The sequence below is a fragment of the Desulfopila sp. IMCC35006 genome, from assembly GCF_005116645.1.
Taxonomy (GTDB): Bacteria; Desulfobacterota; Desulfobulbia; order Desulfobulbales; family Desulfocapsaceae; genus Desulforhopalus_A.
Genome location: NZ_SWCM01000003.1, coordinates 173,015 through 288,357, shown reverse-complemented (window position 1 = coordinate 288,357; position 115,343 = coordinate 173,015). Strand labels below are relative to the sequence as shown.

The 115,343-nt window shown below is 50.2% G+C and carries 103 protein-coding genes, 3 tRNA genes and 1 pseudogene (2 of these 107 running past the window's edge); 66 read left to right on the top strand and 41 right to left on the bottom strand.

Annotated features, from left to right (window positions below):
• Positions 1–167 carry the 5' portion of a glycine--tRNA ligase subunit alpha gene (gene glyQ / locus FCL47_RS07520; RefSeq protein ID WP_136812868.1) on the bottom strand. 700 nt of this gene lie to the left of the window's left edge, so only the first 167 of its 867 coding nucleotides appear in the window; its start codon is at positions 165–167; its stop codon lies off the left edge, out of view.
• A 148-nt stretch (positions 168–315) separates the two neighbouring features.
• Here glyQ and FCL47_RS07515 point away from each other — a divergent pair, with 148 nt between their 5' ends.
• The 3 genes from FCL47_RS07515 (at position 316) to secB (ending at position 4,255) form a co-directional block, all read left to right on the top strand.
• Positions 316–747 carry a CoA-binding protein gene (locus tag FCL47_RS07515; RefSeq protein ID WP_136812867.1) on the top strand — a complete coding sequence of 144 codons (432 nt, stop codon included), beginning with the start codon at positions 316–318 and terminating at the stop codon, positions 745–747.
• Positions 748–785: 38 nt separating this feature from the next.
• A complete protein-coding gene (gene uvrA / locus FCL47_RS07510) occupies positions 786–3,620 on the top strand; it encodes an excinuclease ABC subunit UvrA (RefSeq protein ID WP_136812866.1) in 2,835 nt (944 codons plus the stop codon).
• Positions 3,621–3,781: 161 nt separating this feature from the next.
• Complete coding sequence (secB, locus tag FCL47_RS07505) at positions 3,782–4,255, top strand: protein-export chaperone SecB (protein ID WP_136812865.1); 474 nt, start codon at positions 3,782–3,784, stop codon at positions 4,253–4,255.
• Between the two features lie 86 nt (positions 4,256–4,341).
• Here secB and FCL47_RS07500 read toward each other — a convergent pair whose 3' ends face one another.
• From FCL47_RS07500 to pilM, 7 genes are all read right to left on the bottom strand, one after another.
• Positions 4,342–5,217 (bottom strand): hypothetical protein, encoded by an 876-nt coding sequence (locus FCL47_RS07500; RefSeq protein WP_136812864.1) that lies wholly within the window; start codon positions 5,215–5,217, stop codon positions 4,342–4,344.
• A gap of 44 nt (positions 5,218–5,261) precedes the next feature.
• Positions 5,262–7,043 (bottom strand): pilus (MSHA type) biogenesis protein MshL, encoded by a 1,782-nt coding sequence (mshL, locus tag FCL47_RS07495; protein ID WP_136812863.1) that lies wholly within the window; start codon positions 7,041–7,043, stop codon positions 5,262–5,264.
• Between the two features lie 52 nt (positions 7,044–7,095).
• Entirely contained in the window at positions 7,096–8,517 is a 1,422-nt protein-coding gene (locus FCL47_RS07490; RefSeq protein WP_167496407.1) for a tetratricopeptide repeat protein, read from the bottom strand.
• Between the two features lie 132 nt (positions 8,518–8,649).
• Complete coding sequence (locus FCL47_RS07485; protein ID WP_136812861.1) at positions 8,650–9,195, bottom strand: pilus assembly protein PilP; 546 nt, start codon at positions 9,193–9,195, stop codon at positions 8,650–8,652.
• 5 nt (positions 9,196–9,200) lie between these two features.
• The gene (locus FCL47_RS07480; RefSeq protein ID WP_136812860.1) at positions 9,201–9,818 is read right to left on the bottom strand and encodes a type 4a pilus biogenesis protein PilO; all 618 of its coding nucleotides are present in this window, start codon (positions 9,816–9,818) and stop codon (positions 9,201–9,203) included.
• 30 nt (positions 9,819–9,848) lie between these two features.
• On the bottom strand, positions 9,849–10,427 hold the full coding sequence (locus tag FCL47_RS07475) for a PilN domain-containing protein (RefSeq protein WP_136812859.1): 579 nt from the start codon (positions 10,425–10,427) through the stop codon (positions 9,849–9,851).
• Between the two features lie 25 nt (positions 10,428–10,452).
• Positions 10,453–11,511 (bottom strand): type IV pilus assembly protein PilM, encoded by a 1,059-nt coding sequence (pilM, locus tag FCL47_RS07470; protein ID WP_136812858.1) that lies wholly within the window; start codon positions 11,509–11,511, stop codon positions 10,453–10,455.
• Between the two features lie 389 nt (positions 11,512–11,900).
• On the opposite strand from pilM, the gene lepB reads away from it, so the two are divergent.
• On the top strand, positions 11,901–12,536 hold the full coding sequence (lepB, locus tag FCL47_RS07465; RefSeq protein ID WP_240744177.1) for a signal peptidase I: 636 nt from the start codon (positions 11,901–11,903) through the stop codon (positions 12,534–12,536).
• Here lepB and sfsA read toward each other — a convergent pair.
• Complete coding sequence (gene sfsA / locus FCL47_RS07460; protein WP_136812856.1) at positions 12,508–13,248, bottom strand: DNA/RNA nuclease SfsA; 741 nt, start codon at positions 13,246–13,248, stop codon at positions 12,508–12,510. The genes lepB and sfsA overlap by 29 nt on opposite strands.
• A 133-nt stretch (positions 13,249–13,381) precedes the next feature.
• Here sfsA and FCL47_RS07455 point away from each other — a divergent pair, with 133 nt between their 5' ends.
• From FCL47_RS07455 to FCL47_RS07365, 19 genes and pseudogenes are all read left to right on the top strand, one after another.
• Positions 13,382–14,599 carry a type I glyceraldehyde-3-phosphate dehydrogenase gene (locus tag FCL47_RS07455; RefSeq protein ID WP_136812855.1) on the top strand — a complete coding sequence of 406 codons (1,218 nt, stop codon included), beginning with the start codon at positions 13,382–13,384 and terminating at the stop codon, positions 14,597–14,599.
• A 6-nt stretch (positions 14,600–14,605) separates the two neighbouring features.
• Entirely contained in the window at positions 14,606–15,049 is a 444-nt protein-coding gene (gene rimI / locus FCL47_RS07450) for a ribosomal protein S18-alanine N-acetyltransferase (protein WP_136812854.1), read from the top strand.
• An 89-nt stretch (positions 15,050–15,138) separates the two neighbouring features.
• The gene (pgk, locus tag FCL47_RS07445; protein WP_136812853.1) at positions 15,139–16,314 is read left to right on the top strand and encodes a phosphoglycerate kinase; all 1,176 of its coding nucleotides are present in this window, start codon (positions 15,139–15,141) and stop codon (positions 16,312–16,314) included.
• A 28-nt stretch (positions 16,315–16,342) separates the two neighbouring features.
• The gene (gene tpiA / locus FCL47_RS07440; protein WP_136812852.1) at positions 16,343–17,101 is read left to right on the top strand and encodes a triose-phosphate isomerase; all 759 of its coding nucleotides are present in this window, start codon (positions 16,343–16,345) and stop codon (positions 17,099–17,101) included.
• Between the two features lie 19 nt (positions 17,102–17,120).
• Positions 17,121–17,507: a preprotein translocase subunit SecG gene (secG, locus tag FCL47_RS07435; protein WP_136812851.1), complete on the top strand. Its 387-nt coding sequence runs from the start codon at positions 17,121–17,123 to the stop codon at positions 17,505–17,507.
• A gap of 6 nt (positions 17,508–17,513) precedes the next feature.
• Positions 17,514–17,598: transfer RNA gene (locus FCL47_RS07430), tRNA-Leu, on the top strand.
• A 167-nt stretch (positions 17,599–17,765) separates the two neighbouring features.
• Positions 17,766–17,842: transfer RNA gene (locus FCL47_RS07425), tRNA-Met, on the top strand.
• 234 nt (positions 17,843–18,076) lie between these two features.
• Positions 18,077–20,758, top strand: a complete 2,682-nt coding sequence (locus FCL47_RS07420) for a DEAD/DEAH box helicase (protein ID WP_136812850.1) — start codon at positions 18,077–18,079, stop codon at positions 20,756–20,758.
• A gap of 11 nt (positions 20,759–20,769) precedes the next feature.
• Complete coding sequence (locus FCL47_RS07415; protein ID WP_136812849.1) at positions 20,770–21,783, top strand: hypothetical protein; 1,014 nt, start codon at positions 20,770–20,772, stop codon at positions 21,781–21,783.
• A gap of 357 nt (positions 21,784–22,140) precedes the next feature.
• Positions 22,141–22,365, top strand: a complete 225-nt coding sequence (locus tag FCL47_RS25590) for an HNH endonuclease (protein ID WP_205747245.1) — start codon at positions 22,141–22,143, stop codon at positions 22,363–22,365.
• A gap of 316 nt (positions 22,366–22,681) precedes the next feature.
• A pseudogene (locus tag FCL47_RS07405) lies at positions 22,682–23,201 on the top strand (AAA family ATPase); the annotation flags it as partial.
• A gap of 216 nt (positions 23,202–23,417) precedes the next feature.
• Positions 23,418–23,957, top strand: coding sequence for a hypothetical protein (locus tag FCL47_RS07400; protein ID WP_136812848.1), 540 nt, complete (start codon positions 23,418–23,420; stop codon positions 23,955–23,957).
• Positions 23,958–24,617: 660 nt separating this feature from the next.
• A complete protein-coding gene (locus FCL47_RS07395) occupies positions 24,618–25,766 on the top strand; it encodes an ABC transporter ATP-binding protein (RefSeq protein WP_136812847.1) in 1,149 nt (382 codons plus the stop codon).
• The gene (locus tag FCL47_RS07390; RefSeq protein ID WP_136812846.1) at positions 25,763–26,431 is read left to right on the top strand and encodes an ABC transporter permease; all 669 of its coding nucleotides are present in this window, start codon (positions 25,763–25,765) and stop codon (positions 26,429–26,431) included. Before FCL47_RS07395 ends, FCL47_RS07390 begins: the two co-directional genes overlap by 4 nt.
• Positions 26,428–27,159, top strand: coding sequence for an ABC transporter permease (locus FCL47_RS07385; RefSeq protein ID WP_136812845.1), 732 nt, complete (start codon positions 26,428–26,430; stop codon positions 27,157–27,159). The genes FCL47_RS07390 and FCL47_RS07385 overlap by 4 nt, the downstream gene beginning before the upstream one ends.
• A gap of 146 nt (positions 27,160–27,305) precedes the next feature.
• Positions 27,306–28,217 carry a glycine betaine ABC transporter substrate-binding protein gene (locus FCL47_RS07380; RefSeq protein ID WP_136812844.1) on the top strand — a complete coding sequence of 304 codons (912 nt, stop codon included), beginning with the start codon at positions 27,306–27,308 and terminating at the stop codon, positions 28,215–28,217.
• Positions 28,218–28,566: 349 nt separating this feature from the next.
• Positions 28,567–29,703, top strand: coding sequence for an alcohol dehydrogenase family protein (locus FCL47_RS07375; RefSeq protein ID WP_136812843.1), 1,137 nt, complete (start codon positions 28,567–28,569; stop codon positions 29,701–29,703).
• 833 nt (positions 29,704–30,536) lie between these two features.
• On the top strand, positions 30,537–31,784 hold the full coding sequence (locus FCL47_RS07370) for an aminotransferase class I/II-fold pyridoxal phosphate-dependent enzyme (protein ID WP_136812842.1): 1,248 nt from the start codon (positions 30,537–30,539) through the stop codon (positions 31,782–31,784).
• Between the two features lie 132 nt (positions 31,785–31,916).
• The gene (locus FCL47_RS07365; RefSeq protein ID WP_136812841.1) at positions 31,917–32,417 is read left to right on the top strand and encodes a rubrerythrin family protein; all 501 of its coding nucleotides are present in this window, start codon (positions 31,917–31,919) and stop codon (positions 32,415–32,417) included.
• A 63-nt stretch (positions 32,418–32,480) separates the two neighbouring features.
• Here the strand turns inward: FCL47_RS07365 and FCL47_RS07360 are convergent, their stop codons facing one another.
• Together FCL47_RS07360 and FCL47_RS07355 are read right to left on the bottom strand one after the other, a co-directional pair.
• Complete coding sequence (locus FCL47_RS07360; RefSeq protein WP_136812840.1) at positions 32,481–33,470, bottom strand: hypothetical protein; 990 nt, start codon at positions 33,468–33,470, stop codon at positions 32,481–32,483.
• A gap of 29 nt (positions 33,471–33,499) precedes the next feature.
• Complete coding sequence (locus tag FCL47_RS07355) at positions 33,500–36,403, bottom strand: AsmA-like C-terminal domain-containing protein (protein WP_136812839.1); 2,904 nt, start codon at positions 36,401–36,403, stop codon at positions 33,500–33,502.
• Positions 36,404–36,629: 226 nt separating this feature from the next.
• On the opposite strand from FCL47_RS07355, the gene FCL47_RS07350 reads away from it, so the two are divergent.
• Entirely contained in the window at positions 36,630–37,436 is an 807-nt protein-coding gene (locus FCL47_RS07350) for an HAD-IIB family hydrolase (RefSeq protein WP_136812838.1), read from the top strand.
• Here FCL47_RS07350 and FCL47_RS07345 read toward each other — a convergent pair.
• Genes FCL47_RS07345 through ugpB form a run of 3 tightly spaced genes read right to left on the bottom strand, consistent with a single transcriptional unit; the run spans position 37,417 to position 40,622 of the window.
• The gene (locus FCL47_RS07345; protein ID WP_136812837.1) at positions 37,417–38,337 is read right to left on the bottom strand and encodes an ABC transporter permease subunit; all 921 of its coding nucleotides are present in this window, start codon (positions 38,335–38,337) and stop codon (positions 37,417–37,419) included. The genes FCL47_RS07350 and FCL47_RS07345 overlap by 20 nt on opposite strands.
• Before the next feature lie 5 nt (positions 38,338–38,342).
• Entirely contained in the window at positions 38,343–39,233 is an 891-nt protein-coding gene (locus FCL47_RS07340) for an ABC transporter permease subunit (RefSeq protein WP_136812836.1), read from the bottom strand.
• Positions 39,234–39,293: 60 nt separating this feature from the next.
• Positions 39,294–40,622: a sn-glycerol-3-phosphate ABC transporter substrate-binding protein UgpB gene (gene ugpB / locus FCL47_RS07335; RefSeq protein ID WP_136812835.1), complete on the bottom strand. Its 1,329-nt coding sequence runs from the start codon at positions 40,620–40,622 to the stop codon at positions 39,294–39,296.
• Positions 40,623–40,972: 350 nt separating this feature from the next.
• Between ugpB and FCL47_RS07330 the strand changes: the two genes are divergently transcribed.
• The 3 genes from FCL47_RS07330 to FCL47_RS07320 all read left to right on the top strand — a co-directional run bounded on the left by FCL47_RS07330 (position 40,973) and on the right by FCL47_RS07320 (position 45,170).
• Positions 40,973–42,079 (top strand): ABC transporter ATP-binding protein, encoded by a 1,107-nt coding sequence (locus tag FCL47_RS07330; RefSeq protein WP_136812834.1) that lies wholly within the window; start codon positions 40,973–40,975, stop codon positions 42,077–42,079.
• A gap of 148 nt (positions 42,080–42,227) precedes the next feature.
• Positions 42,228–44,345, top strand: a complete 2,118-nt coding sequence (locus FCL47_RS07325) for an LTA synthase family protein (RefSeq protein WP_136812833.1) — start codon at positions 42,228–42,230, stop codon at positions 44,343–44,345.
• 87 nt (positions 44,346–44,432) lie between these two features.
• Positions 44,433–45,170: a Crp/Fnr family transcriptional regulator gene (locus FCL47_RS07320; RefSeq protein WP_240744173.1), complete on the top strand. Its 738-nt coding sequence runs from the start codon at positions 44,433–44,435 to the stop codon at positions 45,168–45,170.
• Between the two features lie 133 nt (positions 45,171–45,303).
• Here FCL47_RS07320 and FCL47_RS07315 read toward each other — a convergent pair whose 3' ends face one another.
• Positions 45,304–46,641 (bottom strand): multiheme c-type cytochrome, encoded by a 1,338-nt coding sequence (locus tag FCL47_RS07315; RefSeq protein WP_136812832.1) that lies wholly within the window; start codon positions 46,639–46,641, stop codon positions 45,304–45,306.
• Positions 46,642–47,562: 921 nt separating this feature from the next.
• On the opposite strand from FCL47_RS07315, the gene FCL47_RS07310 reads away from it, so the two are divergent.
• The 4 genes from FCL47_RS07310 to FCL47_RS07295 all read left to right on the top strand — a co-directional run bounded on the left by FCL47_RS07310 (position 47,563) and on the right by FCL47_RS07295 (position 50,534).
• Positions 47,563–48,072 (top strand): NapC/NirT family cytochrome c, encoded by a 510-nt coding sequence (locus tag FCL47_RS07310; RefSeq protein WP_136812831.1) that lies wholly within the window; start codon positions 47,563–47,565, stop codon positions 48,070–48,072.
• Between the two features lie 11 nt (positions 48,073–48,083).
• Positions 48,084–49,400, top strand: coding sequence for a multiheme c-type cytochrome (locus FCL47_RS07305; protein WP_136812830.1), 1,317 nt, complete (start codon positions 48,084–48,086; stop codon positions 49,398–49,400).
• Positions 49,401–49,765: 365 nt separating this feature from the next.
• A complete protein-coding gene (locus FCL47_RS07300) occupies positions 49,766–50,071 on the top strand; it encodes a putative quinol monooxygenase (RefSeq protein ID WP_136812829.1) in 306 nt (101 codons plus the stop codon).
• A 7-nt stretch (positions 50,072–50,078) separates the two neighbouring features.
• Complete coding sequence (locus tag FCL47_RS07295; protein WP_136812828.1) at positions 50,079–50,534, top strand: YaiI/YqxD family protein; 456 nt, start codon at positions 50,079–50,081, stop codon at positions 50,532–50,534.
• 75 nt (positions 50,535–50,609) lie between these two features.
• Here FCL47_RS07295 and FCL47_RS07290 read toward each other — a convergent pair whose 3' ends face one another.
• On the bottom strand, positions 50,610–51,356 hold the full coding sequence (locus tag FCL47_RS07290; protein ID WP_136812827.1) for a hypothetical protein: 747 nt from the start codon (positions 51,354–51,356) through the stop codon (positions 50,610–50,612).
• 305 nt (positions 51,357–51,661) lie between these two features.
• On the opposite strand from FCL47_RS07290, the gene FCL47_RS07285 reads away from it, so the two are divergent.
• Positions 51,662–51,862 carry a hypothetical protein gene (locus FCL47_RS07285; RefSeq protein WP_136812826.1) on the top strand — a complete coding sequence of 67 codons (201 nt, stop codon included), beginning with the start codon at positions 51,662–51,664 and terminating at the stop codon, positions 51,860–51,862.
• 44 nt (positions 51,863–51,906) lie between these two features.
• Positions 51,907–52,737: a uridine kinase gene (locus FCL47_RS07280; RefSeq protein WP_136812825.1), complete on the top strand. Its 831-nt coding sequence runs from the start codon at positions 51,907–51,909 to the stop codon at positions 52,735–52,737.
• 225 nt (positions 52,738–52,962) lie between these two features.
• Here FCL47_RS07280 and FCL47_RS07275 read toward each other — a convergent pair whose 3' ends face one another.
• Entirely contained in the window at positions 52,963–53,370 is a 408-nt protein-coding gene (locus tag FCL47_RS07275) for a MerR family transcriptional regulator (protein ID WP_136812824.1), read from the bottom strand.
• Positions 53,371–53,745: 375 nt separating this feature from the next.
• Here FCL47_RS07275 and FCL47_RS07270 point away from each other — a divergent pair, with 375 nt between their 5' ends.
• From FCL47_RS07270 to FCL47_RS07245, 6 genes are all read left to right on the top strand, one after another.
• Positions 53,746–55,728 (top strand): heterodisulfide reductase-related iron-sulfur binding cluster, encoded by a 1,983-nt coding sequence (locus tag FCL47_RS07270; RefSeq protein WP_136812823.1) that lies wholly within the window; start codon positions 53,746–53,748, stop codon positions 55,726–55,728.
• 29 nt (positions 55,729–55,757) lie between these two features.
• The gene (locus tag FCL47_RS07265) at positions 55,758–56,531 is read left to right on the top strand and encodes an electron transfer flavoprotein subunit beta/FixA family protein (RefSeq protein ID WP_136812822.1); all 774 of its coding nucleotides are present in this window, start codon (positions 55,758–55,760) and stop codon (positions 56,529–56,531) included.
• A gap of 14 nt (positions 56,532–56,545) precedes the next feature.
• Positions 56,546–57,463 (top strand): electron transfer flavoprotein subunit alpha/FixB family protein, encoded by a 918-nt coding sequence (locus FCL47_RS07260; RefSeq protein ID WP_136812821.1) that lies wholly within the window; start codon positions 56,546–56,548, stop codon positions 57,461–57,463.
• 17 nt (positions 57,464–57,480) lie between these two features.
• Positions 57,481–57,795 carry a hypothetical protein gene (locus tag FCL47_RS07255; protein ID WP_136812820.1) on the top strand — a complete coding sequence of 105 codons (315 nt, stop codon included), beginning with the start codon at positions 57,481–57,483 and terminating at the stop codon, positions 57,793–57,795.
• Positions 57,796–57,818: 23 nt separating this feature from the next.
• The gene (locus FCL47_RS07250) at positions 57,819–58,232 is read left to right on the top strand and encodes a thioesterase family protein (protein ID WP_136812819.1); all 414 of its coding nucleotides are present in this window, start codon (positions 57,819–57,821) and stop codon (positions 58,230–58,232) included.
• A gap of 214 nt (positions 58,233–58,446) precedes the next feature.
• Complete coding sequence (locus FCL47_RS07245; RefSeq protein WP_136812818.1) at positions 58,447–59,691, top strand: OmpP1/FadL family transporter; 1,245 nt, start codon at positions 58,447–58,449, stop codon at positions 59,689–59,691.
• A 131-nt stretch (positions 59,692–59,822) separates the two neighbouring features.
• Here FCL47_RS07245 and FCL47_RS07240 read toward each other — a convergent pair whose 3' ends face one another.
• Positions 59,823–60,692, bottom strand: coding sequence for a radical SAM protein (locus tag FCL47_RS07240; protein ID WP_136812817.1), 870 nt, complete (start codon positions 60,690–60,692; stop codon positions 59,823–59,825).
• Between the two features lie 114 nt (positions 60,693–60,806).
• On the opposite strand from FCL47_RS07240, the gene FCL47_RS07235 reads away from it, so the two are divergent.
• Positions 60,807–62,831, top strand: a complete 2,025-nt coding sequence (locus FCL47_RS07235) for an NADPH-dependent 2,4-dienoyl-CoA reductase (protein WP_136812816.1) — start codon at positions 60,807–60,809, stop codon at positions 62,829–62,831.
• Here the strand turns inward: FCL47_RS07235 and thpR are convergent.
• Entirely contained in the window at positions 62,828–63,364 is a 537-nt protein-coding gene (gene thpR, locus FCL47_RS07230) for an RNA 2',3'-cyclic phosphodiesterase (RefSeq protein WP_136812815.1), read from the bottom strand. The two genes, FCL47_RS07235 and thpR, sit on opposite strands and share 4 nt — an antisense overlap.
• A gap of 173 nt (positions 63,365–63,537) precedes the next feature.
• On the opposite strand from thpR, the gene ovoA reads away from it, so the two are divergent.
• Both ovoA and truA read left to right on the top strand, forming a co-directional pair.
• The gene (gene ovoA, locus FCL47_RS07225) at positions 63,538–65,655 is read left to right on the top strand and encodes a 5-histidylcysteine sulfoxide synthase (RefSeq protein WP_136812814.1); all 2,118 of its coding nucleotides are present in this window, start codon (positions 63,538–63,540) and stop codon (positions 65,653–65,655) included.
• Positions 65,656–65,674: 19 nt separating this feature from the next.
• A complete protein-coding gene (gene truA / locus FCL47_RS07220) occupies positions 65,675–66,469 on the top strand; it encodes a tRNA pseudouridine(38-40) synthase TruA (protein ID WP_136812813.1) in 795 nt (264 codons plus the stop codon).
• Here truA and FCL47_RS07215 read toward each other — a convergent pair.
• Entirely contained in the window at positions 66,466–67,338 is an 873-nt protein-coding gene (locus FCL47_RS07215; RefSeq protein WP_136812812.1) for a DUF808 domain-containing protein, read from the bottom strand. The genes truA and FCL47_RS07215 overlap by 4 nt on opposite strands.
• Positions 67,339–67,341: 3 nt before the next feature.
• On the bottom strand, positions 67,342–68,091 hold the full coding sequence (locus FCL47_RS07210) for a ThiF family adenylyltransferase (protein WP_136812811.1): 750 nt from the start codon (positions 68,089–68,091) through the stop codon (positions 67,342–67,344).
• 223 nt (positions 68,092–68,314) lie between these two features.
• On the opposite strand from FCL47_RS07210, the gene FCL47_RS07205 reads away from it, so the two are divergent.
• The gene (locus FCL47_RS07205; protein ID WP_136812810.1) at positions 68,315–68,716 is read left to right on the top strand and encodes a YkgJ family cysteine cluster protein; all 402 of its coding nucleotides are present in this window, start codon (positions 68,315–68,317) and stop codon (positions 68,714–68,716) included.
• A 349-nt stretch (positions 68,717–69,065) separates the two neighbouring features.
• On the opposite strand, the gene FCL47_RS07200 is transcribed toward FCL47_RS07205, so the two are convergent.
• The 7 genes from FCL47_RS07200 to FCL47_RS07170 form a co-directional block, all read right to left on the bottom strand.
• The gene (locus FCL47_RS07200; protein WP_136812809.1) at positions 69,066–69,572 is read right to left on the bottom strand and encodes a YgjV family protein; all 507 of its coding nucleotides are present in this window, start codon (positions 69,570–69,572) and stop codon (positions 69,066–69,068) included.
• Positions 69,573–69,641: 69 nt separating this feature from the next.
• Positions 69,642–70,853: a hypothetical protein gene (locus tag FCL47_RS07195; protein WP_136812808.1), complete on the bottom strand. Its 1,212-nt coding sequence runs from the start codon at positions 70,851–70,853 to the stop codon at positions 69,642–69,644.
• Positions 70,850–72,592 carry a histone deacetylase family protein gene (locus FCL47_RS07190; protein WP_136812807.1) on the bottom strand — a complete coding sequence of 581 codons (1,743 nt, stop codon included), beginning with the start codon at positions 72,590–72,592 and terminating at the stop codon, positions 70,850–70,852. Before FCL47_RS07190 ends, FCL47_RS07195 begins: the two co-directional genes overlap by 4 nt.
• A gap of 1 nt (position 72,593) precedes the next feature.
• Complete coding sequence (locus FCL47_RS07185; RefSeq protein ID WP_136812806.1) at positions 72,594–73,061, bottom strand: GNAT family N-acetyltransferase; 468 nt, start codon at positions 73,059–73,061, stop codon at positions 72,594–72,596.
• Positions 73,062–73,063: 2 nt separating this feature from the next.
• A complete protein-coding gene (locus FCL47_RS07180) occupies positions 73,064–74,056 on the bottom strand; it encodes a D-alanine--D-alanine ligase (RefSeq protein ID WP_136812805.1) in 993 nt (330 codons plus the stop codon).
• A 4-nt stretch (positions 74,057–74,060) separates the two neighbouring features.
• Positions 74,061–75,041 (bottom strand): D-alanine--D-alanine ligase, encoded by a 981-nt coding sequence (locus FCL47_RS07175; protein ID WP_136812804.1) that lies wholly within the window; start codon positions 75,039–75,041, stop codon positions 74,061–74,063.
• Positions 75,032–76,273: a KamA family radical SAM protein gene (locus tag FCL47_RS07170; protein WP_136812803.1), complete on the bottom strand. Its 1,242-nt coding sequence runs from the start codon at positions 76,271–76,273 to the stop codon at positions 75,032–75,034. The genes FCL47_RS07175 and FCL47_RS07170 overlap by 10 nt, the downstream gene beginning before the upstream one ends.
• Positions 76,274–76,853: 580 nt before the next feature.
• Here FCL47_RS07170 and FCL47_RS07165 point away from each other — a divergent pair.
• The 17 genes from FCL47_RS07165 to FCL47_RS07085 all read left to right on the top strand — a co-directional run bounded on the left by FCL47_RS07165 (position 76,854) and on the right by FCL47_RS07085 (position 94,554).
• Entirely contained in the window at positions 76,854–77,627 is a 774-nt protein-coding gene (locus FCL47_RS07165; protein ID WP_136812802.1) for an ABC transporter ATP-binding protein, read from the top strand.
• Positions 77,628–77,685: 58 nt separating this feature from the next.
• The gene (locus FCL47_RS07160; protein WP_136812801.1) at positions 77,686–78,465 is read left to right on the top strand and encodes an ABC transporter substrate-binding protein; all 780 of its coding nucleotides are present in this window, start codon (positions 77,686–77,688) and stop codon (positions 78,463–78,465) included.
• A gap of 76 nt (positions 78,466–78,541) precedes the next feature.
• Positions 78,542–79,231 carry an ABC transporter permease gene (locus FCL47_RS07155; protein ID WP_136812800.1) on the top strand — a complete coding sequence of 230 codons (690 nt, stop codon included), beginning with the start codon at positions 78,542–78,544 and terminating at the stop codon, positions 79,229–79,231.
• Between the two features lie 3 nt (positions 79,232–79,234).
• The gene (locus FCL47_RS07150) at positions 79,235–79,954 is read left to right on the top strand and encodes an ABC transporter permease (RefSeq protein WP_136812799.1); all 720 of its coding nucleotides are present in this window, start codon (positions 79,235–79,237) and stop codon (positions 79,952–79,954) included.
• Positions 79,951–81,093, top strand: coding sequence for a succinylglutamate desuccinylase/aspartoacylase family protein (locus FCL47_RS07145; RefSeq protein ID WP_136812798.1), 1,143 nt, complete (start codon positions 79,951–79,953; stop codon positions 81,091–81,093). The genes FCL47_RS07150 and FCL47_RS07145 overlap by 4 nt, the downstream gene beginning before the upstream one ends.
• A gap of 10 nt (positions 81,094–81,103) precedes the next feature.
• Positions 81,104–81,490: a YkgJ family cysteine cluster protein gene (locus FCL47_RS07140; protein ID WP_136812797.1), complete on the top strand. Its 387-nt coding sequence runs from the start codon at positions 81,104–81,106 to the stop codon at positions 81,488–81,490.
• Positions 81,491–81,529: 39 nt separating this feature from the next.
• Positions 81,530–83,005 (top strand): sensor histidine kinase, encoded by a 1,476-nt coding sequence (locus FCL47_RS07135; RefSeq protein WP_136812796.1) that lies wholly within the window; start codon positions 81,530–81,532, stop codon positions 83,003–83,005.
• Positions 83,002–84,357, top strand: coding sequence for a sigma-54 dependent transcriptional regulator (locus FCL47_RS07130; protein ID WP_136812795.1), 1,356 nt, complete (start codon positions 83,002–83,004; stop codon positions 84,355–84,357). The genes FCL47_RS07135 and FCL47_RS07130 overlap by 4 nt, the downstream gene beginning before the upstream one ends.
• Before the next feature lie 256 nt (positions 84,358–84,613).
• Positions 84,614–84,844, top strand: coding sequence for a hypothetical protein (locus FCL47_RS07125; protein WP_136812794.1), 231 nt, complete (start codon positions 84,614–84,616; stop codon positions 84,842–84,844).
• Between the two features lie 32 nt (positions 84,845–84,876).
• On the top strand, positions 84,877–85,965 hold the full coding sequence (locus FCL47_RS07120; protein ID WP_136812793.1) for a hypothetical protein: 1,089 nt from the start codon (positions 84,877–84,879) through the stop codon (positions 85,963–85,965).
• Between the two features lie 143 nt (positions 85,966–86,108).
• Positions 86,109–88,070, top strand: coding sequence for a proton-conducting transporter membrane subunit (locus FCL47_RS07115; protein WP_136812792.1), 1,962 nt, complete (start codon positions 86,109–86,111; stop codon positions 88,068–88,070).
• A gap of 115 nt (positions 88,071–88,185) precedes the next feature.
• Entirely contained in the window at positions 88,186–89,103 is a 918-nt protein-coding gene (locus FCL47_RS07110; protein ID WP_136812791.1) for a respiratory chain complex I subunit 1 family protein, read from the top strand.
• 5 nt (positions 89,104–89,108) lie between these two features.
• A complete protein-coding gene (locus FCL47_RS07105) occupies positions 89,109–89,753 on the top strand; it encodes a hydrogenase (RefSeq protein ID WP_240744171.1) in 645 nt (214 codons plus the stop codon).
• A 3-nt stretch (positions 89,754–89,756) separates the two neighbouring features.
• Entirely contained in the window at positions 89,757–91,184 is a 1,428-nt protein-coding gene (locus FCL47_RS07100; protein ID WP_136812789.1) for a proton-conducting transporter membrane subunit, read from the top strand.
• Positions 91,177–92,688, top strand: coding sequence for a hydrogenase (locus FCL47_RS07095; protein ID WP_136812788.1), 1,512 nt, complete (start codon positions 91,177–91,179; stop codon positions 92,686–92,688). Before FCL47_RS07100 ends, FCL47_RS07095 begins: the two co-directional genes overlap by 8 nt.
• Before the next feature lie 65 nt (positions 92,689–92,753).
• Positions 92,754–93,497 (top strand): hydrogenase, encoded by a 744-nt coding sequence (locus tag FCL47_RS07090; protein ID WP_136812787.1) that lies wholly within the window; start codon positions 92,754–92,756, stop codon positions 93,495–93,497.
• 211 nt (positions 93,498–93,708) lie between these two features.
• Positions 93,709–94,554: an AAA family ATPase gene (locus tag FCL47_RS07085; RefSeq protein WP_136812786.1), complete on the top strand. Its 846-nt coding sequence runs from the start codon at positions 93,709–93,711 to the stop codon at positions 94,552–94,554.
• A gap of 67 nt (positions 94,555–94,621) precedes the next feature.
• Here the strand turns inward: FCL47_RS07085 and FCL47_RS07080 are convergent, their stop codons facing one another.
• Positions 94,622–95,506, bottom strand: coding sequence for a HesA/MoeB/ThiF family protein (locus FCL47_RS07080; RefSeq protein WP_136812785.1), 885 nt, complete (start codon positions 95,504–95,506; stop codon positions 94,622–94,624).
• 275 nt (positions 95,507–95,781) lie between these two features.
• On the opposite strand from FCL47_RS07080, the gene FCL47_RS07075 reads away from it, so the two are divergent.
• Complete coding sequence (locus tag FCL47_RS07075; protein WP_136812784.1) at positions 95,782–96,660, top strand: hypothetical protein; 879 nt, start codon at positions 95,782–95,784, stop codon at positions 96,658–96,660.
• A 190-nt stretch (positions 96,661–96,850) separates the two neighbouring features.
• On the opposite strand, the gene acnA is transcribed toward FCL47_RS07075, so the two are convergent.
• From acnA to FCL47_RS07055, 4 genes are all read right to left on the bottom strand, one after another.
• A complete protein-coding gene (gene acnA, locus FCL47_RS07070; protein WP_136812783.1) occupies positions 96,851–99,601 on the bottom strand; it encodes an aconitate hydratase AcnA in 2,751 nt (916 codons plus the stop codon).
• Between the two features lie 212 nt (positions 99,602–99,813).
• Positions 99,814–100,275 carry a DUF3124 domain-containing protein gene (locus tag FCL47_RS07065; protein ID WP_136812782.1) on the bottom strand — a complete coding sequence of 154 codons (462 nt, stop codon included), beginning with the start codon at positions 100,273–100,275 and terminating at the stop codon, positions 99,814–99,816.
• 140 nt (positions 100,276–100,415) lie between these two features.
• Positions 100,416–100,910: a ferritin family protein gene (locus FCL47_RS07060; protein WP_167496406.1), complete on the bottom strand. Its 495-nt coding sequence runs from the start codon at positions 100,908–100,910 to the stop codon at positions 100,416–100,418.
• A gap of 235 nt (positions 100,911–101,145) precedes the next feature.
• Positions 101,146–101,811 carry a nitroreductase gene (locus FCL47_RS07055; protein WP_136813045.1) on the bottom strand — a complete coding sequence of 222 codons (666 nt, stop codon included), beginning with the start codon at positions 101,809–101,811 and terminating at the stop codon, positions 101,146–101,148.
• A 499-nt stretch (positions 101,812–102,310) separates the two neighbouring features.
• On the opposite strand from FCL47_RS07055, the gene lon reads away from it, so the two are divergent.
• Positions 102,311–104,758 (top strand): endopeptidase La, encoded by a 2,448-nt coding sequence (gene lon, locus FCL47_RS07050; RefSeq protein ID WP_136812780.1) that lies wholly within the window; start codon positions 102,311–102,313, stop codon positions 104,756–104,758.
• 30 nt (positions 104,759–104,788) lie between these two features.
• Here the strand turns inward: lon and FCL47_RS07045 are convergent.
• The 3 genes from FCL47_RS07045 to FCL47_RS07035 all read right to left on the bottom strand — a co-directional run bounded on the left by FCL47_RS07045 (position 104,789) and on the right by FCL47_RS07035 (position 107,220).
• Positions 104,789–104,863 (bottom strand) — tRNA-Gly (locus tag FCL47_RS07045).
• Positions 104,864–105,044: 181 nt separating this feature from the next.
• Positions 105,045–106,346 (bottom strand): CBS domain-containing protein, encoded by a 1,302-nt coding sequence (locus tag FCL47_RS07040; RefSeq protein WP_136812779.1) that lies wholly within the window; start codon positions 106,344–106,346, stop codon positions 105,045–105,047.
• A 64-nt stretch (positions 106,347–106,410) separates the two neighbouring features.
• Complete coding sequence (locus FCL47_RS07035; RefSeq protein ID WP_136812778.1) at positions 106,411–107,220, bottom strand: M48 family metallopeptidase; 810 nt, start codon at positions 107,218–107,220, stop codon at positions 106,411–106,413.
• 225 nt (positions 107,221–107,445) lie between these two features.
• On the opposite strand from FCL47_RS07035, the gene FCL47_RS07030 reads away from it, so the two are divergent.
• Together FCL47_RS07030 and FCL47_RS07025 are read left to right on the top strand one after the other, a co-directional pair.
• Entirely contained in the window at positions 107,446–108,564 is a 1,119-nt protein-coding gene (locus FCL47_RS07030; protein WP_136812777.1) for a DUF2786 domain-containing protein, read from the top strand.
• Positions 108,565–108,711: 147 nt separating this feature from the next.
• Positions 108,712–109,092 (top strand): Mth938-like domain-containing protein, encoded by a 381-nt coding sequence (locus tag FCL47_RS07025; protein ID WP_136812776.1) that lies wholly within the window; start codon positions 108,712–108,714, stop codon positions 109,090–109,092.
• A gap of 93 nt (positions 109,093–109,185) precedes the next feature.
• Here the strand turns inward: FCL47_RS07025 and FCL47_RS07020 are convergent, their stop codons facing one another.
• Positions 109,186–110,064 (bottom strand): DNA ligase, encoded by an 879-nt coding sequence (locus tag FCL47_RS07020; protein ID WP_205747243.1) that lies wholly within the window; start codon positions 110,062–110,064, stop codon positions 109,186–109,188.
• 406 nt (positions 110,065–110,470) lie between these two features.
• Between FCL47_RS07020 and thiE the strand changes: the two genes are divergently transcribed.
• Positions 110,471–111,136, top strand: coding sequence for a thiamine phosphate synthase (gene thiE / locus FCL47_RS07015; RefSeq protein ID WP_136812775.1), 666 nt, complete (start codon positions 110,471–110,473; stop codon positions 111,134–111,136).
• Positions 111,137–111,180: 44 nt separating this feature from the next.
• On the opposite strand, the gene FCL47_RS07010 is transcribed toward thiE, so the two are convergent.
• From FCL47_RS07010 to rsmB, 4 genes are all read right to left on the bottom strand, one after another.
• Positions 111,181–111,516 carry a hypothetical protein gene (locus FCL47_RS07010; RefSeq protein ID WP_136812774.1) on the bottom strand — a complete coding sequence of 112 codons (336 nt, stop codon included), beginning with the start codon at positions 111,514–111,516 and terminating at the stop codon, positions 111,181–111,183.
• Positions 111,517–111,571: 55 nt separating this feature from the next.
• Positions 111,572–112,672: a Xaa-Pro peptidase family protein gene (locus tag FCL47_RS07005; RefSeq protein ID WP_136812773.1), complete on the bottom strand. Its 1,101-nt coding sequence runs from the start codon at positions 112,670–112,672 to the stop codon at positions 111,572–111,574.
• A 19-nt stretch (positions 112,673–112,691) separates the two neighbouring features.
• Positions 112,692–113,285, bottom strand: coding sequence for a hypothetical protein (locus FCL47_RS07000; protein WP_136812772.1), 594 nt, complete (start codon positions 113,283–113,285; stop codon positions 112,692–112,694).
• Positions 113,286–113,430: 145 nt separating this feature from the next.
• The gene (gene rsmB, locus FCL47_RS06995; protein ID WP_136812771.1) at positions 113,431–114,792 is read right to left on the bottom strand and encodes a 16S rRNA (cytosine(967)-C(5))-methyltransferase RsmB; all 1,362 of its coding nucleotides are present in this window, start codon (positions 114,790–114,792) and stop codon (positions 113,431–113,433) included.
• 440 nt (positions 114,793–115,232) lie between these two features.
• Here rsmB and FCL47_RS06990 point away from each other — a divergent pair, with 440 nt between their 5' ends.
• On the top strand, positions 115,233–115,343 hold the 5' portion of the coding sequence (locus FCL47_RS06990) for an amino acid ABC transporter substrate-binding protein (RefSeq protein WP_136812770.1). 903 nt of this gene lie beyond the right edge of the window; the window shows 111 of its 1,014 coding nt (coding positions 1–111); its start codon is at positions 115,233–115,235; its stop codon lies off the right edge, out of view.

The window sequence follows — 115,343 nt, the reverse complement described above, 5'->3', positions numbered from 1 at the left end:
GAGGGTTGCGGGTAGGCACATTTCCATGGTTCAGGACCCAGGGCTCGGAGCAGGGTGGCTGGATGGAACGTCCCCGCACCTACCTCCATGTCATAGGGTTGTTGGATGACACAGCCTTGTTCTGCCCAATATTTATGCAATTCTAAAATGATGTCTTGAAAATTCACTCAATTTCCTCATGCAATGCAAAGATGTTCAGGGATGGTTTTTGTTCCGCGTTGCGTAGTATATAATTGGTATCTTGACTTTTGTCTATGGGGTCATCATTATATCCCCACAATACATCCTGAAATTTGACTAATTGCGAGTATATTAATGCAGACCCTTGATGCCCTTCAGCAAACAGCGGACATTACCCGGCTTCTTAAAACAGCCACGTCGATTGCCATTGTCGGCCTGTCGCCAAAAGAAAATAGACCCAGTAATATGGTTGGCCGGTATCTGATTGATGCCGGATATACTATCTATCCTGTCAACCCGGGGCAGAAAGAGATCCTCGGGCGAACCTGTTATGCCGATCTCGCGGCGATTCCCGACCCGGTGGATATTGTCGATATTTTTAGAAAATCAGAGGATGTATTGCCCATTGTTGAACAGCTCATAACCCTGAAGCCGCTCCCCCGTACGCTGTGGATGCAGCAGGGAATAATCAATGAAGCCGCAGCCGAACTTGCCCACAGGCATGGGCTTTTTGTGGTGATGGACCGGTGCATTAAAGTTGATCATTACAACCTTCTCAGCAGATAACTGTCTGAAGCCCCTCCAATTTTTCTCTGCGTTTTTTCATGGAACCAAAAACACTGAGCATTCGTGGTGCACGAATGCACAATCTGAAAAATATTGACGTTGATCTGCCCCGTAATGCCCTCGTGCTGTTCACCGGTCTGTCGGGCTCCGGCAAATCAACGCTGGCCTTTGATACGCTCTATGCCGAAGGGCAGCGCAGGTATGTCGAATCGCTGTCAACCTACGCCCGGCAATTTCTCGGCCAGATGGATAAGCCTGATGTCGATTCCCTGGAAGGGTTATCGCCGGCGGTCTCCATTGAACAAAAAACAACCAGCAAAAATCCCCGGTCAACAGTAGGGACGGTAACGGAGATATATGATCACCTCCGCCTGCTGTTTGCCCGCTGCGGACATCCCCATTGTCATCAGTGCGGTCGTCCGATAGAGGCGCAGTCCATTGAAGATATGGTCAATGGACTCATGCTGCTGCCGGAGGGAACAAAGATCGTTCTTCTCGCCCCGCTCGTCACGGAGCGAAAAGGGCGCCACGAACAGCTCCTGGCCCGGATTCGCAAAGAAGGGTTTGTTCGTGTCCGGGTAAACGGCGATATTCTGCATGCCGATGATGTGACTGCTCTCGATAAAAATAAGAAACATTCCATTGAGGTGGTAATCGACCGGCTGGTCGTCAAGGAATCCATTCGCCGGCGGTTGGCCGACTCGGTCAGCACGGCGGTCAAGCTGACTGACGGGTTTCTTCTTGTTCTTTTTCCCGACGACAATTCGGAACGCCTTTTCAGTGAACTTGCCGCCTGCCATACCTGCGGCATCTCCATGCCGCCGATCTCCACCCAGTTGTTCTCATTCAACAATCCGCAAGGGGCATGTGAAGAGTGCGGCGGACTGGGCGTTAAACAGTTTTTTGATGCTTCGCTCGTTGTGCCCGATTCGGCGAAATCCATCAGCGAGGGGGCGATTGCTCCCTGGGGATGGCGTAATGAAGAGTCGTATGCCGGCCATATGCTCGAATCCGTCGCCAAACATTATGGCATTTCCCTGACAACACCTTTTGCCAAATTATCTCAAAAGATTCAGGAAATATTCCTCTACGGCTCAGGTAAAGAAGAGATACAGTTCCACTATCGCAATGGTCGCCGCAGCATGTCCGCGGTGAAACAGTTTGAGGGGGTGATCCCCCAGCTGGATCGCCGATTTCACGAGACTCAATCGCCGATGGTTCGCGACGAACTGGCGAAATATATGAACGAGCAGCAATGTCCTCGCTGTCTGGGGGCGCGACTCAAGCCTGAGGCCCTCGCGGTGCATGTTGGCAAATGGTCGATATATGCGCTGACCTGTCTGTCGATTGAAACGATTCTTGCCGAACTGCCGCAGCTGCCCTTCACCGAGAGGGAAAAAAAGATCGGCCAGTCAATCCTGAAAGAAATTATCGACCGCCTCTCTTTTCTTTGTGATGTAGGGCTGGGCTATCTGTCTCTTGAGAGACGGGCGGGTACCCTGTCCGGCGGCGAGGCCCAGCGGATTCGTCTTGCATCGCAGATTGGTTCGCGTCTGGCCGGAGTACTCTATATTTTAGACGAGCCGAGTATCGGGCTGCATCAGCGCGACAACCAGAAACTGATCAATACCTTGCTTGAATTGCGTGATTTAGGCAATAGCGTGATCGTCGTCGAACATGACACCGATACCATTCTGGCCGCGGATCATGTGCTGGATATGGGGCCAGGGGCTGGAATTCATGGGGGACACATTGTCTACAGCGGGGATGTTCAGGGTCTGCTGAAAAATGAGGTTTCTGCCACAGGTGCCTATCTATCTGGTCGAATCGAGATTAAAAAACCGGACAAGAGAAGAAAGATACGCCTCGGTGCAAAACATTGCCTTAAGCTTGAAAATTGCAGTATTAACAACCTGAAAAAGATTAGCGCCTCGTTTCCATTGCAGGCAATGACCTGTGTAACCGGGGTATCCGGTTCAGGAAAAAGTTCTTTGGTTATCGAAACGCTGTTCAGTCTGGCTAAGTCAGGCTTAAGTAAAAGGCTTGCCGGTTTCAGTCAGGACAATACGGTTTTGACGGGTCTTGATCTTATTGATAAAATAATCGATATCGATCAAAGCCCGATCGGCAGGACTCCTCGTTCCAACCCGGCAACGTACACCGGAGTTTTCACCCCGATCCGGGACCTCTTCTCCCGCCTGCCGGAGTCGAGGTCACGGGGATACAAGCCCGGTCGCTTCAGTTTTAATATCAAAGGCGGCAGGTGCGAGGCCTGTGAAGGGGAGGGAGTCAACAAGATCGCCATGCATTTTCTGCCGGATATATATGTCGAGTGTGAAACATGCAGAGGACGGCGGTATAACAGCGAAACCCTGGAAATAAAATACCGGGATAAAACTATCCAGGAAGTGCTGGCAATGACGGTGGAGGAGGCACTCGATTTTTTCCAGAATGTACCCTCCGTCAAACATAAGCTCCAGACACTCTATGATGTGGGACTGACCTATATCTCACTGGGGCAATCGTCGGTTACACTCTCCGGCGGCGAGGCGCAACGGGTCAAGCTGGCCAAGGAACTGTCCGGCCGAAGCAGCGGGAAAACATTGTATATCCTCGATGAACCGACCACCGGCCTGCATCCGGCAGATATCCAGCACCTGCTCAATGTTCTGAATATCCTCGTCGACCAAGGCAATACGGTTATTGTCATCGAACATAATCTTGATGTGATTAAAACTGCCGACTGGATTATAGACGTGGGACCAGAGGGCGGTGAAGGCGGCGGCACCATTGTGGCGGTTGGTTCACCGGAAGATTTAATCGAAGTTAAAGAATCCTACACCGGGCATTTCCTCAAACAGGTTTTGCTCTAATTGACGAAAAACAGGCGCAGAAGACTTGCCTCAATCGGCTAAGTACGGTCTAATAAAGCTAGAGGCACGAAGAGCTCGTGAAAAGCCAGTGTGAACTCATAGATGGCTGCAAATCATTGTTCTTTTAGACCATTCCCATATCAACAATATCGAGGAGTATCATGGTAGAAAACGCAGAAAAAGAAAATACAGAAAAACCACAATTCAGAATGCAGAAAATGTATATCAAAGATCTGTCATTTGAAAACCCGAACGCTCCGCAGGTCTTTACTGATCGACAGAAAACGGATCCGTCGGTTGAGGTAAACCTCCAGCTCAACAACAAACAGATAGATGCCGATCACTGGGAAATCAGTCTCCATATTACGTCCAAAGTATCCTCAAAAGAGGACAGCAAGGTGCTGTTTATTCTCGAGATAGAGCATGCTGCTGTTTTCATGCTGAAAAATATTCCCAGTGAGCATATGGCTATGTTGCTCGGGGTAGACTGTCCTACGCTGCTGTTTCCGTTTACCAGACAGATTGTCAGCCAGGTCTCGATAGACGGTGGTTTTGTGCCGTTTTTGATGGAACCGGTCAACTTTATGGGGCTCTTTCAGAATGCCCAGAAGAAAAAAGAAGAAGCGAAAAATTAATCAACATATTTCGCAATAAAAAAGGGGATGTCGGCATAACGCCAACATCCCCTTTTTTATGTAAATTGTCGAGTAGAGCAGAGTAATTAGAGACCGTAGGCAACGAAGTGATCAACGAGAGTTGTCACGCTTTTGTCGATGGCGGTGTCAAAAAGAGTGTCATACTGATTGTCGGCAACTACCGATTCCGGCGAAACCTGGACTTTTATACTATTCGTCCAGATGACATTGCCGGTGGCAGTTTCCTGCACCCACATGCGTATCTTTACCATGCCCTCACCATCAATCGGTCCCTCGCCATAGGTGAGATCGGCGGTACGAGAAGCATCTTCCTTATCATAGGAATCTGAGCTGGCGTAGCCGAAAACGGCCCGGCCGGTGCTCCCGAATATAACGGGTAGAAAGCCTCTTCTGTTGGGCGCCCAGGAGGTTCCCTGTCTGGTTTTAAATTCGAGAATCCGGCCTCTGACTATATAATCGGCATTAAATTGCCGGCCAATCTGGCTGACGGTTTGAGCATCAAGTCCGTGGGTGCCAGAGGAGTCACCGGCAATTTGTGCGTTGTCGTTTTCGGCCTGGACCATATATGTTCGCAGTTCAGCCTTCATTGCATCGGACCAGTCATTGTTAAGTTCTACGGCAAGCGAACTCTTATTGGCACTGATGACATTTTCACTGACCAGATAGTCATAGACATCGTCCTGGACGGGGAGGCTAAATCCATTGACGATGAGGCGGTCAGTCAAGGCTTCCGTGACAAGCATATTTCTTCTTTGGGCAGAAGCTATATTTCCCTCGGAGTAATCGGCGAAAGGAAGAATTACGATGCTTTTTCCCTGGCCGACGGCACTGGCGGACGGCCCTTCGGCTACGTTCAGTGTTTCAACAACAACTTGTCCTTTTCCGCATCCGGCTAAAAATAATGCTAAAATTCCGATGACGAGATATTTCAGCCTATCCATATTTGTTCTCCCTACTGAAAAAATAGATTCATATTTGAAAAAAATTAGATGATTCGTGGCTTTAACAGAATTATCAATTCACGTTTTGTGCTCGTTTTTTCTTCATAGCCGAAGAGGTATTTGAAAAAGGGTATTTTCCTGGTTCCCGGTATAAAGGAATCGCTGCTGTCTGCTGAATTGGAAATGAGTCCGCCAATTACCAGCATATCGCCATTTTTGACTTTGACAGTGGTACTCATTTCCCGAACATTGATGATTGGGAGCCCAACTTCGCCCAGGCCTATTGTTCTGTATTCTATAGGTTCCTCTAATTCCGATGTAACCGGAACGAGATTGAGGATGATTTCATTATCGTCAAGAATGTTTGCAGTTAAGGCCAGGCCTACTCCAGAGAGCGCCCGGGCGGTATCCGCTGTATACGTTACTGTTCCAGTAGTACCGTCCGTATCTGACGTGATTTTATCAATATAAGTAACATTACGGCCAACTGTCATGAGGGCCGGCTGTCCGTTGAGTACACTTATTTTCGGGTTAGACAGAATGTTTGTCTGGCCTTGTTGGTTGACGGCGTGAAGAAATGAATCGAAAGTGAATGAGGCCAGTGAAATTGCCCCGCTGAAATCCCGGTCAAGGCCATCGGTAATGATGGTTGCGGCTGTAGTCAGATCGTCAGTAGTAACCTTGGAATACGATTTGCCACCTGAAAATTGGGCACTGCTCACGGAAAGGTTTTCGAGAACCGTGTTCCAGTCCAGCCCTATAGCCGAGTGATCATCCAATTGTACTTCGATAATCTTTGCTTCAATCGCTATCTGCTTATACAGTTCCTTCTTTAAGCTTTTAAAATACACCTCAAGTTTTTCAAGCAGGGGACGTGGGGCAGTTACCGTGATCAACCCGACAGGTTTGTCGATAAAATAAGAATTTCCCCCCGAAGACCGGCGAAATGTTGCGCTTGCCAACTGTTCATTAGTCATCGAATCAGTTTTAGAAAGACTCTTGTTCGGGTCTAAAGGATTAGCAGTCAGCTTGTTTTGTTCTTCTTTACCAGAGCCTTGAATTGAAGTAGAGGTTATCTCTTCTGTGGACCATATGTTGAGAATGGAGTTCAGATTATTTTCGATACTATTCCAGGTGTTGAATTCAATGCCACCAGGCTTGCCGTCTTTGTGCTGGTTGACCGCCACGCCGTCTGTCGACAATGAAATTTCGCCGGCGACATTGGTATTGCCTCCCTGACCACCGGTGCTGCCGCCTAATACATCGCCTCCGGTATTTGTTTTATATGCCTGCTTGATAAACGGCATGGCAATATGAAATTGGCGTGTCTCTTTATATTTTACAATGATGGTCGACCCCTGCATCTCGTGGTAATAATCAACCTGCCTGAGCATGTTGTCGAGGGCGCTGTAAAAATCGTCATTGGCACTGATGTTGACATCCACCAGTACATTTTTATCGACATCGCTGGCCCAGGAAACATTCATGTTCTTCAGCGACGCCAGACGTTTGATGATATCCCAAAGAGGCTGTGGTCCACGGGTGGAAGTGATCCGGGCACCAACCTTCAGCTTGCTTTCTTCGGCAATTGTGATGTCTTCTTTTTCGTCCTTGTCCACCACATAGGATGCCGCCTGATATCTGACAGGCAGACTTGCAGGCATGGCAGGTGCAATGGTCTTCGCGGGCTGAGTGGGCTGTTGCGCGGTTTCCTGCGCCATGCCGGTGCTCTGGTCTTGTGGTCGGGTGTCGCTGGCGCAAGAGCTGAGGAGCAATGAAAGTAGCAAGAGGCTACTGAGGAGAAAACAATATTTTAGGTACTTCATAAAAACCTCTTGGACTGAGAATTTTAAGAGAGAATCAGATTCCACTGTATTTTTAATTAAGATCTTTAGCAGCCAGGCGACCTTCAATATATTGCTTCAGATCAGAACGCATTGGAAAACCGGAAGCGAGTATCGCCCGATACTGCCGGGTAGCATCCTTCGATCTCGTCAGTTTATCTAAAACTCTGGCTTTGGACACCATCGTATCGAGGGTCTCTCCGTAATAGGAATGGTATTTGTCGAGCAGCTTGAGAGCCGCTTCGTTTTGGCCGTAATTTTCACTGAATGCGGCAAAGCTCAGGAGTGCTTCCTTCATCGGTGGTGAATTGCTGATGCTTTGCGTGAAGTATTCTTTCGCCTCAGGAATTCTCTGCATGTTGGCAGAGCCGATTGCAGCATACAGAGCTGCATTGGTATTTTTGGGGTCGTGCTTTAAGCTTTCTTTGGCGTAGTAGACGGCTTTGGCGTTCATGCCAAGGTTGACCAGATAAAGGGTCGCAAGCCGGTTGGTAATCTTGGCATTATCCGGCCAGAGCTCAAAAGCTTTACCATAGAGTGCGGCTGCCTGGTCAAATTCTTTTTTTGCCTCAAGATTCTGGGCTTTGGCCATAAACTCCTTAGCCTGCATGATCTCGTCTGACTGAGTGGCCGTTTTTTCAATAACCAGCGCTTCCTGTTCAATGACTTTAATGTCAGCCTCGAAAGCGAGATTGTCTTCTGCACGAGTCGGCCAGACAAAGGCTTTTTTGCTTGGGTAGATGACGATGGTATTAAAACGTTCTTCTTTTTTCAGATCCATCAGGTTGAGAATGATGTCCAGCGCAAAATCCCAGGGCACATCGGTCAGTGCAAGAGTAAGTACCCCTTTTACGTCTTCATCGACGATTATATTCAGGTCGGTTATCTGCCTGAACAGACGGAAGACATTGTGAATATCAATTTTATAGAAATCGACACTGATCCGCTGTTTTTTGTATCCGGAAAAAGAGAAGTCTTCTTTTAGAGCTGAGATTTTTTTGGCGGCAGCTCCTGTGACTTTCTTGTTTGGCACCTGATTGAGTAATTGTTCCGACGAACCGATGAGCTTATCAAGAGTACTGTCAGCAGGTGCAGCAGCCATTGGCTTTGCTGCTTCCCCGGTTGATGTACTTGCCGATTGCGCAGGGGTTTTGGTCTGTGCTGCCGGGAAGAACTTAATCAGCAGGTCGTTTCCTGCTTTCTCAACCGTGTAATTATGGCTGTCGGCCAAGGTAAATTCAAACCGCATATGCGGTGGAACCTGTTCTTTAGCGTCGGATACTGTGACGGTGGCAATATTATTTTTCGGAAGTTGTGCTTTTTCCGCAGAGAGAGTCTTGCTGTAAAACGCTCCGGCCACATCAACGACAACCCGGAATGGCGCAAATCGTTCAGTTACATTATATACTGGTGGCGATGTGCCGGTAATAGTGTAACTGACCGTATTGTCGGCCATTGAAACTGCAATATCGGCTATTTCGTAGGAAACATCTGCTTCAGACCGTGCTCTCTCTGTCTGAAATACGAACAAGATGCAAAATGCGATGAAAACAGCCGGTTTTATTTTTTCTAGCCATTTAAGCATTTTCTATTCTTCTCCCTCTTTCTTAAGTGTCATCACAACCTTCGTGATGAGTTCCTTTCCTGCTCGTGTTACGGCAGTCTCTTCAATAATTACAGCATTCGGGTCTATTTGTTTGACGACACCCCGTCTGCCAATCTTCGTACCTTTAAGGAGGACATAGCCCTTGCCGGTAAAATCCTCAACCATGGCGACACTGCCTGCATCTTTCCTGAGTGTTGCGACCAGGGTAAGCTGCCCAGGTTCGAAAAGCTGCATCCCCGTGAGGGGTTCGTTGTCCTCGATAATTTCGTTCATGTCGACAGACGATGTTGCGGCTTTTTCGGAAATAAACGGAACAAAAGGATCCGCTCTGTTTTCCAATTGGTATTCAAATCGTGCATCAATTCCAGCCGCTACAACCGGAGGCGATGTCGCCGCGGCGTTTTCCGTTGCAAAGGCGGGAGCCAGCGTGCATACCAGGCTGCCAGAACATAAAAGAGCACAGAGCACTTTTCTTCTGAAAACGCTTAATAAAAAGGTGGATTGTGGATGATCAATTAAACACATCATGGGGTTCACTTTTTGGGTGGTTTGGGTAGTTCAACGTTGGTGAAACGGTAGGTAACCAGTTGACAATCCGAGTTGAGCAGCATTTCTCCAGCTTCCTTTTTGGGAGAGCTCATTTTTACATTGGTGACTGAGACTATCCGTGCAAGTTTACTGACCTGATCAAAAAAGTAGCCCATATTGTGATATGGCCCTCTGACATTGATCGTCACAGGAATTTCCGCATAAAAATCTTTAGGAATGTCGGCAAGCGGCCTAAATGTCAAGAAATCGAGTCCGGCATTTCGTCCTAATGCAGAAATATCTTTAAGAAGTTTTGGGATTTCACTCTCCTTAGGCAGCAGGACTGACATTGTTAAAAACTCAGTCTCCGCCGCATCCAGTTCTTTCTGAAATTTAGCAAGATTCGATGCTTTTGCTTTAACTTCCCTGACCTGCTGGGTGAGCGACGTTTTCTGCTGACTGAGCTTCTGTATCTTTTCGGCTTTTTGCTGATAATATGCAAAATAGAAAATTATCAGCGGAATAAGAATTATGCCTACCGTAATGCCCAGTTTTATTTTTGGTGCAAGCGGTATGTATTTCTCGTCAATAAAAGTTGCAAGTGCTGCGTTGTTCGTTTTCATACGCTCATATCGGGGAAGTATTATCGAACGTTATTTCGTGTCTGTAGCTGCAGGAGCCTGTTTTTCCGGCTGACCGACAATGCAATTCAATTCAAAACTTTTAAGGTTTCTTCCTGAGACTATCTTCAGGGAGGAACTTGCCAGCGTAACATCCTGCACAAAAGGAGACTCTTTAAGGTTGTCCATAAACTGGGCAATGGTCTGGTTGTCGAGTGCCACGCCGGATAACCGTAAAGACGATGTCTGCTGCTGGAGGGATTCAAGCCACATTCGCTGGTTATCAACGCGATTGGCCACTTCATCAAGAACCCGAACCGTCAGAGAAGAGTCTGTTTTCAGTTTATGTATTATTTCCGTTCTCCTGACCAGCTCTGCACGCTCTTTTTTTAGTTTTTCAATTTTCTGCAGAATCGGGGTGTAGGAGTCCTTTTCCTTTTGCAGCGATGCTATGTCTGCTTGATAGTTACTGATTTTGTTTGCCTGCAGAGCCCCGGTAATTCCTAAAACAGCAAGAACCAGGAGAAACAAGAAGAACATGCCAAAAAGCTGTTTTCTTGCTTTGGCTCTTTTTTTAAGTTGCCGAACCGGCAGCAGGTTGATTTTAAGCATACTGAACCCTTGACAATTTAAATAATTATATAACAGAGGGCCTGAGGGCTATCCCGGCAGCAATAGCCATCTCCGGTCCAATATTAGCGAGGTAATCGGGGTCAATCTTGTTACTGTTCGACGTCATCTTCAAAAACGGATTGAAAAGCTCAACTTTTAATTCGGTTTCCTGGGCAAGATATTCTATCAGACCGGAAACTTTTGCTCCGCCACCGCTTAAAATCAGTTTCTTAAGCGGCTGATCAGGATGATTGGCATGGTATAAGTCTATGGCTTTTTTAATTTCAAGAATCCACTGAGTGCAGGTCGTTGAAAAAATTTCTTCAATCTCCTCCCGTTTTTCTTCGCTTTGTATGGAACCTAGTTTAAGGGCTTCAGCTTCCTCAAATTCAATATCAAATATATTTTGGATCTGTTCGGTTAATTGTCTGGAGCCGACAATTATATCCCTCGCTACTACCGATATTCCCTGGGAAAGGATATTGATGCTCATCTTCGAGGCACCGATATCAACTAAGGCCACATTCTCGGTTTTTTGATAGTTGTATTCATAGGTGTTCTCGAGCGCGAACCCGTCTACATCGACAATCACCGGATTAAGATTGAGGCCGTGGAGCATATCGAGATAGTCGTCGACGATCTCTTTTTTGGCAGCGACCAGCATGACATCCGTTCTGTCGGTATCCTGGTGGCCTGTCTTAAGGTCCTGAAAATCCAGATAAACATCTTCAATATCAAATGGGATGTACTGTTCAGCCTCAGCCATTATATGTTCTTCCAGCTGAGCTTCTTCCATAACAGCTAAATTAACCTTTTTAACAATGACCGAATAGCCTGAAATAGAGAAACCAACTTTTTTATTTTTGATCTTTAGGTTTTGAAAAAGACCGGCAATGGCTTTGCTGACGATCTCAGGGTCGTTGAGAGTCCCGTCCTCAACCGCGCCTTCCGGGAGAACAGCGCTGCCGAGGGTCAGAATCGTATAGCCGCCTGACGTTTGTTTCAGCTGACAAACCTTGACGGCATGAGATCCGATGTCAAGACCAACGACCAGTTCATTGTGAGATAGAAACGGCAAATTCATGGCAGACAAAAAGGAAGAAATTGATATAAACGGCAAAATAAATTCGGCCGAACTTGTGCTAAAAATACATACTTTTCGTGTACATAAGGACATTAGGTCACAGAAAAAAAAATTTGTCAAGTAAAAGAGCATTTGTTAATTTCGAAATAACCCTAATTGAAGGATGAGCAAATGAGTCTTTGAGATTAAGGCTGTATCTGTTGTACAATACAGGCTCTCAAGAGATCGTGAGTGTCAAACTGGTTACCATAGAGTTGCTTTTCAGGCAGCTTGTTTTTGTTCTTCTACCCATACGAACTGGCTTGTAATTTGTTTGTATTTCAAGTAGTTTTGCGTAGCAATTTGCACTACGTTCATAAACCATCCAAATGAGGTTGACTTTGTCCAGAATAGGGAAAAATAAATCTATTTTCAGGGAATATTTTGAGGCGATCTGTGTCGCAATTCTCCTGGCGCTCTTTATCCGAACTTTTGTTGTTCAGGCATTTAAAATACCATCGGGATCGATGTTGCCTACCCTTCAGATCGGCGATCATCTGCTTGTCAATAAATTTATCTATGGCGTCAGAATGCCCTTCACCGGGAAGATTCTCGTGCCGATTAAGCACCCGAAGTATGGTGATGTCGTGGTGTTTCGTTTTCCCAAGGACCGCTCTGTCGATTATATTAAAAGAGTTATCGGTACACCTGGCGATACAGTTGAGATAAAAGACAAGAAGGTTTTAATAAACGGCAAGCCAGTTGAAAACAGTCATGCCCATTTCAGCTCAAATGTCGTCCTTGACGCCAAAGCCAGTCCGAGAGATAATCTCGGCCCGATTCTGGTTCCCGATGATCATCTCTTCGTGATGGGCGATAACCGGGACAACAGCTACGACAGCCGGTTCTGGGGTTTTGTTGATCAGCGGGACGTTCTTGGCAAAGCATTTATCCTGTATTGGTCGTGGGATATTGACAAACCGTTGCTGTCTGTCGATCGTTTCACCTCGATCAGGTTCAGTCGGCTGGGCAGTCTGATCCACTGAAGGTGCGTGGAGTGGCCAGCAGGGAGCAGGGGAGTGAGCGCACCACTCGTATCTCCTGCGGATTGACCTCGGCCTGATAGGCAAGAACCATGACTCCGGCAGCCGCCGCCTGCTGCAGCGCCCTCGCATACGTCGCATCTATGTGTGAGGCAGGGCGGAAACGGTCCGCGTCCATACGCTGAACAAGAAAGAAAATGCAGGTTTTTCGTCCCTCCTGCGACAGTCGTATAAGCTCATGGAGATGTTTTGTTCCTCTTACTGTCACTGCATCGGGAAACATGGCCCATCGGTCAACCGCCAGAGAGCAGTTCTTTACCTCAATAAAGGTCGAATCCTCTCCATGCATTACCTGCAGGTCAAGCCGGGTGTGGTCGGAGGTCCTGACTTCGGTCCTGATCATTTTTATATCCTGAAACTCGGCAATCCGTCCTTTTGCCAGAGACTCCGCCACCAATTTATTGGTCTGTGCAGTATTGACGCCCACCCATGTTGAATTATCCTTAACCATTTCCAGAGTGAATGGGTATTTTCTTTTTGGATTATCCGATCGGGAAAGACAGACCTGACTGTCCGGGGCCGAGCAGGAGAGCATGGTGCCGGTATTGGGGCAATGCGCCGTGATGATTTCGCCGGTCTCCAGGCGCACATCCGCCAGGAAACGTTTATATCTTTTTATGAGGATGCCCTGCACCAGAGGGGAAGTAAATAGCATGGGAATTCGCTTGGTTTATAACATGTTAAGGTTGCGTATCAGCAGCGTTAGTGCTACATATTTGTAGAGAACGCGTCGTTGTAAAGAGAAGGTACTTGGGGTTCCAATCTACTAAGATAGAGGAGGCATAGCTATGAAATTAGGCATCAACGGCTTGGGAAGAATTGGAAAACTTTCAATCTGGCACCACGTTTCACGAAAACATTTTTCAGGAATTGTCGCCAATATAGGTCGGGAAGTCGGATGTGGGCTGGAGGATCTTGCCGCGATGCTTGAAAGAGATTCTACCTATGGCCGCTTGGGGAGCTATTTGCATGGTCATAAATGCCCTCGGGTCATCGAAGAATTAAATGAAGAAAAAGGGACAATGCTGGTCAACGGGGTTCCGGTCACTATTTTGCGTGCCACCCGTAATCCGGCCGAAATTGCCTGGCAGGACCAGGGGGTCCGGCTGGTAGTCGATACTACGGGTGTTTTTACCGATCCCACTGCCGATGCCGATGCCGCAAAAGGTGCCCTCCGGGGACATATGCAGGCTGGCGCGGAGAAAGTGATTCTTTCTGCTCCCTTTAAAATTAAGTCCAAGGGATTGGATATGCCGAACGATGCCATTACCACGATAATGGGCATTAATGAAGAAATGTATAATCCCGGCAAACACTCTCTCATCTCTGCGGCTTCCTGTACGACGACCTGTCTCTCCTATATGATTAAGCCGCTCATGGAAAAAATCGGGGCGGATAAAATTCTCAGTGCCTCGATGGTAACCGTCCATGCCGCAACGGGAAGTCAGCAGGTACTCGATCGACTGCCCAAAGCCGGGGCCGTTGATTTAAGGAAAAACCGCTCTATTCTGAACAACATTATTCTGACCACTACCGGTGCTGCCAAGGCGCTTTCGCTGGTGATCCCGGAAATGGCATCCATCGGATTCATGGCCGAATCGGTGCGTATCCCTACTTCCTCAGGCTCACTGATAATTTTAGTGCTTAATCTGCAGGATGATCTCGAGAGTCCGATAAAACGCAATGACATAAATAACATATATAAAGAGTACGCAACGCATAACAATTACCTGCTCTTTTCTGAAAATCAAAACGTATCGTCGGACATCCTCGGTTCCCCGGCGGCAGCTGCGGTGATTGAAGGGAAGGAGACGCATACCCGGACCGCCAATATTCAGGTCAACCTTGCCAAGGTCAAGGCGGAAAGTCTGGCGGCCGGTGCTGATCCTATCCTCAACGTGCCGGTAACCCAGGCCGTTGTCTATGGCTGGTACGACAACGAGCTGGGGAGTTATACCAATATGCTCGGCGATCTGACCGTACAGATCAGCGAGGGGATGTTTTAAGAAAAATTGATTACAGTACGATCGATGGTCAAAGCTGACCTTGGAGAAGTTTCGGCAATTGAACGGGAAACACTTTCGCCATGGTCGGCTGAATCCATTGCCCAGGAGTTGGAGATAGCTGAAGCAATTCAGATTGTAGCTGAGGCGCCAGATGGACAAATTATGGGCTGGTGTGCCTGCAGGGTCATATGGCCTGAGGCCGAGCTGTTAAAAATAGCAGTTAAAGAAATCGACAGGCAGCGAGGTATTGGTTGTTTGCTGGTTGAAAATCTTGTGGATGCGTTACAAAAAAAAGAAATCAGCAGCCTTTTCCTGGAAGTTCGATCCAGTAATGGTATTGCCTTGAAGTTTTATGATAAACATAAATTCCTGCACGTTGGATCGAGACCGGGGTACTATACCGATCCACCTGACAGTGCAATGATTCTTAAAAAGAATCTGTCTTCGTAAGTCTCATCCCGTTAGATGGGTCATAGGCAGGGACTCCAGGAAAACATTTCTAAGGTACTAAAAAATTCAATCGTGGAGAGAGGTGTGCAATGAAATCTGTTAGGGATCTTCATTTACAGGGAAAGCGTGTGTTGCTTCGCGCTGATTTCAATGTACCGATGGATGAGCACAGGCAAATCACCGATGACATCCGGATTCGTATGGTACTGCCAACTATCCGCCATATCCTGCAGGCAAAGGGTCGATTGGTTATATGCTCGCATATGGGACGACCGAAAGGTAAGCGGGTCGAAGATTTCAGTCTGGCCCCGGTGGCCCTGCATCTTGAGTCGCTCCTTGGCGTAAAAGTGACTCTGGCTCCTGACTGTATCGGCGAAGAAGTTGAAAAGATGGTGCAAAAGATGGCAGACGGTGAGATTGTCCTTTTGGAAAATCTGCGGTTTTATGCGGGCGAAACGGAAAATGACCCGACCTTCTCCGGGCAGCTGGCCCGGCTTGCCGATGTCTATGTCAATGATGCATTTGCCGTTTCTCATCGCGCCCATGCCTCGGTGGTCGGCGTAGTCGAACGGGTGGCCGAAAAGGCCGCGGGGTTCCTGCTGCAGACGGAGTTGGATTATTTCCATAAATCAATGGATGAACCGACAAGGCCGTTGGTTGCAGTTATCGGCGGAGCTAAGGTTTCCTCCAAATTAGGCGCGCTGCAGAACATGCTGGGCAAGGTCGATCGGATGATTATCGGCGGAGCAATGGCCAATACCTTTTTAAAAGGCATGGGCTTTGATGTCGGGGCTTCCAAGGTTGAAGACGATTTACTCGACAATGCCAGGCAGTTTGTGAAGGCCGCAGAAGCAAAAGGGTTGAAGCTTTATTTCCCGGTTGATTTTGTGGTTGCTGACAGGTTTGCAGCCGATGCGGTAACGAAAAATGTCACATTCAGAGATATTCCTTCCGGCTGGATGGCCCTTGATATCGGTCCTGCGTCGGTAATATTGTTTCAGGAAGCTCTTCTGGATGCGAAAACTATTATCTGGAACGGCCCGATGGGCGCATTTGAAATAGATGCCTTCGCCAGGGGCACGATGGCGATGTGTCAATGCGTGGCCTCGGCCCATGCGCTGTCGATTGTTGGTGGTGGTGATTCCAATGCGGCGGTAAAAAAATCCGGCGAAGAAAAAAATATTTCTTATATGTCTACTGGTGGCGGGGCCTTTCTTGAACTGATGGAAGGGAAAATTCTGCCGGGCGTGGCTGCCCTTGGCTAGTGAAACTCATAATTATCTGGAGAGACAGATGGGAAAAAGAAAAGCGTTAATAGCCGGTAACTGGAAAATGCATAACACCGTTATCGAGGGCTGCCATTTGGCGGCAGATATCTCGCGGCTGTGTTCTGATCTTACTGACCGGGATGTAATGGTTTTTCCTCCGGCGACCATCTTGAGTGAGGTCTGTCATATCGTAAAAGACGGCCCGATCGTCGTCGGATGCCAGAATGTCTGCTGGGAGGATCGAGGTGCATTTACCGGTGAGATCTCGCCAGTTATGGTGAAAGATGCAGGGGGCAGGGCGGCTCTTGCCGGACACTCTGAGCGCCGCCAGATCTTTGGCGAAACTGATGCTCTGATCAATAAGCGCCTAAAAGGCGGTCTTTTTTTCGGTTTGCAGATGATTCTCTGTATTGGTGAGACCTTGGCTGAAAGAGAGGACGGGCGAACCTTTGCCATTCTGGAAGAGCAATTAAGGAAAGGGTTGGACGGGGTGAGTGCCGCAGATATGGCTCAGGTGGTTATCGCCTATGAGCCGGTTTGGGCAATAGGAACCGGAAAAACGGCCAGTAAAGAGCAGGCGCAGGAGGCCCATGCGTTCATCAGAGGAATACTTGAACAAATTTTTGAGAAAAACATTGCCGAGCAAACGCGGATAGTGTATGGTGGCTCGGTTAAGCCAACCAACGTTGATGAACTTATGGCCCAGGCGGATATAGATGGCGCGTTGGTAGGTGGTGCTGCTCTTGATGCAAAATCATTCGGGCGCATCATTAATTTTAAATAAACTTTAACTCTGTTATTGCATGGATACTTTACTTACAATTGTACACGTTGTTGTCTGCCTCTTTCTGGTTGGCATAGTCTTGCTCCAGCATGGTAAAGGCGCAGATATCGGTGCTACATTTGGTGGGTCAAGCCAGTCCCTCTTTGGCACGGAAGGTCCCTTGCCTCTTCTGAATAAGATAACAACTGCAGCGGCAATCATTTTTATGTTGACTTCCGTGACATTAGCGTATATTTCATCGCAAAGTAGTACCTCTTCCGTGATGAGCGATTTAAATGTCGGTAAGCCTGCAGCGAAAACCGAGGTTGCGCAGCCTTTGGCCAAAGAAGATAAGGTGATGGATAAACCTGCGGAGAAAGAAAAAGCTGCAACCGAGACAACGAAAGAAACGACAAAGAAACAATAAATGAGTGCCGGAGTGGTGGAATTGGTAGACGCGCACGCTTGAGGGGCGTGTGGGGAGACCCGTGTCGGTTCGACTCCGACCTTCGGCACCATCTTTTAGATCCGCAACCCAATAGGTTTGCGGATCTTTTTTTTATTGGCTTGGCGGAATGAGCATATTGGGCCTTGTTCGCGGCAACTGCAGACAATATTAATTGATTTGTTTGAAAAATATTGACAGAGATGAAACAATAAGGTAGTTTTGTGCGCCTTATCCAATGGCGATGTAGCTCAGATGGTTAGAGCATACGGCTCATATCCGTAGTGTCCGGGGTTCAATTCCCTGCATCGCCACCATTACACACTCCAGTATCGTCCGATACTGTTCTAAAAGGCCTGAGAAATCAGGCCTTTTTCTTTTTGCGTTGTCCGGCATAATTCATCGTGATATGATAAAATCCGTAGGCTTTGGCGGACTATCTTGACTTGCTCAAAGAAAATCGCGTGACAGGGAAGATACTCCGAAAGGAGGGAAAGCTTGCAGAATATCAAGCTGGTTCACCTGCCTCGGTTTTGGGGACACGATAAACGATGAAGCAGCACAGAACCGAACTTGTCGCGATATTGATGCCTGATTGTTCCATTCAGCTTGAGTGGTCTTTGCCTCCTGCCGATGGACCCCAACATTCAGGCCAGGTGATGCAGGATGATGTATTTGTTCGTTTCACCCAGGACCCGGATGGATGGTTCTTTTTTCTGGGATTTTGTGCGGAAAATATTCCTCTGTCGCCATCGCTTGCTTTCTGGCGCACATTCTCCGCTCTGTTCATCAGGAAACTCAAACTCACTCCGAATCTTGAGGAACTGCGCGCCAAGGTAGTTATCCCCTTTACTGATGAAGAACGCGGACGACTGCTTGAGTCCGCACCGCTGATGACCGGCGGAGAATACCTCACTGCGGAAACGCTCGCGATCTTGTGGGCAGGACTGCACGTGACCTTTTGCCGAAAAATGGATGCTTATGCGGGAACGGTCGCTGATTTCCTCAGAGAGTACAGCCCGGATGTCCATCTTGCTGGCCGCATTTACTTTCACCTCGTCGAAAACAAGGATCATGAATCTCCGTTTGCTTTTCTCGCCACCTATTCAACCCGCTTGAATGAAGCAGGTGAGTCCAGACATCTGCCTCTGAAATACGCTCTGGAGGAGTACAAAGACGACAACGAAAAACTACTCAGGCTATTGGTCACCGTTGATGAAGCAGCCCGGAGAAGTGCATTGGTGGCAAACCTGCGCGACAACGGCGAGTTGTTTTACCCGTTAGCCTGGTCGTCCAGAGAGGCGTATGTCTTTCTGCAGGAGATCCCGATCTACGAAGAGGCGGGTATTCTCTGCCGTATCCCCAACTGGTGGAAGAAAAAGACAGGCGCCGTCACTATGCAGGTCAGCATCGGCGAAAAGCCGCCATCCACGGTCGGCATGGATGCTCTACTCGACTTCTCCCCCCGGCTGATGATCGGGGACACGGAAATCTCGGAAGACGAGGTCCGTCGGCTGCTGCGTGAATCGGAGGGGCTGGCCTTTCTGAAAAACAAATGGGTGGCCGTCGATCCGGAAAAACTGCGGCAGACTCTGGAGGCCTTTGAAAAAGCCTCGAAGTTGCATGCCGAAGAGGGAATTACTCTTCTCGATGCGTTGCGACTTTCAGCGAATTCCCAGAAGTTACTTGGCGATGCGGCTGCCGATATAGCCGGGGTCTCCCATGGTGAGTGGCTGCGCACCGTATTCGGGCAACTGCAGCGACCCGAGTCCATCGCCAGGGTCAAAACCAGCCGGGCCTTTGCTGCCAGGCTGCGGCATTATCAGCAGGATGGTCTCAACTGGCTTTGTTCTCTGCACAGAATGAGGCTCGGCGCCTGTCTTGCCGATGACATGGGCCTTGGCAAGACCGTGCAGATACTGGCCTTTCTCGACGTTCTTAAAACCGAGGCCGGAAAAGCCCAAAAGAAGGCGGCTTCGCTTCTGGTCATTCCCGCCTCTCTGCTTGCCAACTGGTCCGCGGAAATTCAAAATTTTGCCCCCAGGCTCTCCTTTTTTATCGCCCATCCAGGTTTTCATAAGCCGAAAACGGTTCCGATGCTCCCGAAAGAAAAGATTGACGGTCTGGATCTGGTCATCACCACCTACGCTTTGGCCCAGAGGTATGAATGGCTTCATGATTATACCTGGAGCTATGTCATCCTTGATGAGGCCCAGGCCATCAAAAATCCCGGCACCAAGCAGACTAAGGCGGTAAAAAGTCTTGTCGCCGCTAACCGGATCATTATGACCGGTACCCCGGTGGAAAACCGATTGTCCGACCTCTGGAGCCTGTTTGACTTTATCAACCCCGGCCTGCTTGGCAATGCAAAAGAGTTTGGAGAATTCACGAAACGGCTCGGAAGGCATCCAGATGGTTACGCTGGGTTGCGCCGGGTGGTCAGTCCTTTTATTCTCCGCCGTTTGAAGACCGACAAGTCGATCATCTCCGACCTGCCGGACAAGGTGGAAATGAAAACCTGGGCTGCCATGAGCAAAAAGCAGGTCGTCCTCTACGGTGAGGTGGTTGCCAGCATCCGGGAGGCTTTGGAACATACGGAAGGCATCCAGCGAAAAGGGCTTATCCTGTCAGCGCTCATCAAGTTCAAACAGCTCTGCAACCACCCGTCCCAGTATCTGGGGCTGGACAGTTTCAAGGAACAGGAAAGCGGTAAGTTTAAGCGGCTGCGCGAAATCTGTGAAACCATCCATGAAAAGCGGGAACGGGTACTGGTTTTTACCCAGTTCAAGGAGATGACCGGGCCGCTTTCTCGGTTCCTGGCCACCATTTTCAACCGCGAAGGTCTCGTCCTGCATGGCAGTGTGCCGGTCGGCCAACGAAAAGTGCTGGTCGAGAAATTTCAAGGTCGCGAGTATGTGCCTTTTTTTGTATTATCCCTCAAAGCAGGCGGCGTTGGCTTGAATCTTACCGCAGCCAGCCATGTGATCCACTTCGACCGGTGGTGGAACCCGGCGGTGGAGAATCAGGCCACCGACCGGGCCTTCCGCATCGGCCAGAAGAAAAATGTCATGGTCCATAAATTTTTGACCCAGGGTACCATTGAGGAAAAAATTGACCGGATGCTGGTCGAGAAGGCAAAACTTTCGGATGAGGTGGTTGCCGCTTCGGGTGAAAAGTGGCTTACTGAGATGAGTAACGAGGAGTTGTTTGAGTTGTTTACATTGCACATATAAGGAACGACGGCATGAGTTTTTGGGGATATCCAAAATATGTCACGGTTGCCGAGAAAAAGGCCAAGGCGGAGAAAAAACTGAAACAGCTCAAAAAGAAAATGCCGTCCATTGAGCCGGTTAGTATCGAAGGCAGCACACTGGCGCGTACCTGGTGGGGCAAGTCCTGGAACAGGAACCTTGAACGTTATGCCGATTACAGTAACCGCATCGGCCGGGGCAAGAGCTATGTGCGCCATGGCGCCGTATTGGACCTCAAAATAAAGGGTGGCAGGGTGACCGCCCTGGTCCAGGGAACGAGAGCTAAACCCTATGAGGTGGTTGTCAACATTGCGCCGGTGAAAAAGGCCAACTGGGACCAGATCAGGAAACAGTGCCAGGGCGAGCTGCGTTCGTTGACTGACCTTGTCGCCGGCAGATTTCCCAAGGAACTGGGCGAGATCTTTCTGGCCGAAGGCAAGGGATTGTTCCCGACGCCGGGAGAGATCAGCTTTGACTGCTCCTGCCCTGACTGGGCTTCGATGTGCAAACATGTGGCGGCCACTCTTTATGGCGTCGGAGCCCGGCTCGATGAGGACCCGCTGCTGTTTTTCACCCTGCGCCAGGCCGATACAGAAGAGCTGGTGGCGCGGGCCGTCCAGGAAAAAACAGGCGACTTGCTGGTCAGGGCGAGTAAAAAAAGTTCCAGGGTGCTTGGCGATGCTGACCTCTCGGACCTCTTTGGCATTGATATGGATATACAACCGGATTTTGCTTCCACCGCCGAGGCTGCAAAGCCTAAAGGGCCGCGCCGCAAAAAAAAGGATGTACCTGCTTCTCTGACAGCGCAGACGGCGACGATAAAAACAGCCCGCTCCGCCACCGCCTTGATCGAGGAAATCGTCGGCCAGCATCCGAATGGCGTTACCGTGGCCATGCTGGAAGAAGCAACCGGTTTTCCGCGCACCAGAATTTACGCCATTACCAGCAGGCTCAGGCAACAGGGCCGGATCAGCTCTGTGGCCCATGGCGTCTATGGGAGGCCGTGATTCTTTCCGGTAGGTCCTCTTTTCTCCCCTCCCTGGTCGGACAGCTTATAGACGCTGTCTCTGTTTGTTCTGTCCGCTCTACACTCCTCACCATCTATTCTGGTGGATCCTGGCAATAACATTCCTTGACTGATTGTGCCAGCAACTGCTAAAAACGAATACAATCAAGTACATTTTGCAAAAGGAAAACCCAGAAAACCTGACAGCCCCCTGTAGAAATACAGGCCAACGGAAAAGGGGCGACAGTTTGTGAAGAAGACATGAGAAGTGACATTGACAGCAGGATATCGGTTATCGATCTTTTTGCAGGCCCCGGCGGCCCACATCCGGCCTGTCGCTGACAATGGCCCTGATTAAGTGAGAAACGGTCTGGCCCTGTCCGCCACAGTTCATTGGATGTTTGACCGGGGCCTTGTTTCGGTGGACGACGATTTATTCATCCTCATCGCCAAAAACAGGTTGCCAGACATGGTACTGCGAATATTAAATGAAGACCGACGGTTAATTCTACCACAAAGAGCGGATATGTTACCGCATCGCCAGTATCTTTCCTATCACTGGGAGATGGTTTTCAAGGGATAAAGGGTATCTTCTATCATTCATTGAGTGACAGGAAGGGAGGAAAACAAAGCAGAATGCGCTGTGAAATGGAAAGACATGGGAATTCTTGCAACAGCGGCTGCGATACCGGAGAGAATTCCGTCGGAAAAACAATCAATTTACCGGGTGAATCTTCTGAAACGTTTCGAACTTGAAGGATTGAAGTTTAGAGATAATAGATAACCGCAGTAATAACGGTAAATTGTAGTCATAGTCTCCATTGGAAGAATTCATGAACAGATGATTGGTGACAACTTTCGTTCTTCGATAGGCAGGATATGGAATAATAAGGTGAAAGATGAAAATTGAATCGATACGATTGAAATTTTCAAGTCATTCAAGATGCTGAATTTGTCGATTTGCCCGATTTTTGTGTTATCTTTGGCGCAAACGGCACGGGTAAATCAACCATTTTTCAGGTCTTCGGGTTTCTGGGTGATGCGATGACCAGCAATGTCAATGTGGCCTTGGCAAAACTGGGTGGAAGCCGTGGCTTCAGAGAAGTGCGCAGCAGGAATTCCAAAGGGCCGATTGTAATCGAGCTGAAATTCCGTGCTGGGAAAGAGAGTCCGCTCACTACCTATTTCCTCCAGATCAATGAGAAACAGGGGAAGGCGATTGTCGAACGGGAAATTCTTAAATACAGGCGCGACAGCAGCGGTCAACCGTGGCATTGCCTCGACTTCTCAAGAGGTAAGGGGACAGCCGTCACCAATGAACTTGAGACGGTAAAAGATGTAAAAGAGCTGAATCGAGAAGAACAACCCTTGCAAGCACCGGATATTCTGGCCATTAAGGGATTAGCCCAGTTTGAGCAATCCAGTGATGGAACTGAGGAGACTGACCAGCAATTTCTCTGACAAGGTGACTGGTTCTCGAGCTATAGCGCCTTTCTTGAGTGTGGAAACCAATTGCTCGATGAGTTTCAATGTCCTTCTGCCGGAATCAGAAAATTGGCGAAGCTGTAGGCTGGATAGTATGACAAACACAGTCTGGTGAAATAATAAACAGCTCATTTGGATGAGGTAATTATTATGGCAAAATGTACCATCTGTAATTCCCGCAAAGGGAAACGAAAATGTAAAGCGATCGAAACCTTTATCTGCAGTCTGTGTTGCGGTGGGTCCCGTTCAGAGGAAAAATGTGCGGGATGCTCTTTCTTCAAATCAGCAGCTGCAACCCGTAATTATCGGAGTGTGCCGCATTTCACGACCCAGGAAATGGCGGACAATCCCGAGCTGGAGGATATCGCCAATGTGATTGAGTCCACCCTCTGCCGCGTATGGGCGGACGACCCGCACAATGTGAACGACAGGACGGTAGCACGGTTGGTTGAACTGATGATCGACAGGTATCATTTCAACGACGAAGCGCCACAGGTAGACTCGCCTGCGTTGGAAGAAGGTTTTCGTTTGTTTTCACAAAATACCGGTAAGACATTTTCTCAGCTACACTCCGATGAAGTGGTTAAGATATTGGCTGCCGTATACCGATCCATTCAGCGCAGGACAGTCGGCGGCACCAGTTACCTTCAATTCGTCAGTCAATTTACCGGCATCAATCCGGCGTCGTAGGCAAGCTGGGTGGCGAGGTTGTTCCGCTTGGATTGCGCGGCGGCATATTATTTTCTTCAACAGGAAGCCCAGCAAGAAACGGAATGATCATTTTGGGTGGTTTTCAAAATGAGATGCTTCATCGGAGGCTCACTGTCCTCCATGCTTTGCCGCGCGTAAAATTTTTCGTGCCGTCCTGGGACCTGTATTGCACACCGAATTCAGCCTGGCTGATACCTTGTATTGAAAGATCATATATGTTACTACTGGTTACTACTGATAGGTAATATGTGTTCGCCTCGCTTCAATTTTCCCTTTGGGAATGGTCAATTGCTGTCTCTGCCGTAAGAATCTGAAAATCGTGTTTTTTACTTCTTTGTGATCTTGTGAAAAACATTAGACTTGCAATTTCAGTATGTTAGGTAATCCGCTATGCCTTGGGTCCGCCAGCAGGCACCCGGCCAGGACAATATTTTCTCTGTTCGTTCAAGATACTGTCCCTGTATGGAGAAACTAAAACTCACCAATGGTGCTTGATCAGTGAATAACCAGCCCACTCTACCTGAATAAAACCTGGAATGCTCTGTCGCTTATTGATGGTATGAAACCGCAGGACCGCGATAAGAGTATCCCAATACCCTGAAACAGAGATGAGCTGTTCAGAGAATAAAGAGGTTACCAATGATATCGTATGAATCTGTAACAAAAATTTATGGTAAGGGAAACAATACCGTCACTGCCCTTGATAATGTAAGCTTCACCATTCCGAAGGGCGAAGTCGTGGTGTTTCTCGGTCCCTCGGGATGCGGTAAAACGACTACCCTGCGTCTTACCAACAGACTGGAGACACTCACCCGAGGGGTCATAACCATAGAAGATCAGAATATCATGGATATTGACGTCGTCCAGCTCAGGCAGCGCCTGGGATATGTTATTCAGGCCATCGGGCTCTTCCCAAACAAGACCATAGCCGAAAACATCGCTGTCGTTCCCAGACTTTTGCACTGGGATGAGGAGCGTATCAGCAAACGCATTGATGAGCTGCTGCAAATGACCAACCTGGATCCTGATCTGTACAGGGATCGTTACCCCGCTGAGCTCTCTGGTGGTCAGCAACAGCGAGTGGGGGTGGCCAGGGGACTCGCCGCAGACCCCAATATACTTCTCATGGATGAGCCCTTCGGCGCGATAGACCCCATTAACCGAGAAGAGATTCAAGACGAGTTCCTCAAGCTTCAGGCAAAGCTGAAAAAGACGGTGGCCTTTGTCTCGCATGATATACACGAAGCAATAAAGATGGGCGATCGCATTGCCATCTTCGACAAGGGACGCCTGGTACAATATGACACACCTGAGATCATTCTGACTCAGCCCAAAAACAAATTCGTCTCCGACTTTGTTGGTGCCGACAGGGCCCTGAAAGTCCTAGGACTCATGCGGGTAAGTGACATTATCAACCGTAAGCCGAAGAACATCATCCAGGGTGCCGACCGTTGCCAGGAAGCATTACATTTTCTGAACACAAAGGAATCCCGCTACGGCATAGTGATTGAAGACAACAGACCGATTGGCTTCGTTACGCAGAAATCTCTCAAGTATGAAGACGGGCCGGTACGGGACGTGGTAGAACCATATCCCATTTTTCTGAGGGAAAAGACCCCGCTCCGGGATGTTCTCTCTTCTATGCTTATGTATAGTACCCCAACCTTCTGCGTGGTGGACGGAGATAAAAACTTCGCCGGGACGGTCACCTACAATGACATACAGAAAGCGGTAAAAGCAAGTTACGCCGATGAAACAGAAAATGTTGAAATCGAGGTGTCTTCATGAGCACCCTGCGATTCATAATGGATAACTTTAACGAGGTTTTGTATCTCTCCTGGGAGCATGTGTGGATTGTCGGGATAGCACTGCTTATTGCCACACCCATCGGCGTGGTTTTGGGTATCGTTATTACCAGGCACGAGCAGTTTGCATCCAGGGTCCTGAATGGCGCCAACATACTTATGACCATCCCCTCCCTCGCCCTGTTTGGATTGATGCTTCCATTCCTGGCGATATTTGATATGGGCCTGGGAAAGGTTCCTGCTGTTATAGCCCTGGTTCTCTACAGTCAGCTCCCTATTATCCGAAACACCTATACTGCCATAAAGAATGTTCCTTCTTCCCTGGTGGACGCAGGAAGGGGGATGGGCATGAGTAAGTGGAAACTTCTGCGGGAGTTGGAAATTCCACTGGCCACGCCGGTGATCATTGCGGGATTGAGGACGGCCGCGGTCATGAATATCGGCGTTGCGGCTATCGCTACCTATATTGGAGCAGGAGGACTGGGGGTATACATCCAGCAGGGTATTGCCCGGGTATATCCGGAGATGATACTGAGCGGCGCCATCCTTGTTTCTCTGCTGGCCATAATCGTGGACGGTGGGATGGCCCTGTTGGAACGGGTTGCGACACCAGAAGGCATCAGGGTGCAAAGGAAGCTTTCGCGATGAGTAGACTATTGGCAAAATTATACAGGCTTGTCATTGCCGTCATCATACTGATTGCGGGTGTGACGTTTGAACGAACGGGTCTTATGGAATTACTCTCTGATCCATACGAATATCCGGTTATCCTGGAGTTGATCGTCCAGCATATGTACATGGTGAGTTTAAGTATGATCTTCGCCACGATCATTGGAATAACCGCAGGGATTGTGCTTACCAGACCACGATTTCGCAGATACGCCGGGATCTGCATGTATGTTGTCGGGCTGGGACAAACCATCCCCTCCCTTGCCGTTCTGGCGCTGGCCATGAGTTTCCTGGGTATCGGCATGAAGCCGGCGATATTCGCGCTTACCATCTATTCCATACTCCCCATTGCGAGAAATACTCTTGCCGGGATTACCGCAGTCCCCCCGGAACTGATAGATGCCGGCAAAGGCATGGGCATGCCCCCTCTGCGGATTCTCCTGGAGGTGGAGATACCAAATGCCATGCAGGTCATTCTTACGGGGTTCAGGGTAGCCCTGATAATCAATATCGGCACAGCCGCGCTTGCCTATGTCATCGGAGCAGGAGGCCTGGGGGACCTTATATTCACCGGAATAAGTCTCATGCAGACGGACAAGCTGCTGGCCGGTGCCATTCCGGTAACGCTGCTGGCCCTTTTGGCGGATTTTCTCTCTGAACTCCTCGGGCTCGTTCTGATTTCAAAGGGGCTCCGGCTTGCCAAGTAGGAAAGATATAGTTTTGTTGATTTTCGACATAAAAATAAAGATCCAACCAGGGACGCGAACAAAAACAAGACAAAATACCTTTTTGTTCACATCCTCAAAAAATAGAGCTCTCTGGTTTCCGCCAAGAGCCTAAAAGGAGGTATGACATGAAAACGATATGTAAACTTGTTCTTTCGGCACTGCTTATTTTGACACTATTTTTACCAGGAAGTGTCTTTGCCAAGGATAAAAGCCTGATCGTCGGGGGGAAAAATTATACAGAGCAGCTCCTGCTTCCGGAACTTGCCGCTATCCTTCTCGAACAGGCAGGTTTCAAGGTTACACTGAAGACTGGGGTCGGGTCGGTGATCGCCAGAAAATCGCTTGAAAATGGCCAGTTCGACCTCTATTACGAGTATACGGGTACGGCATACACGCTGTATTACAAGCAGAAAGATACCGCAACAATGACCGTTTCCGAGAAGGTTTATGACTGGGTTAAAAAAGCTGATGCGGAAAAAGATCTTATCTGGCTCGATCCTGTCAAGTTCAACAATACCTATACCCTGATGATGGGCAAGGCGGAAGCGGAGAAACTCGGAATCAAGAGTATCTCTGATCTGGGGGGCTACGTCACGAAAAATCCGGACAAGCTTATATTTGCACTGGATTCAGAATTCTGGGAACGCCCTGACGGATTTAAAGGGATCATGAAAATGTATAATTTCAAGCTACCACCGAACCAGGTCAAAAAAATGTCGGTGGGCCTTACCTACCAGGCATTGAAAGAAGGGCTGGTCAATTCAGCAATGGGTTTTGCCACCGATGGCAGAATTGCGGCCTTCGGCTTTGTAAACCTTGAAGACGACAAGTCTTTCTTCCCCGTGTACAATCCCGTACCGGTTGTCAGGAAAGAAATCCTTGAGACATATCCGGAGATCCCAGCCATATTAAAACCTCTTGCGGACAACCTGACCACGGAAGAGATGCAGCAGCTCAACATGGCCGTGGATGTAGACCACAAACCGGTTCACGATGTGGCCATGGAGTGGCTCAGAAGCAAAAAACTGATCCAATAGGATTACCGCGCTGGGCTCCAGAGGGGTGAAGGCTTCTCCTTCCCCTTTCCGGGGTGATTTCAAGAACAGTGAATCATTCTCATATCTATAATTACTCATTTCCGATTGTGATTACCACTAAAGTTCAGCTTAGAAGATATAGAGGGATATGAGGTGCCCTTTGCACGGGACGCCATAAACCCATCCCTGGGGGCTTGACCGCAGCCATCCAGGCTGCGGAATACCCGTGCAAAGGGCATCTCATATCCCTCTATAGCTGAGGGGTAGTGGTAATCACATTTCCGATTAGAGTTTTGCAATCTCTCTGCAATGATCCGAGCGCATCGCAGAAATGAAAGGAAGATTCAGCATGAAATTTACGTGGGATACCGATCCCAAACAAGATCGATTTGATCCGAAAGACTCTGGAAAAGTGATGAAGGCGGTTGTCACCGCCGGCAATGGCGGATACGACAGACTCCAGTGCCGCGTGGTACGTCTGCCGATACTTGAGCCGGGCGAGGTTTTGCTGCAGGTCCTCGCTGCCGGGGTCAACAACACTGAAATTAATACACGCATCGGCTGGTACTCTTCCTCGGTAACATCGGGTACCGAGGATGCCGCAATCACTGAGGGCCGGCAGGCAACAGAAAAAGCTGACGGAGGGTGGAACGAGGCAACACCTTTCCCCTTCATCCAGGGCACGGATTGCTGTGGCCGCATTGTTGCCGTTGCCCCGGGCGGGGATGAAAGTACCATCGGTTCACGCGTACTCGTGCGGGCATGTATGCGAAAGTCAGGTTTTGACTCGATGGACAATATCTGGATGGGGTCTGATTTTGACGGGGCCTTCGCTCAGTTTGTCAAAGCTCCCGCAGGAGAGGTATTCCCCGTGGACTGTGACTGGAGCGATGCCGAGCTTGGAACTGTCCCCTGTGCCTACGGAACCGCAGAAAACATGGTGCATCGCGGCAAGGTGTGTAAGGGGGAGCATGTTTTAGTCGCAGGAGCCTCCGGCGGTGTCGGCTCAGCCGTGGTGCAACTGGTAAAACGACGTGGCGCCACTGTGACAGCGATTGCGGCCAGGGCGAAGATGGAACAAGTGCTGTCCATTGGTGCGGATACGGTAATCGATCGTAACGAGGATGTCGTTGGCCGTCTTGGCGAGAACTCTGTGGATGTCGTTATTGACAACGTTGCGGGGCCAGCCTTCGGAGGCATGCTGCAGGCCCTGAAGCGAGGTGGAAGATACGTTTCTTCCGGGGCGATCGGAGGTCCTTTAGTGACACTCGACATGCGCACCTTCTATCTGAAGGATTTGACGTTGATTGGTTGCACTGCATGGGATGAACCCATTTTCAGCAATCTGATTTCGTACATCGAGCGCGGTGAGGTTCGGCCGCTTGTCGCAAAAATATTCCCGCTCGAACGCATAGCCGAAGCGCAACGCGAGTTTCTCGAGAAGAAACATGTTGGCAATTTCGTTTTGATTCCGCCTGAGCCATGACATGTGTTTGGTGTCCACTCCTTTCAGACCATCTCAACGTTAGGCCGGTGGTTTTGCCTCTATCGGGAAATTTCCCGGAAGAAAATTCCTTTCTGATAATTGGTTAACAGCTTTGGCGGTGAAGAGAAACAGGCTTGAGATTTTCTTTCCTGCCGAGGATGTTTTGAAGAAAAGAGAGGCATCTTGCTGTAATTGAATATATTATTAATTTTTTCATTTTATATTCATCGCTGGGCGGCGACGATTCTGGTCGATCATGCTGGACGAACCCGTCTGCATTGCTTACTTTTTAGGAGTACCAAACAAATTTGCGAAGTATGGACCGCAAAACAGCAAGGACTCTATCGACTAAGGAGCGGATAATGGCCAAGAAGACGAAGAAAAAATGTTGCGGCAAAGCGAAAAAAGACGGTGGCAAGCGTTGCAGTAAGTGTCCGAAAGGATAATAAAATTAAATCACCCTGGTAAAATCAGGTGATGGCTGTAGCAATCCTGAGGGGGCACTGCAGCTTGAAATTGCCCGCAGTTACTGGTTTGGCCGGGGTGTTTTGTTGAGACTCAATGCATGTCTTTTCCATCCAGACTGATGCAGACGCCAATTCTGTTTAAAGGAGAGTCCCTGTTCTCCGCAGGGTAATCTCGTGTTCCCTCCTGATCCCCCATTTGCATATATCTTTCGTCCTCAATTTCGTCAAAATATTGCGCATGGCCACGTTGCAAAAAAAACCTTGTGATTGGCAAGAGAATTCGAAAATGGTACGATAGCCCAATCTGCATTCCAAGAAGCAATGCACCTCTAATGACAGCACAATTCTTATGCCCAAAGGATAATCATGGAAGAAAAATTTAAGATACGCTATGCCGAGCGCATGAACCAGTTGCCGCCCTATCTGTTTGGCATGATCAATAAGATGAAAATGGAAAAGCGCTGGAAGGGTGACGATGTGATTGATCTGGGCATGGGCAACCCCATGGATCCAACGCCCGGACCGGTTACCGACAAACTGTGCGAGGTGGCCATTGACCCGAAAACGCACCGCTATCCGGTGGCCGGCGGCATGAAGAATCTCAAACGGGAGATCGCCCTCTATTATAAACGCAATTACGGGGTTGATTTGACCGGGGAAGACGATGTTATCTGCACCATCGGTTCAAAAGAGGGGATTTCACATCTCTGCCTGGCTTTGCTTGGACCGGGAGATACGGTGCTGACCCCTGCACCGGCTTTTCCTATCCATGTCTACGCCGCAGTGATCGCCGGTGCCAATGTCCTGCGCATCCAGCTCAGTTCGGAAGACACCATGCTGGCACAGATCGTCGGCATGTGCAAATCGCTGTATCCGGGGCCAAAACTTCTGATGCTCAACTATCCCCATAACCCCACCGGGACGCTTGCGTCTAAAGAATTTTTTGTCGAGGTGGTGAAGCTGGCGAAGAAATACAATTTTATGGTTATCAACGACTTCGCCTATGCCAAGATTACCTTTGACGGGGTGGTCGCACCAAGCCTGCTTGAGGTGCCGGGAGCCATGGACGTCGGGGTCGAATTCGGTTCGTTTTCCAAATCCTATAACATGGCGGGCTGGCGTCTGGGCTATTGTGTCGGCAACACCGAGATGATCGGCGGGTTGGCCAAGATCAAAGGCTACTATGACTACGGGATTTTTTCGGCCATCCAGGTGGCAGGAATCGTTGCCATGCGGGATTGCGACGATCAGATTACGGAGCAGGTGGCCGTCTATCAAAAGCGTCGGGATTTCCTCTGTGATGGTTTGAGAAAAATGGGCTGGGAAGTCGAATCCCCGAAAGCGGGGATGTTTCTCTGGGTAAAAATTCCCGAACCATACGTCCGGATGGGCTCCATAAAATTTTCCATTGAGATGATGAACCGGGCTAATGTCGCCCTGGCGCCCGGTGCAGGATTCGGCATTGAAGGGGATGAGTATCTGCGTCTGGCACTGGTGGAAAACGAGAATCGAGTCAATCAGGCCCTCAAGCAGATGCGGCGGGCACTGAAGGAGATTGACGATGAAGTTGCCGCCGGCACATTTCACCTGAGCAAAGAAGACGCGCTTAAATAGTCTGTTTCAAGTGCTTCCACCCCTCAGGGGGCACCGAGAAGATTCCGGCTTTTCTCCCTTCTACGGAGGGGAGAACAAAACAAGTTTATTTACAATTTGTAGTGTTTATTCAAAAATTTAAAGGAGAATTAAATGGCGACAACAACCGAAAATTTAAAGGATGCCTTTGCCGGCGAGAGCCAGGCCAACCAGAAATACCGAGCTTTTGCGAAAAAGGCTGAAAAAGAGGGCTTTAAAAATATCGCCAAGCTCTTTCGGACCACCGCTGAGGCGGAGCGTATCCATGCGGAAGGGCACCTCAAGGCACTGGAGATGATCGCTTCTACGGCGGAAAACCTGCAGGCGGCAATCGATGGTGAGACCTATGAGTTTACCGAGATGTACCCGCCGATGGTTGAGCTGGCCCAGGCCGACGGTCATAAGGCCAAAACCATGTTTAAGTTTGCCGTCGATGCCGAGGAAGTCCATGCCCTCATTTATAAAAAAGCCCTGGCTGCAGTGAAAGCCGGAGTGGACATGGATGTGACAGATTTTTATCTCTGTCCGGTGTGCGGTTATATCGAGCTCGGCAGCGCACCTGAGAAGTGTCCGGTTTGCGGGGCCTTGAAAAAAATCTTTGTTCAGATCGATTAACACCCAGCACCTGCTGTAACCGCAGAGCCGTCTTGCCCATGCGGTTACAGCAGTATCCAGATCTTATCTCCTGTTCTTCAGACTGCTTCTCGCCATTTGTGACAATTCTGCAGTCATTGCCAGGACTTTCTTCGCCAGTTCCGGGGTCAGCGAACCCGTGCCACAGGAAGGCGCGATAAGGGTCTGGCGCATCAGCTGTTCCTCACTGAAACCGAAAGTTGCAAGAAACGCTACCTGTTCCTGCCACTTGCTGAACAGGGAATCGACTGACTCCTCGGCCACGACCAGCGGGTCCCCTGTCGGGACAATACCCCAGGCCAGGATGCCGCCACGGCTGAGGAAACTGATCAGCTGCTCCTTGTAAAGAACAAAATTGGCAAAATAAAAATAGGCGTCAAAGCTGATAATGTCGGCGGTTGACGAAAGGGCCGGACCCCAGTCGCCATTGGCGCAGATATGTACGCCGGCAAGACCGCCAGCCTTTTTTATGACACCAATTACCTCCGCCACTGCATCGGATACCATTTCCCGCGAGATGCCGCCAAAGCCGCTCGAGCCAAAGCTGACCAGGCCAGGCTCGTCGATAAAGATAACTGGCGGTATATCACCGGTGCATTTCTGCAATTCGGCCACCTGCCACCATGCTTTCATCGACAGCAGTTTGATGAGTATGTCCCGGAGGTTGTCGTCATAAAATATCGAGTTGCCATGCTGGTCCTTGACGCCGATTCCGGTCGTGACCGGACCGGTGACCTGTCCTTTGGCGGTCAGGCAGCCGGGGTCTTCTTCTACCCGCATATAGTCTTCATAAAAAGCAGCCATCTCCTGTTCGAAAGCAGGCGTGTCGGTATCGATCCAGTACCGGTTGCCGTCGTCGACAAGGCCTGGAAAACCGGTTAGAAACTGGCGGATCATTCCTTCGCGCGGATTTTTGGGCAACTGCGGCCAGAGCGGAATTTCAGGTGTGTGGGCGAGGATGAGCTGCATTGCCTCTTGATGGTCTGCAAGAGGCAGGCTTCCGATTAAAATGGGCAGGCAATTGGCATGAAACATATTGATGGACAACTCCTTTGACGTAATTTTTATTTTTCCTTACTCCAGGGATTAAGGGCGTCGAGCAGCTTGAAGGGCGATTCGAGGGTTCGTTTGGCCAGATTGAAAAGACTTGAGCTGACCGCTGAGGCCGACAAGATGGTAACTTTTGGATCTCGCAGAGGGCCGTGGATGCTGACAGGAATGCTGACCAGGCTGCCTGCGAGGAGGTAATTGACCCCGGGGATTTGTTTCACTATGGTATTGGCAGTCTGGAAAGGTGCCGCCAACAGCTGCATGTCGACGGTCCTTTTTTCCAGATTGATTTCGCCTTTCCCGAGAAGGTCGAGAGTTTCACCATCCATATGATATTTGTCGATGGCGAGTTGACCGTTTGTAAACCGGCCCTGTACCGTCATGGTTTTGTAGGGGAAACCATTGCTGGTCAGGTTCGGCAGCCTGCCTTTGATGATTTCCGTGACATTGAGCACTTCCAGTATCCTGGACAACATTTTATTCTGCTGGATGATGCCTTGGTGAAAGGTCATCTGCAGAGGGCCCTGCATGCGCTCGACCAGTCTGTCGATTTGTCCTGTCGTTTTGATCTTGCTGGAAAAATCGAGGCTGCCGGTCATCTTGACCTCCCCTTTGGTCAGACAGCTGTAACTGGTGGCGGCGTCCAGATTTTTCCCCGTGAGGGCCATATCGACAGAGATTGCGTTGCCAGTGGCGGAGATTGTACCCCTCGATTCGATGCCGCATAACCTGGCGTCGGTAAATTGTATATCGGCGCTGTTGTTGGAGAAGGAAACCGTGGCCTTCACCGGTGACCAGCTCAGGTCTTCCCATGTCATTTCGGTTATGTCAACCTTGATGTTTGAGCCGCCATCGCCCTGCAGCAGGACATGATCAATGTCCACCCGGTCGCCAGTCGGCAGGACCAGCGGCAGGTTGTCCCCGGTCAGCTCTCCTACGACCCTCACTGCGGCTTGTACGTTTGTCGGCAAAGATACTGCCAGATTCCCTTCTAACCGACCGCTTTTGAATGCAGCATCGACGAACAGGGTCTGTAGCGTTTCATGCTGCAGGCTGCCGGTAAATGTAAAATCGCGCCGATCATCGGAGCGGTCAAAAACCAGGGTCGCATCGGAATACTGGTCTTTGGCGGTCAGGTGGTGGATGCGAAGGCGGTCCGGAGTGTGGTCGACATCGGCGGTGATGACCGGACCATTGTCAATTTCTACCGATCCTTTGAAGGACGTGGTAGAATCAGGTATCCATGAGATCTTGCTGTCACCGATGGTCAATGGTGCGTGGATCATGTAGGCGTCAGGCATCTTGAATTGCGTTGCGAGCCATGTGACGGACTGTGTTCCCATGCGGCCGTTCAACGACAGGTCGAGACGATCGAGTCGTCGTGGAAAACCTTTGACAATACCGGACAAGGAAAGCGCAGAATCCTGGCTGGCGGCTTTTAGTTTCTTGAAACTCAGCTGCTGCGGGTTCATGGTAAATTCACCGCTCGCAAGGTGGATGGTCTCCGGGAAGAGTTCCGTTGTTATTGCCAGATTGTTCAGGGTCCCGGTTGAAGTGATATCCCATGCAGACGGCATACCGAGTCGTCCCTTCAGCTTCAAGGAAGACATGTTGATTCGACCGCTCACCTTTTGTAATGTCTGCAGTTGATCCTGCAGCCCTTCCCGGGAGGCCAGCCACGGATAGACCTCGGCCAGGTCACCGTCTAGTGCCAGCTCCAACTGGAACAGATCGTTGGTATCCGTCAGGCCTATTTGCAAAGACCCGTCCTGCCCGGTAGAATTTTTCAGACGGGTTGACAGCCCGGTACCCTGCAAAATGCCCTTGCTGATCACTACATCGCCGGCCACTTCGGTCAATTCGAGCTCTATCTCCGGGATTGCGATCCTGCCAGCCTGCACATTTCCCTTTATGACGAGGTTATCCAGGCGGCCCAACTCGGAGATTGTCGTACCGTGGGAGGTGAAGGTGATCTGGTCCACCTGTCCGCCGCGCAGGTAGGTGAAAATTTCCTTGATAGGGGTGGTGTCGCCTGCCAGGGCCAGAGCTGCTGTGCGGCTTGCCTCGACATCGATGTTGCTGCCGGACAGGTTCAGGGTGACCTGTGGTTCGGTCGGGGTGAATATGAGCTCCCCGGACAATGAGAGACGTGGTTCGCTGAAATCCAGCTGGTCAAGAGTCGCAGTCATTGTCCCGGCTGCCATCCGGACACCGGCGCTCAAATTGAAATCTTTAATGGTCTCCTGCTGATTCTGGTGGTAAACAGTCAACTCGTCAATGTGTGTCTTGAGCCGGAACTGCGCGGTTGCGATATTGGGTATGGAGGTTTCGCCCTGCAGGTTCATACCGGACATACTGACCAGTTTTTGTTTGTTCTGCATAAGTGTCACCTGCCCGTTGCTGACCTTTGTGTCCAGGCCGAGGAACATCGGGCCGACAGCTTCCATGGACCGCGCCAACTTCTCTTCGATCACGGAGAGGGTCAACGGTTGCGCAGGGGGGATATTCTTTGGGGCGTCGGGTAATGCCAGGCTGAATTGCGGTGTGTCCAGATCAAGCGTGGACAGTTGAATATTGCCGGTCAGCAAAGGCAGTAATGTGGGCGAGATGCGCAGGATTGCAATGGTGCCCTGTGTCTGTTCCGGTAACGTCAGGCTTACCCCCTGCAGTTCGATACCCGGTCGGGGGAAGTAACAGAGATCAATTGCCTGGTAGTCAAGCCGGCCGCCGGTTTTTTCGGTCACCAGTATTTGGATTTTCTCTTTGAGCGCAGGCGAAACAAGGAGCCGCGGTGCAAACAGCATCGCTGTTGCCACCAGCAGCGACAACATGACGGCGACCCCGCCCAGCAGTGCTATCGCGCCATGCCGGCTGGTGAAAATGGATGGTTTCTGCCTGGTTGGTTCGCTGCGTTTCATCTTTTACCACACGGTTGTAGTCGCAGAAAATTGTTGAAAAGATCGGCAATGATATTTTTGCATATATTTTATCATGTAAAACGAGTAAGTCAGAGACCCATGACCCCGGCGAAACGTGAGGAAAGTCAGAATAAATAGCATGAAACCGGATATTTTCCTGCAGAGAACAAGAAAATAATCCGTAAAACACGAAAAAACAAGACGGAGCAAAAAACTAAGGACTTCTATGAAACCAATCGATCTCTTCAGACGGCAACAAGCGTGCACCATTCAATACGTCCTGACAGATATTGACGACACTCTGACGCATTCAGGCCGGATTCCCGCCTGCGCCTACCATGCTTTGGAAAACCTGCAGAAAATCGGGGTACAGATCATTCCTATTACCGGCAGACCCGCCGGCTGGTGTGATCTCATCGCCAGAATGTGGCCGGTAGCCGGAGTTGTTGGTGAAAATGGTGCATTCTATTTTGTCTATGATGCGCACCATAAAAAAATGGTTCGTCGATACGCCAGGACAGAAGAAGAAAGAGCGCAGGACCGGACGACACTTTCCCGGGTGTGCACAGAAATTTTACAGGCTGTCCCCGGTTCCGCTGTTTCTGCCGATCAGCATTACCGGGAGGCCGATCTGGCCATTGATTTTTGTGAAGACGTCTCTCGATTGTCGAATGACGATATTGCGAAGATCGTCGAAGTTTTTCAAAGAAATGGGGCATCTGCCAAGATCAGTTCCATCCATGTCAATGGCTGGTTCGGCAGTTACGATAAGCTTTCAATGACCAAACTACTCTTTGCCGAACGATTTGGCCTTGTTCTGGATGACATTAAAAAGACTGTTGTCTATGCAGGGGATTCGCCCAATGACGAGCCGATGTTTGCTTACTTTCCTCACTCTGTCGGGGTGGCCAATGTGCTGCAGTTTCAAGAAATACTCGTGCATACGCCGACCTGGATAACTGCTGCTGAAGGTGGTTATGGTTTTGCTGAATTGGCAAACCATCTTCAGCGGGCTATTTCTCCTTCTCAATAAGCCCCTTAACGAACCAGCGCTGCATTGATAAGACAACCAACACCGGTGGCAGCATGACCATGAGTGCGCCACCCAGGGCAACATTCCATTCGGGGAGGTCATCGGCCTGGGGAATCAGATCCTTCAGGCCAATCACCGCGGTAGTCATGTCCGGATTGGTGGTGATGAGTAAGGGCCATAGATACTGGTTGTAGCCATAAACAAATTCAATAACTATCAGCGCGGCAATATTGGTTTTTGACAGCGGCAGCAGTATCTTGAAGAAAAAGGTCATCGGGCTGGCTCCATCCATCTTGGCCGCTTCGCACAGTTCTTCAGGGACAGTCAAAAAGAATTGCCGGAAAAGAAAGGTACAGGTGGCCGAGGCGATAAGCGGCAGAATGAGGCCGGTGTAGCTGTCGAGCAATGACCAGTTGAGATGCATTTCAAAGTCATTGCCGGTGAACCACGAAACCAGGCTGTTGAGATGCAGGGCATCCCAGGTCGCCTGCATGGGGCCCAGGACATTGGCGGCAACTTCATAGGTCGGCATGATACGTACTTCCACCGGCAGCATCAAGGTACAGAAAACCGAGGCAAATGCCACCACCCGCAGACGATAGTCAAAATAAACGATGGAAAAAGCGCCAATAATCGAAACGGCTATTTTACCAAAGGTTATGCCTGTTGCCATGATAAACGAATTGAAAATCTGATTGCCGAGATTTCCCCTGGTCCATGCGTCGGTCATATTGACCATAAACTGGTCGCCGGGGATGAGCGGCATGGGCACCTGGGAAACTTCGGCCAGGGGCAGAGTCGCTGCGATCAGGCTGTAGATTATGGGAAAACCGACAATAAGGATGCCAATAATCAGAAAAACGTACGTGAAAGTATCTAAGATGGGAGTTTTTTCAACCATGGCGCCTATCCAGTGTATTGGACTTTCTTTTCAACATATCTGAACTGTAGAAACGTTATAACGACTATCAGTGTCATGAGGACGACGGATTGGGCGGATGAAGATCCGAGATTCAGGCCGACAAAGCCATCCTGATACACTTTATAGACAAGAATGTTGGTTGATCCGCCGGGCCCGCCCTGGGTTACCGTATGAATCACCCCGAATGTTTCGAAAAAAGAATAAATAATATTCATCACCGACAGGAAGAAAAATGTCGGGGAGAGGAGGGGAAAGGTAATCGTCCAGAACCTGGTAAATGGACTGGCACCATCTATTGCCGCTGCCTCGATGAGCGATTTGGGGATAGCCTGCAGTCCTGCCATGAAAAAGACAAAATTATAACTGATCTGTTTCCAGGCACTTGCCATCGTGATCATGGCCATGGCGTCGGTGCCTTTTAAAACCGGGTTCCAGTCGATTCCCAACCAGGCCTTGATTCCAAGAGCAACAATTCCGTACGAAGGATGGAGCAAAAACAGCCATAATACTCCAGAGATGGCCGGTGCCACGGCATATGGCCAGATGAGCAGGGTACGCACCAGGGCCGTAGCTTTCAAGGCCCGATTGGCCATCGTGGCAATAAACAGGCCAAGGGTAATGGACACTGAAGCAACGGCGATGCTGAAGATGAATGTGGTCAGTATTGACCGCAGGTACAGTGGATCGGTAAAAATTTCTTTATAGTTATAGAACCAGACAAACTTGCTGCTCTGACCGAAGGGATCGCTGAGCAGAAAAGACTGAATCAGTCCCTGTACTGCCGGCCAGTAGAAGAAGGTCAGAGTGACAATAACCTGCGGCAGAATAAGCAGATACGGCAGGTAGGAAGATTTAAAGGTCGATCGTTTAAGCATGTCCCGACACGTGGCAAAAGCCCCTTTTTTGGCGCAGGGGCTTTTGCTTGATGAAAAATATTATTTGTAGGTCTTGGCAAAAGTCTGCAACTGAATGTTACTCCTTTCAGCGGCGTTGTCCAGAGCCTGTTTTGGTGTTTTCGTGCCGTTCCAGACTTGTTCCAGTTCTTCGTTGATAATATTTCTGATTTGTACGAAGTACCCTAAACGCAGTCCCCGGGAGATTTTTGTCGGAATTGCTCTGTTGAGCTGATCAATACCAACCGTTTGCAGTGGATTTTCTTTATAGTATCCTTCTTTTTTTAATTCATCATAGGCATTTAAGGTAATGGGGAAGTAGCCTGTTTCCTTATGCCAGTACATTTGCATTTCGTTGTCTGCAAGAAATTTCAAAAATGCCGCAACACCTTCGTACTCTTTCTTGCTGTGTCCATTCAATACCCAGAGAGAGGCTCCGCCGATAATACTGTTCTGGGGCTTTTTCATCCATGCTTCAACAGGCAGCGGAGCTGCGTCCCATTTGAAATCTTTAACGGCTTCTTTGAGTTTGGCTATGCCGCTGACGGAATCCATGTAGATTGCGGCATTCTGGGCGATGAATTCAGATTTGGGCCCCTGATATTTCTGGCCGCCATACATAAACCGTTTGTCGGCAGCCCATTGCTTGAGCATTTCGATGTGGCTGATAACCTTGGGGTTGTTGATCAGCAATTCGCAGTCAAGTCCGCCATAACCATTGTCTTTACTGGCAAAAGGAATATTATGGATAGCACTGTAGTTTTCAATCTGGATCCATGACTGCCAGGCGCTTACCATGCCGGCAGGAGCGACACCACTGTCCACCAGTTTTTTGGTGATTTCTCCCAGCTGATCCCAGGTGATGGGTTCTGTTTTGGAAAGCAGTGGAATGCCGGCTTTTTCGAACATGGATACATTGTAATACATGATCGGCGTGGAAGAATTGAAAGGCATGGACATCAAATTGCCATCCGCGTCCATATAATAGGAGAGAACGGCCTGCAGGTAATTCGACCAGTCAATCTTATATCCGGCATCGGCCATAAGTTTATATACCGGGTAAATTGCCCCCGATTGCATCATGGTCTGGGTGCCGACCTCAAATACCTGGAGGATATGTGGCTGTTTCTTGGCCCTGAACGCGGCGACTCCGGCATTCATGACTTCGTCGTAATCGCCTTTATTGGTGCCCACCACGACGTATTCAGACTGTGACTCATTAAATTTTTGAATCATCGTGTCAACAACTTTACCTCTGGCGCTCCGCATAGCATGCCACCAATTGATGGTGACAGGCTTTGCCCATACCGCTGCGGGAAAGGAAAGGCACAATCCTACCACAGCAATTACGGCCAATCGGTTCAATTTCATGGTATCTCCTCCTGAGTAGTAATTTGAAATTCCACCCTGCGGACAGGGTATCCCAGCACAATCTGTAAAAATTTTTCCCTCACTGGAAATAGTAGGTAATGGATTGAGAGTCAAGGTAAAATTTTGTTATTGGCCCCGGTGAACGGGAAAAGGTCAAGAGCCGCGTCCTGGCTGTATCTTGATGTTATTAAAGTTAAATTTATATTCCGTTTGCCTTTCTTTAATTGCTGACTTTCCTGAGTAAGATTCCAAAAAAGTGTTGTGTTCAGCCCTTAATTAATGTTTTTTACATGGGCGAAAAAACCAGCGGGTCCATTTAAAGATTTACCACAACGGCGGTGACTGCAGACATGACGGAACTACGATTTAATAATGTAATAAAACGATATGGTAAGGTAGAAGTCGTCCATGGCATTAATCTTAGTGTTGTCGACAAAGAATTTCTTGTGCTGGTCGGTCCGTCCGGCTGTGGAAAATCGACGCTTCTTCGGATGATTGCCGGGCTTGAGGAAATTTCTGAAGGCACCATTTCCATAGACGATAAAGTTATAAACAATGTCGCACCAAAAGACCGTGGTCTGGCCATGGTTTTTCAGAACTACGCCCTTTATCCACACATGAATGTGTACGAAAATATGGCTTTTGGTCTGAAACAGAGAAAAACTCCCAAGTCCGAGATTCAGCAAAGGGTGCAGAGTGTGGCGCAAATACTTGGCCTGGAAAATCTCCTCCAGAGAAAACCCCACGAGCTTTCCGGCGGACAGCGCCAGCGTGTAGCCATGGGCCGGGCCATGGTGAGAAAACCTTCAGTTTTTCTCTTTGATGAACCGTTGTCAAATCTCGATGCCAAGCTGCGTATCCAGATGCGTGCGGAAATTAAAATGCTCCACCAGAGAGTCAATTCAACAATGGTTTATGTCACCCATGATCAGGTTGAAGCAATGACTCTGGCCGACCGGATCGTCGTCCTCAAGGATGGGTATATTGAGCAGGTGGGGACGCCGCTGGAGCTGTTTTTGAGACCAGCCAATGTATTTGTTGCGGGTTTTATCGGTACTCCACCCATGAATCTTCTGCGTTGTGAGATTGCCCTGGATGACGGGCGGGTCTGGCTGGTATTTCCGGGAGGTCTGCGTGTGCCGGTGCCGCCAAGGCAGGATGCCAGTCTTGATCATGCACTGGATGTTGTTATGGGAATCCGAACAGAAGAGATAACCCTTGTCGATGAAGAAAGCTCTTTTCCTGCAGAATGGATTTATCCAGCAGTTGTTAAAGTCGTAGAACCGCTCGGCAATGAAAACCATCTGCACGTCGAGGTACACGGCGAGACATTTGTGGCTCGCTGTGAAGGGCGCAGAATTGTCAAAGCCGGTGCAAAAGTCAACATCGCCTTTAACCTTGAGCAGCTGCATCTGTTTGATGCAAAATCTTCTCAGGTTATTTACCAGGGAACGTGAAATGTACCGGTTAGGAAAAATCGACGACCATGCAGATCCATGCAAAAACTACCGGTAGCGACATTTTGGCGGATGGCAAGAGGCAGGTGATATGGTATAATCCACAGTTTTCCACATCCCTTTTTTTCCTTTTGGAGCATTCCCCTTCATGTCCATAATATTGTCTCTTTTTCTTGCTGTCCCCTGCTTCTTCCCGGCTTGCTGGCGAATATTGACCAATTCCATTACTCAACCCGCCGGACTTCTGTCGGATCTGGGTCTTGGGCTCATCCTCTACGGGGTAGTATGGCGCAGCCCTCGCTGGGTAAAGGCATTTCTGTTGGTATTCTGGGCGCTTACCCAGATCATGTCGCAGGAGTTGATGGCGGCGATGAAGCGCTTGCCTTCCTGGCAGGATCTGCAGTATCTGGTCGATCCGACGTTTGTTAAAAATACGACTGCGGGCATGCACCTTGCCAATCCTGGTTTTACCTTGATCTTTGTGTTGTTGACAGCCACAGCAATCCTGGTCCCGCCCCGGCGTCCCGGCTGGGGAAAGACAACGAGCTGTCTGCTCGCTGGTCTTTTGCTGCTTGGTCTGCATTACCCCGTCAGCAGGGCACTGGGCAACCAGAGCGTCGCCGCCCGTTACAATCCACTGCATTGGTTTATTACCGACGCATCCGCGAAACTTTTTTCTGCCGAGGTAAAAGGGCTCAGTGTTGCCGATCTGCCGTCAAGCCTGAAAACAGTTGATCTGGACGGGAAAAGATTACTGGCGAAGGGCCGGGCCAAAAATGTGCTTATCGTTATCCTCGAAGGTGTCCCCGGCATCGCTTTTCCCGAAATTCGCCGGGAAATGCATGTGGAGGATATACCATTCCAGATGGACAAACTTTCCAAGAGCACCTTGGACGGCATGCTGGTGCCGGATTTTGTCGATCACAGCCATCAGACGATTCGTGGGCTGTATGCCATACATTGCGGTGATTTCAGTAAGTTTTCCTATGAAATGCCCAAGGCCATGGAGTTGCAGAATAATCCGGACCGAGCCGCCGAATGCCTGCCAGCGCAACTGGAGCGACAGGGATGGCAGAGTCATTATCTGCAGGGGGCTGGTCTGCAGTTCATGAACAAGGAAAGAGCCATGCCGACCATGGGGTTTCAACATGTCCATGGTGTTGAGTGGTTTACCGAAAGGACTGAAACCGATTTTATCTGGGGAACAACGGATGGGGATTTTTTTAAAGGGGCAAAAAAATATATTGGCGAGCTGCAGGCGGCGAACAAACCGTGGTTTCTGTCGCTTTTGACGGTCGCAACCCACCAGCCATTTTCCGCAACGGACGAGCAGGCCAAGAAATACGGTTCACGACTCAATGCAACGATGGCTCTTCTTGATGAGTCTGTTGCCACCTTTGTCGACGGACTGCGGCGGGATGGTGTCCTCGAGGACACCCTGGTGATTATTACCTCCGATGAATCCCACGGGGCCGATGGTGCCGACTGGTACAGCAGCTGGGGGCTCGGCATCGTTCTGACGCCGGAGCATGAGCTTTTGCCGCGAATCAAGAAAGGTACTTACGGGCTGGTGGATATTGAAGCCTCGGTGCTCGACTATTTCAATCTGCCAATGCCGCCGTCTATTATCGGCAGGAGCATATTTCGCGATTATAACAGTGCGCGGGACATGGTTTCCTATACCAGCAGCAAGTTGCGCTGGCAGACGGCAGATAATTTCCTGTACGAGTGCGGTAGAGACGACACCTGCCGAAAAATAAAAAACCAGAAGATCATCGGCCCCCGACCTGAAGCGTATGAACAGGATACCGAAAACCGAGCCGGCCGCCTTTTCGGTCTGGCGACGGTTCTGGACCATAAACTTGCTGGGCAGCAACAAAAACAGGTGCTCCAGTTTGCCAGTGGTGAGATCAGGCAACTGCCGGAAAAGATAAAAAGTGAGTGGACGGATAACCTGACAGGGGCTCAGTATCTTGATTTTCCTGCCAAATCAAAAATTCACGTAGATATTAAGCTGAAAGCTTTGACAGCACCACCGGAAGGGATTCAGATGAAACTGACCCTCCGTCAGTTTGAGAAAGAGGCGGGGGATATCAAGCATCCCCAGTTTCCGCTGCTGCATGCAGGGGAAGAAGGTCATATCCAGTTTGATTTTCAAAATCAGAAAGCCAGACAGGCTTTTTCCTTTCATCTGGTCGGCGAAGGCCTCAATTCCTCGATTCAATTGCAGAAATTCGCCGTGACTATCGACCGCGAAAAAGGTTGAGTATGGTTTGTGCCCTGTATTCCTCTATGCAAACAGCTTATCCTGCCCACAAACGTTGCGGGATAAGTACTTTTTCGAAATTCTGTCTTGAAAAGCAGAAAGAATTTCAAACGTATTAAAGAACCAATGGTCAGCAATGTAACAGGAGTAGAGAGCCTGCAGGAGTCAGAGATCTTTAAAGGACTCACCTGCGCACAGGTGGCAGATGTCCTGGAAAAAGCAAAGAGCGTAATACTCCCAGCTAAGAGTATGCTTTTTACTCAAGGCGATCCGGCTGAACGGTGTTTTCTGGTTCATTCTGGGCGGCTGAAGCTCACCAAATTCAATGAGCAGGGCAAAGAGATAATTCTCCGCTATATCCTGGCCGGGGAATTGACTGCGGCAATGGCCGTTTTCAAGGCAGGCACGTATCCCGTTACGGCCGAATCCATCGACGAAATCACTGCCAGCAGCTGGGATAAAACGACTATGCTCGAATTGATGCGTCAATATCCGGATATTGCCATTAATCTGCTGGGCGTCGTCACCGAGCGCATTGACGAGATGCAGCATCGTTACCTGGAACTCTGCACCGAGCAGGTAGAGCAGCGTATCGCGCGGTCCCTGCTTCGGCTCATGCGATCTTTTGGGTTGAAGACAGCTGAAGGGATACGCCTCGAGATCTCATTGAGCCGACAGGATATTGCCGACTATTCGGGGACTACGATATATACCGTCAGCCGTACGCTCAGTGTCTGGGAGAAAAAGGGCTGGATTCAATCAAGGCGTGAGCGGATTGTTATTGTAAAGCCGCAAGCTCTGGTGCAATTGGCCGAAATTGGCTGAGCAGCAGGCCCCTCTTGCTGTGTATCTTTTCTTTACTCTGCGATAAAAAAAGGGGCAAAACCGTCCGCCGGTTTTGCCCCACTGCCGATGAGTACTGCTTTTGCGGTGCAGCTCTCTCAATTCGATGTCGACATCATTTTATGTCCTGTTTAAAGAGATCTGCATAAATTTTTTGGAATTCTCCACTCTTAATTGCTTTTTTGATATCAGCGGTATTTGCGCTGAGCCATTTATGCATCGGATCGGTTGCAAAGAGTTTATCGATATAAGCATTGATCTCGGGGTCATTATAATGTCGTACTCCGGGGATGAACTTAAAATAGAAATTATGGGCAACGTCATAGATGCCGTGCCACCAGGCATAATCCGGTCCCATCATCGCGGCGCCCATCCGTGCCCTTCGTCCTTCGTGATGCCAGAGCTCCCAATATTCCCATTCGATATCATTTGAGAAAGCTGCTTTACTTTGCAGCAGTTTTTTATCCTCGACCATCTTCATGATGGCAGTCGCAGGTTTACCGAACTTGTCATTATAGAGTTTTACCAGGGCGTCATATTGGTAATAATGGCCGTCGACAAAGGCCTGCTGGTGGCAATTCAGACAGACATCCTTCATGGCCAGCCTTTTTGTAAGGGCATTGTCTTTATATTTGGAGACCGGCGGGCGCAGGGTCCAGGAAATACGATTACCGACATCGTGACTGACCGGCTGATTGGCAGTGGCAGACATATGGCAGGTAGCACAGGTCGGGGCTTCGTAATAGTCTTTACCGACAACCCATTCATCCTTATCAAGATGAATTTTTTCTTTGTTGCCTGAGTAGGCGACGCCGTGTTTGGATTCCTCAAAAATCTCTTTCTGCGGGTGGTCGGGCCCGAGGTGGCACTTGCCGCAGTTCTCTGGTTGGCGCGCCTGAGCTTTAGAAAATGAGTGCCGGGAGTGGCAGGCATTACATGCACCCTTGGACCCATCCGGATTAATGCGTCCAATCCCACTGTTTGGCCAGGTTAATGGAGAAAGCTTATTCGGAGCTTTTGCGTCAATCACCACTTTACCGCCGTGGCATGACTCACAGCCGACGATGGCAATCGGCGTCCCGCCTGCCGCATGGGCCAAATAGGCATCATTGGAACTAAGGATCTCACCAGCATGAGCATGGTAGGAATTAGAGGTTTCCTGCTCTTGCTGTTCATGGCATTTACCACAATCCTTTGGCGTGACCAGAGTGGCGATGATTGCCCCGTTATGTTCAAAGGCATCGACATCCGTCTTGTCTGCCTGATGACAATCAATGCAGCCGATGTCATTTGCGCCGTGGGCTGAGTTTTTCCATTGCAGATACAGGCCTGGATTTTTCTTCTGATGGCAGGTGGCGCAGTCAGGCGCATCAGCAGCCAGGGCACCTCCGGCGCCAGCCGCGGTAAGCAGAGCCCAGACGAAAAGAAGTGCCAGTACACGAGATTGTTTCATGTTTTTCCTCCAATGTTTTGTTGATATTACTCAGATACTTCAGCCTATCGGACATCAGACAGTTTATCGTTATCGTCCTCCTGAGGGCGGGTCTGAAATGAAAGATTCGGATCCTTACCCGCTTGAGGGTGGGTAATTACCTGGAGACAGATTGTTTTCTTATCCAAATTCTGGTAGAGCTGTGTTGCCTGACAACAAGTGACTGTTGTTATAAAGCCCTGGGCGATGCCGGAAAGGCTGAGTGCCGAACGAGCAATCGTCAAAACGGGTTACCGTCACAGGATTACAACAAATAGATATTGAAGGAGAGGTCTGACCTTCCTTTTCGAAAATAAAAAACGAGACAGAACGAAACATACTGTCGGAGCATAAATAATTTGCTGCGAAAAAGCAATAACACCACGGTGTATCATAAAATTATTCCGATTTTCAGTGCAAGACAGCTATTTCATGTAAGCGGCCACTGTCGGGTAGACGTGTCGTTTACCGGTAAGTAAAAGCAGAGCCGGTATTTTCCAAACATCTCTGCGCAGGGCATTGGCGCTCCGTTTTCGGATTGTTCGCATAAACCTGGCAGACAGGTCGGCCGACTCCTCCTCGGCAATGTGTCAGGATGTTGAGGTCATGGGATTGGGTGCCAAAGAGAGTTCCGTGGGATATGAGATAACCCTTTGACGGGTATTCCCATAGCTCTATGTAGTTGAGGTTGAGTGATCATCATGATTTTTTTTCTAAAAAGCACTGTCCTTGCGCTAACGCAAAGACAGTATCTGTAACAAAGACTATATTTTCCCTGCTTGGCTCAGGTCGGCAGGGCTTCTTTGGCCTTGACCTGAGTTAGGATATACGTAATGATGCTGTACTGATCTCGTCTTTTTGTCGCTTTTTGTATCCCCACTCCATTGATTTCCAGGGAGATCCATGAAGAAGATTTTTGTTCTGTTATGCTGTGGGATTATTTTAGGACTTGTCCTGTCACTGGCAACTGCCGAAATGATCGAACGAACTTCCGGGCGTGAATTCTGTTCCTCGTGTCACTCGATGAAGGGGGTCGCTCTCTCCCATGCAGAGGATGTCCATGGGGGAATGAATAAGCTTGGATTCGTTGCCAAATGTGCCGATTGTCATCTCCCGCATGAGAATGTTTTTCATTACGTGACGGCAAAAGCCTATACCGGGGCGAAAGATGTCCTGGGGGAACTTTTCTGGGCCGATTCGTTTGACTGGGTCGGCAATCTGCAGCATAGAAAAGATTTTACCTATACCTCCGGTTGCATCAAATGCCATGATCTGCGGGATATCCGCTACGAAATTCCAAAAGCTTTTCTTGCGCACAAGGATTTCCTGACGGGGAAAGTGCCTTCCTGTGTGCAGTGCCATGAGAATGTAGGCCATAAGAATATAAAAGATTTTCTGGTTAAAAAAATCTAGGGAGAGGAAGAATGAGACGATTACTGCTGCTGGTGGTGGCCCTTTCTGTCGGGTCCATAACATCTGCCTTTGCATTGGAGAGTACAGTAAAGACCTTAAAGGTTGAACGTGGATTAACGCCTGAGGGGAAGAAATGTATTGAGTGTCATGCGGAAAAACAGCCAGGCATTGTCGCTGACTGGAAAAGCAGTCGCCATGGACATGTCAATGTTTCCTGCATCGATTGTCACGGGGTCGAAAAGGGCTATGAGACGGCATCCCAGAACTGTGCCGGGGTCCGGGGAACCGATACCTATATCTCTGTTGTCGTTACGCCGAAAACCTGCGGCAGATGTCATTCGGCCGAGGTTGACCAGTTTAGCAAGAGTGGTCATGCCCGTGCCAGTATCCAATTCCATTCCCCTGATGGAAAAAACTTCAAAGCTATGACTGCACTGATGGCCAAGCATGAAGGTCAGGGGATTGAAAAATTTAAAGACGCCGCAGACATGGCCGGCTGCATGCAGTGTCACGGATCGGATGTCAAGGTTGATGCAGACGGCAGGCCACTGAAGGAAACCTGGCCGGCCGCCGGGATCGGCACCACCTATCCTGACGGCTCGGTAGGCAACTGTGTCGTCTGCCATACACGACACCGATTTAATATTGCCGAGGCAAGAAAACCCGCCGCCTGCGCGTCCTGCCATCTTGGTCCGGATCATCCCGATATCGAGATCTTTAATAACAGTAAACACGGTCATATCTATAACGCCGAAGCAAGCGAATGGAATTTCTCCAGCGCTCCTGATGCCTGGGAACCCGGTGACTTTCGAGCTCCAACCTGTGCCGTCTGCCATATGAGTGGCATCGGCGCTTTGACGACGACGCACAATATCTCCGAGAGGCTCAAGTGGAATCTCTGGGCACCTGAGTCGCTTGTTCGCAATTCGCCTGATCCTCTGAGTCCATTGACCGGTGAAGGCGTTGCAGGTAGACAGAAGATGAAAACAGTCTGCAGCAATTGTCACACTCCGCTGCATACCGATAATTTCTTTGAAGCTGTTGATATAAATATTGAGCTCTATAATGAAGGCTACTGGAAGCCGGCTTTGGCCCTGCAAAAAGAACTCGCCGATAAAAAGCTGCTGAAAGAGAATCCCTGGGATGACGAATTTCAGAAGGTTATCTACCACCTCTGGCATCACGAAGGGAGAAGGATGCGACAGGGCGCTGCAATGGGTGGTCCTGACTATGCCCATTGGCATGGTGTTTTTGAGCTCCAGCAGGATCTGTACAAATTAAAGAGTATTTCTGAAAACCGTATTAAAAACGGTAAAATAGAAGAATAAATCTCAAAACGGCCGCCTCTTCCTGTACAGGGATGGATTTTACGTACCTAAAATCCATCCCTGTACTATTTTGACTGTTCAGTGTCCTGCTCATCCCGATTGTTCACCACTTTCCTTGCCCCCTGTTGCAAGCTCTTTTCTTGAAAAAATGTTCTGGATGAAGTAGAGCGTATCTGGCGGATTTCAGGATGGTGAATTTAATTGGCTCACCCAGTCAAAAAGGTTTGCGGGATTCTTTTTAATACTCGCTTGATCGGTACACTGTTCAGTACCCCTTGGAGGATACGTTCCTAAACGCAATCAGTTTCTTGAAAAAGCATCGGAAAATCATCTCTCAATTACTAAGAGAAAAAGGAAAATAAGAAATGATCCATGTTATTGCCTCAATACATGTTAAAGACGGTCGAGTGGCGGAGTTTCTTGAGATTTTTAAGGCCAATGTCCCTGAGGTGATGAGAGAAAAAGGCTGTGTTGCATACGAACCAACCGTTGATGTCCCGACGGGCCTGCCGCCGCAGGAGTTGGATGGCAATGTCGTAACAATTATTGAAAAATGGACGAACCTGGAAGATTTACGGGCGCATTTGGCGGCACCGCATATGCTTGCCTATCAAAAAAAGGTCAAGAACCTTGTTGAAAAGGTGGCACTGAAGGTATTGGAAAAAGCCTGAGACCGGTATGGAAATATGGGTAGACGCCGACGCCTGTCCCGTGGTGGTCAAGGAAATTTTATATAAAGCCGCACAGCGGACCGGAGTGGTGCTGACGCTGGTGGCTAATCGGCCGGTACGCATCCCATCCTTGCGCTGCATACGTTTTGTTCAGGTGGCATCCGGTCCGGATGTTGCCGATGCCGAGATTGTCAAAAGGCTTGCTGCCGGCGATCTGGTTATCACCGCCGATATCCCGCTCGCGGCAAAGGTGCTCGAAAAAGGGGGCGCCGCCCTGGATCCTCGTGGTGAACTCTATTCCGTCGATACAATTAAATCGCGTTTGAGTGTCAGGGATTTCATGGAGAGTCTGCGGGCAAGCGGCGTAGAAACCGGAGGTCCGCCAGTCCTGAATCAAGCTGACCGGCAAAAATTTGCCAATCAGCTTGATACCTTTCTCACCCGAAATCTGCCGAAGCGCTGATCAAACGTTTGCCATCCTGAAGTTGTGCATGCCTTCTTTGTTCCTCGAAGAAATAGTTGGCGAGGCAGCAACTGATCAAAAACGTTTTACTTCGGATTTGGTCAAGGTTGTCCATGCCGGACCGGTGTCGCCTGCGGTTGCGGTAACCGGAATGACCTGGCGGTGGTCCCAGAACACAGTTTTTATCCTACTGTCGGCCAGGAAAACAGGGGTGTTCTCTGCGAGGGGGCGGCCGTTCTCATCTACAACAGCGTCCACCCAGGGGTGGGCGCAGAGAGACTGTGTCATTACAATGTCGCCGCACTCGCCAAGGTTCAGCCAGCCGCGGAATCTGCCGTCGTTGCCCTGCATTCGGAGTCCGATCCCGGCCAGTGCGCCGATTATCCCGTCTCCGGTTCCGCCGTGTTCCGAGAGGTGAATGCCGGTTTTGCTGGCCAAAAAATAGGCCTCCTGTTTGCTGAGGACTGTCTTTTTCGCCTTGAGGCCAAACTCTGTGAGCGCCTCACCGTTTAATAATGAATCGGCAACCGCCACACAGAGGCCGGGATCGGAGCCCGCTGCCGAGGCCTTCTGCAGGTATTGTGACGAAAATTCGATAATGTCGCCGAGTCGATTGTCGGTGGCAGTTGCAGAGAAACACATGGAACTGTTGTGCGACGTATAGGGAATGGCGGCATCGACAAAAAGCTGATGTCTGGAAATATTGGAACTATGGGACACAAGGCCCTCTTGCTGGAGCTTCGCGGCTAAAATTTCCGCTAGTTGTCCTGAACCTGGGCTGTCCAGGTTGTCGGTATCGTCAATACTGAGATAAAATTGCAATTTTTGTACTCCTGCGTGTTGGGTGGATAAGAACGACTACATCGTGGGACGACAGTAGAGCTTTTGTGTGCGATACTGTCAAGCAGGCTTCGTGGAAAACCGGCAAAAAAGAAAAAAATGAACCTGAAATAACCAATAATAACATCGTTATGGTGCAGTCTCGGGTAGTGAGTCGATTTTCACTTTCCTTGCCATCCAGAATGATGAGGCATATCGTAGAGCAGTAGATGAGAATATCGGGCAAATGAGCGGGTAGTGACCGATTTTCTTACTGAGATCAATAAATATTTATGAGGATACAAAATATGGCTGGACAGATATTTTACCGTGAGCGAGTAAAAGCAAAAGAGGGGTCGCATACTCCCCGTTTCCGAGTGATGGCCGTCAGTAACATTGACCTGAAGGTGTATGGCGAGCATTTTAGAAAAAAAGAACTGGAACAAATCGCCAAGGCAACCGGGGCGGAGTTGATCGCTCTTGAACGTGACAAAGACGCTAAAAAATAAATCATTTCAACTTTTACTTTTTCATTTTCAAAGGGGAACAGAATATGGCACTGGTGCGGGAAAAGGATGGCAAACGGTTGCATGTCAAGAGCGCCCTCATGGGAGAGAGCCTTGTCAGCAAAGAGTTCATTGATAATCTCGATATTGCACCTCAGGAACGACTGTATCCTGAGGTAAGTGTGCTGAAAATCGGTGGTCAGTCCATTTGTGACCGGGGCGCCAAGGCCTTGCCCGGTGTTTTAAAAGAAATCGTTGCCAACCGGCCTGCCCATAAAATGCTGCTTACCACCGGCGGCGGTACCCGGAGCCGACATATTTATACCATAGGCCTGGAAATGGGGATGCCGACCGGCGTCATTGCCAAGTTCGGCAGCATGGTTTCTGAACAGAATGCGCTGATGATCGCCACGCTGCTGTCTCCATGGGGTGGGGTGAAAATATCCCACGCTGATATTGTCAAGCTGCCAACCTATTTTGCCGAAAAGATCATTCCGGTAATGCACGGAATGCCTCCTTATGATTATTTTGCCATTAAACCAAAGGTTGGCAGGATTCCTATCCATCGTACCGATGTTGGTCTTGTTATTCTTGCTGATCTGATCGGTTCCAGAACGGTCATTTTTGTGAAAGACGAAAATGGTCTGTACACCGAGGACCCGAAGAAAAATCCCGATGCTCGTTTTATAGCCGAAATTGGTGCGCAGGATCTGCTCGACAGTAATCAGGATGATCTGGTAATAGAGCGGCCTTGCCTGGAAATAATTCAGAACAGCGAGGTCCTGGAAAAGGTTCAGATCATCAACGGCATGATCCCCGGCAATATTACCAAGGCCCTCAACGGGGAACATGTGGGCACCTTTATCTACAAACAGTAATGGCTTTGTGAAAACTGGCCAAAGGGAATAGCGCTCATCTGAGCTGCGTTGCTGCAATAATTTTTCTATCATTTCGCAGTGCTTCCGTACGCCGAAATGATAGAAAAATTCATCCTTGCGCTTCAGGAAATTTTCTGGGGGCACATGGGGAGATTATTGATTAACCATTCCCGATTGCAGGTGGCTGCTGGTTTGTCCGACGGGAGCAGCGTTGGTCGTGCTGGCTTATTCGTGCTGGTTGTTGTTGGAGAGAAATTCTGTCATGCGTATTCGATACTCGACGATATCTTTGCGCAATGACGAAAGATTGGCCATTTTTTCGTCGACTTTCGCGATATGGTTGTCGAGAATCTCGATCAGCTTCGGGGTTATTTTGTTGAAATCTTTCTCGTTAATATCAAAAATCTCCGAAAGCTGTTCTATTTCCTTCAAAGAAATTCCCATCGTTTTCAGTTTCAGAATGAATTTAAGGCGGAGTATGTCGTCGGTGTTGTAAGTTCTCGTGCTGCCGCCGAGTCGTTCGTTCTTGCCCATCAAGCCTATCTCTTCGTAGTAGCGAATTGTCCGTGTGGTAATGCCAAGGCTTTTGGCTAATTCGCCAATTTGTACCAGCTTGGACTCTAGAGTACTCATTGTATCATCCTTTATTCTAAAACCGTGCCTGAGGCTGTTGGTACTCATGGACGGCAGCCATCCCGGTTAATTCTGCGGCTCTTTTGCAAAAAAAAATGTATCCTGTCTTTTGTAGTCGAAGAGACGAAAAAGCATTTACCTTTACGTAATATGTTTTTCAGCAATCTAGCATGCTGTCTCTTGCTCTGTCAAATGAAAAAGAATAGATGGGGACCGCTCTTAAGTGGTATTGCTGACGATTTGAAATAGCCATTGAAATATCTTGACCTTTACGTAAGCTTATATTTATATAGGGACGATAAAAATCATTTTGGACGTGCGTTTCGGCAGCGCGCTTACACGATTAAAAAGCAGGAACCGTAACTGGAGAAGACAATGGAATATACCCGGGAAATTTACTGGAATGTCGGTCATAGCGCAGGGACTCTGGTCCCCATGTACCTGTTCGCGTTTGTGGCAATTGGGCTGCTGGTGAAAGGATTCCTGCGACGCGTCGAGGTCTATAAACAGGGTCTGCCGCTTGACAGGACCGATCAGCGAGGCCGGCGGATACGGTACATGCTCGAAAATGTTCTGCTGCAGAAAAAAGTGGCCAGGGTCCGCTGGCCGGGTCTTCTGCACGGCCTGTTTTTCTGGGGTTTTGGTCTGCTCTTTATCGGCACGACTCTTATTGTTATTCAAGCCGATTTTACCGATCTGCTTTTTGATGTCAAATTTTTAAAAGGTACTTTCTATCTGCTGTTTTCCATCATCCTTGATGTTGCCGGACTGGTATGTATTTTCATGCTGGGCGGTTTACTGGTCCGGCGGTATTTTTACCCGCCGGAAGGACTGGAGACCAAAACAGACGATGCAGTTATGCATGGGCTGCTGTTAACCATTCTTGTCACGGGATTTTTGATTGAGGGTGCGCGAATTGCAGTGACTGAGCTCGGCACACCGCTATCTTACTGGTCGCCGATGGGTTTGCTGGTTGCGCATGGGCTCTCCGGTATGGGAGAGGGGGGGCTGCGGGCCCTGCATAAAGTGACCTGGTGGTTTCACCTCCTGCTGGTCATGGGTTTCTTTATTTTGATTCCGCTCACCAAATTCCGGCATATCTTCACCACCAGTACCAATTATTTCTTTGGCGATCTCGGACCAAAGGGCAAGCTCATCAACCTGGACCTGGAAAATGAGGATGCGGAGACCTTTGGTGCCACCAGCCTGAAGGAAATGACCTGGAAAGATATCTTCGATGCGGATGCCTGTACCCTGTGCATGCGCTGTCAGGATCGCTGTCCGGCATTTAATACCGGCAAGCCGCTCTCACCGATGAAAGTTGTCAATCAACTGGGGGAGGCTGCCTTTCATAATCCTGAGGCAAACCTGATCGATAGTTTCAGTAAAGAGGCCCTCTGGGCCTGCACCACCTGCCGGGCCTGTCAGGAAATATGTCCGGCGGCCATTGAACATGTGCGCAAAATCATCGACTGCCGTCGGGCCATGGTTCTTATGGAAGGCGAATTCCCCGGCGAAGAGGTGATGGCCGCCATGGAGGCGACCGAGGTGAACGGTAATCCGCTTGGCATCGGCTATGCCGAGCGCGGTGACTGGGCGGAGTCGATGGGGATCAAATCACTGGCTGAGGATGCCGAAGTTGATGTGCTCTATTTTGTCGGGTGCTACGGTTCGTTTGACAAGCGAAATATTGCGGTTGCCAAAAGCTTTGTCAAACTCTGCCAGGCGGCCGGGGTGAAGGTCGGCATTCTGGGTAAGGAAGAGAAATGTTGCGGCGAGCCGATGCGCAAAATGGGCAACGAATATCTGTATCAAAGTCTCGCGGTGGAAAATATTGAGGTTATAAAATCGTATGGGGTGAAAAAAATAGTCACCACCTGCCCGCATTGTTTCAATACACTGGAAAAAGACTATCGTGATTTAGGTCTTGAGGTTGAGGTGGAGTCCTATGTCGTCTTCCTGGAAAAACTGATGGCTTCCGGTAGGTTGCGTATAGATGCGAAAGAGCTTTCCTGCACCTACCATGATTCCTGTTATCTGGGTCGTCATAACGATATCTACGCTGCCCCCCGTACACTTATTACCGCTGCGGGTGGCCAACTGGTAGAGATGGATAAAAACAGGGAGGAGGCTTTCTGTTGCAGTGCCGGCGGTGGCCGGATTCTCGCTGAGGAAAAAATTGGCGAGCGGATAAATATCAAGCGGGTCAAAATGGCTGCTGCGACCGGTGCGCAGACCTTGGTTTCCAACTGTCCGTTCTGCCTGACGATGTTTGAAGATGGAGTGAAGGGCGCCGAAGTGGAAGAGTCGCTTCGTCCACAAGATATTGCCGAGATCCTTGCGGAAAGGATCGTCTGAAAAATATTCATGACAACTGGAGGAAAAATATGAAAATTCTGGTTTGCATAAAGCAGGTTCCTGATATGGAATCTAAATTTAAGGTCGATGCCGGTGGCACCTGGTATGCGAAAACTGATCTTGCCTGGCGCATGAATGAATATGATGAATATGCCGTCGAGCAGGCAGTGCAGCTGAAGGAACAGGTAAAAGACGCCGACCTTACCGTGCTCTGTATCGGCTCCGAAAAGGTCAAGGAAACCATGAAAAAGGCGTTGGCCATGGGGTGTGATAGGGGCGCCCATATTGCCGATGAAGAGGCGGATAAAAAAGAGCCGTTTCAGATTGCCGGTATCATAGCCGAATACGCCAAGGAAAAAAATTTTGATCTGATCTTTACCGGTATGCAGTCCCAGGATCGCGGCAGCGGTCAGGTGGGAATTCTGGTCGCCGAAATGCTCGGAATGCCTGGTATCACCACCGTTGTTCACTTCGCCTATAAAGACGGGGTCATAGAAGCAAAGCGCGAACTCGAGGGCGGCGTCAAGGCCTGTGTTAAAGTGGCCGCCCCGGCGGTTATTACCTGCCAGCTCGGCCTGAATACCCCGCGATATCCCACTTTACCAAATATCATGAAGGCCAAGAAAAAAGAGCTGCTGTCTGTTCCTGCCGCCGATTTGCTCAAGGTTGAATCCCGCCAGGATACCGCCAAAATGTACTTCCCGGAAAAGAAAGGTGGTGGACTGGTTCTTGAGGGAGATCCTGCAGCTCTGGTTGATCAGCTGATCAAGATTTTAAAAGAAAAAACTGCTGTTCTGGGATAGGAGAGGTGACGACGATGAAAGTTTTGCTTATTGCTGAAAGTAGAGAGGGAAAACTGCTGAACAGTTGTTATGAATTGATGGCGTTTGCCGAGAAGATGGCGGCCGAAACTGCCATGTTTCTTGTTGGCAGCGACAGTGCCTTGCCGCAATACGGGGGCAAGCTCTATCTTGCTGATGTTTCTGCCGCCGGGGAATATAATCCGGATGGACATAAACAGTTGATTCTTGATGTCGTTGCCAAAGAGCAACCGGATATGGTGGTGTTCTCTCATTCTTCCTATGGATGGGATCTTGCTCCGCGGGTCGCTTTTGCACTTCAGGCAGCACAGATTTCCGAGGTGGTCGATGTCGCGGGCAGCACGATGGTAGTGCCGGTCTGTAATGCCAAACTGCGGCGTGACGTTGCTCCGAAAACCGCCAAGACGGTCGTCACCCTGCAGGCTGGGGCCTTTGGTCTCGCCGAGGTGCCGAGTGCTGCGCCGGTAGTCGAAAAACTCACCAGTCAGAGTGGTGGCAAGATTGAGTTTACCGGCTATGAGCAGGCGGAGAGTGGTGGTGTTGACTTGGGCAAAGCCAAAATCATTGTCAGCGCCGGTCGGGGTATCGGCAAGCCTGAAAATGTGGCGATGATCGCTGATCTGGCCAAAGCCCTGGGCGGCGAGTATGGTGCCAGTCGGCCGGTGGTCGATTCCGAATGGGTTGAGCATAATCGGCAGGTTGGTACGACGGGCCAGACCGTGGCCCCGAAACTGTATGTTGCCTGCGGCATCTCGGGAGCGATTCAACATCTGGCCGGTATGAAGAAATCGGAATTCATCGTTGCGGTCAATACCGATAAGGATGCACCTATCGGCGATGTCGCCGATGTTCTGGTTGTCGCCGACTTGAAGCAGTTTGTCCCGGCCCTCACGGCAAAAATTCAGGCTCTTTAGGCAAGAGGAGAAAGGTAATGCTTGATGCACTTTTCACCAAACTGCCGAAGGTCTTTGTTGCTGGAACCTTTGCCGAGCCAACAAGCTTTTATTTCTCCATAAGGGATATAAAAAAGTCCGTTCTATGCAGCGCTGACAGCTGTACGGTCAGCGATGGCAGAACATTTGATAATGCCGATTGTGTCTGCAAAACCAGCCCGGAATTTTTCTTGAAAATCTGGCAGGAAAATTATCGTCCCGGCATGAAGGATTTCATGAAGGGAACTATTAAGTCAAATAATCCTGGCGCTCTACAGCTTTTTCTACGTTGTTTTGGCAAGGATGGTGGATGATTCTCAATCGGTGGTGAAATGCTATGGAATATCTGACGGAAATAAAAGTACGAGGCTATCATGCCGATTTCTACGGGCATGTTAATAATGCAAGGTATCTGGAGTTTTTTGAGGAAGATCGTTGGGCGACTCTGGAATCGAAAATTGACCTTAAAAAATGGGCAAAGCAGGGCATTATCTTTCTGGTGGTCAATATCAACGTCAATTATCGTCTGGCCGTGCCGGTTGGTGAGACGTTGGTCGCGACCACCACTATTGAAAAAATCGGCAATAGAAGTGTTGTCCTCAATCAGCAAATCCTGATTAAAGAATCAAAAAAAGTGGCCGCCGATGCCCTTATAACTTTTGTGATCGCCGACAAGACCGGCAGAGCCGTTGCCATGGAAGGCGAGATGCTGCAGGAAATTGAAAAACTACGATCATCAGGGACAGTATGATTTATGGTTGACATTCATTATGGTTATATATTACAAGCGATGATATAATTGAAAAAAGGCTTTTATTTACAGGTTTACTTGAACGTAAAGGGAAGTTTTGTTGGTGGGAGGGGAGGCCGTTTATCCTGCAGGAATTCTCGCGGATAGATGGAAAGGAGCGTCTGTTGCAGGGATTGACAGACTTGTGAAATTTCAAGACCGAGGGGAGAGAAGTATGAAAAAAAAGATTTCTGTATTGGCCCTGGTATCATTGTTTGCTGCGGGCTCGGCAATGGCTTCCGGTTGGCGTATTCCGGAGCAGTCTGTTGATTCAACGGCAAAAGCCGGGGCCAACATCGCTTCATCGACCAGGGCTGACACCGCCTATTACAACCCCGCCAATATGGCCTGGATGGCCGATACCTGGCATCTGGAGGCTGATGCGACCTGGATTCATCTTACTGAAATTGATTATGCAGATTCCCGTAGTCCAATTTACAACGGGAGTTCAGAAGCAGAGAATTTTTTTGTACCCACCGGTTTTGTCGTGACTCCCTCCTACGGTGGTGCCCGTTTTGGTCTTGCCATAACCGCACCGGCTGGTTTGTCTAAACAATGGAAAGATCCTTATCCGAGAACATTTGCCGAGGAATTCACACTCGAGGTGATTGAGGTGAACCCCACCGTTTCCTATAGTTTTGGCGATATGGTATCTATTGCAGCTGGTCCACGGATGCTTTACGCCAAGGCGACGGTAACTAGTAATGGAATGGTAACCTTGCCGTCTCCCCCATATCCTGCTGGTACTCGTGCTCCTTTGGGACGTGATATGGATGGCGATACAACAGAATGGGGTTGGAATGTTGCCCTTGCAGTGAAACCAGTTGAAAAATTGAATATTTCTGCGACCTATCGTTCCAAGGTTGATCTTGATTTTGAAGATGAAGCCACACTAATCCAGCCTGGCAGAGCAACAGGCACTTTCCCTGCTGAAGTCTCTGTTCCCGTTCCGGCAGTTTTCGCTTTGTCAGTTGCCTATGATGTGTTACCCAAACTCAATGTGGAGCTTACCTGGGACAGAACATTCTGGTCGACGTATGACAAGCTTGATTTTAATTTTACTCCACCCGCCGTTGCTGCATTTGAAGATCCTATACCTAAAGACTGGGATGACAGTAATGCCTTTCGTATCGGCTTGACCTATACTCTCACCGATTATCTGACCCTGATGGGCGGTTTTGCCTATGATCAAACTCCGGTTCCGACAGAAAATATCGGTTTTGAGCTGCCTGATTCCAATGCCTGGATCTATTCCCTTGGGGCGCAGTATGCGGTAACTGACAAGATGGATATCGGTATTGCCGCTCTCTATGATTACAAAGAGTCCCGTACGGCAAAGAGCGCTGATGGTAAAATCGACGGCGAATTCACCGACGCCGCGGCGTTTCTTATTACTGTCGGTTTGAATTACCGTTTTTAAAGGTCTTGATAGAAGGTGACATGAACCCCTTGTTGCACTTGTCAGCAAGGGGTTTCGTTTTTTCGTTAGAAAATAATCGGTCTAAAGTACTTGTCCTGGCCTTCATAGCGGTTACCGGGGTTGGAAGCCAATTATAAGCCGCGCAGATATTCCGGTTTCAAACTGACTTTGCCGTGCAGGGCCCGGTCAATAAGCTTGAGGGTGGCCGGTTTATCCTGCGGCAAATGGGCTTTAATAGGCAGATAGTTTGAGGCATGATTGGCATGAAAGTAGCCGTTTGACAGTTCGGTGTTGGCCAGCATGATGGCGAGTTCCTCAAGCATCTCGTGGGGTGATGGCAGGATGAATTCTCCCCTGTCGGCACCATCGAAGAGGGGGGTGCCGGGGGTGAGCATAAGGCTGAGAGCGCCGACATATTCCGGATCGATTGCACTGAGTACACGGCCGGTCTCTCGGGCATGGATATGGGAGCGCTCTTTTCCGGCAATGCCGAGCAGGACGGTGATCGACAGTTTGATCCCGGTGGCGCGTAGCTTTTTGCCCATGTCGATCATCCGGGCTGCATCGGCACCTTTGTTGATCGCATGCAGGGTGACGTCATCGCCTGATTCCAGACCCATATAGGCGATTTGCAGCCCGTTGTCAAAAAGCTCGCGGAGCTGTTCCGGGCTTTTGCGTCTGATGCTCTTCGTGTTGGCATAGGTGCCGATTCTGGTCACCCAGGGGAGTTTGGTGCGGATGGCGGACAGGATGTTTAACAGACGATCCTGCGAGATAATGAGAGCGTCTCCGTCACAGAGAAAAAGCCGGTTCTGGCGTCGGCAGTGGGCGGCGGCAAAATCGATATCCGCCATGATGGTCCGATCGTCTTTTATGGAAAACCGGCTTCCTTTATACATGCCGCAGAAGGTGCATTTGTTATGGGAACAGCCGGTCGTTATCTGCAATAGAATGGAGTTCGCCTCACTGGGTGGGCGAAAAATATTTCCCTGATAATGCATAGTATGATGAGAATGTTGGCAGAATAAAAAAGAGAGCCTGTTTTTTATGCAATAGACAGGCGATGCTAATAAAAGTTTATCAATCCAGAATACTCAATAACGGGTTCATTTGAAATGAAAGATTCACATTCGTTGTTTCCACATCTGCTTCAGCCCCTCGACCTGGGGTTTACGACCCTGAAAAATCGAGTTCTGATGGGATCCATGCACACTGGGCTTGAGGAAGAAAAAAACGGTTTCCACCGCATGGCCGCCTACTTTGCGGCCCGTGCTGCCGGAGGTGTCGGCTTGATGGTCACCGGAGGGGTGGCCCCGAACAGGGCCGGGTGGGTATCCCCCTTCTCCATTCGTCTGGCCAGTCGTTCTCAGGTGAACGATCATAAGATCGTAACCGATGCGGTCCATGGGGCAGATGGCAAGATCTGCATGCAGATATTACATACGGGACGATACGGGTATCATCCTCTATGCGTTGCCCCAACCTCCATCAAGGCACCGATCAACCGATTTAAGCCGCGGGAACTCAGCAGGCGGGGGATCCGTTCGACCATCAACGATTTCGTCAAATGTGCCGGTCTTGCCCAGGAAGCAGGTTATGACGGGGTAGAGATAATGGGTTCAGAGGGCTATCTCATTAACCAGTTTATTGCCCGGAAAACCAATCATCGGCAGGACGAATGGGGTGGTTCTTTTACCAATAGAATCAGATTTCCTCTGGCCATAGTAAGAGAAGTTCGCCAGGCAGTCGGGGCAAATTTTATTATCATCTTTCGGCTTTCCATGCTTGATCTGGTCAAGGGGGGCTCGACCTGGGATGAAATAGTCCAGCTTGCGCAGGAGATTGAACAGGCGGGAGCGACCATTATTAATACCGGTATCGGCTGGCACGAGGCGAGGGTGCCGACCATTGCCACCATGGTGCCGAGGGCTGGATTTGCCTGGGTGACCAAACGGTTGATGGGCGAGGTAGGCCTGCCGCTGATAACCACCAATCGAATAAATATGCCCCAGGTGGCCGAATCTGTTCTGGCCGAAGGATGTTGTGATATGGTCAGTATGGCCAGGCCATTTCTTGCCGATCCCGACTGGGTGAAGAAAGCAGAAGAAGGACGAGTCGAAGAAATCAATACCTGCATCGGCTGTAACCAGGCCTGCCTGGACCAGATCTTTGCCCGGCAGACGGCAACGTGTCTGGTAAATCCCAGAGCCTGCAATGAAACGATAAAACCATTTGTCAAAGCGGAACATAAAAAGAGGGTTGCCGTAGTCGGCGGTGGTCCGGCGGGGCTTGCCTGTGCCACAACGGCTGCTGCAAGAGGGCATGCAGTGACCCTTTTTGAAGCCAACGGGGAGATCGGCGGTCAGTTTCGGCTGGCGAGACAGATCCCCGGTAAAGATGAATTCGAAGAGACCCTCAGATATTACCAGAATCAACTGCAGCTGCATGGCGTTGATGTGCGGCTGAAAACGAAACCGCAACCGTCGGAATTGCGCGATTTTGATGAGATTGTGCTCAGTACCGGAGTGGTGCCGAGAAAAATTCAGATCGAAGGGAGTGACAGGGATAACGTTGCCATCTATAATGAGGTTCTTACCGGCAAGAAACAGATCGGGAAAAGAGTCGCCATCATCGGGGCCGGCGGCATCGGTTTCGACATGGCCACCTACCTGCTGCATGGCTCGTCCGGGCCTGACAGTGTTGAAAAATTTATGGCGGAGTGGGGCGTTGATATGGATTACGCCGCCGATGGCGGGCTGGGTGAAATGCAGATGGCGGTCCCGGCAAGACAGATATACCTTCTCCAGCGCAAGAAAACCAAGCCCGGCGAGGGCTTAGGCAAAACGACCGGGTGGATTCATCGGTCGATACTGAAGAAAAACAGCGTCAAAATGCTGAACGGGGTCGAATATCTCGCGATAAACGATACCGGCCTGCTCATCCGGCATAACGGGCAGGAGCAATTACTGGAGGTGGACAATGTGGTTGTCTGCGCCGGTCAGCTTTCAGAGCTGGGCTTAGCGGGTGAGCTTGATACGCTGGGTATCCCTTATCACCTGATCGGGGGTGCTTTAAAAGCGGGCGAACTGGACGCGAAGCGGGCTATTGCGCAAGGCACGGAAGTGGCAGACAAGATCTAGTCAAGCTGATAGGAGCTTTCGAGGGTATGCTGCGCGCCCTTTTGTGTCAGCTTGCTGCTGTAGAGGTGGAAGCTGTCGATGGCAAATTCCGAGCTCTGGAAAAAGGCATTCCCCGCGAGAAACTGGTGCAGGCGGGTGACGGAGCAGTGATTCAGCCTGGCCAGGGTTAAATGGGGAGTGAATTTTTTTCTATCCCTTGGGACTTCGATTGCGGCCAATGTTCTTTCGATAGCATTCCGCAGGGTAACCACCGGTTGTACCGGCTCTATTCCTGCCCAGAGGATACGCGGTATATCACGAGGTGCAAAGATGCCGACACCTTTCAAGGCCAGCACAAATCTCGGTCCACGGATATCTTGCAGTGCCTCCTGAATATCAAGGAATCGCGCGCCGTCGACTTCACCGATGAATTTTAAGGTGAGGTGGAGCTGGTCGGTCGGCACAGCTCTTGCGTTGGGGATTGATCTGCCCATGCCTTCCACCTCCCTTCTTACTGTCTCAGCGATGTCTATGGCGATGAATAAGCGAATCATTGATAGCCGGTGTCCCTTAAACGGTAAATTCATCCCGAAGCACACGAACGAAAAAACGGGAAGCATTGTTGGTAAAAAGATACTCTGCAAGGTACTAAAGTTTGAGGGATGCTTTATCTTCTCTCACTGGAAATGTAACTCTCGCAGAACAGTTTGCCAACGAGGAAGGAACTATGGAACTGAAAAAGAGTCGGACTATAATTCTCAATGAAGGCAGTGCAGAGGCAAAACGACAGGAGATACTGCAATATTTTTATACGACCTTTGATCTTGATGGGCAATTGTACGAGCATCTGGCCCGTGATGCGGCCTTTTACCTGCGGCCTGAGCCCCTCAGGCATCCGCTGATCTTTTATCTCGGCCATACCGCTGTTTTTTATCTCAATAAATTAAACACAGCCCGGCTTATCGAACGACGGATCAATCCTGTTTTTGAGTCGATGTTCGCAATCGGGGTGGATGAAATGTCTTGGGATGACCTGGATGCACGTAACTACGACTGGCCGACGGTTGATGAGGTTCGGGCCTATCGACAGGAAGTGCGGGACTATGTCGGTCAGGTGATCGCCGAGCTGCCTCTTGCCATGCCGATCACCTGGGACAGTCCATTCTGGGTGATCATGATGGGTATTGAGCACCAGCGGATTCATTTCGAGACCTCTTCGGTTATTATCCGCCGACTGCCGATAGGTGAGGTGCGCTCTCTGGATGGTTGGGACATCTGTCCGCTTCGCGGAGAAGCCCCGGAAAACATATTGCTTCCTGTGGCGGGTGGAAAGGTCGTCCTCGGCAAGACAAAAGATCACCCGCTGTATGGCTGGGATAATGAATTCGGCCATCATCAATTCAAGGTAAAGGATTTTAAAGCGGCAAAATATCTTGTTTCCAATGGCGAATTCCTCGAATTCGTTGAAGACAACGGTTACCGGAAGGAGCAATACTGGACGGAAGAGGGGCGGAAATGGGTTGCCTTCAGCAAGGCGCAGCATCCGTTATTCTGGTTGCAAGAGGCCGGCGGTTACCAACTCAGAACAGTTTCCGCTCATATCGATATGCCTTGGAACTGGCCGGTTGAGGTCAATTATCTGGAGGCGAAGGCGTTCTGCAACTGGCTGGCGGAGAAAAAAGCGGCGCCAATCCGACTGCCGACCGAAGATGAATGGTACCGGCTGCACGAACTGCATAGCATTCCGGATCAACCCTACTGGTCACAGGCACCTGGCAATATCAACCTGGAACACTGGGCCTCCTCCTGCCCGGTCGATCTCTTCCGGTTTGGCGAATTCTACGATATTATCGGCAATGTCTGGCAGTGGACGGAGACCCCTATCAACGGTTTTGAGGGCTTTGAGGTGCATCCCTGTTATGATGATTTTTCTACCCCCACCTTTGATACTCAGCATAATCTTTTCAAAGGCGGCTCGTGGATTTCCACCGGGAACGAGGCGACCCGTGATGCCCGCTATGCCTTTCGGCGCCATTTTTTTCAGCACGCCGGGTTTCGCTACGTTGAAGCCAGGCAACCGTTGGAGATTGCGCAGGCGATGTACGAGACCGATAGCGCGGTTTCGCAGTATTGCGAGGCGCATTATGGCCGGACATTTTTCAATGTGGACAATTTTGCTGCTGCATGCGCGGCTATCTGTCTTTCGCATATGCAGGGCAGACCGAAAAACAGAGCACTCGACCTGGGATGTTCGGTAGGGCGTGCCAGCTTTGAACTGGCCAGGGAATTTGGAATGGTCCATGGCCTTGATTTTTCCGCCAGATTCATCCGGATTGCCTATCAGATGCAGGGAAAAGGAGTTCTGCGCTACGAGCTGCCCGAAGAAGGTGACATTGTTTCCTACCATGAGAGAAAGCTTGCCGATCTCGGTCTTGCGGAAAACGCCGGCCGGGTGGAATTTTACCAGGCCGATGCGCAGAATCTGAAGTCGCAGTTTACCGGATACGATTTGATACTCGCCGCAAATCTGCTCGACCGCCTGTCGAACCCGGCCAGATTCCTCTCCACTATCCATGAACGTCTGGCCGATGGCGGTATTCTGATACTCACCTCCCCGTATACCTGGCTGGAAGAATTCACCCGCCGGGAAAACTGGATCGGAGGATACAGAAAGGACGGCGAACCCTATACAACGCTGGATGGTTTGCGCGATTATCTGCAACCGCATTTTACGATGGTCGCGGATCCGCAAGACGTAGAATTCGTCATCCGGGAGACGAGTCGAAAATTTCAACATTCCATCAGCCAGGTGACCGTCTGGCAAAAAATCACCCCAAACAAGTAGGCAGGAGAAAAACCATATTATGACCTGGAAATCGGCACCACGCCGCTATAAGCTCATCCTCGAATACGATGGAACCAATTTCAGCGGCTGGCAGAAACAAAATGAGGCCCGGACCATCCAGGGGGATCTGTTAAAGGGTGCCGAGCGGGTTTTTGGTCCGGTTGCCATGGATGTGCAGGGCTGTGGCCGCACGGACAGCGGCGTCCATGCCCTGGCCTATGTCGCCCACCTTGAGGTGGCAAGTGAGCTGGAACCGGAGACGGTGCTGGTGATGCTCAACGATACTCTGCCCAAAGATATAGCGGTACTTTCGGTGGAATCGGTTGATCCGCGCTTTCATGCCAGGCATGCCTGTGTCGCCAGAAGTTATATTTATCAGCTGAAAAGGCGCAAGTCGGCCTTTGCCAAACGCTATAACTGGTGGATACGGGAAGAGCTTGATGCCACTGCCATGCAGGATGCTGCCGGGATAATGGTCGGGATGCACGATTTTGCTTCTTTTGCCGAAAAACAGGAACTGAAAAAATCGACCAAAGTCCTTGTCCATGCGGTGCAGCTGGCTGCATCAGAGGATGGGCTGATGCTGAGAGTCGTCGGCTCGCATTTTCTTTGGCACATGGTGCGCCGCATGGTCGGGGTGCTGGTTGAAGTCGGTTGCCACAGACTGACCGGTGATGACATCCGCCGCGTATTGCACAGTTCGGCAGCGTTGCCGTTTAATCATACCGCACCGGCGGCGGGTCTGTTTTTTGAGAGGGCTTTTTACGATAAAGAGGAGTTGGCTGATTTTCTCGGCAACGAGTTGCGATCCTAGGAGGTAATTTTTTTTGCCACCAGGTGGACACCCAGCAGGACTCCCCCGACAGCCAGGCCAATTGCCAGATTGACGAGCAGCGACGGAAAATTGCCAACAGTGTGATGTATGACCTGTAGGTTGTGGGTGAAGATGCCGCCTCCGACCAGGAGCATGGCTATCGTGCCGATGACACCAAGCGCCCGGATGATTTTAGGCAGCGCGGCAACCAGCAGCGACCCTGTCGACTGGAACAGTTTTGCCGGCCAACCGCGCATCTTTCCGCCACGGGTAATGAGATAAAATCCGGCATCGTCCATCCGAACCAGAATGGCCACCACCCCGTAAACACCAATTGTGGCGAGTACCGCAATCAGGCTGACCACTATTATCTGCAGGACCAGTTGTTGTTCCATCACTGTGCCAAGGGCAATCATGACAATTTCGATTGAGAGGATAAAGTCGGTAAGGACCGCTGATTTTATCTTGGTTTTTTCAATCCTGAGCAGCTCGGCTTTATCGCTGATTTTTTCTGCCGCCGGTGCCTGTGTTGTGCTATGGGTGAAGGCGTGATAGATTTTTTCAACGCCTTCATAACTCAAATATGCCCCACCCAGCAGCAGGATCGGCACGATGAGCCATGATGCATAGGCGCTCAGCAGAAATGCTATCGGCAGAATGATCAACTTGTTGATAAACGAGCCTTTGGTGATCGCCCAGAGCACCGGCAGTTCCCGGGAGGCGAGGAAGCCCGTGGCCTTTTCCGCATTGACTGCCAGGTCATCGCCCAATATTCCTGCCGTCTTTTTGGCAGCCAGTTTGCTCATTACGGCTGCATCGTCGAGGAGTGCTGCTATATCATCGAGTATGGCAAAAAATCCACCAGTCATAGCCTATTCCTTTTCCTGGGAAAGTCGCATAATAGCCTGGTTGGCGATGGTCAGGCCAAAAATTCCGGTAATGGTCGGCAGACTGCCCAGCACGTTTCGTTGCCTGCCTCTTTCGGTGGCGGGCGCATCGTCCGGAGGAACTTGCTCTCCTGCTGCCAGAAAATCAAAATCAATTTTTTCAATCGAATAAACGCAGGAAATACCCTCGCCGACGCCTCTTCTCCTGAGTCGCTTGCGCAGATGCCTGGCCAGGGGGCAGCCGGAAGTGGCAAAGATATCGCCGGACCGAATAAGCGTCGGGTCGGTGTGCAGGGCAGCCCCCATCGAACTGATGACCGGAATCTTCCGTCGATACGCTTCTTGTAAAAGTTGGGTTTTGGGATTGAGTGAGTCGATGGCGTCGATCAGCAGGTCCGGCTCAGGATCCAGGATCCGGTCAAGGGTCTCGTCGGTGGCAAACAGCTGTAAGGCCTCGACTCGACAGTCGGAGTTGATGGCCAGCACCCGCTCCCTGGCAACCTCGGCTTTAGGTCTGCCAAGAGTCGTTTCCAGAGCGAAAATCTGCCGGTTCAAATTACTCGGTTCAATAATGTCGTGGTCAACCAGTCGCAGGTGGCTGATTCCGGCCCGCACCAGTCCTTCCACCACATAACCTCCCACTGCCCCAAGGCCTACTACGGTTACCATTTTTGTCTGCAGGCGGTGGAATCGTTCTTCGCCGAGCAATCGTACTGTTCTGGTAAATCGGTCCATGTCAACTCTGATAATCTTGTATAAACCTGGAATCGTTGATGGCTAAAGGAAAAAAATAGTGGTTCTTTTCCTTCACACTCAATACCTGATGGTACATGAAGACGCAATACTATTGCATTGTGTTGTCTCCAGGTTTGTTTTTTTTGAAGGGGGAAAAAGTTCGCACTCCGATTGGACTTATGGTAAATATCGGCCATTTTTTTTCAAGCCGGAGTGCTTTCTCATGATTCAGTTGCCCGCGATGCAGGCAGATGTCGACAATACCGCTACCTGGGCTAAATATAGCAAAAGCCTGTGTGAGCATTGCGCTGCTTCCTGTTGCAGTCTGCCGGTGGAGGTGAAGCCGTCGGATCTAATCCGCATGGAATTGATGGACGAATTCGAGCTGCAGGCTGAACTCAAGCAGGTTGCCAGAAGGTTGATGAAACAACATATGATCGACCATTTTCATTCGAAAAGCGAGACGTTTACCCTGGCCAGGATGGCCAATGGCGATTGCATCTTTTTAGAACGCCGGACCAGGCGCTGTACGATTTATACCCAGCGGCCGGAGACGTGCCGGAATCATCCGCTGGTGGGACCTCGTTCGGGGTATTGTGCTTTTAAGCGGAAGGTGTTGGGTTAGGTTTGGTGAGCGGCGGGACAATCGGGATATTTTAAATGCACAAGATCAGTAAATAGTACGCCGTTAACCCCGCCCAAAAGCATTGCGGGACTCTTTTTAGTACTCGCTTGTCGGGTATAAGTTCCTTCACGAAAAAATGATCTCGTAAAAAGCACGAGACGATAGGGCCGCAAGCCACTAACCCCGCCTAAAAGCATTGCGGGGTAAGTTCCTTCACGAAAAAGTTCTCTTGTAAACAGGACAAGGTAATTATTTCTAGGTCTCTAACCCCGCCTAAAAGCATTGCGGGGTAAGTTCCTTCACGAAAAAATCATCTTGTAAAAAACACAAGATGATTTTTTCTAAGTCACTAAAGTACCTGACCTTTCGGACGGATATAAAACCGGAAATAGCCGACCAGGTTGCTGCTGATAAAAATGGCTTCCATCAACACTGCCCCCGGGGATCCCGCAAGAAAATTATGCACGATCCACAGACATGTCCCGATCAACATTAACTGCCTGAGTAATTTGTCTTCTTTACAGAAGGAGGCAACGGTCCCAAAAAGGCCGCCGGAACAGCCGAGAATGGATAGGAATCCTTCGTAGGTGGCGATTGAAATAACAATTGTGGCAATAATAAAAAAAGCCATCAGTTTTTTTGAAGTGGAAAACATACTGGTGGTGAAGCGCAGTGCGGCAACCAAACCGAGACCGGCTGCAGTCCAATGGCCGAGCAGCATGAAATGGGCGGAGATCAAGGTGCAGGAGACAAGCAGACATGCCACGATCTTTTTTCGTTCCTTGAATTGAAAGGAGATCGTATCAGTGCAGATGGCAATCCCGATAAGGATCTGGGAGAGAAGGAAATCGGACATCGGTTGTTGATCCTGGATGGAAGGTTGGCAAGTGGACGGGTACTCATTAACCTCGTTAGTATACAAGGTTCACTTGTGTTCGTCCATGGGCATCGGTAAAAGCGAGTCTTCAGCAACATTGTATCGCCTGTATGCCGAATCGTCCGGAAAAATATCGATATCGCTCAAGCAGTACAGGCATTGGCAGCTCTTTGAAATATTGAGTATAAAATCTGCCAGTTCGGGATGGAGTGCGGCGGGCAGCGTCTGCTCAGGCCCGGCAAACAGCAATATCGGTTCGGTTTGGCAGACCATCCGGCTGTAGGCAATGGCCAGCGCGGCTTTTGCCTGCATCTGGTGAAGTGATAATAGAGATGGGTCTGTTTCTTCAACCGACAGGTGGACCGGTTTTTCATCTCTTTTCAAGAGAATTCCATCCGGAGTGGATTCGACTCGGAGCATCATGCCGGAAAACTCTAAGGCCTTCAGTTGCTCGTTGAGCGTGTTGAGAAATGTTCGGGAGTCGGCTTCAGATTGTTCACCTCCTGCGGTTATTCTCTGAGAAATTAACGGCAGCAGATCAGAGAGATCCAGCAATTCAGGGTCAGTGCCAAGGATAACAAAAAGAGGCAGTCGGCTGCGGACAATATTGCGGGCGTTCTGAAAATGTGTTGCCCGCATTACGGCGGTAATAATTTTTTCAATGAGTTGGCTCGAGCTCTGTTGCAGTTCAGGCTGTAGCTTGTGCAGCCATTGCAGCAGGCTTTCCTGCACTTGATCTATTATCCGATCTGCCGGTTTCAGGCGGTCCAGCTCCCCTGGCGGGGGCGTGCTATCTGGACGAATCCGGCCGGCCTCAGAGAGTAGTATTCCGATATCGTTGGAGAGCTCACTCCACCTGGTTGACGAGGCGAGTTCAACGAAATTGATCCACCGCGAGTAATCAAACCGTCTGCCCACTTCGATGCGATCCGTTTCATAGAACCATTCCCCAAGAGGGGAGAGATCCCGCACCAGCTCGGGCGTGGCACTGAAGACGGCGAGGGCAATCGTCTTTTTGGCTGGATTTATTCGTCTGGTATGGCCATTTTGGTCAATATGGGTCGGCAAACCGCGAAAAGGCTGGCGGCTTCGAATGACATAGGTCGGGTTGATGGACTGCAGAATTTGCAGAAAACTCCTGCCATTCCCGGGGCCCTGTTCACCTGGAAATTGAAACAGATTGAGATGAGGACCCACCTCAAACCACTGACTTTCCCTCAGTTTCCCTGTGCCTCGTATTCGTGCCTTAATGAGCTTCATTCACTGCTGTGCATGCCTGTCCATAAACCCAGGAAAAAATTGCGGGCGTTGGCGCCGAGTGAGCGGGAGCGATAGCCGCCTTCCTGTACGACCACCGTTGGCAGCTGCAGAGCGCCAATCATCTGACCGTTCAGCTTCAGATCAGCCGCCGACAAGGACCAGGTTCCGGTCGGGTCTTTACGTACTGTATCTAAGCCAAGGGCTAATACCAGAAACTGCGGCTTGAATTTTGCTATCCGTTTCAGGGCCCGCTCCAAAACATGGCGGTAGCCTTCTCCATCGAGGGCCTCCGGCATGGGATAGTTCCGATTAAAGCCAATTCCTTTGCCTTCACCCGTCTCGTCGGAAAAACCGCTGAAGTAAGGATAGGCAAAACTCGGATGGCCATGGATGGAAACGGTCAGCACATCGTCGCGCTGGTAAAAGATATCCTGGGTCCCGTTGCCATGGTGGTAATCCACATCAAGGACTGCTACCCGACCATAGACCGTGAGGTATTGGGCTGCGATGGCGCTGGAGTTCAAATAACAGAAACCGCCGAAGACTTTGCTCTCGGCGTGGTGGCCGGGCGGTCGGACCAGAGCGTAGCTGATGCGGTATCCTGTTAATATCTTGTGTGCCGCACTCAAAGCACAATTAACGGCGCCTTTTGCGGCCGGGTAGGCATTTCGGTTAAGGGGTGTAAAGGTGTCGATGCAGTAGTAACCAGCGCGGACCGGCATTTCTTTCGGCGGTTTGGCAGCATTTCTGATGGGGAATACGTAAGGATAGACCGATTTGCCATGTTCCAGGGTCTGGCACATCCGTTTGAGGTACTCGACAAAATCTCCTTTATGCACTGCCTTGATATGTTTTTCCGGAAACTCGCGGGCGGGGAAGGGATCGAACAGGCCGGTCGGCATGATGCCTTTCTGGATGGATGAAATTCGCACCGGAGCCTCGACATAGCCGCGCTCGTGGATGTGATGGATGTCGTGCCCCTCATTGACTATAAGCGCAATGCGTTTGTCGATGGAAACGGCTTCGGGAAATTCAAGCTTTTCGACTGCTTTTATATAGCGGGGAGCCCTGAATTTGACCGGATCGTCACGAAAGGAGTCGAGTACCCTGGCGTTATATTCTTCCGAACAGAGCTTGCCGTATTTTCTGGTGAGTATCGCGTGCACGACTTTTTTTGCATATGCGCAGTCCAGGGTCCGGGTATTGCCCAGGCCGTCAAAAAGAAGATATGGCGGGCATTCGTCCCCCTCTTTCAGGGGCGTTTCGTAGGCTGTATTGCTGATAACCTGCACGCCAAAACGCTCATAAAAACGCAGGCGGGCTTTATTTTGCTTCAGGATGGCTTTGTCGCTGCACAATGCCGGATCATCCGGCAGACATTCAAGAAAAATGCCGACGCTCTGGAGTCGCCTGGCTTCATCCTGCACCCTGGTATACAGAGCTCCGCCGATACCGCCCGAGGTTATCAAATCGACGGAGATAAAATCCAGATAGCAGAAGTGCAAATCCGGAGCATGATTGACAATGGCAAAACCTTTAATCCGGCCGCGATGATCGTTGGCGACAAAAAGGATGGTCTGCAACCGGTATTTGAGCGGGTCGGCGAGTTTCTGCAACAGGCTTGAGCCCGCTTCTGCCGGTAAATCGGCAAACTGCAGACGGAGGATCCGCTGCACCTCGGTGATCGCATCCTGGTCGATGGCCAGGGCGTTGTCATATATCCGTCTGATTCTAAACATGTCAGTAGATTTTCCTGTAGATCATTCTGTCATCACCATCCCGATAAAAATCCTTCAGGTGGCTGACCAGCTGGTAGTTATTTTTTTCATAAAACAATCTTGCCGGCAGGTAGCCTTCCGTTGATGAAGTCTCAACATAGATATGGCCGGAGCCGGATTTCTTCAGCCGGTTTTCCATTTCTGTAAGCAGCACAGTGCCGGTTCCGTGTCGACCATTGTCCGGGTCGACGGCTATCCAGTAGATGTCAAAACGATTGACGGTCAGCGGGATCGGTCCAAAACTGATAAATCCAAGGAGACGTCGGTCATTATCAAACGCGGCCAGGGCCTGGTAATCCTCCGCCGGGTTGAACGTCTCGTCAATCACTTCAGTGGCTATATCGATCTCGCACTGGAGAAAATTTTTTTGCTTTACTATAATTTGTATAAGCTGCTCCCGGTCTTCGGGAATGATGGCGCGGATAAACATCGTTATGTACTCCTGGTACTGACAAAGGAAACGATTTTCTCGACCATAGCCGTGTAATCAAGCCCGCTCTGCTGCACCGCGGCCGGGAATCCGGCGTCCGGGCTGAGACAGGGGTTGGCATTTATTTCCAGGATATACGCCTTGTTGTTTGCATCAAGGCGAAGATCGACCCGGCCGTAATCGCGCAGACCAAAGAGCTGGTAGCATTGTGTGGCAACCGATGCCATATCTTCTGCCATGTCAGCAGGCAGAGCCGGGAATGTCCGCTGTGTTTGCCGGTATTCGATTGATTCGGGTTCCCATTTTGCGCGATAGCCGACAATTTTGAACAGGTCGTCGGGGAACCCGGTAAAATCGATCTCGGCAGCAGGCATGACCTCGGGGTGGGCAGCGCCCATCAGGGAGATATTGAATTCCCGTCCATCAATATACTCTTCCACCACAATCGGCCCGTATAACCCATAAAATTTTCGCAACGCTGCCGGCACCCGACCGGGATCGGTTATCACCGATTCCTGATCGATGCCGATGCTTGCGTCCTGAAACTGCGGCTTGAGAATCACCGGGAATCGCATATGAGCATAATGAGCCGGCTCCTCCCCCGAATAGAGACAAGACCTCGGAGTGTTCAGGCCGGCAGCCTGCAAAACCAGTTTGACCAGATGCTTATCCGTCGTTATCATCAAGGCCGCAGCCGGGGAGCCGGTAAAGGGAATATTCATCAGCTCCAGAACGGCCGCCGGGTGGGCGGCAAATTGTGGATTATCATCCACCGATTCGCAGAGGTTGAACGCCATAGAAATCCCGGCTTCTTCAATCTGCCGGACGAGGCGGCCGAGATCCCTGGTAAAGGGGATGCGGACGGCGGTGTGCCCAAGATCAACAAGGGCTGTCTCAATCGCTTCAACCTGGGCTATAACATCGGCTGACGATTCCCAGTTGGCCTGACCCTCGGGGATCGGCTGATTATGGATCAGCCCTATGGCTTTTTTCACTTTTTTACTTTAGCCCCAGTCGTTTTATGGCGGCATTAAGAATGCTGCTGATCAACTGTTGATAGTTGACGCCGTGTTTCCCGGCGAGGATGCTGAGATCGGAAATTTCCGGGTGCAGTCCCGCCAGGGAGTTAATCTCGATAAAATTTGGCAGACCGTTACCATCAGAGCGCAGATCAACCCGCCCCGCATCGTTACAGCCAAGTGCCCGGTAACAGGCCAGGGCCACCTCTGCCGCTTTTTGCGCCTCGGCATCGTCTACCGCATGATACTCTACCAGGTTCTCAAAATTTGCCTTGTTATGATAAGAGTATACATCCGGTTCGGAATCTGCAAGCAGAACTACTTCCAGCACGCCAAGAGACCGGGCGTCGCTGCTGTTGCCGACAATGCCCACGGTAAATTCCCTGCCCGGCAGAAATGTTTCCACCAGAACCGGCTGTTTAAATGTTGCCAGCAGGTTTTCGCAGGTGGTCTGCAGCATCCTGCTGTCAGTAATCTTTGAAGCGGCGGTCACCCCTTTGCCTGTTCCTTCGGCAACCGGTTTGGCAAAAAGCGGATACGGCAGGTCAATTCCGGCGATTTCCTCCCGGCAATTGACCACCGCAAAGGCCGGCGTAGGCAGCCCGCTGTCCCGCACCACGTGCTTGGATATGCCCTTGTGCAGGGTTACCGCCTGCACCAGGGGACCGGAGAAGACGTAAGGGATCTGATAGGCGTCGAGCAGGGCCGGGACCTGTGCTTCCCGGCCGAAACCATGCAGCCCTTCGGCGATATTAAAGACCAGATCCCAGCTTTCATTGCTGGCAAGGCGCTTGACGAGGCTCGTTATATTGCCGATTCGCACCGTTTCATGGCCGGCTGTTCGGATGGCATTCTCAATTGCCTCTATGGTGCCGATCTTATCGAATTCAGCGGTCTCTTCTTCACTCATGCCTGCGGCAAGATAATCGTCGCGCAGATCATAGGTCATGCCTATTCGCATCGGGATCCCTCACACTCTTGCTGTCCTGCCTTGCACGCCGGCATATCTGGATAACGATACACGTTGCCTTCATAATTTCGAATCAGCAGATCGTCGCCGTCGCGTCCAACCACCGTCTCCGGGATAAGCGGAATCTTTCCTCCGCCTCCGGGGGCATCGATGACATACGTTGGAACGGCGTAGCCGGTGGTGTGGCCCCGCAATCCTTGATATATCTCGAGACCTTTAGAAACCGGGGTCCTGAAGTGTGAGGAGCCCATAATCGGATCGCATTGATAAAGGTAATATGGCTTGACCCGTATCTTCATCAGTCCGTGCATCAGGCCGCGCATCGTGGCAACAGAGTCATTGATACCGGCCAGCAGAACAGTCTGACTGCCAAGCGGAATCCCGGCATCGGCCAGCATGGTACAGGCCCTGCGTGATTCTGTCGTCAATTCATCGGGATGCATGCAGTGGATGCTCATCCACAGGGGGTGGTGTTTTTTCAACATATCCACCAGCTCGGCGGTAATCCGCTGGGGCAGGACCATCGGTGCTTTGGTGCCGATACGGATGACTTCGACGTGTTCGATCTGGCGCAGTTTGCTTAAAATCCAGTCGAGCTGCTCGTCGGCAAGGGTCAGAGGGTCGCCGCCGGAGATGAGGACGTCCCGGATCTCCGGGTGACGGGCTATATAATTTATGGCTGTCTGCCATTGTTTTACCCCGCCTTTTTTGCGTCTGCCGACCATGCGCGAACGGGTGCAGTAGCGGCAGTAGCTTGAGCAGTAGTCGGTGACCAGAAACAGAACCCGGTCCGGGTAGCGGTGGACGATCCCTTTTACCGGACTATGACCGTCTTCGCCGAGGGGATCCCGAGCTTCTCCGGGTGACACCAGAAGTTCACTTGCGACCGGCACCATTCCTCGTCTGATTGCCTGCTCTGGGGTGTCAGGGTCGATGAGGCTGGCATAGTAGGGTGTAATAGCCAGCGGCAGGGTCACATCTTGAAACTGGAATCCTTTACGTTCATTATCAGACAGCTTGAACATTGTTTCCAGTTGTTTGAGAGTGGTTATGCGGTGGCGGAGCTGCCAGTGCCAGTCGTTCCAGTTTTCTTCTGTTGCGTGAGGGAACCAGCGTTGGCGAAAGGAGTGAGCTTGTTGTCCTGCAGAGGGGAGGGGGGTTGATTTTTGTCTACCGTCTGGAGGCTCGTCTTGCTCCTCAACCAGAATCTTTTGTACTTTCATTGTTTTTACCTCGTTTTAAAAAAATTAAAGGAATGAGTTCCGACTTGACTAGATGTCTGCGTCATGAAATTTCAGTAATGGTTCTTTTATTTCAGGTCGTGGAATATTTTGTCTTAAAAAGACAATAAATGGATTTGAAAAACGTTTTCTTCAGGTGAGAACTCCTGCGTCATTGAACGTGTCTTTCGGTGACTGCATATCGGTGAATTTATTTTTGCGTACATACATTATTTGCGAAGCTTGAGCAATGCTTTTTTTTTCGTCGCCGGGCCAAAAATAAAATTAAAATTACAGTGCGATGCAAAACGTAAAAAAAATCTGTCCAGACAATAAGTTATGTTAAAGTTGCTGGAGGTCAAACCTGAGCTATATTGTTGGTCTCCCGGACATAATGTCAATGGCTCTTATCCGTTTATTGTGCAACAAATTTAAAGAGAAGTGCAATTCATTTTTTGAAGTGGGGGTAAAACTTTGCAGGAGGGTGCTTTCGGTTTGACAATTCAGGGAATTGTTTATTATATCAGCAGTTACATTAATGTAGTCACATCTATCTTTCAACCAGCTTAGAGCAAAGGGCCTCATGGACAGCAGCCGACAGGCGATCTCAGTCGAAAATCTTCATAAAAGCTTTGGTGAAAATGAGGTTCTCAAAGGTGTTCATCTCGCCGCTTCTCAAGGTGAGGTAATTTCCGTACTCGGCTCGTCAGGATCTGGTAAGAGTACTCTGCTGCGCTGTATAAATCTGCTCGAGATTCCCAACAGCGGCATTATCAGGGTGGCTGGAGAAGAAGTATTGATGAAAAAAAATCGCAAGGGCGAAAACCAGCCTGCGGACAGGAGGCAGGTCGAACGAATTCGCGCTAAACTGGCCATGGTGTTTCAGCAATTCAATCTCTGGTCGCATATGACCATTCTCGAAAATGTCATGGAGGCGCCCGTGCATGTGCTTAAGCAGGAGCGTAAGCGAGCCAGGGAGAGAGCCGTGCATTATCTCGAGAAGGTGGGCATCGGCGATAAACTTGGTGCCTACCCTGTCCATCTTTCCGGTGGTCAGCAGCAGCGGGCGGCAATAGCAAGAGCTCTGGCTATGGAACCGGAGGTTATCCTGTTCGATGAACCGACCTCCGCCCTGGATCCGGAGCTGGTTGGAGAAGTACTCCAGGTTATGCGGGATCTGGCCATTGAAGGCCGGACCATGATTGTCGTTACCCATGAGATGGGTTTTGCAAGAGAGGTCAGCTCCCGGATTATTTTCCTTGACCAGGGGCTGATCATTGAGAACGGTACGCCGGCAGAGGTCTTTGATTCTCCGAAAACAGAAAGGTTTCAGACCTTTGTCGCTGCTATGATGTGAAGATTTTTACGATGCCATCAATCACTGGTTGTTTAAAAATTAATGCAGAGAGGGAAAAATGAAACGGATACTTGCTGTAGTGTCAATGTGTATGTTCCTTGCCGCGAGCGGCTTGGCCTTGGCAAAAGAATGGAAAGAAGTACGCATCGGCGTCGAAGGTGCTTATCCTCCGTTTAGTTATGTGCAGCCCGATGGGCAGTTGGCCGGTTTTGATATCGATATCGCCAAGGCTCTCGGTAAAGCGATGGGCGTGAAGGTGACCCTGGTTGCCCAGGATTGGGATGGTATCATTCCCGGGCTGCTCGCTAAAAAATATGATGCGATTATTGCCTCGATGTCGATCACCGAAGAGCGGCTCAAAAAAGTTGGTTTCTCCCACAAATACTATCAGACCCCGGCCAAATTTATTATCAAAAAGGGGACGATGGAGAATTTCTCACGCGAAGCGATTAAAGGGAAATCCGTTGGCGTCCAGCGGGCGACCATTCATGACAAATATCTCACCGACAACTATGGCAAAGATGTTACTATCAAGCGCTACGGCACCCAGGACGAGGCCTATCTCGATCTGGCGGCAGGGCGAGTGGATATGCTGCTTGCCGACAGTGTGGCGCTGTCGGACGGCTTTTTGAAAAAGCCTGAGGGCAAGGATTATATGTTCATCGGCCCCGATCTCAATGACCCGAAATGGTTTGGCAACGGTGCCGGTATTGCTATTCGCAAAGAAGATAAAGACCTCGCCGAAATGTTTAATAAAGCCATTGACACCATTCGGGCTGACGGAACATACAAAACTATCCAGGATAAATATTTTGACTTCAATGTCTACGGTGAATAAGCCTCAATCCCCCCTCCTCCCTGCCGGATCGGACCGGCAGGGAAGAATAGATCATCCTTCTCCCGTAGCCTAGCCTATGTTCTCACTGCATGGCTACGGGCCAAGTATATTTGAGGGAACTATTCTGACCCTCGAAGTCTCGCTCGCCTCTCTCTTTATCGCGATCTTCTTAGGCATGTTCGGCGCGATGGCCAAGTTGTCGCGCTCCTTGGTACTGAGCAGTCTCGCCAAAGTCTATACTACCGTCATACGTGGCATTCCCGATCTTGTTTTAATGCTTCTGGTCTATTTTGGCGGACAGGTCCTGATCAATAAACTGGCCCCCCTGGCTGGTTATACTGCGTATATTGACATCAATCCCTTTATAGCCGGAATTTCTACCATCGGTTTTATTTTCGGTGCCTATATGACCGAAACCTTCCGGGGCGCCATTCTCGCCGTCAATCCAGGTCAACTGGAAGCGGGATATGCCTATGGTATGAGCGGTATCCAGGTGTTCAGTCGAATCCTGTTGCCGCAGATGGTCCGGCATGCCCTCCCGGGCTTTGGCAATAATTGGCTGGTGCTGGTGAAAACCACCGCTTTAGTTTCCATTATCGGCTTAGATGATATGGTGCGCAAGGCGGGTATGGCTGCGGGGGCAACCCGTAAGCCGTTTACTTTTTATGTCGTGGTCGCCATCAATTACCTGCTCATTACTACGGTCTCCATCTACCTGCTCAAGTATCTTGAAGAGCGTTACAGTGTCGGCGTCAGGAGGGAGTAGGCTATGGATTTTTCAATTATTGCCGGCAATATCGATATTTATCTGGAAGGCCTGAAAAACACGCTGATCCTGGTAACTATCTCTTTAGCGTTCGGCCTTATTTTCGCCATTCCTCTGGCGGTGCTCAGAACTTCCGGTAATCAGTATGTCCAGGCGCCGATCAGGGCCTTTGTTTATTTTTTCCGGGGAACGCCGCTGCTCGTCCAGATGTTTCTCGTCTATTATGGATTCGGCCAGTTCGACTTATTGAAGGAGAGTTTTCTCTGGCCGCTCTTTAAAGAGGCGTATTTTTGTGCCCTTTTTACGTTTTCACTCAATACCTGTGCCTATACCACCGAGATTTTCCGTGGCGCCATTGTGGCAACTCCCCATGGGGAGATTGAGGCCGCCCGGGCAGCAGGTATGTCAACATTTTTGATGCTGCGCAGGATTGTTCTGCCCAGCGCGTTCAGGCGTGCTCTGCCCGCGTATTCCAATGAAATTATATTTATGCTCCATGGCAGCGCCCTTGCCAGTGTTATTACCATCATTGATATAACCGGGGCGGCACGAATTGTTAATTCACGATTTTACAGCCCCTATGAAGCGTTTCTCACCGCGGCGGCTTTTTATATGACGATTACCTTTACCTTCGTTTTCCTGATCAGGCGGTTGGAAAAAAGGTGGCACGGCCATCTGCAGCCGGCCGATCAGAGCGTTACCAAAATTGAGGCCCCCGTATGACCACAAAAAGAGTCCAGGAACACCTGCTGCCGATATCGGCTGTCGGCACGGAACGTAAAATTATCAGTGTCCATTTCGGTGCAAACAAAAGTGGCGTCAAGGCCTATATCCAGGCTGGTCTCCACGCCGATGAAGCGCCCGGTTATCTGGTGGCGGGCCGTTTGCTTGAACTCCTTGATCAGGCCGATGCCGCCGGGCGAATTTCGGGAGAGATTATCGTTGTTCCAGTGGCCAATCCAATAGGGCTGTCGCAATGGGGGACCGATATCATTCAGGGCCGTTTTGATGCGACCAATAATATAAACTTCAATCGTCGCTATTATGATCTCACGGACGAGATAGCCAAAAAGATTGACGGCCTGCTCGGTGGTGATGAAAAGAAAAATATTGAACTTATCAGAAAATGCACTGGGGAAATCCTTGCAGCCAAACAGCCGGTTACCGAAGCTGAAGCCCTGAAGCTTTTGCTCCTGACCCTCTCCCACGATGCGGACATCGTTCTTGATCTGCACTGCGATCATCAGGCCGTGCTCCATGTGTATATGGGGACATCGCTCTGGCCTGCTGGTGCAGATCTGTCGGCTCAGCTGGGGGCTGGCGTAACACTTTTAGCCGATAACTCCGGAGATACGCCCTTTGACGAGGCCAACAGCAAACAGTGGTGGGAGCTGGCCGAAAAATTTGCCGGTTTTCCCATTCCGCCTGCCTGTCTTTCGGCAACTGTAGAATTGCGCGGGGTAGCCGACACCGAACCGAAAATGACTGAAATGGATGCGCAGAATCTCTACCTCTTCCTGCAGCGGCGAGGTTTGATTGATGGGGACAGGGTGCCAGTTCCAGCGCTTTGTGCCGAAGCGACTCCTCTGCAGGGAGTTGATTATATCACCGCAACTTCTGCGGGTATCCTGTCTTTTCTGAAAAAGCCGGGTGATGTGGTGGTAAAAGGCGAGGTGGTTGCAGAGGTGCGCAATCCCATGAAAAATGAGGGAAGGGGAGAAACATTACCGATTGCCAGCAAGACCAGTGGCGTGCTTTTTGCCCGCTGTGCCGATCGCTTTTCCCGGCCCGGAAAAATTGTCGCCAAGGTGGCCGGTGCCGAGCCTCTGGAGGGTAAAGGAACGAATCTTTTGACCTCTTGAGGGGGTTGTATTGGGTATTCCACACAACACGGCAGAACCGGCGAACCGAGCGTTCTGCAATTTTTGTCCTGGTATCTGTTGTTATCGACTGCCAGGCTCAGTTCTCTTTGTTACTGCAACAGATATCAACAGGCTTGCGCGCCACTTTAATCTCAGAGATGGAGAGGTGCGCAGGCGATTTATTGAAAACCGCAATACCTTCAAGGTCAAAGCCGATGGCTCGTGTATTTTTCTGCTCGACGGAAAGCTGAGCGAGCGCTGTTTAATTCATGCGGCAAGGCCCCAGCAGTGTCGGGATTTTCCCTACGATGCCTCCTGCCCCTATCTCGGGCGGGAAGACCTGCTGGCAGTTATTTACCCTAAAATCAAAAAGAGTCTGCAACGTCACGGCTTCTGATATTTTGTCGATTCCTGCAAAAGACCATAGCTCTTCGCCATGAAACTGTTCTCCAAGATATACACCTATCTGCTCTTGGGAATCATCGGTATGTTGATTATCGATGGCAATGTCAATTATGAGGCGGAATTAAAACAGTTCGATATCGATATGGCCGACAACGCCAGGCAGATCGGCTGGATCGTCTCCGGCATGATTTCGCATACATGGCAGGAGAGTGGTCCCGAGAAAGCGATCCAGCTCATTGATGATGCCAACCGTGCCGATCATTTAATAACCATCCGCTGGGTCTGGCTGGATGAACTGAAGACAGTACACGGGCAGGTGATTCCTGAACTGCAGACCCATCTAAATAACGAAATATCCAGCCCGTTTTCCTTTACTGCGCTGAACGAACATCGCCAGGAACAACGGTATACATTTATGGCTGTCGACATTCCGGGAGACCGGCCCGGGGCAATTCAACTCACCCAGTCTCTTGTGCCGCGGGAGAAATTCATCCAGCGAATGCTTATACGATCGCTGTCAATTACCACCCTGCTTGCGCTTATCAGCGGTATTATAATTTATTTTTTTATCCATATAAAAATCAGGGGCCCCCTGGAAAAGCTGTCCAGTAAGGCAGTTGAGATAGGCAAGGGCAATCTGATGCCGGATCTGGAAATAAAAGGGGAGGATGAGCTGGTCGGCCTGGCTGGCATTATGAACGATATGTGTACCAGATTGCTGATCGCGAAGGAAAAAATTCATTTTGAGCATCTTGCCCGGTTAAAAACCCTGGAGCAGCTGCGGCATACGGAAAAATTATCGACAGTCGGGCAGATCGCCGCCGGTATTGCCCATGAAATCGGCACCCCGCTTAATGTGGTCGATGGCAGGGCGAAAATGATCATATCCGAACCGCTGGAGCCGGATGAGATAATCAGTTGTGCCAGGATCATCAAGACCCAGGCCGAACGGATGACGCTGATTATTCGACAGCTGCTCGATTATTCGCGGAAGAAAAAATCCCACCCGAAAACCCTCGAAAATGTGGAGACTGTCCTTCGGCAGGTCTTTCGCCTTCTCTCACCCATGGCATCAAAACAGGGGATTACGCTCACCTTGCATACCGTTGCTGAAATACAGATGGTTTGTCGGATGGATGCCCAACAGATGCAGCAGGTGTTTATGAATGTTATCATGAACGCAATTCAGGCAACGCCGAATGGAAAAGAAGTCGTGGTCGAGATTGTCAATACCACCCTCAAGTCAATGCTGCATACCGACGATCAGATGAAGAAACTGGTTCGCATCGACGTACTCGATGAAGGTGATGGTATCCCCGAAGATCAGTTGCCGGAAATTTTCACGCCGTTTTACACGACGAAGCAGATTGGTCTGGGAACAGGGCTCGGCCTGTCCATTGCGCGGGAACTTCTGGAAGAGCATAATGGCTGGATTGAAGTTGAGAACCGCCGGCCAAAGGGGGCTCGCTTCTCCATCTTTCTTTTACTCGAGGAGACGGAACAATGATCGGCCACGTTCTCATTATTGAAGACGATAAAGATATGTGCGAGATGCTCGAAGTCGGGCTGTCCAGACGCGGGTTCACTCCCCGCTCTTTTGTAAACGGGCTGGAAGGAGTGGCGGCGATCGACACCGAGCATCCGGACGTGATCCTGACCGATATCAACCTGCCGGATGTCAGCGGGATGCAGGTCTGTCGTGAGGTGCTGGCCAAATGGCCGGAAATCCCGGTAATAATGATGACTGCTTTTGGTTCCATGGAAACGGCCATTGAAGCACTCCGGGTCGGTGCCTATGATTTTATCACCAAGCCGCTTGATCTGGATATCCTCGCCGTCGCGCTGCAGCGGGCCGTGGACCACCGCAGCCTCAAGCAGCAGGTGCAGGTGCTGAGCGAGGCTTTTGCCAGGATCCACTCTTTTTCCGGGCTGCTCGGGGAGAGCAAGGTCATGAAGGATCTGTTTTCTCGCCTGGAACGCATCGCCGACACCGAGACCTCGGTGCTTATTACCGGAGAGAGTGGGGCGGGCAAGGAAATCACCGCCAGGGCGCTGCATGAATACAGTCGGCGAAAGAAGGCCCCGTTTGTCGCGATAAACTGTTCGGCGCTTCCGGACAACCTCCTGGAGAGTGAACTCTTCGGTCATGTTAAAGGGGCCTTTACCGATGCCTGGCAGGATCGAAAAGGCTTGCTGCAGGAGGCCGATGGAGGGACGCTTTTTCTCGACGAGATTGGTGATATTCCCTTGTCTTTGCAGCCCAAATTGCTGCGGGTCCTTGAGGAGCGGACCGTACGGCCGGTGGGCGGCAACGAGGAGATAACCGTCGATGTTCGGGTGGTCGCCGCCACCAATATCGATATTGACCGGGCTGTTGCCGACGGGGCATTTCGGGAAGATCTGTACTATCGGCTCAATGTCATCACCGTAGATATCCCTCCACTGCGCAAGCGGGGCGCGGATATCCTGCTGCTTGCCGGAAAATTTGTCGGCGATTTTGCGGCCAAACAGGGCAAAAAGGTAACCGGGCTTGCCGAATCGACGGCCAAACGGCTGCTCGGCTACGAGTGGCCGGGGAATGTCAGGGAGCTTCGTAATGCCATGGAGCATGGGGTGGCCATGACCCTGTTCGATAAGATTGTGCCGGAAGATCTGCCGGAGAAAATCCGTCGGCATGCCGGCAGTGGTATTTTTCTTGAAACAGGCAATCCGGTGGAATTAATTTCTCTTGAGGAAATGAGCAGGCGTTATATTGCCCATGTCCTGAAAACTGTGCAAAGCAACCAGTCAGTTGCCGCCCAGATCCTGCAAATTGATCGTAAGACCCTGTACCGAAAACTGCAAAAGCTGACCGATTAATCCTTCCCTGATTCTTCTCCCCATTCCGTCGGATCCTCTCTTTATATTGTGGGGCATAACGCCTGCATGGGGCATTATGCCCCATGCAGCCTCCGCCGCAACTGACCGGAACAGACCTTCATTCCTTTAAAATATCATAATATCAATCTGTTACATTTGGTATATATTGTGGCACGCGATATGCTTTGAACGGACGAAGAACAAAGGCCTGGCAACAGCATAAACAGAGATAACATCATTCTCCGGGATATCGACGGTGAAAATTATAATCGGAATTTTTCAGAATAAAGAAGAGGTGACCAAATTCCACAAATATCGGATGCTCGATATCTCTTCGCTTACGGAAGTTGGACCGTTTTTTTCGAAAAATCAAGCACTATCCTGGATGAAAGAACTGCACAGCCAAATTGATAACAGTGAAGTCGCCTATATTCCCGAGAATGGCGATTCTAAGCTGAAATGGTATGGATTTACCTTTGAGGAATGAGCGAGTTCCTCACATCAATCATGGGAGTTACAATGTCATCATACTTCTCTGCCAAAATGTCTCATCCCCCAGTCTCTTCCACAGCCAAACCTGCCTCTTGTGCTATCAACGGGCGGTTGATTCCCTATGATGAATTCATTCCCCGCCTGAAGAATTTCTGTCTTTCTCTTGGCTTTAAAAAGAGTTTTGCCATGACTCCGGAACCTGTATCGGTTCATACAATTCAGGATTGTTGCTGTCCGGTTGATAACCTTCCCGGTTCCGTCGGACAGGATGCGGTCGTCATCCTGTCGACAAAGGTGCCCTATGAGCCGAGCTGGGGAGTGTATGGCGGCTTGCCGCGCCCGCTCATTCATGAAAGAAGTCACTGTCAGACCGAGGGCACGGTATCGCATTTTATAGCCCCCTATCTGCTGCAATATCAATTCGCTCAAAATCATATTTACCTCACCTGTAAAGAGGCCGGTATCTATCACGTCACCCTGCCGGCGAACCTAATTGGCGAAAGTCTGAAGAGCGATGGGAAGAATTTGAAAATCCGCCTGGATAAATTTACCGATCCCGACGAGAACGGTAACTTCGTGCCGGTCATGGCTGCCGACTCTTTCGTGTCCTTCCCGCTTTCCGAACAGTTTTTACTGTATCTCCGTGACACCCATTTCTCCTGGAAGAAAGGAAAAGTTCAGCGAATTGGCGCATGGCTGACCGCCGATCTGTTCGCTTTTAAGGAAAAATCGCAATCTGCCTCCGGTATTGGCGACAGCGGCAGTGATGGCAGCATGAGTACCTTTATCAAAACACTCCTGCCCGCTATGAATCGCATTGTAACCCATGCAAATCCCCAGCTCCGGGCGGCAGTCCTCCATTTGAAAAATGAATTTACCCGCTTAGTAGAAGAGATACTCAACACAGAGGGGGAGAGACAACCAGCAAACCTGCTGTGCATTGCCGGTTTGGATATTGATGTGGCACCTTTCAAGGGCAGAGGCGAACGTTATTTCGTGCCGTGGGCCGCATTTTGCCAGCGGAGCGGAAGACAGGATGATGAGAGCCGTAATCGGCTGCAGCAGGACGATCTGTTTGTCGCGCTGATGGCCCAGGAAAAACAATGTTATGTATAGGTCGCCTGGTCGGTGGCAGGACGGCGCCTTGACCGGTTTGGGGGCATCAGGCCCGGCGTGAAAGCCCGTCTGAGTGAGGCAAATCGGTGCATGCCGATTTGATTGCGAGGGCGGACAACAAGAAAAATACTATTTGAGAATCGATGAATTTTTTTCTACTATCCCTTGCCATTATCGTCGTCGGAGGAACAATACCTCTTCTGACGTTTCGTCACTTTGTGCTGACCAAATGTATCTATGTCAGCGTTACCGCAGTTGGCTGTATTTCCGGTCTGTCTGCGCTCCTCTCCGCCGCATCTTCGCCTGAGAGTCTGGCCTGGTCCTGGGCCTGGCAGCATGTATTTACGCTCTCTTTTTCCTTTGACTCACTCAGTTTATTTTTTCTGCTGCCTGTTTTTCTGATTTGTCCTCTGGCCGCCATGTATAGTTTCTTCTATTTCGAGCGCGCGGAGAACTCCCTGAAGACCGCGGTGAGTTACTTTTTCACCAATATTCTTATTGTCTCAATGGCTCTGGTGACAGCCGCTTCGAATATGCTCGCGTTTGCCCTGGTCTGGGAACTTATGTCGATTTCTTCCTATTTCCTGGTCATGTATGATTATGAAAAGGTGGAAACCAGAACGGCGGGCTATCTGTATTTTCTGTTTGCCCAGGGTGGCGCCCTGCTCATATTTGCCGCCTTTGGGGTGATCTTCAGCCATAACGGCAGCTTTGATTTCAGTCGGGTTGTCGGCATTCCGGACAGTGCCAAACTGGTGGTCTTCTTTCTGGCTTTTCTCGGCTTTGGGTCGAAGGCGGGAGTATTCCCCCTGCATATCTGGCTGCCCCATGCGCATCCTGCCGCACCCAGTCATATTTCGGCAATCATGTCGGGGGTTATGATCAAGATGGGGATCTATGGGATCCTGAGAATGTACTTCATGCTTGGGGCAACGGACATTCGCCTTGGCCAGACAGTGCTCATCCTCGGCATGATTTCCGGGTTGCTCGGGGTATTGTATGCCTTGGGTAAACGCAACATTAAACGAATGCTTGCCTATTCCAGCGTGGAAAATATCGGGATTATTCTCATGGGGGCCGGATTCGGTATGATCGGCATCGCCAAAGGCAACAGTTTGATGGCCGGTTTCGGCTTTGCCGGGTGCCTTCTCCATGTCCTGAACCATTCTATCTTTAAATCACTGCTGTTTCTCGGCGCGGGAGCCGTCATCAGAAAAACGGGCATCAGCCGTGTTGACCTGCTGGGTGGCCTGATGAAGAGGATGCCCATTACCGGAAAAACTTTTCTGGCCGGTTCCTTGTCAATTTCCGGGCTCCCCCCTTTCAGCGGATTTGTCAGTGAATTTTTAATCTATTTTGCCGCTTTCCAGGGCCTGAAATACAACCATATAAACCTGCTGCTGTCTATTATCGCGATCATTTCCCTGGCCGCAATCGGCGGCCTGGCCACCTTTTGTTTCACCAAGGTCGTGGGTATTGTCTTCCTCGGCGAACCCCGTACCGAGAAGGTTCGACTGGCAACCGATGGCGGCTGGACCCTGACCGTTCCGCTCTCGCTGCTGGCAATTGCCTGTCTGGGCATCGGCATCTTTCCTGCCCCCTTTATCACCCTTGCCTTCAGTGGTCTGGCAGATGTTTCCTTTGTCAGTCAGGTCGATCCGCAGCTGGTGCAGACCATCGGTACCAATCTTGGCTTTGCTTCCCGCCTCTTTCTGATCATTATCTTTGCGGTTATTCTGCTCAGAAAGGCCTTGTACCGGCGCAAGGAGAACACCGCGGGACCTACCTGGGGGTGCGGGTTTACCAGGCCGACCACGAGAATTCAATATACCGGGGCGTCGTTTTCCCGCAGTGTAATCGATTTTTTCCGCCCCTTTGCTCTTTCAAGAGAGACGGAAGTCCGCTTGAAAAAAATCTTTCCCGAACGAACACGATATGCGAGCTGGGTGGAGGATGTCGCCGAAGTCGGCATGAGACAGGGGCTGGCCCTGCCTCTTTTATCGCTTCTTGGTAAATTTCGCTGGATTCAGCACGGTAATGTGCAGCTCTATATCGGCTATATCATTGTTGCGATACTGATTCTGTTGCTGATCCTATTTATCTGATGGCGTCGTAAACAGTACCAAAGGGGCACAGCAGTCCGATCTCCTTCATTGCAGCGCAAACGTTTAAGAGTTTATCACCTAGAAAAACAATGGCTTGATATAGAAAGGAACGAGTATGGAATCTTTTGTCTCAATCTTGATAGCGCTCCTGTCTGCGCCACTTTTCCCCGGCATTATTTTAAAGGTAAAGGCGCTCTTTGCGGGAAAAAAAGGACCACCCTTATTGATTAAATACTACACCTTGATGAAACTTTTTAAAAAAGGATCGGTCTACAGTACGACCACCAGTTTTGTCTTCAAATTGGGGCCTATTGTCTCCCTTGCCGGGGGAATCATGATCCTGCTGTTCTTTCCCCTGGGAGCAATTGCTCCAGTACTGTCTTTCCATGGCGATGTTCTGGTGCTGTTTTATGTATTGGCCACGGGAAGATTTTTTACCATTGCCGCGGCGCTCGATACGGGATCGCCCTTTCAGGGCATGGGGGCCGCCCGCGAGGCATTTTTTGGTACCCTCGCCGAAGCCTCTATTTTTGCAGTCCTGATTCTTTTCTACCGGATGACCCACTCGCTCAGTTTTGGTGAGTATTTCACCGGGGCCAATCCGATCAGTCTGACGGGCCCGGCCGGTGCGCTCTTGCTGCTGGTGATCGTCGCTCTTTTTATCGTGCTGCTGACGGAAAATTCCCGGGTCCCGGTTGACGACCCGGCCACCCATCTGGAACTGACCATGATTCATGAGGTGATGGTCCTTGATCACAGCGGTCCTGATCTTGCACTTATAGAGCTTGGCTCGTTTTATAAACTGTTTTTTTATTCCGCCTTTCTGGCGATGATTGTCTGTCCGCTGAGTCCTTCTGGTGGTCTGCTGAATCTGCCCGTTTTTTATGGCATCGTGGTGCTGGTGTATATGACAATTGGGCTGGTAGAATCGATTATGGCCAGGTTTAAGATGAACCTGGTGCCCAAGTTTGTATTGACTTCCAGTATCCTGGTGGTCTTTGCGGCAATTCTTACTATGGGATTTATCAAATGAAGAATATGAATGACATACTTCTTGTGGTCATCCTGCTGTCCGTGCTTCTGTCGCTGGCATCCAACAGTCTCGGCACCCTGGTGAAGATTATGGCGGTGCAGGGGGTTATGGTGTCCCTTCTTCCTTTGCTGCTTGAGCATCACAGCAGCATGGGCAGTGGAGGGCTGATTTTTTTTCAGGTCATGATCCTGATTAAAGGCGTGCTAATCCCGGGCCTGCTCTATATCGCCCTCAAACGTATTTCGATCCGCAGAGAGATAGAACCGATCGTCGGCTACCACGCCTCACTTTTTGCCGGTCTGATCATCATCTTATTGTCGGTGTTCATTACTGATAAACTGCATCTGTCCATGCCCAGCGGACACGAACTGCTGCTGATGACCGCCATTACCACCATTTCGGCCGGTTTCTTTCTGATGATGAGTCGAAGAAAGGCCATTACCCAGGTTATCGGCTACCTGATGCTGGAAAACGGGATCTATTTGATTGGAACGGCTTTGACCAAGCATTCCCACACCGTTTATGTGGTCGAATTCGGGGTACTGCTCGATCTGCTCGTCGGGGTTATGGTCATGGGGATTATTCTGCACAATATCAATCATGCTTTCGATGATATAGATACCGATCTTCTCAATCGATTAAAGGACTGAAGAATGTTAGAACTCATTTTTTTGCTGCCGATGTTGACCGGTCTGGTGACATTGGTTATCCCCGCGTACCTCGGGCGGGGAGTGTTGATCGTTGCGGCAATACTGCACCTGCAACTGACCGTCATGGCCTGGCTTGGCAAGCTGCCGGTGTATGCCGAGAGATTTTTCGCGCAGACACCTGAAGGGATGCTGGTGCTTCTGGTAACCTCGTTTATCTTTTTCTGTATCTCCATTTACGCGATAAGCTACATGCAGGAGACGGAGGTGAGCAATGAACAGGTCTTTCCAGGCTGTATGCTGCTTTTTCTCGGTACCATGAGCATGGTGACCCTGGCCGACCATCCTATCGTCCTGTGGATAGCCATCGAGGCGACCACGCTGGTCAGCGCACCGCTTATCTTTATGCACCGATCGAAAGAGGCGCTCGAGGCCACCTGGAAATATGTCCTGGTCTGCTCTGTGGGGATTGCCCTGGCTTTGCTCGGCTGTTTCTTTATCACCCTGTCGATAGATATTGCCGAGGTTGATATATCGCTGAGTTTTACTTCGTTAAACCAGGTGGCAATGCAGCTGGATCCTATGTGGCTGAAGGTGGGATTCATCTTCGTGGTGATAGGTTTTGGCACCAAAATGGGCCTTGCCCCCATGCATACCTGGCTGCCTGATGCCCACAGTCAGGCGCCGAGTCCGGCCTCCGCCCTGTTATCCGGGGCCCTGCTCAACTGTGCTTTTCTCGGGGTCTATAAAGTACACACGCTTATGTATCTGGCGGGTCTCGGAGAGTTTTCCGGCAACATCCTGATTGGTTTTGGTCTGCTGTCGATGTTTGTCGCCGGGATATTCATACTAAAACAACCGGATTATAAGCGGATGCTGGCCTATTCGAGCATTGAGAATATGGGAGTTATTGCCTTTGGTGTGGGAATAGGGGGTTTTGCGCTCTACGGAGCGATACTGCATATGATCCATCATTCTCTCATTAAATCGTCGCTTTTTCTTTCCGCCGGCAATATCCTGCTCGGGTTTAATACCAAGTTAGTTGATCGTATCGGCGGCCTGATCAAATATTTCCCGAAGACGTTTTTGTCTTTTTTTGCCGGTTTCGTGGGGATTTCCGGGTTACCGCCTTTTGGCATCTTCCTCAGTGAGTTGTTTATTCTTATCGGTGCCTTTCAGACCGGGCATTGGTTCGGCGCTGTGCTTTTTATGTTCAGTCTGCTGCTGGTGCTGGCCGGAGCGGCGCAGATAGTCACCGATATGTCCTTTAGCACAGAGGAGCAGCCGACGTTTGGCCGGGAGAAGCTCCTGCGGGTCGTCCCACCCTATATACTGTTATCTGCCTCGGTTGTCCTGTGCGTCTGGATGCCTGGTGCGATGTTCAATACCATTATCAATACCATCAAAATAGTTGGAGGCGTAATTCATGGGTAACCTCCTGCAGATAGAAAACGGCGAATCGGTTAAACGTTCCGATATACCGCTTGTTCCCTTTGATCGTTTTGCCAAATTACTCAGTGATTTTGTCAGAAAAGATGGCTTTATTGTCCAGTTTTTTGCTTTTGTCGAAGATGGCGGCAACCGGTTGCTGGCCGTTGTCCGCAACAGCCATCTCTATGTGGTGTCTACGGAAGTTGGAGAGGAATTTCCCTCGTTTACCGCGACCTGCAGCGAAAAATTTCATATGTTTGAACGGGAAATTGCCGAACAGTTCGGCATTACCCCGGTCAATCACCCCTGGCTGAAGATGGTCCGTTATCATGCCAATTATCGCGGGGTGCCTGATGTCTTCGGCAATGACTACGCAGAAGATATTCCGGGCAAGTACCCCTATTTTCAGGTTGAGGGGGAGGCCGTCCATGAGGTTGCGGTTGGTCCGGTTCATGCCGGAATCATCGAACCCGGTCATTTTCGCTTTCAGTGCGCCGGAGAAGAAGTTTTTTCCCTTGAAATCCAGTTGGGGTATCAGCATCGTGGGGTGGAAAATCTGTTGACTGAAGTCGCCATGAAACGGCTGCCGATAATTTGTGAGGGGATAGCCGGTGATACCAGTGTCGGCCATAACCTCTGCTGCTGCCAGGCCCTGGAATCCCTGGCTGGTCTTTCCGTCGATCCCGGTGCCAGGGTTGTCCGCGCGATCGCTCTTGAGCTGGAACGAATCGCCAACCATATCGGTGATCTTGGTGCTTTGAGCGGCGATGTCGCTTTTAATCCGCCGGCGGCTTATTTCGGCAGAATCCGCGGGGAATTCCTCAATCTTCTGCAGGTCTTGTGCGGCAACCGGTTTGGCAAAAGTCTGGTTCTGCCGGGTGGCGTATCCAAACTCATGAATCCGGAGCAGGTTAAAATAATCGAAGATAAACTGAAAGAATTGGAGCCGGAGATCCGGCATGTCTGCGACCTGCTCTTTACTTCCCAGACCGTTCAGGCGCGATTCGAGCATACCGGTACTGTTGCAAAGCAGATGGCCGAGGACCTTGGTCTCGTCGGTTACAGTGGACGGGCATCGGGAATTGATTATGATGCGCGGGTAACCTTTCCGACTGAAGTCTATGGATTACTGCCCGCTAATCGAAACGAAATGACCAAGGGGGATGTGTACAGTCGGGCCACCGTGCGTCGCGAAGAAATTATGCATTCGATCCATCTGATCAAAACACTTTTGAACAAATCAGGAGAGGCCAGTTCCAAAACACTCATGCAGGAAATATCCCTGCAGCCTGATGCTTTTGTGGTGACGGTAAACGAGGGATGGCGGGGGGAGTTGTCCCATTGTCTTATGACCGATGCGAGTGGCAAAATTGCGCGGTATAAGGTGAAGGATCCGTCCTTTCATAACTGGACGGGGCTGGCAATGTCGCTGAGGAATCAGGAAATATCCGACTTTCCTCTCTGTAATAAGAGTTTTAATCTCTCCTACTGCGGCTTTGACCTGTGATGGCGTCGTAATTTTAAAAGAGCGCACGAAAAGCCTTTATCAGAAAGAACCCAGGGTAAAAAATTATGTTAAAAGTTATCAAGAACAGGCTCGAACAGGGGTGCAAGACAAGTAAATACCCTAAAGAACCGATTTCTCTCTACAAGCGATTTAGAGGCCTGCCGCAGATAAACACTGACTGCGATCCATCGATTGTCCGTTCCTGCGCGGCGATTTGTCCGCAAGATGCTATTCTTGTTGACGAAAAAAAAATTGATCTGGGGAGGTGTACTTTCTGCGGCCGGTGTGAAAATGTGTCGGATGGTGCCTTTGTCAAATTCAGTCAGGATTTTGGCATGGGGACTGCCTCGCGTGAAGCCTTGCTCTGTGATGGTTCATTGCCGGCACTCGCGGATCACGCCAAAAAACATTTTCGCAAGCTCTTCGGCAGATCCCTCCAGTTGCGTCAGGTCTCGGCTGGCGGCTGTAATGCCTGCGAGGCGGACACCAATGTTCTCGGCACGCCCTTTTTCGATCTGGCCAGATTTGGTATTGATTTTGTCGCGTCGCCGCGACATGCAGATGGAATTCACGTCACCGGCCCCATTTCAAAAAATATGCAAGCGGCCCTTATCACCACCTATGCCGCAGTTCCGTCTCCCAAGGTGGTCATCGCCAGCGGCTGCTGCTCTATATCCGGCGGACCCTTTTACGGCAGCAGTGAGATTGTTGGTGATTTGAACAGCATTATCCCCGTCGATCTCTATATCCCGGGATGTCCTCCCCATCCTCTGACAACCTTGCATGCCTTGCTGAATTATTTTAAATAAAATCGCAAACGTTGTGTTTACTTCTGTCAAAAAAGTGTACAACGTATTCTTGTGACGAGGGACTTCACGGCGCGCTCATTTTTGTAAAGTCTTTATAGAGGTTGATGCTTCTTTCTGCAGTATTCTTTATAATTTCCCGTGAGACATACTGCTGGAATTGTTTGTCAGTCTGTGTATCATCTACCAATTTATACATGTTAGGGAGTTTAATGTGGCAATCATAACTATATCTAGAGGATCCTATAGTCGAGGCAAGGAAGTAGCTGAAGCTCTGGCGCAACGTCTTGGATATTCCTGCGTTTCCAGAGATATCCTTCTTGAAACCTGTGAAGAATTCTCCATTCCTGAAATCAAGCTGGTAAAAGCACTCCACGATGCACCTTCGGTCCTTGAACGCTTCAGCCATGGAAAAGAGCGGTATATGAGTTATTTTCGTGCTGCTTTTCTCAATCATATGGTGAAGGATAATGTGGTTTATCATGGACTGGCCGGCCATTTTTTCCTGCAGGAAATATCTCATGTGCTCAAGGCGAGGATCATCGCCAATATGGAAGACCGGGTTATAGAGGAGATGAAGCGGGAAGACTGTTCGCCTGAAGAGGCACGGTATCTGTTGAAGAAAGATGATGCCGAACGGCAGAAATGGAGTCTATTTCTTTATGGCAAAGATACCTTGAATTGCAGTCTGTATGATATGGTGCTGCATATCGATACCCTGACGGTTGCGGATGTTGTCGAAGTTCTGGCCGGGCTGGTGGAAAAGGGACGATTCGATGCGACGCCGGAGTCGGCAAAATTGCTGCAGAAGCAAGCTTTACTTGCCAATATTCATGCCAAGATTGTTAACTACTCTCCCCTGGCGACGGTTGACATTGACGAGGAGAGGGTTGTCACCCTTGCCAATCTTCACGGTGGCCTGAAACACGACGCGGAGTTGCGCAGAAAAACAGCCGCCAAGCTCGTTGAGACATACGGCCTGAAAGACGTGGTGTTTGCTAAACCCGTTCAGCCGAAAAAAGATCATATTCAGCCCTTTTACAATCTGGACATTAAATAATACATTGCTCTTCTGCAAACCCCATCGCTAAACAACGGTGTCCGGGGCTTAAGCCTGAGGAGCGAGTTTAATCGACGGACTCTTCAGCGGGACCAGGCGCGTTGAAGAGTTCTGTGACATGGTCGGCTATTTCAGCCAAAAACAGTTTATTCTTGAGTTCGGACGGCTTGCCGAGCAGTATGGTGGTTGCCTCGGCACATTCCACCGCCGCCATATACACCGCAGCGAATGGCAGGGTCCCTGCGGTTGCTTCGATGCCTTTTTTCGGCGCTTTTTCAGGCGGTCCATAGAGTGCTTTGAGTCCAGGATCGCCTGGGAAAATGACTGTTGCTCGACCGCTGCTCCCGCCGATAGCCGCTGAGATCAGCGGAATGGACGCATTCCGGCACGCCTGCTCCAAAACGAAACGGTCGGGAATATTGTCAAGACAGTCGATCGCCAGCTGCGCATCATCGAGCAGGGCCTGTGCATTATCTGCCCGGAAAAATTCAGGAACCATGCGAACTTCGACGGCAGGATTGATCTGCTGCACTCTACGCTGAGCCGCTTCCGCCTTTGATTGACCGATAGCGGCGGTGCTGCTCAGCAGTTGTCTGTTTAAGTTGCTCTCCTCAAAACAGTCTCCATCAATAAGAGTGAGTCGGCCAATGCCGATTCTTGCCAGGATTTCAGTTACAGTTCCCCCCAAACCGCCAAGACCGATAACCGCCACATGGGAGTGCAGCAGGCGAAGCTGGTCTGCGTTATCAAGCGACTTCTGGTTACGGCTGTACCGTTCCGGGATTATCCCGGATTCCAGGGCTCCGCATTCTACTTTCAGCAGTGACAGGCCGGTTTTTTCGGCTACTGCCCATGCATCGTCTAAATAAATTGCCTGGTACAGGGACGCGTCTGGGCGAGACCGCTGTCGGGCATGCGCCTGCAATAAGTCGTTCAGTTCTTTATTTGCCATGTTCGTTTTACTGAGAGTAAGAGAGATAATTACAGGTTCCGCCGGCTTTCCTGAATGGACAAGCACTAGATAACATGTTGAGAGGAGAAAGGCTGTTTGTCAAGGTGCAATAAAATACCGCAACCATCTGCAATCTCCGACCAAAGCTGGTTTGCAAGTCATCTCCGTATGTAGTATACATTGATTGGTTGTGAAGCGAGTGTGTCTGGGGAGATTTCTTCCTCCTCGGATCGGTGCATTGTCGACAAGGTAACTCTCTGAAGTAGGTGGAGTATATGCGAACAGAAAAAACAAAATCAAGTGGTGGGATTTTTCGAAAGCTTCGGTCAAAGATATCCGGCGGGGAGGCTGCAACCGAGGCGACCCAGGAGCCGATGCCGAAAGATGCCATGCAGCAGATGATGGAAGAATTCGAAGCCGTGAAAAAAAATCCGGGTCAATTAACGGGCTGGGATTTTGACCGCGCCTTTGAGTTTATTGAAAGATATCCGGATACCCCGCAATCGGAAATACTCATTGGCCAGATGTACGCCACCTCCGGGCAGACGCTGAAGGGCTTGAGCTATGCCAGTGCCGTAAAGGTGCTTGAGCGGATGCCGGGCCATGCTGGTACCCAGTCTATCATCAAGGGAATGTATGCACTTGAAAAGGATTTCATCCAGGAACTGAAATCGGATGTTATTGCCCATATGCTGAAGATTATCCCGGACCACCCGCTTACCGAGGAATTGACCACTGCCCTGGCTGTAAAAAACCTCACCAATGCATACGATTTTGTCACTGCCAATCCGGACAATGTCTATTCAAAAAAAATTATCAAAGCAATGTTCGACCGAGATCCCAATATTGCTTTACTGCTTCTGCAGGAAAAACTGGACCATCCCCAGGTGACCAGTATTTTTGAGGGAATTTATAATATCACCAAAAAATCTGACATTAAAAAATTAACCCCCAATGCCATAATTTTCATTCTGGATGTGGCACCCGACCATCCGCAAGCATCGAAAATGATTGAAGTGTTGGTCGAAGACAATTATGTGAAAGCGTATGATTTTATCAAAATGCACCCGGGCCACGTCAAGGTTGCCGAAATAAAGAAGCTTATCATTGAACGTAAGCCTGAGTTGAAGAAGCTCTTTGATATCAACCCCTGATGGTGTCGTAAAAACTACCCAGAGGGCATAGTAATCTTCATCTGCATCGTTGCTGTAATTTTACTATTATTTCGGCACACTAGAACACGCCGCAATGATAGAAAAAGTTATGCCTCGCAGATGCTTTTTTGTTCAAGTACAATTCCCCCGAATCAAGTTGGCCGATTCGGGGGAATACGCCAGCAGAGTTTTATTTTTCTTTCATCATCTGGCGCAGCACATAAGGTAGAATGCCACCGTGCTGGAAATAGGTGACGTCCACTTCCGTATCGAGGCGGGCGATGACCTCGAAAGAAAATGTGTCGCCATTCTGTTTTTCCACCGTGACCTTCAATGCTTTTCCCGGCGTTATGTCAGTCAACCCTTCGATTGAATACACTTCACTCCCATCGAGACCCAACGAGCCAATATTTTCGCCCGGCTTGAAGACGAGGGGCAGGGCCCCCATGCCTACCAGATTGTTGCGATGAATCCGTTCAAAGGACTCGGCAATAACCGCTTTGATACCGAGCAGGTTGGTTCCCTTGGCCGCCCAGTCCCGCGAAGAACCGGTTCCATATTCCTTGCCGCCAAGGACGATGAGAGGCGTACCTTCTTCCAGGTACTTCATGGCCGCCTCGTAGTTATACATTTCAATATTTTCCGGCAACTTAACGGTAAATGCCCCTTCTTTTGGGGCGACCATTTTGTTTTTAATGCGTATGTTGCCGAACGTGCCCCGCATCATTACCTCGTGATTGCCTCTTCTTGACCCGTAGGAATTGAAGTGGGCGGGCTCAATGCCCTGCTCGATAAGGTAGCGACCGGCCGGATATTCCTTTGGAATTGCACCAGCCGGGGAGATATGATCGGTGGTCACGGAGTCTCCTAGGAGCAGGAAGGTTCGTGCCCCGACAATATTTTCGGGTGGAGCGGGAATGTCGGTGAACGTGTCAAAGTAGGGCGGGTTTTTGATATATGTCGATTTGTCGTCCCAGTTATAGGTGGTGCTTTCCGCCACCTTGAGTCCTTTCCAGAATTCGTCGCCCTCAAAGATGTGGGCATACTCCTGGGTGAAGGCATCCTGGGTGACGTATTTTTTCACCAGGGAGTCTATGGCTTCATTGGTCGGCCAGAGGTCTTTGAGGTACACGGGCTGGCCGTTGGGATCAAGAGCAAGAGGCTCCGAGGTCAAGTCAATGTCCACCCTGCCGGCAAGGGCAAAGGCTAGAACCAGCATCGGTGAGGCGAGAAAGTTGGATTTGATCTGCTGGTGGATACGCGCCTCGAAATTTCTGTTGCCGGAAAGAACCGCAGCCACGTTCAGGTCATTTTCTTTAATGATCTTTTCCAGGGCCGGTTTCAACGGTCCGCTGTTGCCGATACAGGTGGTGCAGCCAAAGGCGGCTATATGAAAACCCAGGGCTTCAAAATAGGGCATCAATCCGGTTTCTCCAAGATATCTGCTGACGGCTTTTGAGCCGGGCGCAAAAGAGGTTTTGACGTAGCCGGGCACTTTTATTCCCCGCTTGACGGCTTCTTTGGCCATCAGGCCGGCACCGATGAGTACATGGGGGTTGGAGGTGTTGGTACAGGAGGTGATCGCGGCGATTACCACGCTGCCGTCACTGATTTTGACCGGTTTCCCGTTGAAAATGATTTCGATATCCCTTTTGCCGGCTGCATGACAGGAGTCGTCGCGGTGTGTTTCACAACCGGATTCATCAATAAAGGTGGAGACTTCAGCCGGGCTGCTGTCACGTTCGTATTTGCAGCCGAGGACGTCGGCGAAGGCTGACCGCATCGCGGAGAGAGGTATCCTGTCCTGGGGCCGTGCAGGGCCGGCGAGAGAGGGTTCAACCGTTGCCAGATCAAAGTCGATAACCTTGGTGTAGTCGATGTCTGCCGTTTCGCTGTAGAAAAGCCCACTGGCTTTGGCGACCGCCAGGGTTATGTTCGCCTCTCTGTCACGGCCGGTCAAATTAAGATACTCGATTGTTTTCTCGTCGATGGGGAAAAAACCAAGGGTTGCACCATATTCCGGCGTCATGTTCGAGATTGTGGCCCGGTCAGGGACGGAGAGACTCTGCATGCCGGGGCCAAAATATTCGACGAATTTTTCCACCACTTTGTGCTTTCTGAGCAGTTCTGTCAGGGTCAGCACCAGGTCAGTCGCTGTGATTCCGGCCCGCATTGTGCCGGTGAGACGCACGCCGATTACTTCCGGGATGGACATGTAATATGGTTGCCCGAGCATAACGGCTTCGGCTTCAATGCCTCCCACCCCCCAGCCCATGACGCCAATACCGTTAATCATTGGTGTATGCGAATCGAGGCCGACCACGGTATCCGGATAGGCGTACGTAGTATCGTCAATTTTTTCAGTGATGGTTACCCGCCCCAGATGCTCCAGGTTGACCTGATGACAGATACCGGAGTTGGGCGGTACAACCCGGAAGTTGTCAAAACACTTCTGGGCCCATTTCAGCAGGGAGTATCGCTCACTGTTCCGTTCATATTCCATTGCAACATTACCGGTCAGGCTGAGACTGGTCCCGGAAAAATCGACCTGAACCGAATGGTCGGCAACCAGTTCAACCGGTACGCGGGGATTGACTTTAGCCGGGTCACCGCCGAGTTTTTTCACGGCATCCCGCATGGCGGCCAGGTCGACCACGGCGGGGACACCGGTGAAATCCTGCATCAGGACCCGGGCGGGGTGGTAGGGGATCTCAACCGGTGCAGCATAGCTCTTTTGCCATGCCGTTATGGCACGGAGATCCTTTTCGGTAACAATTTTTCCATCTAGTTTTCGAAGCAGATTTTCCACCAGGATGCGGATGGAGTAGGGCAGCCGGTCGATTGTTCCCATTCCGCTTTTTTCGAGCTGCTGAATGTCAAAGAAACTGTAGGTAACGCCATCGACCTGTACTTTTTTTACGAAGTCCTGACTAGTAATCATGGTTTCCTCACGTTATTTGGGGCCATTATGGATGATGACGTTGCAAAAAGTACTGAAAGGGCGAGCAGCGAGAGTCCACTCCCTGTTTATCAAACTCTTTATCTGGTCATCTCTATGGGTTTATGTGACTTGTTTTCAGTTCATCAATTGCAGTGACAACTATAATAGGCACGAACCTCTGACTGTCCAGAAGTCAGAGCGGTCAGCAGCTATTACTGAATTGCCTGCCCTCTCGAGGTAAACGAGATACCGAGTTGGGACTGGGTACCGATCATGACAGATTCTATGATCGGCGGGTTAATCGGCTTGTCTGCACGCCATTCAACGATGAAGTTCGCGCCGGAGCCTCCGGTGTCGTCTCTCTGGGCTACAATAAAACGCTCCGAGCCGAGCGGCCCGAGTATAATGGGGGCTTTGATATATTTTTTGACGAGAGGTCCCTGGGTTTCATGATAGTTCACTGCCGTAATGGTCAGTGAATTATTCGGATCGACATTGCGGATACTGAGGGTAACCGCCAGGAGCAGTGGGTCCTCTTTGTTGCCATGGTAAATGTTCGAATAGGCAGGGACATACACCATCTGGCCTTTTGTCAGCGGCGACGGGTCTGCGGCCTGAAGAGATGGTGTCTGGAAAAGCAGTACCAGGAAAAAGACCAGTAAATAAAGTCGCATATTTTTTGACCGAGATACGAATAGAAGATTTTGAACCGCAATAATCCCGCCTCATTAGCCTGCAGGATACATTAACTGACGAAATAGTTTTTTGTGGACACCATCAGAAAACCTTTGCTCATCCACTGACGGGAGTGGTCTCAACGACAGGACAGAGAATCCCGACAATTGCAGTCTTGCTGGTCTTCCAGCTGCTCAAGCTTTAAGATGTGGTGGCGTTCTTCTTTAATAATCTTTCGCAGTTGCTCTATGGTTTCTTGCTCATCGAGAAATTCAATGAGAAATTCGTAGAATAAGATGGTATCCAACTCAAAGGCTTTTGATCTGGCCACTACTTCTTCAATATTTTTAGCATTCTTAAGCTCATCTTCATTGAGGAGAAAAGTATTGCCTTTGACCATGTCCTGAAGCAGGGTGCGGCCCATTCGCTCGATCTCCGCCTGTTCTGCGGTGAGAGGTTTCTTTGACGCAATACCGGAAAACCAATCGGCATGGCACTTTTCCTCCTCTGCCATCCAGGCAAGCATCTCTGCCACCTGAGGGTCTTTGGCGGCCTTGCTGGCGTTACGGTATGTCTCTTCCCCGTTTCTTTCGATCTGGATGGCTATATTGCGAATATCTTCAAGAGTGAACATTGAGTCCTCCTGCATTCATGGATAATCTCTGCCTGTTGCGGGTCGTAATTGGTGCAAGTGACCAGGGCGTTCGTGCCTTTGTTCTGCAAGTCTGACCTAACCAACAAGAAAATGGAATATACTATAACATTAAAAACCAGAATATACCACCAGGGCACCTATACTCGTCAAGCGAGTACTGAAAAGAGTCCCGGCTTATTTTCCATTTACAGGGGGGCAACCAGAGCAGTCTTTTTTAGGTAAAGAACCGGGTGAAGTTTTCCACGTCCTCTCGCGGGGTTCGATAGTTATTCGCCGGAGCTTTTTTGTCTTCATACCCAAGAGCCATGCCGCAGATAAGGATCGTCTCCGGGCTGTAGCCAAGGGCTTGCTTGATCAGGGCCGGGTACTGGCCAAGGGCCGCCTGGGGGCAAGTGGCAAGTCCTTCTTCGAGAGCTGCCAGCATAACCGATTGAATAAACATGCCATAATCGAGAAAAGAACCCTTTTTCATTACCGGGTCAAGGAAGAAAAAAAGAATCACCGGCGCCTCAAAAGCCCGGTAATTGGCAATCCACTGTTCGAGTCTGCGGGCTTTGTCCCGTCGTTCGATATTGAGTGCTGCGTAGAGCTGTGCCCCACAGGACACCCGCCGCTTTTTGTACGGCTCATTCCATTCCAGGGGATAGTAGGTGTAATCCATGGTGCCGATGCCATCTTTACGAAAAGAGGCGACCATCGCTTCGGTCAGTTCGTCTTTCTTCTTGCCGGTGACAACTGCAACCTGCCAGGGCTGGGCATTGGTTCCCGATGGGGCATGGCGTGCAGCCTGCAAAATTCTGATTATCTTTTCCTGATCAACAGGCTTATCCAGAAAGGCACGTACTGATTTCCGCTCTTGGAGGGCTTCAATAATATTCATGGTATTTTTAAGGGTAAGATTGAATTCCATGGTTTTTAAGGGTCTTTGCCTGTCGCTTTTGTGAGCAACTTCCAAAAAAAATAAGGAGTGTCAGAAAGAGATCAACAGCACGGAGGAGAAATAGCGATTTCTGCTCCAGCCAGAATCAAAAATTCCAGTAGCGGTGGAAAAAATGTTTGTTTTTAGATGCAAATGGTTATCTGTAATGGTTATCTGTAATGGTTATGAAATGATGAGCATAAGGTTAGGTTTTCTGCCATGATGGTTATTTAAGTGACGGAATCCCTGAAGGCGGCGATAAAAGGAACTGCTGAGCTAAATTTCAAATCAGAAGCTCAGGCGCTCTTCCAAGACGCTTACACCCTTCGAGGGGGGACTGAACTGAGTCCAGGCGTACTTCACGCGTCCCGGTTAATTTTGTTTGCAAAGTATCGCTCTACATCCCGTTACCAGCAGGAAAGATTTTGTAATTCAGATTAAAGTTGATAGGAGAGAAAGAATGGCCGAAGAAACAACTGTCTTAACCCCCGATGGAATCGAATCTCCTGAGGATGGCGAGAAAAAAGAATCCGGTAAATCCCTGGTTGTGGCCAAGGATTTACTGCCGGATAGATTGATGGTTATACCACTGCATGATCGGCCGATGTTTCCTAAGATGATGGGGCCGATCATCGTTGATGATGGCATTCTGCAACATGCCATCATGAAACATGTCAACCAGAATGCTCCCCTTTATTTTGGGCTTATTCTGCAGAGACCGAGAGAAGATGGGCTCGCTCATGCAGCACAAAGTGGTGACGAATTCTTCAAAGTGGGTTCCGTCGCCCGGGTAATTCAGGTGTCGCCGTTTAAGCCGGGTGAACCTCTTCAGGTGTTGGTGCAGGCCCTGGAGCGTTTCGATGTCCTGGATTTATTAAAAACAGACTCTATTTTTACCGCCGATGTAAAATATTGGTATGAGAATATCCAGGAGAATACCGAAGAACTCAAGGCCTATTCGGTGGCGATTATTGACTGCATTAAAGAGCTGGTCAATATGAACCCCTTGTTTAAAGAGGGGTTGAGTCTTCTCATCGAGCGGATCAACTTGAGCGACCCAGGCTCTCTGGCCGATTTTGCCGCCTCTATGACTACTTCCTCAGGCACCGAAATCCAGAAGGTGCTGGAAACATTCGATGTTCGCAAGCGTCTTGAAATGGTCTTGATCCTTTTAAAAAACGAGGTAGAGATTTCTAAACTCAAGGCCAAAATTTCCAAGCGGATCGAGGAACAGCTGTCCAAACAGCAACGGGAGTTTTTTCTCAAGCAGCAGTTGCAGGAAATCAAAAAAGAACTGGGCCTGGCCAAAGACGATACCCAGACAGAGATAGAGAAATATCAGGAACGCCTGAAAAAACTTGTTCTCTCCGATGAAGCACGAGAAAAAGTTGCCGAGGAAATGGAAAAACTCAAGCTTCTCGGAGCTTCTTCCCCTGAATTCAATGTAACCCGGACCTATCTCGATTGGCTGACCATTCTTCCCTGGGGAGTCTATTCCAAGGACAGCTACGATCAGAAGAAGGCGGCGAAAGTTCTTGACCGGGATCATTACGGTCTTGAAGATGTCAAGAATCGAATTCTGGAGCTCATTTCCGTTGGTGTGATCAAAGGCGATTTGACCGGGACAATCCTGCTCCTGCAAGGCCCGCCGGGGGTTGGCAAGACCTCGATAGGGCGATCGGTGGCAGAGAGCCTTGGTCGGGAATTTTATCGCTTCTCTTTGGGCGGCATGCGTGATGAGGCGGAAATCAAAGGGCATCGCCGGACCTATATTGGTGCAATGCCGGGTAAATTCATTCAGGCGATTAAAACCTGTAAGACGTCGAATCCGGTCATTATGCTCGATGAAATTGATAAAATCGGTGCCAGCTTTCATGGAGACCCCGCCTCGGCTTTACTCGAAGTGCTTGATCCGGAGCAGAACAAGGATTTTCTTGATCATTACCTGGATGTTCGTTTTGATCTTTCAAAAATCTTCTTCATCTGTACCGCTAACCAGCTGGACACGATCCCCGGTCCGCTTATGGACAGGATGGAGAATATTCAGTTGCCCGGCTATATCCTCGAGGAGAAAGTTGAGATTGCCAGAAGGCATTTGATCCCGAAACAGTTGAAGGCCCACGGCTTGACGGGAAAACAGATCACCCTGTCAAAAGCGGTAGTGGGAGAAATCATCGATGGCTATGCCCGCGAGGCCGGGGTGCGCGGTCTGGAGAATTGTATCAAGAAAATTCTCCGAAAATCGGTCAACAAGATTATTGAAAACCCGGACCAGAATATCCGCATCAAAAAAGACGAACTGAGGGATTTGCTCGGAAAACGATATTTTACCGAGGATCAGGCCTTCAAAAAGCCCCGGGTCGGGGTTATTACCGGACTTGCCTATACCAGCATGGGGGGGGCTACCCTGCACATAGAATCGGTGCCCATTCCTGCCGGTCAGCCTGGTTTCAAACAGACCGGTCAGCTTGGCAAGGTAATGGTTGAATCGTCGGAAATTGCCTATAGTTACGTCCGTTCTCTGATGCGGGGCAATAATGAGGGGACAGAGTTTTTCAACAATAATCTTATCCATCTGCACGTGCCGGCCGGAGCAACGCCTAAGGATGGGCCGTCAGCTGGGATAACCATGGCCTGCTCGATTTATTCGATTGTCATGAATCAGCCGATCCGCCCGAATCTCGCCATGACTGGAGAATTGACGCTCACCGGGCTGGTAATGCCGATTGGCGGGGTGAAGGAAAAGATGATCGCTTCAAAGAGGGCGAAAGTGCAGGAGGTGATTTTGCCAAAGGACAATGAGGAAGATTTCGAAATGCTGCCCGATCATATCAAGGAAGGGATAACACCCTACTTTGTTTCGACCTTCGACGAAGTCAAACGGATTTGTTTCAAGCAGGGAAGCTGAGCGTTGCTGCAAAAGCCGACATGAGAAAAATGGAGCGGGAAACGAGATTCGAACTCGCGACTTCAACCTTGGCAAGGTTGCACTCTACCACTGAGTTATTCCCGCTCATTTTTGGCGAAAGGAAGTTTTTTTTATCAGAACGTCAATCTGAAGTCAATCATTATTTTCTGTGCTGACTACTAAAGTTCAGCACAGAAGACCACCTCATCTCCCCATTGATTTGAGGTTGAGTGATAATCAGATTTTTTATGACCTGCAGGTTGTTCTTTCCTTGCCATGCAATGTGTTATTCCGGCAGGAGGTCGTAATAATAGGTGAGGATGTCGGTTCGGGTGACAATTCCTATTACTTTGCCGTTTTCAACCACCGGAAGGTAGCCGACATCTTTTTCAATCATTATGCCGGCAGCAACCGACGGGGCGGCACCAGGGGCGATGGTGACAATATTCCTGGCCATGAATGCCTTGACCGGGCTGTCCCAATGCTGTTCTTTTTTGACCCGCTTGAAATCCCACAAGACAATAATGCCATGAATCTCATCATCTTCCATGACCATGATGCCTCTGATCTTTTTGGCAGCCATCAAGGACTGAACATCCCGCATCGGCGTTGAAGGGGGCACGGAGATCACCGGAAAGGACATGATGTCGGAGATCCTGGCGCTTTCTGTTTTGTCCGATGCCAGCCCGGCAATAATCGCTTTCTTGATCTGTCGCGGAGACATATCGCCGCTCTTGACCGTCGCTGACCCTGCTCCGGCGTGTCCGCCTCCACCGAGAACCGCCAGCACCTTGCCGACATTGATATTTTCTGAACCGCTGCGACCAATGATGGTATTTCTGTCGTCATTGGTAAAAATCACAAAAAGAGCATCGACATTGACAATCTTGCGGTACATATTTACTACCGCCGCCAGGTTGGTAACTTTTTTGTCGAGGCTTATAGTGTTAAAGCCGATCGTGTTTCTGTTGATGGTGAATTTTTCCGTTTCTTTCATCATTTCAAAAAGGATCTCTTTCTGATTCTCTTCGTATGGCGGATTGAGGAAAAAAGCAGCCACATTGAGATCCGCCCGGTGATCAAGCAGATAGGCCGCCGCCCGCGCGTCCTCTGCTGTAGTTGAGGGGTAGGAGAGATGTCCTGTGTCTTCATACAGGCCGATCAGCATGACCGTTGAATCGAGTGGCGTCAGTGCCAGCCGGCGTTTCTTCATCTCACGTACGAGCAGTGTCACCGTTGAGCCGATCTGTTCCTTGCAGGACCAGCTCGGTACGATATCGCCGCGTCCCATCATGTGGTGATCCCACAGGTCAATTTCCAGATCTTGCCTGGCTGCCAGCTTATCCAGGCGATCCAGGCGCTGCCACTGGTCCGTATCGAGGACGATCAACTTTTTTACATCATCGTGCGGAACTTCATGGGGTAGGATGAGATTGAAAGCTGTCTTATGGGTTGACAGAAACTGCTCGACATTCTTGTTGGTCATTTTCGGGACCACGCCGACACAGCCGGGATAGAGGAGAGTCGCAGCAATAACAGAAGCGAGGCCATCGAAGTCGGTGTTCTTGTGGGTCGTTGCGATAAGCATTGTGCAGGCCAGTCAAAAATAAAGAAAATCCGCAAACTGTGTTGAAACCAATATTACGGCAAAACTACTGGAGTTGATAGACCGGTCGTGTCGATGTGTCGCGATAGTAGACCATCATCTGTTCCGCAAGAACGCCGAGTCTTTGCTGGCGATTGGCAGGAGAGGGATGGGTGCTGAGGAATTGCGGTGGGCTGTTGCCACCCACCTTGGCCATTTTCTGCCAGAGTGTTACCGCCGCCCTGGGATCATATCCCGCCCGTGCGGCCAGTTCAATGCCCATTTGATCGGCTTCTGTTTCGGATGTTCTGCTGTTTGGCAGGGTTACGGCAGTTGCGGCGGCCAGAGAACTGCCGCTCAGGATGGCGCCTTTATAAACACTGTCCCCTGCGGCAATTGCTACCCCGGACAGGCCGAGCTGGGTGGCCAGGGCCATGGACATCCGTTCTGCGGTATGGTTGGCCAGCGCATGGGAAATCTCGTGGCCCATGACCTGGGCGATCTCATCGTCGGTGGCCTGCAGCTTGTTGATCAGCCCGGTATAGATTGCCATCTTGCCTCCCGCCATACACCAGGCATTGACCGTCTCCGGATCATCGATGACCTTGACTGTCCATTCCCAGTTTCTGGTGTGTGGATAACGCTGTACAGCCTGGGCGATAATCCGGCCGGTAATGAGTTTAATCCGTTTGGAAGTTGTTGGACTGGAGTCGACCTTCCCCTCTTTTTGCAGGGGGAGAAGGGTCTGGACATACGCCTCGCGAGAGGAGCTGATGGCCTGTTCCGGCGACACGAGCATGAGCTGTGAACGTCCGGTGGGGCTGGTGGCGCAGGCCGAGAGGGCAAAGAGAGCCAGGAGGATGAACAGTTTTTTCATGGTAGACCCTTTTACAGAAAATCAGGTATGGTATAGTTTAAAGGATGCCTGGTATTTGGGGCAGTCGATCATCAATATCGAATTATACCATCTAAAATATCCATGCGACAAGGGGAATGCAAGGTTCTGACAATTAAACCCCATTGCTGCTTTTTCGCATGATGGCATTGGCGTTCTGGCAGCGTCGGCTGGAAAAAAGGAAATCTACGTATCAACAGGGCCTCAATGACCGGAAATATTACTATGGACAGGCTGCAGCATCTCTGGCTGCAGCAGCTGCAGCTTGAATTTACCGAAATCTGCCTGACTTATAACCTGCCCCTGAGGCCACCGGTCTTTGAAATTTCCGAGGCCAGAAAAGAGCTCGGCGCCTGGTGTTCGGATACCAGAACCCTGCGGCTCAGCCGTCATTTGATCCTTAATTATTCCTGGTCGGTGACGATCCAGGTTCTAAAACATGAGATGGCGCATCAGCTCTGCGCCGAACTTTTGCACAGTATCGGTACGCCCCATGGGGACGATTTTCAGCGGGCATGTGAGCGCCTGGGGGTCCTGCCGGAATATCGTCGCGCCGGGTCGGCCATGATCGAGATGGTGGAGCAGGCAACTTCCGGATCAAAAATCTCCGGACGCGGCCAGGCCTGCATGGCCAGGGTGGCCAAACTTCTGGCGCTCTCCCAGTCTGCCAATGAGCATGAGGCGGCGCTGGCGATGCAGAAGGCGAACGATCTGATTGAAAAATACCATATCGAAGAGCTCGGCAATGCTGTCGAGTTTCGTTACGGTTGTGGCGTAATTGACCGGAAAAAAAAACGGATAGAAAGTTATCAAAGACGAATCTGCACTATCCTGCATGATTTTTTCTTTGTCAGGGTTGTTCTGGCCAGTCTCTATGATCCCTTGCGCAACGATACCTATAAAACCATTGAACTTATGGGCACGAAAGAAAATGTGGCCATTGCCGAATATTGTTATTTTTTCCTGGAAAACAGGCTCGCCTCGCTGTGGTCTTTGCACAAATCCCGTTTTACAGGATCGGTCAGAACCGAAAAAAACAGTTACTATCTTGGATTGCTTCGCGGTTTTTCACAGAAACTGGAGGCGCAGAGAAAAACAAAAAATGACGTGCACAGTCGACCGCACCTGGGTGAGCTGATTGTTGCCGAGGAACAAAGGCTGACGCATTTTGTCGACATGCGCTTCCCCCGACTCAGAAAGGCCGCCAGAAGTGGTGCCAGGGTGTATAAACATACCTACAATGAGGGCGTGGAGACGGGTAGAACGATTTCCTTTGCAGAAGGTCTCGCCGATAAAAATAAAACCTTCGGCGGATTGCTGCCGTGACCAAGCCTCTTTATATTAGTACCTTACAGTATATCTTCTGTCTCAAGGTACTTATCCCGGCTTGTTTCCCGTTTACCGGGAGTAGAAAAAAGAGTTCCAAGCCAGAGATCAACTAAACACCGCAAGGCATTGCAATGAGATATGGATATGGAAGAAATGACAAGCCGTTCACCCCGGATTCTCTCTTCAGGCTGGGGCAACATTGAGGTTGAAATACTTGGCAGGGGCAAAGATTTCAAACTATGGCCCGGAGGCGGCAGGTCCTGGGACTGGACAGAGTATGGGACCAGTCACAACCAGGGTATTCAGCCCGGCGATGTCGAGGAGTTCATCGCCAAAGGCTGCCAGGTGGTGGTACTGACCACCGGTAGATTGAAAAGGCTCAAAGTGCCGCAGACCACGATCGATGCCTTGAGCGGCCACTCAATAGAGGTGGTTGTTGCCAGTACCAAAAAAGCAATACAGATCTATAACGAATATGTGGCAAAAGGGGTGCCGGTAGGCGGTCTCTTCCATTCGACCTGCTAAAACCGACACGTCAGCCAAAGGGTAGTGGCTGCATTTAAAACAGACTAATTCATATAAAACGGTGTGTTAATTATCAGCCAACAGCACCTTGCATTATAAATCCTCATCCCCTCGAATACGCAAAAAGGATGGGAATTTAGGCAGGCCGGACTGATATGTGCCATAGTGTTTATAGGTGATAACGGCTCCGATCGGTGGTGGTGATTGCCTTTCGGCATCACTGAAACCACCGCCGATCCGGCATTGTCTGCCATCGTCAAGTTCAACCAGCAGGGCGCCAAGTCGCCCGGTGTTTCTGCCTTTGCCGGGCAGGTGGGCGACAACCACCGCTTCGGCATCCTGGTAATTTTTCACCTTGAGAATTTCGGTGCTGCGGCCGGCGGCGTAGGGAGCATCGGGTTTACGGACAATCAGTCCTTCCCCGCCAAGTTTTTCGATCCCCGCCAACTGCCGGGACAGGTCTGTTGGGTCGCCAACGATGGTTTGCGGGATGACGAAGGCATAGGCGGAGGGATGGGCGGCAAACCACTTTTCGGCTTTGGCAATTCGCTCGGTAAAACCACCAGGTGCGTTGGGCACATCGAAGATGGCCAGCCTGAGTTGCTGCCAGCCGTTATGGGGCCCCTCTTTCTTGACGATCGCCACGGTCTGCTCAAAACTGCCCCGTCCACCCCAGATCTCCCCTTCCACGGCAAAAGTCGGCAGGTCACGGACAAATGCTGCCGGGGGAGAAAAGACCGTGCCATTTTTCGACAGCAGCCGTTTGCCGTCCCAATAGCCGCGCACCCCATCAAGTTTTTCACTCATCAGCCAGCCGGAAACATCGACCTGGCCGTTATAAACCTCCGGCAGCATCAGGTCGTTGGCGTATGACGGAGCCGGCAGAAATAATCCGATGCAAAGTAACTGGCAGAAGATTTTTTGCAGCATTGCCGGTGGTATTTCCCATTGTTTACCATAGTCGGAAAACATCTCATCCCTCCATAAGATTCCTTGGTTTTGTCCAACTCCATGAGGTGATCTTTGCTGTCTCTCTGAGAATAACAGGAGAATCTGGCTAATTTCTTACAGACGGTTTTTCCAGAAAAGAAGATGCATTGACAAAATCGACTGAGTCGAATAAGGAAATTTGTACGGTGAGAGGTGCAGTGCATGCAAAGAGGATGGTATACAACCCTAGGCACCTGAGCCGGGACATGCCGGCGAATGGAAGCGGCCTGCCTGAAACCGAGGTTTTAGAACACGAATTACGAGCGGATGCCGCTTTCCCGTATACATGGAAAGGCGGCTTTTTTGTTTTCCGACAGGGAGATACCAGACCATAGGGTGGCTGCAGATGCGGCAATGATGGGAATTGTGTTTTGAAAAGGAGTATGTTATGGGCGGATATGAAGGAAAAAACAGGGTGTTGCCGGGAGGATTGTATGGTATTACCGCGGAAAAATTTTCGGCCGGACGCACCAACATCCAGGTAGTGGAACAGATGATTCAGGGTGGTGTCAAAATCATCCAGTACCGGGAGAAAAGGGCCGATAAAAGTTACCGGACAATCCTTGAAGAATGCACACTGATCCGGGAGTTGACCCGTGCGGCCGGCGTTACATTTATCGTGAATGACTACGTGGATGTGGCGTTATTGGTTGATGCGGATGGCGTTCATGTCGGTCAGGATGATCTGCCGGTGGGGGCGGTGAGAAAATTGCTCGGCAGGAATAAAATAGTCGGGCTCTCCACACATTCCCCCAGGCAGGCTGAAGAGGCAGTGCGGGCAGGCGCCGACTATATCGGGGTTGGTCCCATCTTTGCCACCAAAACCAAAGACGATGTCGTCGATGCTGTTGGATTTACCTATCTCGACTGGGTGGTTGAAAATATTTCTCTGCCTTTTGTGGCCATCGGCGGTATCAAACGTGCAAATATTGCCCAGATCATACAGCGCGGCGCCAAAAATATCTGTCTGGTAACCGAAATTGTCGGTGCACCTGATATTGCGGAGACGATCACTGAACTCAACACGGCATTTGCCGGTTGTTCCAGGTCCTGAAACTGGGTACGATCCATAGAACGGATGCAGGTCCTCTTCTTTCTTTACGATTTTATAAATTCCTCGGTGACCATTTTGTCGATATAATCGAGGACAAACTGCCGCTGTGCCGGCGTTGCGTGAGCGATGCAATGGCAGTGCAGATTGACCTTGCTGCGAACCAGCAGCTCGAATTTGACCGCGGTGTTGGTTAACTCGACCGCCAGATGAAAAGGACCATGTTGTTCCCTGTGTTCCAGCTGGGTTTGTGAAAGCAGATCCTCGGGCAGCGGCAGCCAGTACAGCCCGATCATCGGGCCGCGTTGTATCGATCTTTTCAGATACGAGTCGATGTTGTCGTGCTCCATGGGGGAGAGTTCATCGATGACGAATTGTCGCATAGGTGTTCCTGTTTAAAAATATCAGCCATTGGCTGAAAGTTTGCGGTGGTGTTTTCTATAGATCGAGCCAGGTGGTATCGCTGTTCAGATTCTCACTACCATCCTCGCGCACCACATACATATTTTCCAGCCTGATGCCGCCCCAGCCGGGAATATATATTCCCGGTTCGACGGTGACAACCATTCCGGCCTTAAGGATTTTATTGCTGCGCGTTGAAAGTCGCGGTTCCTCGTGGACGGCAAGGCCGACCCCGTGGCCCAGGGAATGGCCGAAGTACTCCCCGTAGCCCGCATCGGCAATGACATCGCGGGCAGCTTTATCGACGTCTGAGCATCTGGCTCCGGCCCGGATCGCTGCAGCCCCGGCCAGTTGGGCCCTGCGCACCAGTCTGTGCAGTTCAAGATAGCGTTGATCCGGCTTGCCGACCACCAGGTTGCGCGTCATGTCCGAACAATAGCCATCGAGGATGAGTCCCATGTCAATGGTCAGGGAACCATTTTGGGCTAACGCACTGTTACCGGGCACTGCGTGGGGCAGGGCCCCGTTGGCGCCGCTGGCAACGATGGTCGAAAAACTCGGTTTTTCGGCCCCCTTGCGGCGCATTGTGGTTTCTATGGCCAGGGCGATATCGATTTCCGTACTATATCTGCTGAGCGCATTGTGGATGTCGGTAAAGACAGCCTCGTTGAGACGTACAGCCTTGCGGATCAGGTTGATTTCCTGCTCATCTTTGATCTCCCGCATGGTTTCCACCAGACCATTGGTCGGCACCATTTTTATGCCCTTTTTGCCAAGAGTTGTCGAAAGCTTATCGGCAACGGAATAGAGGGTGTAGTCGCTCTCAAAGGCAAGGGAGGTAATTGCCAGCTCGGGCAGCAGCCGATTCAGCAGTCGCATCACTCCCTTGGGGTACAAGACTACCTCAGCCCAGGGGACATCCTGTTGCGCCTGCAATTTGAAGCGAAAATCGGTGAGCAGGTACACCTTGCCCCTGGCCGTGACCAGCAGCAGGCCCGAGGATTCGCCTATGCCATGGTCGCCACTGCGATAGCCGCACAGGTATCGTCGATTTTCCGGCTGGCTGACCAGCAAAGCGTCAACTTTCTTTCGTCGCAGTTTTTCCTGAAGTTTTTTTATCCGCTTTTGGTAATCCATCTGCGTTCTGTCTGCCGGGTCACTGGGAAACGGGAGAAAATCGTTGGAGAATCATTTCCTTGCGCTGCTTCATGGCGTCGTTGTATTGATTGTTCAGGCTGGTCAACATTTTTCCCAGTTCTTCCCGGTACTGCGGATGCATCGCCGGGTTGACGGGGGTTTTACTTTTTTGGCCATGGGCCATCTGCTGCTGCTCCAGCTGGGCCCTGATGGCATCTTCGAGCTGACTGGTCATCTGTTCCTTATGTTGACCATATTGCTCAAGTATTTGTGATAATTCCTGGCAGATTGACTGGATCTCCCCGCTCTTGCCACCGAGGGACAGGACTCCCTTCAGGGCTATTTTTCCCGATGCCTGGAGTTGGGCATCCCGGGGCAGAACGATGTTGCGCAGCAGGGTCTGGGCCATTCCTTTTCGTATCGCTACCTGGTCCTTGGCCGGTTGCGCGGCGAGCAACTGGGCGAGATCGGTCTCCTGCTGGTTGAGATACTCGGCGGCAAGCCGCATGCCTGTCTTGAGGAGATCTTCATTGTCGGCATCCGGTTGTGCCGCGGCGGCCATTTTTGCGGCACGCTCCAGTACCATGTCCATTGTACTTTTAATTTCGGCCATTCTATCTGTCCTTGGTTGAGAAAACCTGTGTAGACTGCAGGTAAGGTTTGTTGGAGAAAAAGAGTACGCATGAGTTGTAAATAATCAATGGGGCAGAATGTACAACAGACCATACCCATTGGCAAAGAAAATCCAGTCAGAAAGGCTAGGTACGCTGCATTCGTGCTGCAAAAAAACCGTCAATTGTTGCGGAGGGATGGGGGATGAAAAAATCATTTTCGATAAATTGGCGGGCAGATTCCGGGAGATATGGGGAGCAATCGGTAAGGGCGAAGTCCGGGTGGATTCGCAAAAATTCATGGACGACCTGCTGGTTTTCTTCCGGCTCAAGAGAGCATGTGGCGTATACCAGCACCCCCTTCTGCCTGACGAGCGTGGCGGCGAGTGACAACAGGTGTATCTGTTCCAGCTGGTAACGCATCAGCTCTTCCGGTCGCCTGTTCCAGCGAATATCCGGGTGTCGCCCGGTGACACCGGTGCCGGAGCACGGAGCATCGATCAGGATGCCGTGAAAAAAATCGGCAGCACACAGGGTTGAGAACTGTTGCAGGGTGCCTTCATGGATGATTAATCTGCTGTCGGGAAAGAGGCGGGCAATGTTGTCCTGCAGTTTTTTCAATCGCTGCGGTTCAGGTTCCACTGCGGTGATCCGGAGATCGTGCAGCTTTGCCAGCTGCAGGAGATGGGAGGTTTTGCCGCCAAGACCGGCACAGCCGTCAAGATATTCCCCTGCCGGGAAAAAAGGGCCAAGCAGCGTGGTGGCGAGCTGGGCAGCCTCGTCCTGAACCTGAAAAAATCCTTCATCATAGCCTGGCAAAGAGGTAATCGAACCGTGAAATTCGGGCAAACTCACCGCCTCCGGGGAATATCTTCCCGGTTGGCTTGTGATGCCGGCCGCATCGAGTATTCGGCAGAAATCTTCTCGTGTTATCCTGGCGCTATTGACGCGCAGCACCAGCGTTGGTTCACTGTTGTTGGCTCGGCAAATTCTGTCAGTTTCCGCGGAGCCGAAATTTTGCTGCCATCGCTGGATGAGCCAGTCCGGATGATTGAGGATCGGCCGGCCGCTGTTGTCGGTTTGCGCCTGGACCGCAAGCGTCTTTTTTTGGCGAATAGCCTGGCGCAGGATACCGTTGACGAAGCCATGCAGTCTTTGGGGAACCTTGGCAACCTTGCAGCTTTCAACAACTTCATTGACGGCTGCTGACTCCGGGATACGGTGCAGGAAAAAGAGCTGGTACAGACCTACTGCGAGTGCCTGATGGACGAATGGGTCTACTTTGCGCAGCGGGGTTCGGGAGAGAAGCTCCAGGATTCTATCGAGAAACTGCCGATGGCGCAGGACCCCGTAGACCATTTGCATGGCGAGGCTCCGTTCATTGGTCGGCAGACTGTATTTCTGCACCACCCGATCAAAAAGCGGCTTGACCGGAGACTGGCTTCGGTACAGGTTGCAGAGTGTCTCAATGGCGGTATAACGGGCGGTTCTTGATTGTTGTTTGGGCAAGGTCTTTTAACCGTATTGAATTGGCATCAGGCGTATATCCAGAGTGGTTGCTGCGGTCTGGGGCGTCATTCCCCCTTATGACGAGGGTAGGGGCAATGTAGCAACTATCTTGTCTAAGGGAAATGGAAAAAGAAGGTATCGGGGCAGTCGTTTGACCAAACATTTGCTTTCGGTGGACAATCCCGTAACCGGCTGGTATGTTTTTTTCAATACGGCAGTTCTGGCCATAAAATATAAATAATTGTGATTACCCCTAATGTTCAGCTACTGAACCAGGGAGTGGGCTGTTCGTTTCCCGGGACGCCGTAAACCCATCCCTGGGGGCTTCGCTGCAGCCATCCTTGGCTGCAGAGACCCGTAAAACAAACAACCCACACCCTTCCATTTCGACAAGCTGAGCTTGAGGGGTAATCAGATAAATAATTGACTCCCATAACGTTATGACAAAAAATAGTTGTCTTGCTGCTTTGCTGGCAATAGTCTTTTTTGCGGGTATGGCACAAGCCTACACCAGAGAAGAAGTGATCAAACGCGGTTTTGTCCTGTGCGGC

Bases quoted from the DNA above. Each gene is read 5' to 3' on its own strand.
- FCL47_RS07515 (WP_136812867.1), top strand. From the start codon at position 316: ATGCAGACCCTTGATGCCCTTCAGCAAACAGCGGACATTACCCGGCTT.
- uvrA (WP_136812866.1), top strand. From the start codon at position 786: ATGGAACCAAAAACACTGAGCATTCGTGGTGCACGAATGCACAATCTG.
- secB (WP_136812865.1), top strand. From the start codon at position 3,782: ATGGTAGAAAACGCAGAAAAAGAAAATACAGAAAAACCACAATTCAGA.
- FCL47_RS07500 (WP_136812864.1), bottom strand. From the start codon at position 5,217: ATGGATAGGCTGAAATATCTCGTCATCGGAATTTTAGCATTATTTTTA.
- mshL (WP_136812863.1), bottom strand. From the start codon at position 7,043: ATGAAGTACCTAAAATATTGTTTTCTCCTCAGTAGCCTCTTGCTACTT.
- FCL47_RS07490 (WP_167496407.1), bottom strand. From the start codon at position 8,517: ATGGCCGACAATACGGTCAGTTACACTATTACCGGCACATCGCCACCA.
- FCL47_RS07485 (WP_136812861.1), bottom strand. From the start codon at position 9,195: ATGATGTGTTTAATTGATCATCCACAATCCACCTTTTTATTAAGCGTT.
- FCL47_RS07480 (WP_136812860.1), bottom strand. From the start codon at position 9,818: ATGAAAACGAACAACGCAGCACTTGCAACTTTTATTGACGAGAAATAC.
- FCL47_RS07475 (WP_136812859.1), bottom strand. From the start codon at position 10,427: ATGCTTAAAATCAACCTGCTGCCGGTTCGGCAACTTAAAAAAAGAGCC.
- pilM (WP_136812858.1), bottom strand. From the start codon at position 11,511: ATGAATTTGCCGTTTCTATCTCACAATGAACTGGTCGTTGGTCTTGAC.
- sfsA (WP_136812856.1), bottom strand. From the start codon at position 13,248: ATGCTATTTACTTCCCCTCTGGTGCAGGGCATCCTCATAAAAAGATAT.
- FCL47_RS07455 (WP_136812855.1), top strand. From the start codon at position 13,382: ATGAAATTAGGCATCAACGGCTTGGGAAGAATTGGAAAACTTTCAATC.
- pgk (WP_136812853.1), top strand. From the start codon at position 15,139: ATGAAATCTGTTAGGGATCTTCATTTACAGGGAAAGCGTGTGTTGCTT.
- tpiA (WP_136812852.1), top strand. From the start codon at position 16,343: ATGGGAAAAAGAAAAGCGTTAATAGCCGGTAACTGGAAAATGCATAAC.
- secG (WP_136812851.1), top strand. From the start codon at position 17,121: ATGGATACTTTACTTACAATTGTACACGTTGTTGTCTGCCTCTTTCTG.
- FCL47_RS07420 (WP_136812850.1), top strand. From the start codon at position 18,077: ATGAAGCAGCACAGAACCGAACTTGTCGCGATATTGATGCCTGATTGT.
- FCL47_RS07415 (WP_136812849.1), top strand. From the start codon at position 20,770: ATGAGTTTTTGGGGATATCCAAAATATGTCACGGTTGCCGAGAAAAAG.
- FCL47_RS07400 (WP_136812848.1), top strand. From the start codon at position 23,418: ATGGCAAAATGTACCATCTGTAATTCCCGCAAAGGGAAACGAAAATGT.
- FCL47_RS07395 (WP_136812847.1), top strand. From the start codon at position 24,618: ATGATATCGTATGAATCTGTAACAAAAATTTATGGTAAGGGAAACAAT.
- FCL47_RS07390 (WP_136812846.1), top strand. From the start codon at position 25,763: ATGAGCACCCTGCGATTCATAATGGATAACTTTAACGAGGTTTTGTAT.
- FCL47_RS07385 (WP_136812845.1), top strand. From the start codon at position 26,428: ATGAGTAGACTATTGGCAAAATTATACAGGCTTGTCATTGCCGTCATC.
- FCL47_RS07380 (WP_136812844.1), top strand. From the start codon at position 27,306: ATGAAAACGATATGTAAACTTGTTCTTTCGGCACTGCTTATTTTGACA.
- FCL47_RS07375 (WP_136812843.1), top strand. From the start codon at position 28,567: ATGAAATTTACGTGGGATACCGATCCCAAACAAGATCGATTTGATCCG.
- FCL47_RS07370 (WP_136812842.1), top strand. From the start codon at position 30,537: ATGGAAGAAAAATTTAAGATACGCTATGCCGAGCGCATGAACCAGTTG.
- FCL47_RS07365 (WP_136812841.1), top strand. From the start codon at position 31,917: ATGGCGACAACAACCGAAAATTTAAAGGATGCCTTTGCCGGCGAGAGC.
- FCL47_RS07360 (WP_136812840.1), bottom strand. From the start codon at position 33,470: ATGTTTCATGCCAATTGCCTGCCCATTTTAATCGGAAGCCTGCCTCTT.
- FCL47_RS07355 (WP_136812839.1), bottom strand. From the start codon at position 36,403: ATGAAACGCAGCGAACCAACCAGGCAGAAACCATCCATTTTCACCAGC.
- FCL47_RS07350 (WP_136812838.1), top strand. From the start codon at position 36,630: ATGAAACCAATCGATCTCTTCAGACGGCAACAAGCGTGCACCATTCAA.
- FCL47_RS07345 (WP_136812837.1), bottom strand. From the start codon at position 38,337: ATGGTTGAAAAAACTCCCATCTTAGATACTTTCACGTACGTTTTTCTG.
- FCL47_RS07340 (WP_136812836.1), bottom strand. From the start codon at position 39,233: ATGCTTAAACGATCGACCTTTAAATCTTCCTACCTGCCGTATCTGCTT.
- ugpB (WP_136812835.1), bottom strand. From the start codon at position 40,622: ATGAAATTGAACCGATTGGCCGTAATTGCTGTGGTAGGATTGTGCCTT.
- FCL47_RS07330 (WP_136812834.1), top strand. From the start codon at position 40,973: ATGACGGAACTACGATTTAATAATGTAATAAAACGATATGGTAAGGTA.
- FCL47_RS07325 (WP_136812833.1), top strand. From the start codon at position 42,228: ATGTCCATAATATTGTCTCTTTTTCTTGCTGTCCCCTGCTTCTTCCCG.
- FCL47_RS07315 (WP_136812832.1), bottom strand. From the start codon at position 46,641: ATGAAACAATCTCGTGTACTGGCACTTCTTTTCGTCTGGGCTCTGCTT.
- FCL47_RS07310 (WP_136812831.1), top strand. From the start codon at position 47,563: ATGAAGAAGATTTTTGTTCTGTTATGCTGTGGGATTATTTTAGGACTT.
- FCL47_RS07305 (WP_136812830.1), top strand. From the start codon at position 48,084: ATGAGACGATTACTGCTGCTGGTGGTGGCCCTTTCTGTCGGGTCCATA.
- FCL47_RS07300 (WP_136812829.1), top strand. From the start codon at position 49,766: ATGATCCATGTTATTGCCTCAATACATGTTAAAGACGGTCGAGTGGCG.
- FCL47_RS07295 (WP_136812828.1), top strand. From the start codon at position 50,079: ATGGAAATATGGGTAGACGCCGACGCCTGTCCCGTGGTGGTCAAGGAA.
- FCL47_RS07285 (WP_136812826.1), top strand. From the start codon at position 51,662: ATGGCTGGACAGATATTTTACCGTGAGCGAGTAAAAGCAAAAGAGGGG.
- FCL47_RS07280 (WP_136812825.1), top strand. From the start codon at position 51,907: ATGGCACTGGTGCGGGAAAAGGATGGCAAACGGTTGCATGTCAAGAGC.
- FCL47_RS07275 (WP_136812824.1), bottom strand. From the start codon at position 53,370: ATGAGTACTCTAGAGTCCAAGCTGGTACAAATTGGCGAATTAGCCAAA.
- FCL47_RS07270 (WP_136812823.1), top strand. From the start codon at position 53,746: ATGGAATATACCCGGGAAATTTACTGGAATGTCGGTCATAGCGCAGGG.
- FCL47_RS07265 (WP_136812822.1), top strand. From the start codon at position 55,758: ATGAAAATTCTGGTTTGCATAAAGCAGGTTCCTGATATGGAATCTAAA.
- FCL47_RS07260 (WP_136812821.1), top strand. From the start codon at position 56,546: ATGAAAGTTTTGCTTATTGCTGAAAGTAGAGAGGGAAAACTGCTGAAC.
- FCL47_RS07255 (WP_136812820.1), top strand. From the start codon at position 57,481: ATGCTTGATGCACTTTTCACCAAACTGCCGAAGGTCTTTGTTGCTGGA.
- FCL47_RS07250 (WP_136812819.1), top strand. From the start codon at position 57,819: ATGGAATATCTGACGGAAATAAAAGTACGAGGCTATCATGCCGATTTC.
- FCL47_RS07245 (WP_136812818.1), top strand. From the start codon at position 58,447: ATGAAAAAAAAGATTTCTGTATTGGCCCTGGTATCATTGTTTGCTGCG.
- FCL47_RS07240 (WP_136812817.1), bottom strand. From the start codon at position 60,692: ATGCATTATCAGGGAAATATTTTTCGCCCACCCAGTGAGGCGAACTCC.
- FCL47_RS07235 (WP_136812816.1), top strand. From the start codon at position 60,807: ATGAAAGATTCACATTCGTTGTTTCCACATCTGCTTCAGCCCCTCGAC.
- thpR (WP_136812815.1), bottom strand. From the start codon at position 63,364: ATGATTCGCTTATTCATCGCCATAGACATCGCTGAGACAGTAAGAAGG.
- ovoA (WP_136812814.1), top strand. From the start codon at position 63,538: ATGGAACTGAAAAAGAGTCGGACTATAATTCTCAATGAAGGCAGTGCA.
- truA (WP_136812813.1), top strand. From the start codon at position 65,675: ATGACCTGGAAATCGGCACCACGCCGCTATAAGCTCATCCTCGAATAC.
- FCL47_RS07215 (WP_136812812.1), bottom strand. From the start codon at position 67,338: ATGACTGGTGGATTTTTTGCCATACTCGATGATATAGCAGCACTCCTC.
- FCL47_RS07210 (WP_136812811.1), bottom strand. From the start codon at position 68,091: ATGGACCGATTTACCAGAACAGTACGATTGCTCGGCGAAGAACGATTC.
- FCL47_RS07205 (WP_136812810.1), top strand. From the start codon at position 68,315: ATGATTCAGTTGCCCGCGATGCAGGCAGATGTCGACAATACCGCTACC.
- FCL47_RS07200 (WP_136812809.1), bottom strand. From the start codon at position 69,572: ATGTCCGATTTCCTTCTCTCCCAGATCCTTATCGGGATTGCCATCTGC.
- FCL47_RS07195 (WP_136812808.1), bottom strand. From the start codon at position 70,853: ATGAAGCTCATTAAGGCACGAATACGAGGCACAGGGAAACTGAGGGAA.
- FCL47_RS07190 (WP_136812807.1), bottom strand. From the start codon at position 72,592: ATGTTTAGAATCAGACGGATATATGACAACGCCCTGGCCATCGACCAG.
- FCL47_RS07185 (WP_136812806.1), bottom strand. From the start codon at position 73,061: ATGTTTATCCGCGCCATCATTCCCGAAGACCGGGAGCAGCTTATACAA.
- FCL47_RS07175 (WP_136812804.1), bottom strand. From the start codon at position 75,041: ATGCGAATAGGCATGACCTATGATCTGCGCGACGATTATCTTGCCGCA.
- FCL47_RS07170 (WP_136812803.1), bottom strand. From the start codon at position 76,273: ATGAAAGTACAAAAGATTCTGGTTGAGGAGCAAGACGAGCCTCCAGAC.
- FCL47_RS07165 (WP_136812802.1), top strand. From the start codon at position 76,854: ATGGACAGCAGCCGACAGGCGATCTCAGTCGAAAATCTTCATAAAAGC.
- FCL47_RS07160 (WP_136812801.1), top strand. From the start codon at position 77,686: ATGAAACGGATACTTGCTGTAGTGTCAATGTGTATGTTCCTTGCCGCG.
- FCL47_RS07155 (WP_136812800.1), top strand. From the start codon at position 78,542: ATGTTCTCACTGCATGGCTACGGGCCAAGTATATTTGAGGGAACTATT.
- FCL47_RS07150 (WP_136812799.1), top strand. From the start codon at position 79,235: ATGGATTTTTCAATTATTGCCGGCAATATCGATATTTATCTGGAAGGC.
- FCL47_RS07145 (WP_136812798.1), top strand. From the start codon at position 79,951: ATGACCACAAAAAGAGTCCAGGAACACCTGCTGCCGATATCGGCTGTC.
- FCL47_RS07135 (WP_136812796.1), top strand. From the start codon at position 81,530: ATGAAACTGTTCTCCAAGATATACACCTATCTGCTCTTGGGAATCATC.
- FCL47_RS07130 (WP_136812795.1), top strand. From the start codon at position 83,002: ATGATCGGCCACGTTCTCATTATTGAAGACGATAAAGATATGTGCGAG.
- FCL47_RS07120 (WP_136812793.1), top strand. From the start codon at position 84,877: ATGTCATCATACTTCTCTGCCAAAATGTCTCATCCCCCAGTCTCTTCC.
- FCL47_RS07115 (WP_136812792.1), top strand. From the start codon at position 86,109: ATGAATTTTTTTCTACTATCCCTTGCCATTATCGTCGTCGGAGGAACA.
- FCL47_RS07110 (WP_136812791.1), top strand. From the start codon at position 88,186: ATGGAATCTTTTGTCTCAATCTTGATAGCGCTCCTGTCTGCGCCACTT.
- FCL47_RS07105 (WP_240744171.1), top strand. From the start codon at position 89,109: ATGAATGACATACTTCTTGTGGTCATCCTGCTGTCCGTGCTTCTGTCG.
- FCL47_RS07100 (WP_136812789.1), top strand. From the start codon at position 89,757: ATGTTAGAACTCATTTTTTTGCTGCCGATGTTGACCGGTCTGGTGACA.
- FCL47_RS07095 (WP_136812788.1), top strand. From the start codon at position 91,177: ATGGGTAACCTCCTGCAGATAGAAAACGGCGAATCGGTTAAACGTTCC.
- FCL47_RS07090 (WP_136812787.1), top strand. From the start codon at position 92,754: ATGTTAAAAGTTATCAAGAACAGGCTCGAACAGGGGTGCAAGACAAGT.
- FCL47_RS07080 (WP_136812785.1), bottom strand. From the start codon at position 95,506: ATGGCAAATAAAGAACTGAACGACTTATTGCAGGCGCATGCCCGACAG.
- FCL47_RS07075 (WP_136812784.1), top strand. From the start codon at position 95,782: ATGCGAACAGAAAAAACAAAATCAAGTGGTGGGATTTTTCGAAAGCTT.
- acnA (WP_136812783.1), bottom strand. From the start codon at position 99,601: ATGATTACTAGTCAGGACTTCGTAAAAAAAGTACAGGTCGATGGCGTT.
- FCL47_RS07065 (WP_136812782.1), bottom strand. From the start codon at position 100,275: ATGCGACTTTATTTACTGGTCTTTTTCCTGGTACTGCTTTTCCAGACA.
- FCL47_RS07060 (WP_167496406.1), bottom strand. From the start codon at position 100,910: ATGTTCACTCTTGAAGATATTCGCAATATAGCCATCCAGATCGAAAGA.
- FCL47_RS07055 (WP_136813045.1), bottom strand. From the start codon at position 101,811: ATGAATATTATTGAAGCCCTCCAAGAGCGGAAATCAGTACGTGCCTTT.
- lon (WP_136812780.1), top strand. From the start codon at position 102,311: ATGGCCGAAGAAACAACTGTCTTAACCCCCGATGGAATCGAATCTCCT.
- FCL47_RS07040 (WP_136812779.1), bottom strand. From the start codon at position 106,346: ATGCTTATCGCAACGACCCACAAGAACACCGACTTCGATGGCCTCGCT.
- FCL47_RS07035 (WP_136812778.1), bottom strand. From the start codon at position 107,220: ATGAAAAAACTGTTCATCCTCCTGGCTCTCTTTGCCCTCTCGGCCTGC.
- FCL47_RS07030 (WP_136812777.1), top strand. From the start codon at position 107,446: ATGACCGGAAATATTACTATGGACAGGCTGCAGCATCTCTGGCTGCAG.
- FCL47_RS07025 (WP_136812776.1), top strand. From the start codon at position 108,712: ATGGAAGAAATGACAAGCCGTTCACCCCGGATTCTCTCTTCAGGCTGG.
- FCL47_RS07020 (WP_205747243.1), bottom strand. From the start codon at position 110,064: ATGTTTTCCGACTATGGTAAACAATGGGAAATACCACCGGCAATGCTG.
- thiE (WP_136812775.1), top strand. From the start codon at position 110,471: ATGGGCGGATATGAAGGAAAAAACAGGGTGTTGCCGGGAGGATTGTAT.
- FCL47_RS07010 (WP_136812774.1), bottom strand. From the start codon at position 111,516: ATGCGACAATTCGTCATCGATGAACTCTCCCCCATGGAGCACGACAAC.
- FCL47_RS07005 (WP_136812773.1), bottom strand. From the start codon at position 112,672: ATGGATTACCAAAAGCGGATAAAAAAACTTCAGGAAAAACTGCGACGA.
- FCL47_RS07000 (WP_136812772.1), bottom strand. From the start codon at position 113,285: ATGGCCGAAATTAAAAGTACAATGGACATGGTACTGGAGCGTGCCGCA.